Source organism: Streptococcus viridans (genome assembly GCF_900636365.1).
GTDB lineage: Bacteria > Bacillota > Bacilli > Lactobacillales > Streptococcaceae > Streptococcus > Streptococcus viridans_A.
In genome coordinates this window covers 195,172-310,514 of sequence record NZ_LR134266.1, presented here as the reverse complement: position 1 = coordinate 310,514, position 115,343 = coordinate 195,172, and the positions used below count along the sequence as shown (strand labels likewise).

At 40.6% G+C, this 115,343-nt stretch carries 114 protein-coding genes, 1 tRNA gene, 1 other RNA gene and 4 pseudogenes (1 of these 120 running past the window's edge); 33 read left to right on the top strand and 87 right to left on the bottom strand.

All coding sequences use genetic code 11. The features are described from left to right. From rseP to EL081_RS01700, 13 genes are all read right to left on the bottom strand, one after another. Positions 1-470 carry the start of an RIP metalloprotease RseP gene (rseP, locus tag EL081_RS01760; RefSeq protein ID WP_006595030.1) on the bottom strand. It extends 790 nt beyond the left edge of the window, so only the first 470 of its 1,260 coding nucleotides appear in the window; it begins with the start codon at positions 468-470; its stop codon lies beyond the left edge, outside the window. Positions 471-511: 41 nt separating this feature from the next. Then, entirely contained in the window at positions 512-1,315 is an 804-nt protein-coding gene (locus tag EL081_RS01755; RefSeq protein WP_006595031.1) for a phosphatidate cytidylyltransferase, read from the bottom strand. Positions 1,316-1,326: 11 nt separating this feature from the next. Continuing rightward, on the bottom strand, positions 1,327-2,076 hold the full coding sequence (locus tag EL081_RS01750; RefSeq protein ID WP_126403757.1) for an isoprenyl transferase: 750 nt from the start codon (positions 2,074-2,076) through the stop codon (positions 1,327-1,329). A gap of 132 nt (positions 2,077-2,208) precedes the next feature. Beyond that, complete coding sequence (gene yajC, locus EL081_RS01745; protein WP_126403756.1) at positions 2,209-2,538, bottom strand: preprotein translocase subunit YajC; 330 nt, start codon at positions 2,536-2,538, stop codon at positions 2,209-2,211. Between the two features lie 187 nt (positions 2,539-2,725). Then, positions 2,726-2,971 carry a hypothetical protein gene (locus EL081_RS01740; protein WP_006595034.1) on the bottom strand — a complete coding sequence of 82 codons (246 nt, stop codon included), beginning with the start codon at positions 2,969-2,971 and terminating at the stop codon, positions 2,726-2,728. 292 nt (positions 2,972-3,263) lie between these two features. After that, a complete protein-coding gene (locus tag EL081_RS01735; RefSeq protein ID WP_126403755.1) occupies positions 3,264-5,369 on the bottom strand; it encodes an ATP-dependent Clp protease ATP-binding subunit in 2,106 nt (701 codons plus the stop codon). A gap of 357 nt (positions 5,370-5,726) precedes the next feature. Continuing rightward, positions 5,727-6,491, bottom strand: a complete 765-nt coding sequence (locus EL081_RS01730; protein ID WP_126403754.1) for an amino acid ABC transporter ATP-binding protein — start codon at positions 6,489-6,491, stop codon at positions 5,727-5,729. A 19-nt stretch (positions 6,492-6,510) separates the two neighbouring features. Continuing rightward, positions 6,511-7,197: an amino acid ABC transporter permease gene (locus tag EL081_RS01725; protein WP_009732142.1), complete on the bottom strand. Its 687-nt coding sequence runs from the start codon at positions 7,195-7,197 to the stop codon at positions 6,511-6,513. Between the two features lie 3 nt (positions 7,198-7,200). Then, positions 7,201-7,893: an amino acid ABC transporter permease gene (locus tag EL081_RS01720; RefSeq protein ID WP_126403753.1), complete on the bottom strand. Its 693-nt coding sequence runs from the start codon at positions 7,891-7,893 to the stop codon at positions 7,201-7,203. Positions 7,894-7,958: 65 nt separating this feature from the next. Then, positions 7,959-8,837: a transporter substrate-binding domain-containing protein gene (locus EL081_RS01715; RefSeq protein WP_126403752.1), complete on the bottom strand. Its 879-nt coding sequence runs from the start codon at positions 8,835-8,837 to the stop codon at positions 7,959-7,961. A 27-nt stretch (positions 8,838-8,864) separates the two neighbouring features. Further along, positions 8,865-9,866, bottom strand: a complete 1,002-nt coding sequence (locus tag EL081_RS01710) for a uroporphyrinogen decarboxylase family protein (protein WP_126403751.1) — start codon at positions 9,864-9,866, stop codon at positions 8,865-8,867. Positions 9,867-9,965: 99 nt separating this feature from the next. Beyond that, positions 9,966-10,166, bottom strand: a complete 201-nt coding sequence (locus tag EL081_RS01705; protein WP_126403750.1) for a hypothetical protein — start codon at positions 10,164-10,166, stop codon at positions 9,966-9,968. A gap of 17 nt (positions 10,167-10,183) precedes the next feature. Next, positions 10,184-11,185: a uroporphyrinogen decarboxylase family protein gene (locus EL081_RS01700; RefSeq protein WP_126403749.1), complete on the bottom strand. Its 1,002-nt coding sequence runs from the start codon at positions 11,183-11,185 to the stop codon at positions 10,184-10,186. A 323-nt stretch (positions 11,186-11,508) separates the two neighbouring features. Here EL081_RS01700 and EL081_RS01695 point away from each other — a divergent pair, with 323 nt between their 5' ends. Beyond that, the gene (locus tag EL081_RS01695) at positions 11,509-12,330 is read left to right on the top strand and encodes a Cof-type HAD-IIB family hydrolase (RefSeq protein WP_126403748.1); all 822 of its coding nucleotides are present in this window, start codon (positions 11,509-11,511) and stop codon (positions 12,328-12,330) included. 272 nt (positions 12,331-12,602) lie between these two features. On the opposite strand, the gene glmS is transcribed toward EL081_RS01695, so the two are convergent. From glmS to EL081_RS01655, 6 genes are all read right to left on the bottom strand, one after another. Beyond that, complete coding sequence (glmS, locus tag EL081_RS01685; protein ID WP_126403747.1) at positions 12,603-14,411, bottom strand: glutamine--fructose-6-phosphate transaminase (isomerizing); 1,809 nt, start codon at positions 14,409-14,411, stop codon at positions 12,603-12,605. Positions 14,412-14,737: 326 nt separating this feature from the next. Continuing rightward, a complete protein-coding gene (locus EL081_RS01680; RefSeq protein ID WP_126403746.1) occupies positions 14,738-15,616 on the bottom strand; it encodes an ABC transporter permease in 879 nt (292 codons plus the stop codon). Further along, positions 15,609-16,538 (bottom strand): ABC transporter ATP-binding protein, encoded by a 930-nt coding sequence (locus tag EL081_RS01675; protein ID WP_126403745.1) that lies wholly within the window; start codon positions 16,536-16,538, stop codon positions 15,609-15,611. The genes EL081_RS01680 and EL081_RS01675 overlap by 8 nt, the downstream gene beginning before the upstream one ends. A gap of 338 nt (positions 16,539-16,876) precedes the next feature. After that, positions 16,877-17,803 (bottom strand): helix-turn-helix domain-containing protein, encoded by a 927-nt coding sequence (locus EL081_RS01665; RefSeq protein ID WP_126403744.1) that lies wholly within the window; start codon positions 17,801-17,803, stop codon positions 16,877-16,879. A 218-nt stretch (positions 17,804-18,021) separates the two neighbouring features. Continuing rightward, entirely contained in the window at positions 18,022-19,401 is a 1,380-nt protein-coding gene (locus EL081_RS01660; protein ID WP_164555428.1) for a glycoside hydrolase family 1 protein, read from the bottom strand. A gap of 146 nt (positions 19,402-19,547) precedes the next feature. Further along, positions 19,548-20,240 carry a gamma-glutamyl-gamma-aminobutyrate hydrolase family protein gene (locus EL081_RS01655; RefSeq protein WP_126403742.1) on the bottom strand — a complete coding sequence of 231 codons (693 nt, stop codon included), beginning with the start codon at positions 20,238-20,240 and terminating at the stop codon, positions 19,548-19,550. Between the two features lie 168 nt (positions 20,241-20,408). Between EL081_RS01655 and EL081_RS01650 the strand changes: the two genes are divergently transcribed. Beyond that, a complete protein-coding gene (locus tag EL081_RS01650) occupies positions 20,409-20,597 on the top strand; it encodes a class IIb bacteriocin, lactobin A/cerein 7B family (RefSeq protein ID WP_126403741.1) in 189 nt (62 codons plus the stop codon). A gap of 214 nt (positions 20,598-20,811) precedes the next feature. After that, entirely contained in the window at positions 20,812-20,970 is a 159-nt protein-coding gene (locus tag EL081_RS01645) for a class IIb bacteriocin, lactobin A/cerein 7B family (protein ID WP_048717604.1), read from the top strand. 210 nt (positions 20,971-21,180) lie between these two features. Here EL081_RS01645 and leuS read toward each other — a convergent pair whose 3' ends face one another. The 4 genes from leuS to EL081_RS01625 form a co-directional block, all read right to left on the bottom strand. Beyond that, a complete protein-coding gene (gene leuS, locus EL081_RS01640; RefSeq protein WP_126403740.1) occupies positions 21,181-23,682 on the bottom strand; it encodes a leucine--tRNA ligase in 2,502 nt (833 codons plus the stop codon). Positions 23,683-23,885: 203 nt separating this feature from the next. Continuing rightward, the gene (locus EL081_RS01635) at positions 23,886-25,868 is read right to left on the bottom strand and encodes a peptide ABC transporter substrate-binding protein (protein WP_126403739.1); all 1,983 of its coding nucleotides are present in this window, start codon (positions 25,866-25,868) and stop codon (positions 23,886-23,888) included. A 187-nt stretch (positions 25,869-26,055) separates the two neighbouring features. Beyond that, positions 26,056-26,730, bottom strand: a complete 675-nt coding sequence (locus EL081_RS01630) for a CPBP family intramembrane glutamic endopeptidase (protein WP_126403738.1) — start codon at positions 26,728-26,730, stop codon at positions 26,056-26,058. A 94-nt stretch (positions 26,731-26,824) separates the two neighbouring features. Next, the gene (locus EL081_RS01625) at positions 26,825-26,965 is read right to left on the bottom strand and encodes a bacteriocin (protein ID WP_006595056.1); all 141 of its coding nucleotides are present in this window, start codon (positions 26,963-26,965) and stop codon (positions 26,825-26,827) included. Between the two features lie 291 nt (positions 26,966-27,256). Between EL081_RS01625 and EL081_RS01620 the strand changes: the two genes are divergently transcribed. The 4 genes from EL081_RS01620 (at position 27,257) to EL081_RS01605 (ending at position 30,209) form a co-directional block, all read left to right on the top strand. Continuing rightward, the gene (locus EL081_RS01620) at positions 27,257-28,180 is read left to right on the top strand and encodes a helix-turn-helix domain-containing protein (RefSeq protein WP_126403737.1); all 924 of its coding nucleotides are present in this window, start codon (positions 27,257-27,259) and stop codon (positions 28,178-28,180) included. 229 nt (positions 28,181-28,409) lie between these two features. Beyond that, positions 28,410-28,640: a hypothetical protein gene (locus EL081_RS01615; RefSeq protein WP_126403736.1), complete on the top strand. Its 231-nt coding sequence runs from the start codon at positions 28,410-28,412 to the stop codon at positions 28,638-28,640. After that, a complete protein-coding gene (locus EL081_RS01610; RefSeq protein ID WP_126403735.1) occupies positions 28,637-29,470 on the top strand; it encodes an ABC transporter ATP-binding protein in 834 nt (277 codons plus the stop codon). The genes EL081_RS01615 and EL081_RS01610 overlap by 4 nt, the downstream gene beginning before the upstream one ends. Further along, complete coding sequence (locus EL081_RS01605; RefSeq protein ID WP_126403734.1) at positions 29,463-30,209, top strand: ABC transporter; 747 nt, start codon at positions 29,463-29,465, stop codon at positions 30,207-30,209. Before EL081_RS01610 ends, EL081_RS01605 begins: the two co-directional genes overlap by 8 nt. 181 nt (positions 30,210-30,390) lie before the next feature. Here EL081_RS01605 and EL081_RS01600 read toward each other — a convergent pair whose 3' ends face one another. Both EL081_RS01600 and EL081_RS01595 read right to left on the bottom strand, forming a co-directional pair. Beyond that, entirely contained in the window at positions 30,391-31,482 is a 1,092-nt protein-coding gene (locus tag EL081_RS01600) for a glycerol dehydrogenase (protein ID WP_126403733.1), read from the bottom strand. A gap of 273 nt (positions 31,483-31,755) precedes the next feature. Then, on the bottom strand, positions 31,756-33,651 hold the full coding sequence (locus EL081_RS01595; RefSeq protein WP_126403732.1) for a M13 family metallopeptidase: 1,896 nt from the start codon (positions 33,649-33,651) through the stop codon (positions 31,756-31,758). A gap of 148 nt (positions 33,652-33,799) precedes the next feature. On the opposite strand from EL081_RS01595, the gene EL081_RS01590 reads away from it, so the two are divergent. From EL081_RS01590 to tpx, 4 genes are all read left to right on the top strand, one after another. Then, the gene (locus EL081_RS01590; RefSeq protein WP_126403731.1) at positions 33,800-34,522 is read left to right on the top strand and encodes a metal ABC transporter ATP-binding protein; all 723 of its coding nucleotides are present in this window, start codon (positions 33,800-33,802) and stop codon (positions 34,520-34,522) included. After that, a complete protein-coding gene (locus tag EL081_RS01585) occupies positions 34,519-35,361 on the top strand; it encodes a metal ABC transporter permease (RefSeq protein WP_126403730.1) in 843 nt (280 codons plus the stop codon). The genes EL081_RS01590 and EL081_RS01585 overlap by 4 nt, the downstream gene beginning before the upstream one ends. An 11-nt stretch (positions 35,362-35,372) precedes the next feature. Beyond that, a complete protein-coding gene (fimA, locus tag EL081_RS01580; protein WP_126403729.1) occupies positions 35,373-36,305 on the top strand; it encodes a metal ABC transporter substrate-binding lipoprotein/fibrin-binding adhesin FimA in 933 nt (310 codons plus the stop codon). Between the two features lie 87 nt (positions 36,306-36,392). Then, the gene (tpx, locus tag EL081_RS01575) at positions 36,393-36,887 is read left to right on the top strand and encodes a thiol peroxidase (RefSeq protein ID WP_126403728.1); all 495 of its coding nucleotides are present in this window, start codon (positions 36,393-36,395) and stop codon (positions 36,885-36,887) included. Between the two features lie 107 nt (positions 36,888-36,994). Here the strand turns inward: tpx and EL081_RS01570 are convergent, their stop codons facing one another. Then, positions 36,995-38,020 (bottom strand): DUF3114 domain-containing protein, encoded by a 1,026-nt coding sequence (locus tag EL081_RS01570; protein WP_126403727.1) that lies wholly within the window; start codon positions 38,018-38,020, stop codon positions 36,995-36,997. Between the two features lie 140 nt (positions 38,021-38,160). Here EL081_RS01570 and EL081_RS01565 point away from each other — a divergent pair, with 140 nt between their 5' ends. Then, positions 38,161-38,814 (top strand): metal-dependent transcriptional regulator, encoded by a 654-nt coding sequence (locus tag EL081_RS01565; RefSeq protein ID WP_126403726.1) that lies wholly within the window; start codon positions 38,161-38,163, stop codon positions 38,812-38,814. Between the two features lie 22 nt (positions 38,815-38,836). Here EL081_RS01565 and dtd read toward each other — a convergent pair whose 3' ends face one another. Then, complete coding sequence (dtd, locus tag EL081_RS01560; protein ID WP_023027608.1) at positions 38,837-39,280, bottom strand: D-aminoacyl-tRNA deacylase; 444 nt, start codon at positions 39,278-39,280, stop codon at positions 38,837-38,839. Positions 39,281-39,657: 377 nt separating this feature from the next. Next, the gene (locus tag EL081_RS01555) at positions 39,658-41,877 is read right to left on the bottom strand and encodes a RelA/SpoT family protein (RefSeq protein WP_006595074.1); all 2,220 of its coding nucleotides are present in this window, start codon (positions 41,875-41,877) and stop codon (positions 39,658-39,660) included. 261 nt (positions 41,878-42,138) lie between these two features. On the opposite strand from EL081_RS01555, the gene EL081_RS01550 reads away from it, so the two are divergent. Continuing rightward, complete coding sequence (locus tag EL081_RS01550) at positions 42,139-44,592, top strand: bifunctional 2',3'-cyclic-nucleotide 2'-phosphodiesterase/3'-nucleotidase (protein WP_126403725.1); 2,454 nt, start codon at positions 42,139-42,141, stop codon at positions 44,590-44,592. Between the two features lie 41 nt (positions 44,593-44,633). On the opposite strand, the gene EL081_RS01545 is transcribed toward EL081_RS01550, so the two are convergent. From EL081_RS01545 to EL081_RS01515, 7 genes are all read right to left on the bottom strand, one after another. After that, positions 44,634-45,383 carry a 16S rRNA (uracil(1498)-N(3))-methyltransferase gene (locus EL081_RS01545; RefSeq protein WP_126403724.1) on the bottom strand — a complete coding sequence of 250 codons (750 nt, stop codon included), beginning with the start codon at positions 45,381-45,383 and terminating at the stop codon, positions 44,634-44,636. Between the two features lies 1 nt (position 45,384). Next, positions 45,385-46,335 (bottom strand): 50S ribosomal protein L11 methyltransferase, encoded by a 951-nt coding sequence (gene prmA, locus EL081_RS01540; protein ID WP_126405024.1) that lies wholly within the window; start codon positions 46,333-46,335, stop codon positions 45,385-45,387. Positions 46,336-46,472: 137 nt separating this feature from the next. Beyond that, complete coding sequence (locus EL081_RS01535; RefSeq protein ID WP_126403723.1) at positions 46,473-46,946, bottom strand: GNAT family N-acetyltransferase; 474 nt, start codon at positions 46,944-46,946, stop codon at positions 46,473-46,475. Continuing rightward, complete coding sequence (locus EL081_RS01530) at positions 46,943-47,377, bottom strand: NUDIX hydrolase (protein WP_126405023.1); 435 nt, start codon at positions 47,375-47,377, stop codon at positions 46,943-46,945. The genes EL081_RS01535 and EL081_RS01530 overlap by 4 nt, the downstream gene beginning before the upstream one ends. A gap of 48 nt (positions 47,378-47,425) precedes the next feature. Next, positions 47,426-47,968 carry a hypothetical protein gene (locus tag EL081_RS01525; protein ID WP_126403722.1) on the bottom strand — a complete coding sequence of 181 codons (543 nt, stop codon included), beginning with the start codon at positions 47,966-47,968 and terminating at the stop codon, positions 47,426-47,428. A 22-nt stretch (positions 47,969-47,990) separates the two neighbouring features. Then, positions 47,991-49,064, bottom strand: coding sequence for a site-2 protease family protein (locus EL081_RS01520; RefSeq protein ID WP_126403721.1), 1,074 nt, complete (start codon positions 49,062-49,064; stop codon positions 47,991-47,993). Between the two features lie 17 nt (positions 49,065-49,081). Beyond that, positions 49,082-49,552 (bottom strand): DUF3013 family protein, encoded by a 471-nt coding sequence (locus tag EL081_RS01515; protein WP_023027600.1) that lies wholly within the window; start codon positions 49,550-49,552, stop codon positions 49,082-49,084. A 114-nt stretch (positions 49,553-49,666) separates the two neighbouring features. Here EL081_RS01515 and EL081_RS01510 point away from each other — a divergent pair, with 114 nt between their 5' ends. From EL081_RS01510 to EL081_RS01505, 3 genes are all read left to right on the top strand, one after another. Next, positions 49,667-50,938, top strand: coding sequence for a replication-associated recombination protein A (locus EL081_RS01510; protein WP_126403720.1), 1,272 nt, complete (start codon positions 49,667-49,669; stop codon positions 50,936-50,938). A gap of 66 nt (positions 50,939-51,004) precedes the next feature. After that, a non-coding RNA gene (gene ssrS, locus EL081_RS10245) (6S RNA) lies at positions 51,005-51,198 on the top strand. A 2-nt stretch (positions 51,199-51,200) separates the two neighbouring features. Further along, positions 51,201-51,273, top strand: a tRNA-Lys gene (locus EL081_RS01505). An 86-nt stretch (positions 51,274-51,359) separates the two neighbouring features. On the opposite strand, the gene EL081_RS01500 is transcribed toward EL081_RS01505, so the two are convergent. From EL081_RS01500 to EL081_RS01485, 4 genes and pseudogenes are all read right to left on the bottom strand, one after another. Further along, positions 51,360-52,499, bottom strand: coding sequence for a tyrosine-type recombinase/integrase (locus tag EL081_RS01500; RefSeq protein ID WP_126403719.1), 1,140 nt, complete (start codon positions 52,497-52,499; stop codon positions 51,360-51,362). Position 52,500: 1 nt separating this feature from the next. Next, positions 52,501-52,689: a DUF3173 domain-containing protein gene (locus EL081_RS01495; RefSeq protein WP_000369785.1), complete on the bottom strand. Its 189-nt coding sequence runs from the start codon at positions 52,687-52,689 to the stop codon at positions 52,501-52,503. 11 nt (positions 52,690-52,700) lie between these two features. Then, the gene (locus EL081_RS01490) at positions 52,701-53,678 is read right to left on the bottom strand and encodes a replication initiation protein (protein ID WP_126403718.1); all 978 of its coding nucleotides are present in this window, start codon (positions 53,676-53,678) and stop codon (positions 52,701-52,703) included. Between the two features lie 45 nt (positions 53,679-53,723). After that, positions 53,724-53,905 (bottom strand): annotated as a pseudogene (locus tag EL081_RS01485) (hypothetical protein). A 210-nt stretch (positions 53,906-54,115) separates the two neighbouring features. Here EL081_RS01485 and EL081_RS01480 point away from each other — a divergent pair. From EL081_RS01480 to EL081_RS01460, 5 genes are all read left to right on the top strand, one after another. Further along, entirely contained in the window at positions 54,116-54,625 is a 510-nt protein-coding gene (locus EL081_RS01480; RefSeq protein ID WP_126403717.1) for a helix-turn-helix domain-containing protein, read from the top strand. 73 nt (positions 54,626-54,698) lie between these two features. Then, positions 54,699-55,526, top strand: a complete 828-nt coding sequence (locus EL081_RS01475; protein WP_126403716.1) for an ABC transporter ATP-binding protein — start codon at positions 54,699-54,701, stop codon at positions 55,524-55,526. Between the two features lie 154 nt (positions 55,527-55,680). After that, positions 55,681-56,220 carry an ABC transporter permease gene (locus EL081_RS01470; RefSeq protein ID WP_126403715.1) on the top strand — a complete coding sequence of 180 codons (540 nt, stop codon included), beginning with the start codon at positions 55,681-55,683 and terminating at the stop codon, positions 56,218-56,220. A 340-nt stretch (positions 56,221-56,560) separates the two neighbouring features. Beyond that, positions 56,561-57,571 (top strand): YeiH family protein, encoded by a 1,011-nt coding sequence (locus tag EL081_RS01465; RefSeq protein WP_002885799.1) that lies wholly within the window; start codon positions 56,561-56,563, stop codon positions 57,569-57,571. A 347-nt stretch (positions 57,572-57,918) separates the two neighbouring features. After that, the gene (locus EL081_RS01460; protein ID WP_126403714.1) at positions 57,919-59,064 is read left to right on the top strand and encodes a low temperature requirement protein A; all 1,146 of its coding nucleotides are present in this window, start codon (positions 57,919-57,921) and stop codon (positions 59,062-59,064) included. 493 nt (positions 59,065-59,557) lie between these two features. Here EL081_RS01460 and EL081_RS01450 read toward each other — a convergent pair whose 3' ends face one another. The 11 genes from EL081_RS01450 to EL081_RS01400 all read right to left on the bottom strand — a co-directional run bounded on the left by EL081_RS01450 (position 59,558) and on the right by EL081_RS01400 (position 74,297). Beyond that, positions 59,558-60,097 carry a T6SS immunity protein Tdi1 domain-containing protein gene (locus EL081_RS01450; RefSeq protein ID WP_126403713.1) on the bottom strand — a complete coding sequence of 180 codons (540 nt, stop codon included), beginning with the start codon at positions 60,095-60,097 and terminating at the stop codon, positions 59,558-59,560. Between the two features lie 16 nt (positions 60,098-60,113). Next, positions 60,114-62,669, bottom strand: coding sequence for a polymorphic toxin type 15 domain-containing protein (locus EL081_RS10095; RefSeq protein ID WP_197716097.1), 2,556 nt, complete (start codon positions 62,667-62,669; stop codon positions 60,114-60,116). Continuing rightward, a complete protein-coding gene (locus EL081_RS01440; RefSeq protein WP_126403712.1) occupies positions 62,669-63,424 on the bottom strand; it encodes a DUF4176 domain-containing protein in 756 nt (251 codons plus the stop codon). The genes EL081_RS10095 and EL081_RS01440 overlap by 1 nt, the downstream gene beginning before the upstream one ends. Continuing rightward, positions 63,424-63,726: a TIGR04197 family type VII secretion effector gene (locus tag EL081_RS01435; RefSeq protein WP_126403711.1), complete on the bottom strand. Its 303-nt coding sequence runs from the start codon at positions 63,724-63,726 to the stop codon at positions 63,424-63,426. Before EL081_RS01435 ends, EL081_RS01440 begins: the two co-directional genes overlap by 1 nt. 9 nt (positions 63,727-63,735) lie before the next feature. After that, complete coding sequence (locus EL081_RS01430; RefSeq protein ID WP_126403710.1) at positions 63,736-64,155, bottom strand: hypothetical protein; 420 nt, start codon at positions 64,153-64,155, stop codon at positions 63,736-63,738. Positions 64,156-64,176: 21 nt separating this feature from the next. After that, a complete protein-coding gene (gene essC / locus EL081_RS01425; RefSeq protein WP_126403709.1) occupies positions 64,177-68,637 on the bottom strand; it encodes a type VII secretion protein EssC in 4,461 nt (1,486 codons plus the stop codon). Continuing rightward, positions 68,624-69,790, bottom strand: coding sequence for a type VII secretion protein EssB (gene essB, locus EL081_RS01420; RefSeq protein ID WP_126403708.1), 1,167 nt, complete (start codon positions 69,788-69,790; stop codon positions 68,624-68,626). Before essB ends, essC begins: the two co-directional genes overlap by 14 nt. Before the next feature lie 12 nt (positions 69,791-69,802). Continuing rightward, positions 69,803-70,057 (bottom strand): type VII secretion protein, YukD family, encoded by a 255-nt coding sequence (locus EL081_RS01415; RefSeq protein ID WP_126403707.1) that lies wholly within the window; start codon positions 70,055-70,057, stop codon positions 69,803-69,805. A 5-nt stretch (positions 70,058-70,062) separates the two neighbouring features. Continuing rightward, positions 70,063-70,551: a type VII secretion EssA family protein gene (locus EL081_RS01410; RefSeq protein WP_126403706.1), complete on the bottom strand. Its 489-nt coding sequence runs from the start codon at positions 70,549-70,551 to the stop codon at positions 70,063-70,065. Positions 70,552-70,560: 9 nt separating this feature from the next. Beyond that, complete coding sequence (esaA, locus tag EL081_RS01405) at positions 70,561-73,935, bottom strand: type VII secretion protein EsaA (RefSeq protein ID WP_126403705.1); 3,375 nt, start codon at positions 73,933-73,935, stop codon at positions 70,561-70,563. Positions 73,936-74,003: 68 nt separating this feature from the next. Next, positions 74,004-74,297, bottom strand: coding sequence for a WXG100 family type VII secretion target (locus tag EL081_RS01400; protein ID WP_126403704.1), 294 nt, complete (start codon positions 74,295-74,297; stop codon positions 74,004-74,006). A gap of 388 nt (positions 74,298-74,685) precedes the next feature. On the opposite strand from EL081_RS01400, the pseudogene EL081_RS01395 reads away from it, so the two are divergent. The 3 genes and pseudogenes from EL081_RS01395 to EL081_RS01380 form a co-directional block, all read left to right on the top strand. After that, a pseudogene (locus EL081_RS01395) lies at positions 74,686-74,913 on the top strand (XRE family transcriptional regulator); the annotation flags it as partial. Between the two features lie 218 nt (positions 74,914-75,131). After that, complete coding sequence (locus tag EL081_RS01390) at positions 75,132-75,647, top strand: DUF308 domain-containing protein (protein ID WP_126403703.1); 516 nt, start codon at positions 75,132-75,134, stop codon at positions 75,645-75,647. Between the two features lie 770 nt (positions 75,648-76,417). Beyond that, positions 76,418-77,023 (top strand): DUF1269 domain-containing protein, encoded by a 606-nt coding sequence (locus EL081_RS01380; protein WP_061597013.1) that lies wholly within the window; start codon positions 76,418-76,420, stop codon positions 77,021-77,023. 644 nt (positions 77,024-77,667) lie between these two features. On the opposite strand, the pseudogene EL081_RS01370 reads toward EL081_RS01380, so the two are convergent. Then, a pseudogene (locus EL081_RS01370) lies at positions 77,668-78,009 on the bottom strand (T6SS immunity protein Tdi1 domain-containing protein); the annotation flags it as partial. 102 nt (positions 78,010-78,111) lie between these two features. Between EL081_RS01370 and EL081_RS01365 the strand changes: the two are divergent. Both EL081_RS01365 and EL081_RS01360 read left to right on the top strand, forming a co-directional pair. Then, complete coding sequence (locus EL081_RS01365; RefSeq protein ID WP_049486464.1) at positions 78,112-78,954, top strand: aldo/keto reductase; 843 nt, start codon at positions 78,112-78,114, stop codon at positions 78,952-78,954. Positions 78,955-79,118: 164 nt separating this feature from the next. Then, a complete protein-coding gene (locus EL081_RS01360; RefSeq protein WP_126403701.1) occupies positions 79,119-80,264 on the top strand; it encodes a low temperature requirement protein A in 1,146 nt (381 codons plus the stop codon). 504 nt (positions 80,265-80,768) lie between these two features. On the opposite strand, the gene EL081_RS01345 is transcribed toward EL081_RS01360, so the two are convergent. From EL081_RS01345 to EL081_RS01280, 14 genes are all read right to left on the bottom strand, one after another. Then, positions 80,769-81,311 carry a T6SS immunity protein Tdi1 domain-containing protein gene (locus EL081_RS01345; protein ID WP_126403700.1) on the bottom strand — a complete coding sequence of 181 codons (543 nt, stop codon included), beginning with the start codon at positions 81,309-81,311 and terminating at the stop codon, positions 80,769-80,771. Positions 81,312-82,034: 723 nt separating this feature from the next. Next, on the bottom strand, positions 82,035-82,433 hold the full coding sequence (locus EL081_RS01340) for a hypothetical protein (protein WP_126403699.1): 399 nt from the start codon (positions 82,431-82,433) through the stop codon (positions 82,035-82,037). A gap of 291 nt (positions 82,434-82,724) precedes the next feature. Beyond that, positions 82,725-83,087 (bottom strand): hypothetical protein, encoded by a 363-nt coding sequence (locus EL081_RS01335; RefSeq protein ID WP_126403698.1) that lies wholly within the window; start codon positions 83,085-83,087, stop codon positions 82,725-82,727. A gap of 180 nt (positions 83,088-83,267) precedes the next feature. Continuing rightward, on the bottom strand, positions 83,268-83,471 hold the full coding sequence (locus EL081_RS01330; RefSeq protein ID WP_126403697.1) for a CsbD family protein: 204 nt from the start codon (positions 83,469-83,471) through the stop codon (positions 83,268-83,270). Between the two features lie 263 nt (positions 83,472-83,734). Further along, positions 83,735-83,938 (bottom strand): CsbD family protein, encoded by a 204-nt coding sequence (locus EL081_RS01325; RefSeq protein ID WP_048789255.1) that lies wholly within the window; start codon positions 83,936-83,938, stop codon positions 83,735-83,737. Positions 83,939-83,985: 47 nt separating this feature from the next. Beyond that, positions 83,986-84,585, bottom strand: a complete 600-nt coding sequence (locus tag EL081_RS01320) for an Asp23/Gls24 family envelope stress response protein (protein WP_126403696.1) — start codon at positions 84,583-84,585, stop codon at positions 83,986-83,988. Between the two features lie 14 nt (positions 84,586-84,599). Further along, a complete protein-coding gene (locus EL081_RS01315) occupies positions 84,600-84,770 on the bottom strand; it encodes a DUF2273 domain-containing protein (protein ID WP_126403695.1) in 171 nt (56 codons plus the stop codon). Between the two features lie 11 nt (positions 84,771-84,781). After that, positions 84,782-85,348 carry an alkaline shock response membrane anchor protein AmaP gene (gene amaP / locus EL081_RS01310; RefSeq protein WP_126403694.1) on the bottom strand — a complete coding sequence of 189 codons (567 nt, stop codon included), beginning with the start codon at positions 85,346-85,348 and terminating at the stop codon, positions 84,782-84,784. Positions 85,349-85,427: 79 nt separating this feature from the next. After that, a complete protein-coding gene (locus tag EL081_RS01305; protein ID WP_126403693.1) occupies positions 85,428-85,667 on the bottom strand; it encodes a GlsB/YeaQ/YmgE family stress response membrane protein in 240 nt (79 codons plus the stop codon). A gap of 631 nt (positions 85,668-86,298) precedes the next feature. Beyond that, positions 86,299-86,502, bottom strand: coding sequence for a CsbD family protein (locus EL081_RS01300; protein WP_048789255.1), 204 nt, complete (start codon positions 86,500-86,502; stop codon positions 86,299-86,301). 44 nt (positions 86,503-86,546) lie between these two features. After that, positions 86,547-87,143 (bottom strand): Asp23/Gls24 family envelope stress response protein, encoded by a 597-nt coding sequence (locus EL081_RS01295; protein ID WP_126403692.1) that lies wholly within the window; start codon positions 87,141-87,143, stop codon positions 86,547-86,549. A 14-nt stretch (positions 87,144-87,157) separates the two neighbouring features. Further along, positions 87,158-87,328 (bottom strand): DUF2273 domain-containing protein, encoded by a 171-nt coding sequence (locus EL081_RS01290; RefSeq protein ID WP_048789865.1) that lies wholly within the window; start codon positions 87,326-87,328, stop codon positions 87,158-87,160. Positions 87,329-87,339: 11 nt separating this feature from the next. Next, a complete protein-coding gene (gene amaP, locus EL081_RS01285) occupies positions 87,340-87,906 on the bottom strand; it encodes an alkaline shock response membrane anchor protein AmaP (RefSeq protein ID WP_126403691.1) in 567 nt (188 codons plus the stop codon). An 84-nt stretch (positions 87,907-87,990) separates the two neighbouring features. Next, entirely contained in the window at positions 87,991-88,230 is a 240-nt protein-coding gene (locus tag EL081_RS01280; protein ID WP_048789863.1) for a GlsB/YeaQ/YmgE family stress response membrane protein, read from the bottom strand. A 405-nt stretch (positions 88,231-88,635) separates the two neighbouring features. On the opposite strand from EL081_RS01280, the gene EL081_RS01275 reads away from it, so the two are divergent. The 3 genes from EL081_RS01275 to EL081_RS01265 all read left to right on the top strand — a co-directional run bounded on the left by EL081_RS01275 (position 88,636) and on the right by EL081_RS01265 (position 90,769). Beyond that, positions 88,636-89,127 carry a hypothetical protein gene (locus tag EL081_RS01275; RefSeq protein ID WP_126403690.1) on the top strand — a complete coding sequence of 164 codons (492 nt, stop codon included), beginning with the start codon at positions 88,636-88,638 and terminating at the stop codon, positions 89,125-89,127. An 87-nt stretch (positions 89,128-89,214) separates the two neighbouring features. After that, positions 89,215-89,814, top strand: coding sequence for a Type 1 glutamine amidotransferase-like domain-containing protein (locus EL081_RS01270; protein ID WP_126403689.1), 600 nt, complete (start codon positions 89,215-89,217; stop codon positions 89,812-89,814). A gap of 73 nt (positions 89,815-89,887) precedes the next feature. Next, positions 89,888-90,769 (top strand): diacylglycerol/lipid kinase family protein, encoded by an 882-nt coding sequence (locus EL081_RS01265; protein ID WP_126403688.1) that lies wholly within the window; start codon positions 89,888-89,890, stop codon positions 90,767-90,769. Positions 90,770-90,835: 66 nt separating this feature from the next. Here the strand turns inward: EL081_RS01265 and EL081_RS01260 are convergent, their stop codons facing one another. Further along, on the bottom strand, positions 90,836-91,294 hold the full coding sequence (locus tag EL081_RS01260; RefSeq protein ID WP_126403687.1) for an SP_0198 family lipoprotein: 459 nt from the start codon (positions 91,292-91,294) through the stop codon (positions 90,836-90,838). 643 nt (positions 91,295-91,937) lie between these two features. Here EL081_RS01260 and EL081_RS01255 point away from each other — a divergent pair. Together EL081_RS01255 and EL081_RS01250 are read left to right on the top strand one after the other, a co-directional pair. Next, positions 91,938-93,041, top strand: a complete 1,104-nt coding sequence (locus EL081_RS01255) for an ABC transporter permease (protein WP_126403686.1) — start codon at positions 91,938-91,940, stop codon at positions 93,039-93,041. Between the two features lies 1 nt (position 93,042). After that, positions 93,043-93,732: an ABC transporter ATP-binding protein gene (locus EL081_RS01250; protein WP_048691574.1), complete on the top strand. Its 690-nt coding sequence runs from the start codon at positions 93,043-93,045 to the stop codon at positions 93,730-93,732. A 191-nt stretch (positions 93,733-93,923) separates the two neighbouring features. Here EL081_RS01250 and EL081_RS01245 read toward each other — a convergent pair whose 3' ends face one another. The 20 genes and pseudogenes from EL081_RS01245 to EL081_RS01145 all read right to left on the bottom strand — a co-directional run bounded on the left by EL081_RS01245 (position 93,924) and on the right by EL081_RS01145 (position 112,208). Further along, positions 93,924-95,249 carry a sensor histidine kinase gene (locus EL081_RS01245; RefSeq protein ID WP_126403685.1) on the bottom strand — a complete coding sequence of 442 codons (1,326 nt, stop codon included), beginning with the start codon at positions 95,247-95,249 and terminating at the stop codon, positions 93,924-93,926. Further along, positions 95,246-95,899, bottom strand: coding sequence for a response regulator transcription factor (locus EL081_RS01240; protein WP_048790036.1), 654 nt, complete (start codon positions 95,897-95,899; stop codon positions 95,246-95,248). Before EL081_RS01240 ends, EL081_RS01245 begins: the two co-directional genes overlap by 4 nt. Positions 95,900-95,969: 70 nt before the next feature. Then, a pseudogene (locus tag EL081_RS01235) lies at positions 95,970-97,346 on the bottom strand (ABC transporter permease). A 12-nt stretch (positions 97,347-97,358) separates the two neighbouring features. Further along, entirely contained in the window at positions 97,359-97,991 is a 633-nt protein-coding gene (locus tag EL081_RS01230) for an ABC transporter ATP-binding protein (protein ID WP_399553597.1), read from the bottom strand. 15 nt (positions 97,992-98,006) lie between these two features. Next, on the bottom strand, positions 98,007-99,272 hold the full coding sequence (locus EL081_RS01225) for an ABC transporter permease (RefSeq protein ID WP_126403684.1): 1,266 nt from the start codon (positions 99,270-99,272) through the stop codon (positions 98,007-98,009). Positions 99,273-100,534: 1,262 nt separating this feature from the next. After that, a complete protein-coding gene (groL, locus tag EL081_RS01220; protein ID WP_126403683.1) occupies positions 100,535-102,157 on the bottom strand; it encodes a chaperonin GroEL in 1,623 nt (540 codons plus the stop codon). Between the two features lie 23 nt (positions 102,158-102,180). Beyond that, positions 102,181-102,465 carry a co-chaperone GroES gene (gene groES, locus EL081_RS01215; RefSeq protein WP_006595108.1) on the bottom strand — a complete coding sequence of 95 codons (285 nt, stop codon included), beginning with the start codon at positions 102,463-102,465 and terminating at the stop codon, positions 102,181-102,183. 127 nt (positions 102,466-102,592) lie between these two features. Then, complete coding sequence (locus EL081_RS01210) at positions 102,593-102,886, bottom strand: DUF202 domain-containing protein (protein ID WP_126403682.1); 294 nt, start codon at positions 102,884-102,886, stop codon at positions 102,593-102,595. 102 nt (positions 102,887-102,988) lie between these two features. After that, positions 102,989-103,843 carry a PTS system mannose/fructose/sorbose family transporter subunit IID gene (locus EL081_RS01205; RefSeq protein WP_040803176.1) on the bottom strand — a complete coding sequence of 285 codons (855 nt, stop codon included), beginning with the start codon at positions 103,841-103,843 and terminating at the stop codon, positions 102,989-102,991. Next, on the bottom strand, positions 103,827-104,669 hold the full coding sequence (locus tag EL081_RS01200; protein WP_006595111.1) for a PTS mannose/fructose/sorbose/N-acetylgalactosamine transporter subunit IIC: 843 nt from the start codon (positions 104,667-104,669) through the stop codon (positions 103,827-103,829). The genes EL081_RS01205 and EL081_RS01200 overlap by 17 nt, the downstream gene beginning before the upstream one ends. Before the next feature lie 62 nt (positions 104,670-104,731). Then, positions 104,732-105,226 (bottom strand): PTS system mannose/fructose/N-acetylgalactosamine-transporter subunit IIB, encoded by a 495-nt coding sequence (locus tag EL081_RS01195; RefSeq protein ID WP_006595112.1) that lies wholly within the window; start codon positions 105,224-105,226, stop codon positions 104,732-104,734. A 17-nt stretch (positions 105,227-105,243) separates the two neighbouring features. After that, positions 105,244-105,684, bottom strand: a complete 441-nt coding sequence (locus tag EL081_RS01190; protein WP_126403681.1) for a PTS sugar transporter subunit IIA — start codon at positions 105,682-105,684, stop codon at positions 105,244-105,246. A 134-nt stretch (positions 105,685-105,818) separates the two neighbouring features. Further along, complete coding sequence (locus EL081_RS01185) at positions 105,819-107,126, bottom strand: ABC transporter substrate-binding protein (RefSeq protein ID WP_126403680.1); 1,308 nt, start codon at positions 107,124-107,126, stop codon at positions 105,819-105,821. Continuing rightward, positions 107,123-107,809, bottom strand: coding sequence for a response regulator transcription factor (locus EL081_RS01180; protein WP_006595115.1), 687 nt, complete (start codon positions 107,807-107,809; stop codon positions 107,123-107,125). The genes EL081_RS01185 and EL081_RS01180 overlap by 4 nt, the downstream gene beginning before the upstream one ends. Continuing rightward, entirely contained in the window at positions 107,806-109,125 is a 1,320-nt protein-coding gene (locus EL081_RS01175; RefSeq protein ID WP_126403679.1) for a sensor histidine kinase, read from the bottom strand. The genes EL081_RS01180 and EL081_RS01175 overlap by 4 nt, the downstream gene beginning before the upstream one ends. Then, the gene (locus EL081_RS01170) at positions 109,125-110,111 is read right to left on the bottom strand and encodes a substrate-binding domain-containing protein (RefSeq protein WP_126403678.1); all 987 of its coding nucleotides are present in this window, start codon (positions 110,109-110,111) and stop codon (positions 109,125-109,127) included. Before EL081_RS01170 ends, EL081_RS01175 begins: the two co-directional genes overlap by 1 nt. Positions 110,112-110,330: 219 nt before the next feature. Beyond that, positions 110,331-110,726 carry a single-stranded DNA-binding protein gene (locus tag EL081_RS01165; protein WP_061564657.1) on the bottom strand — a complete coding sequence of 132 codons (396 nt, stop codon included), beginning with the start codon at positions 110,724-110,726 and terminating at the stop codon, positions 110,331-110,333. Between the two features lie 236 nt (positions 110,727-110,962). After that, positions 110,963-111,589, bottom strand: coding sequence for a YtpR family tRNA-binding protein (gene ytpR, locus EL081_RS01155; protein ID WP_126403677.1), 627 nt, complete (start codon positions 111,587-111,589; stop codon positions 110,963-110,965). 14 nt (positions 111,590-111,603) lie between these two features. Next, on the bottom strand, positions 111,604-111,921 hold the full coding sequence (locus EL081_RS01150) for a thioredoxin family protein (protein ID WP_126403676.1): 318 nt from the start codon (positions 111,919-111,921) through the stop codon (positions 111,604-111,606). Continuing rightward, the gene (locus tag EL081_RS01145; protein ID WP_126403675.1) at positions 111,918-112,208 is read right to left on the bottom strand and encodes a DUF4651 domain-containing protein; all 291 of its coding nucleotides are present in this window, start codon (positions 112,206-112,208) and stop codon (positions 111,918-111,920) included. Before EL081_RS01145 ends, EL081_RS01150 begins: the two co-directional genes overlap by 4 nt. Positions 112,209-112,354: 146 nt before the next feature. Here EL081_RS01145 and pepA point away from each other — a divergent pair, with 146 nt between their 5' ends. Both pepA and EL081_RS01135 read left to right on the top strand, forming a co-directional pair. Continuing rightward, a complete protein-coding gene (gene pepA / locus EL081_RS01140) occupies positions 112,355-113,419 on the top strand; it encodes a glutamyl aminopeptidase (RefSeq protein WP_126403674.1) in 1,065 nt (354 codons plus the stop codon). A 158-nt stretch (positions 113,420-113,577) separates the two neighbouring features. Beyond that, the gene (locus tag EL081_RS01135; protein WP_126403673.1) at positions 113,578-115,062 is read left to right on the top strand and encodes a DUF1846 domain-containing protein; all 1,485 of its coding nucleotides are present in this window, start codon (positions 113,578-113,580) and stop codon (positions 115,060-115,062) included. 109 nt (positions 115,063-115,171) lie between these two features. Here the strand turns inward: EL081_RS01135 and EL081_RS10015 are convergent, their stop codons facing one another. Beyond that, the gene (locus EL081_RS10015) at positions 115,172-115,327 is read right to left on the bottom strand and encodes a hypothetical protein (RefSeq protein ID WP_164555426.1); all 156 of its coding nucleotides are present in this window, start codon (positions 115,325-115,327) and stop codon (positions 115,172-115,174) included. Positions 115,328-115,343 lie beyond the last annotated feature (16 nt).

The window sequence follows — 115,343 nt, the reverse complement described above, 5'->3', positions numbered from 1 at the left end:
ACATCCAGAGGGGCAATCCGTACTTCTGTCCCATCTTCCTCAACGATGGTTGCATCATGGTGGACAGGATAGGTTTTGGTCTCTTCGATGACGATTCCTGTAATCTGAAGTTTATTCTCAAAATCAAAATCTGTGACATTCATGGGGAGAGCTGTCTGGTCGATATTTTTTCCAGAAAGGTTGATCCGAACAACAGTTCCCTCAGGGTTCAAAGTCAGACTGACAGGCGTTCCTGTCTTAATCTCTGTCGTATCTTCGCCCCATCCTGCCATACGAACATAGCCGCCCAGCGGAAGGATTCGAATGGTATAGGCTGTTCCGTCCTTGCCCACATGCGCAAAAATCTTTGGCCCCATCCCAATCGCAAACTCACGGACCAAGATGCCTGATTTCTTTGCAAAATAGAAATGGCCAAACTCATGCACCAGAACAATGACGCCAAAAATGATAATAAAGGCAATAAATTGCATACACGCTCCTTCGTTTTATCTGATGATTATACGATTATTGTTTAAAATAGACCAAAGAATAGCATCAGTGGGAAAACAAAAATCAAGCTATCAAATCGATCCAAGACACCACCGTGACCAGGGATAAAACGGCCAGAGTCTTTCACTCCAAAATGGCGCTTGATGGCACTTTCGACGAGGTCACCAAACTGAGCTGCTATACTGAAAAGAATGGTAAAGAGAATCATGGTTACCCAACCGTAAGATCCCGCAACAGTACGATCTAGGATCATAAAGATCATCGTCACAACGACTGCACAAGCAATCCCGCCTAGACTTCCTTCAACAGTCTTATTAGGTGACACTCTTGGCAAGAGTTTTTTCTTACCGAACTGGCTCCCAATAAAGTAGGCCCCTGAATCCGTAGCCCAAACAATAAAGAGGGCCAAGAGAATTTTATCCACACCTGCTAAGCGCGCCTGAATCAAGGCGTGGAATCCAAAGCCGACATAAAAGCTAGAGGCGATTGGATAGACAACCTCATCATAGGTATAGCCTTGTGCTAAGACAGTTGTCCCCATCAATAGCAAGACCAAGAGCCCGTAGGCGATGAAATTGCCACCTGCTGGCAAGAAAGGAAGGTAACTCTCTAAAGGCAGGGCTAACACAAGAGCTGCTAGCATAGCCAAGGCTCCTTCGATGGTTTCGGTCTGCAAGCCTTTCATCTTCAACAATTCATGAACACCCAACATAGCGATGAGTCCCACTACAATCTGAAAAACAACTCCTCCAACAAGGACGACTGGAATAAAGAAAGCTAAGGCGATTCCTCCAAAAATCACTCGCTTCTGTAAATCTTTTCTCATCTATTTCTCTCCTATACACCACCAAAGCGTCGATGACGATGGCTGTATTCTTCTATTGCATCATGCAAGGCCTTTTCTCCAAAATCTGGCCACATCACATCGGTAAAGTAAAGCTCACTATAGGCCGCTTGCCAAGGCAAAAAGTTACTCAAGCGAAGCTCCCCACTAGTCCGAATAATCAGGTCAGGATCTCGCAAGTCCTTGGGTAGACTATTGGTATACAAATAATTGGCAATGGTCTCTTCTGAAATATCGCCTGGATTCAAGTGCGCATCGAGAACTTCCTGGGCAATTTGTTTGACTGCTTGGGTCAGTTCCGCCCGTCCCCCATAGTTCAAGGCAAAATTCAAAATCAAGCCCGTATTGGAGTGGGTTAATGCCTCTGCTTTTTTCAGAGCCTCTATGGTTTCCTTAGGAAGACGGGAAATCTCGCCAATCATCTGGATCTTCACATTATTTCTATGAAGTTCTGGAACAAAGCGGTCATAAAATTCAACTGGAAGATTCATGATAAAGCTCACTTCTTGTTGAGGACGTGTCCAGTTTTCAGTTGAGAAAGCATATACCGTTAGAGCTTGCACTCCCATCTCCTTGGCTGCGATGGTTACTTCTTGCAGAGCCTCCATGCCAGCTTTGTGCCCAAAGACACGAGGTTGCATCCGTTTTTTGGCCCAACGACCATTCCCATCCATGATGATTCCAATATGCTTGGGCACTTCTAGGGGAACACTTAACTTTTCTTTCTTTTTAAAACGAAACATGTTTTTCTACCTATTTCACTGTTTTTATCGCTTCATTATATCATAAATCCGCTTAAAATGGCAGTCTAGCCCCTTTTCTAGAGGGTATATATCTAAAAATGAAAAAAGCGACCTTTTGATCGCTCCTTCTTATTATTCACCGTCAATGATAGAATCTGATTCGCCAACGCCTTCAACTGCACCAGCTGTCACCCCTTCTGAAACTGGCAAAACTGTTTTAATAGCTGTCAATTCAAATGTGAGGTATACGCCATCCACATCCAAAACAACGGTTTTCCGTTCAGTGTCTACTTCATCAACTGTTCCATACAAACCACCGATGGTAATCACTTCATACCCTTTTTGAAGCTTGTTCAAGCTTTCCATCCGTTTTTGGTATTGTTTCTTTTGGCTACGGCTCATGAAGAACATCATTCCGACCATTAGCGCAAGCATAAATAGCAAGGTTGTACCACTTTGCATACCATTTCTCCTTTTTAAATCATATATGCTCTACTATAGCAAATTTTATAGGCATTTTCAATACGAACCCTTGATTTTCAAAAAATAAGTCGGTAGATGGAGGTGGTCTGCCCTCTATTCGATTCGAACATCTTTTCTAGTAATTCCTTTTTTAGAAAAAGAAAAAACCATAAAAAATAGGTTTTTGCTAATCGATTGCAATTCCATATTTTTCATGATTTTTATCATACCATTCAATCAACAACATGGCTGTTTGATAGGTAATGTTTTTAATTTTACTGGTTCCTTTTGTCAAGGTAGCTAGACTCATCTTACTAATATCTGTCTCAGTCGCTACTCTATAACTTGTCACCTTTCCATCCACCATCAATTGAACGACAGCTTCAACTTTCTTATAATCTTTTGTCGAATAAATATCAATTGGATTTTTCATAAAATCATCCTATCCCCTTAAATTTAGTCTTTTATATATTATATAATTTATTTGTTCATTTATAAGAAAATCTTGCTTATAGACGCTTTCTAAGGCATTTTCATACTGTATTTTGCACCAATTTATGAAAAATCATACCTATTTTTTATCATTTTTCACTTTCTGGGAAAAAAAACGATAAAACTATACCTTATATATTTTTCTTTTGTTGACATAAAAAAAGGCTAAGAATTTTTTCTTAGCCTCCTTTTTCAGACTGATTTTCTCTCGTTTATGGTGCTAGATGCCCTAGTTATTCTTCTGAGTTTCCACTCTCTTTAATAACCAATTCTCCATCTTCCATATCTGCTAGCAAGTGTTTAGCATCAAGATTATCCAAGTGGAAGTCTGTCACTTTATCTCGGATTTGTTGTTCAACCACACGACGGAGTGGACGAACACCCATAACTTCATCATATCCTTCTTCAGTCATGTATTCTTTGGCAGCATCGCTCACTGTCAAGTCGATGTCTTTCTTAGCAAGAGTTTTGTTCACTTCTACTAACATCAAGTCAACAATCTTAGAAAGGTCTTCCTTGCTCAAGTGTGAGAATTCGATCACTGCATTAAAGCGGTTCAAGAATTCTGGACGGAAGAATGGTTTCAAACGATCCATGAGTTCTGGCTTGTCCGCATCTTCTGTCAAGTTCGCTTCGTAACCAAAGCCAGCGTTTGAAGTGGCGATAATCACTGTATTCTTGAAGTTGACCGTGTTCCCTTGACCGTCTGTCAAACGACCATCATCCAAGACTTGAAGAAGAAGGGTGATCACTTGAGGATCCGCTTTTTCAATCTCATCAAGAAGGACGATTGAATATGGATTACGACGGACGCGTTCAGTTAATGTATTGTTGTTGTCATCGTAACCTACATAACCTGCAGTTGTACCGATCAATTTAGATACGGCTGTACGGTCGCTATATTCTGACATGTCCAAACGGATGATGGCATCTTTAGTACCGAACATATCAAGGGCTAATTGTTTAGCCAACTCTGTTTTACCAACACCAGTAGGTCCGACGAAGAGGAAGCTACCGATTGGACGGTTACCTTCATCAAACCCTGCACGGTTCCGACGGATCGCTTTTGAAACAGCTTCAACGGCTTTGTCTTGACCGATAACTTTCGTTTGCAAACGGTGACCCATATCTTTCAAACGTTCGATGTCCGTAGCCCCCATTTGTGATACTGGGATTCCAGTCATTCGTTCGACAGACTCAGCTACGTCATTGACAGTTGCAGTCACCTTGTGATCTTCTGTATGGTTAGCAATTTGCTTTTCAAGCTCTTCGATACGGACTTTTGCATTTAGAGCTGCTTCGTAATCTTCTTTAGCCGCAGCTTCTTCTTGTTTAGTTTTTTCCGCTTGAATTTCGTGCTCAACCGCATGTACATCTGTTACAGGGTGTTGAGCTGCCAAGTGAGCAGCTGTCACATCGACCAAGTCAATCGCCTTATCAGGCAAGCTACGTTGTGGAATGTATTGAACAGAATAATCAACTGCTGCTTTCAAGACTTCATCTGGCAAAACAACATTGTGGTGTTTTTCGTAAAGATCACGGATCCCTTGGAGAATCTTGAAAGTATCTTCAGCTGATGGAGCATTAACCTTGACTTCGTTGAAACGACGAGCAAGGGCCGCATTCTTCAAGATGGTGTTACGGTATTCATCTTGAGTAGTTGCACCAATGACTGTCAATTCCCCACGAGAAAGAGCTGGTTTCAAGATATCCGCAAGACCTTTTGATCCTTGACCATCCCCTGTGCTGCCCGCACCAAGAATTTGGTGGATTTCGTCAAAGAAGAGGATGACATTGCCCATGGCTTTGACTTCTTGGATCATATTTTGGATATTTTCTTCAAAGCTACCACGGTATTGCGTACCAGCTTCTAGACCAGAAATATCAATCGAGATGATTTCTTTGTTCTTGATGGCTGCTGGAACATCACCGTTCACGATAGCTTGAGCCAATCCTTCTACAACAGCTGTCTTACCAACACCTGCATCCCCTACAAGGACAGGGTTGTTCTTGGTACGACGAGACAGGATTTCAGCCGTTTCTTGAATTTCTTTGTTGCGTCCGATGACCGGATCCAATTTTCCTTCACGGGCTTCTTCGGTCAAGTTACGGCCCAGTTTTGCAAGGATTCCATCTTGTTTCATCCCTTTGCCTTGTTGCTGTTGCACTTGCTCACTTCCTTCATTTGGAAGTTGACCCGTTTGGCGGTAAATGGCGAATTCTTCCGGTGTCACTTCACGACCATTAATCATGTAGCGACGGCTTTCAGAACGAAAACCACCCATGTTTCCCATTAGTTGATTGAAAAGATCATCCATATTGTTAAAGTTGTTGTTCATAGTTGTTACCTCGTTTTACATAATTTTAAATCATTCTTGAAATGAGCAGCCGAATTGGCTACTTAATATTTGTTTACATAATTTTATTTTTTCTTTTAAATGAATAGCCTCAAGGGCTAAGATCTTATATTCCTTCTTTTATCAATTAGTTTTCTATATTTTGGAAATAGCATATTACCATCTCCTTTCCACTATTGATCTTGTAAACTCTTGAGATTTTCCAACCTCTTTTTGTTTACATAAATTATTATAACTCAGACTGATTTTTTTGTCAACACTTTTTACATAATTTTTTTGCATTTTTTAAAAAAATTTTCCGAATCAAAAAAACACACCCTTACCAGGGTGTGCCTCTTATCAAATCATGTATTCGACGCTGTAGGTGGCATCGGATAGAATCCGTGAAAGGAATTGTTTGGTTCGTTCTTCTTTTGGACTGTTGAAGAATTCATGGGGTTCGTTTTCTTCGATGATGTGTCCACCATCCATAAAGATGACATGATTGGCCACATCACGCGCAAAGCTCATCTCATGGGTTACGACAACCATGGTCACTCCTTCTTGGGCTAGTTGCTTCATAACAGCTAGTACATCCCCGACCAACTCTGGGTCCAGCGCTGAGGTCGGCTCATCCAGCAAGATCACGTCTGGTTTTACTGCGATGGCACGTGCGATTCCGATCCGCTGCTGCTGGCCACCTGATAGTTGAGCAGGATAGTAATCCTTATAAGCGAGGAGACCGACTTTTTCAAGGGCTGATTCTGCCCGTTGGATGGCTTCTTCTTTTGGAATCTTGCGGGCTACAATCAGGCCTTCCAAGATATTTTCAAGGGCTGTTTTGTTGGCAAAGAGATTGTAGTGCTGGAAGACAAAGGCTGTCTTTTGGCGGATTTCTAAAATTTCCTTTTTGCTGAGTTTTGCAAGGTCATACTCTTTTCCACCTAGAGTTAGGCGGCCTGTGTCTGCCTTTTCCAAGTGGTTGAGGCAGCGTAGGAAGGTAGTTTTTCCTGATCCAGATGGACCTAAAATAACCACGACATCCCCTTGGTTGACCTTGAGATTGACATCTACCAGGACTTGGTGGTCCTTAAATTTTTTCGATACGTGTTCTACTTCTAACATCTTTTCATTTCTCCTTCTTCTATGCGAGTGTCAGGCGTTTTTCCAAGCGATTGAAGCCCCACTGAATCACCCCACAAATGACAATATAAAGAATAAAAATCACGAGATAGGATTCAAAATATTGATAGCCATAAGAGGCCTCTACCTTGGCAATGGCAGTGATATCCTTGATGGTCATGACAAAGACAAGGGAGGTGCCTTTGACCAAGTTGATGACCAGGTTACACAGATTGGGCAGGGCTGCACGCAGGGCTTGTGGAAAAACAATTCGGATATAGGCTTGGCGATTGGTCAAACCGATGGCTTGCGCTGCTTCTAACTGGCCCTTATCCACCGTCAGAATGGCTGACCGTAGAATTTCAGCTAGACTTCCTGTTGTCATCAAGCTAAAGATGATAAAGGCATAGTAAATGGGATTGATCTCAAAGACATTAAAGTGACTGCCCATGCTCTTAAAAAAGCTATTTAAGAGGCTGGGAAAGAGACTATAAAAGAAGAGAATCAAGAGAATCGGAGGCGTCGCGCGAATAAAAGCCAAGTAAACCACTGAGAAACTGCGAACCCCTTTGACCTTATAGATCTGACCGAGCGCCAAAAAGAGGGCTGGAAAAAAACTCAAGAGAATCGACACGACCATGATCAGAAGGGTCACTGGAACACCACCCAAGGTGGCTAGAAACGTTTTACTAATAAAATTGAAATCCATAAGCTACCTTTCTGTTACACTGAGTCGTTTCTCAAGGAGTTGAGCGGAGAAGGAGATCACAAGTGCAATTGCCCAGTAAATCACTGCTACGGCTGTATACGTCTCGAGGGAATAATTCCCAAGATTGCGACTGATCAAGTTGTTTCCTGCTCCCATGATATCGATAAAGCCAATGGTATAAGCCAAAGCGGCATCGCGCATGAGGTTCAAGATGGCAGTCGTCATATTGGGAAGAGCCACGCGAAAGGCTTGGGGAAGGACAATGCGCCAAATGGTTTGAGCTGGCGTCAAGCCAATACTCAAACCCGCTTCCATCTGACCTTTTGGAATAGCCAAATAGGCTGCCTTAAAGACCTCAGAAATCATCGCCGCAAAGAGAAGAAACATGGCCACAAGGACAAAAACAAACTTGGACCAGTGATCAATGTCAATGCCCAACCACCAGTTCAAAAATTGTGGCAGTCCATAAAAGACCAAAAATAGCAAGACAATCGGAGGGGTACAACGCAAAGTAAAGACGTAGCCTTTTGCCAGACCTGCTCCTACCTTATCTTCTGATACTTGTGCCCAGGTCAAAACCAAGCCAAATGCCGAACCGAGAAGCGTCGTTAACACCATCAAAGCTAGGGTCGCTGGCAGGGCTTGGACCAAGGTTGGAAGAAATAACCAGACCTTGGAAATGTCGTATGAGACCATGTTTTTTTCCTTTCTGTATCCGTATAGAAATAAGGAAGCTGGGGCTATACGCACCCAGTTTCATCTTATTTTTCTTTATCTACATAACTGAAGACATCTTCACCGAAATATTTTTCGGATAGTTTGGCAAGCGTTCCATCTTCTTCCAATTCTTTGATGGCCTTGCTGTAAGCTTCCGCAAATTTTTCGTTTTTCTTATCCTTATGAATCAATGGGTAAGTTGGAATTCCTTTGTAGGCAAACCAGCTAAGTTTGTCTGCATATTGGTGGTAAGAACCATCTTTATCTGTGACAGCTTTTTCAAAGGAAAGTTTGATGTCAAAGAAGGCATCGTAACGACTTTCAAGTACCCAAGCATAAGCATCTGCGACTTTGAACGATTCGGCAGCTGTTAATTCGATTTGTTGGTCCTTATGCTTGTCATTGTATTCTTTAATAACATTCCATTGCGCATTTTGTGGTGAAATTGGAACCAATTTTCCTTTTTCTTTAGCAAAGTCATCAATGTTCTTGTATTTATCCGCATCTTCTTTTCGTACGGTAAATCCGATGATACTTGCTCCGATTGGTTCTTTTGGTATGATAAATTTCTTGGCGCGTTCTTCGGTATACCAAGCTCCTTTGGTTCCGATATCATACTTACCAGATTCTAGACCGATCAAGAGGTCGTCGTCACTCGTTCCAGTATACTCAAACTTGTAGTCTGGAAGTTTTTCGTCAATGGCTTTGAGCACGGCTACTTCATAACCATCTGATTCTCCTTTTTCATCGACAAAATCGTAAGGTACATAGTTTTGAGTGTGGGCCACTTTCAAAGTTGTTACTTTATTAGATCCTGTTGATTCTTTGCTGTCATTTGCGTGATTCAGGCTTCGACCAATAATCGTTGCGCCTGCAAGGGCAAGAACAGCTACCCCACCGATAATCCATGTTTTTTTACTCATACTCTCTTTTCTCTCTTTCTATTTTCCTTATTCTGCTGCAGCTTCACGAACCCATTCGATTCGTTCTTCATCAATGTCACTTGGAATGGTACAATCCGCACCGATGACCAAGCCTGTAGTTCCTGTCTCTGCGATGATGCGTTTGGTTTCTGCTTGGATAGCAGCCTTGTCTCCTGTGTAGAGAAGACCATTTTTGCCATTTTCAAACCCACCAAGAACCGTACGTCCACCGAAGATTTCGCGTCCTTCTGCCAGACTGATTCCTTCTGGTCCGACTGCCCAGTTAATGACTGGGGCTGGGTAATCTGTGAAGAGATGGATATCATTGCGAGCTCCTTCGTAGCCACAGATATGAAGGATATTTACCCCACCGGCTTCCTTAGCTGTCTCTAAGACATGGAGTTCACTCGGCGCGATGACTTGTTTGTAAACTTCCTGACTGACACGCGCATCTTGGATGCTTTGAACACTGAGGTAGATCCCGTCTGCTCCAGCTTCTTTGATGATTCGTTGGCTCAAACTTGCGATATCTTGGCCAATAGTATCCAATACTTTTTTAAGAGTTGCTGCATCTTGATCGATAAAGTTTGCAATCAAGTCATCTCCACCTGACACTTCTCCGACCAACCATTTGAAGTAGGTCACTGGAGCAAATATGTTGTAGATGGCTACAATGTCTTCTTCAAAACCGGCACGGATTTTTTTGACCAATTCTACCTGCTCTGTGATCCATGGATGATCGGCTCCAAGGGGTTCAATCCCTGCTAAGTCTGAGATGTTTTCAAGGCCTTTGTGAATGGATGGGTTTGGATAAGCAAAGTAGCCATCACTCATGAGTTTGACAAAGTCTGGTTTGACCTTGTGAAGAAAGTTTTTATGGCCATTGAGGTTTTTTTCGATAATCTCTGGATTGGAAAATCCTTTCAACCATTCATCTTCCCTTGTAAAATGATGCCAAAAGCCAACTGGCACACGATCAACCGCTTCCCCTCTAAAAGCTTTTAAGACTAATTCTCTTTTTGTAGACATGTTCTTACCTCGTTCTGTTCTTTTCTTGCTAGTTATCTTAACACTTGGACTTTTATTTGACTAATATATATTTTTTATCAAGCCCTTCATCTTTTTTTATCACTGATCTTCTAGGAGCAAGACACCCGCTAGATCAGACGGGCGAATGAGGGAGAGACTGTGGGCTGGAATTTTCTCCAGCCTTGCCATATCCGGATCCTTTTTGCTTTCCTCTTGACTGCTAGTGGCTACAACTTTTGCGAGTCCTAGGACTAAGAATAAAGCTACCAGCACTATACACCAGACATTGATTTTTTTCATCTCCCTCTCCTTTCTTCTTACAAGACGGCCGCCTGACGCACCCAATCAAGACGTTCCAATTGGAAATCGTCTGGTACGGTACAATCCGCCCCAAGGATCAAACCACGACTTCCTGCTTCTGCCACCAAACGACGCGTTTCTTGCTCGATAGCGTCTCGTTCCCCTTGGTAGAGCAAGCCTTTCTTGCCATTGACAAAGCCACCTAGGACAGCACGATCGCCAAAGAGCTTGCGACCTGCTGCTAGGCTCAGACCTTCATGATAGGTCGCCCAGTTAATGACTTGAGCTGGATAATCCTTGAAGAGGTCCACTTCATTGCTGGCCCCTTCAAAACCACAGATATGAAGGATATTGATGCCTCCAGCTTCATTGGCTGCTTCTAGAACGGCGATGTTGCTTGGCTCAATGAACTTGCGGTATTCTTGCTCTGTCACGCGCTCATCTTGGATCTGCTGAGTTGAGAAGTAAATCCCTTCCACTCCTGCTTCTTGAATCAAGCGGCGACTAAGAATGGCGATGTCTCCTGCAATCACGTCAAGGACATGGGCCAAGGTTTCTGGATCTTCCTTGAGAAAGGTCGCAATCACTTGGTCTCCACGGGATTGATCCGTACGGAACCAGCGTTTCAAATAGGAAATGGGCGAGAAGATATTGTAGAAAGAAGCAATCTCTTCATGGAAATGGGAACGAATTTCCTTGACTACTTTAATCTGCTGTTCAATCCAAGGATGATGCTCTCCAATTGCTTGAATGTCCTTTAATTCTTGGATCGATTGGATCTCTCTCGAATAAAGGGCACTCGGATAGCGGAAGAAGCCATCGCTCATGATCTTGACAAAATCAGGGGATATTTTTTCAACATAGTGTTGGTGTCCTTTGATACTCTTTTCAAGCACGGCTGGATTGTCTAGCCCCAATTCTTTTTCTTCTTGGGTCACATAATGGAGCCAAAATCCTACAGGGATTCGCTCTACTGCTTCGCCTCGAATGGCACGAAGCACCAACTCTTTTTTACTCATACAGTGAAACCTCCTCAATATCTTCTCCAAAAGGAAGACTGACTGACCGCTTCCTTTCTGAAATTTGTAACCATGATATCACCTCAAATAGTAGCTGACTAATATATTTTCCCTATCAAGGCCTTAAAATTTCTTTATTGAGGCAGGTATCAAAAAAAGCGCAAGTCCTTGAAAATAAAGCCTTGCGCGCATTCTTATCTATTATTTTATTTTTGAAGAAAGGGACCTACTTTGAAAATTACTTGACCCCGTTATAAGAATCAACTATACCTCTCCTTTCCATTCTCCTAAAATATGGTATACTAAAGAAAAAGGAGGTGCCTATGTCTTCCATTCGTTTAATTGTCAGTGATATCGACGGAACCATTCTGGACCAGCAACATCAGGTCGATTCCGCCCTTATCAAACTCATTCCCCAGCTCCAAGAAAAAAAGATTCCTTTTATCTTGGCATCGGCTCGCTCTCCTATCGGGATTGCTCCTATCGCAAGAAGTTTGGGCGTCCATCAGGAACCGATCACTTGCTACAATGGGGCTCTCATCGTCAAGGGAGAAGAGATTCTATTTGAACACAGTCTGGACAAATATGAGATCCGCACCTTCCTCCATCGTGTGGACGAACTAGACCCCAGCATTTCAATTAATTGTTATAGCGGGGCAGTCTGGTTCAACTCCAGAGAGGACCAGTGGACCCAAGTTGAGGCTGCTATTACGGGTGAAACTCCCCAGATACAACCACTTTCTCAGACCCTCTCTGATGATACTCTCCATCTACATAAATTGCTCTTGATAGGAGAGACTCAGAATATTCAAGAACTCTATAAAAAGCTAGATCCGCAAGAATTTCCACAGACTGCTTTTTACCTTTCAAAGGAAAACTACCTAGAAGTCACTGCCAAAGCCGTCTCAAAAAGAGATGCTGTCCTTGAACTGGCTTCTTACTACCAAGTCCCCTTAGAACAGGTCATGACCATCGGAGACCACTTCAACGACCTCCCCATGATTCGTCTGGCTGGACTTGGAGTTGCCATGGGAAATGCTCCTGAAGCTGTCCGGAAGGAAGCTCAAGTTGTCACTACCAGCAACCAAGAACACGGTGTAGCACAAGCTATCCAAGAGTATGTCTTATCGCCATCAAACAAATGAGAGTGGGACAGAAATCGGTAATTCGTTAGAGTTCGATTTCGTCGTCCCACCTCCGCACAGTTGAGTAAGGCTGTAAAAGCTGATGAAATCAGCGCAGTAGAGCCCACTCAACCACTGCGTCTTGCTCAACAAACCAAAGACAATTGAGAGGCTAGGACTTTTGTCCCAGCCTCTTTATAACTCTTCCTTTTCTTTTCTAACTCACTGTTTTTTAACCCAGCCTCTGATAAAAGAAAAAGAAGCTAGGACTGGATCCTATCTTCTTTTCATTTTTATTCTACTGTTACGGACTTAGCAAGGTTCCGTGGTTTATCCACGTCGAGGCCACGGTGAAGGGTTGCAAAGTAAGCAATCAATTGAGTTGGTACCACCATTGAGATTGGTGAGAGGTAAGGGTGGACCGTTGTAAGGACGATGTCGTCTGTATCTTTGGCAACATTTTCTTCTGCGATGGTGAGAACCTTAGCGCCACGCGCTGCCACTTCTTGGATATTTCCACGAGTGTGGTTGGCAAGAACCGGATCCGACAAGAGGGCTAAAACAGGTGTTCCATCCTCAATCAAAGCAATCGTTCCGTGCTTGAGTTCTCCAGCCGCAAAGCCTTCGCATTGGATGTAAGAAATCTCTTTAAGCTTGAGACTGGCTTCCATGGCTACATAGTAGTCTTGACCACGTCCGATGTAAAAGGCATTACGTGTTGTTTCAAGAAGGTCACGAACCTTAGCATCAATCATTTCTTTCTCTGAAAGGGTTGATTCGATAGACTGAGCTACGATAGACAACTCGTGAACCAGGTCAAAAGCTTTAGCTTTTTCATTCCCATTTGCTTCACCGACTGCTTTTGCAAGGAAGGCAAGTGCTGCGATTTGCGCTGTATATGCCTTGGTTGAAGCTACGGCAATTTCAGGACCTGCATGAAGCAACATGGTATGGTTGGCTTCACGTGACAGAGTTGAACCAGGCACGTTTGTCACTGTCAAGCTTGGGATACCCATTTCATTGGCCTTAACCAAAACCTGACGGCTATCAGCTGTTTCACCAGATTGACTGATAAAGATGAAGAGTGGTTTCTGGCTGAGAAGTGGCATACCGTAACCCCACTCAGAAGAGATACCGAGTTCAACTGGCGTATCTGTCAATTCTTCCAACATCTTCTTAGAAGCAAAGCCTGCGTGGTAAGAAGTTCCAGCTGCAAGGATGTAGATACGGTCTGCATCTTGAACAGCCTTGATGATAGCTGGGTCTACGACTACTTGACCAGCCTCATCAGTATAGGCTTGGATCAACTTACGCATAACTGTCGGTTGCTCATCGATTTCCTTGAGCATGTAGTAAGGGTAAGTTCCCTTACCGATATCAGACAAATCAAGTTCAGCAGTGTAGCTAGCACGCTCACGACTATTTCCATCATAGTCTTGAACTTCAACGCTATCAGCTTTTACGATTACCAACTCTTGGTCATGGATTTCCATGTATTGGTTAGTTTCACGAATCATAGCCATGGCATCTGAGCAGACCATGTTATAGCCTTCCCCAAGACCAATCAAGAGTGGTGATTTGTTCTTCGCTACATAGATGACATCTGGATTTTCAGAGTCAATCAAGGCAAAGGCATAAGAACCACGGATGATATGAAGGGCTTTTTTGAAGGCTTCAAGCACTGATAAGCCGTCTTCTTCCGCAAATTTTCCAATCAAATGTACGGCGATTTCTGTATCCGTTTGTCCCTTAAAGTGGTGACCCGCAAGGTATTCTTCCTTGATTTCAAGATAGTTTTCGATCACCCCATTGTGGACCAAGACAAAACGTTCAGTCTCAGAGCGATGTGGGTGAGCATTATCTTCTGTTGGTTTTCCGTGAGTAGCCCAACGAGTATGTCCGATACCAGTTGTTCCCTCAACCCCAGCTGTCTTGGCAGACAATTCTGCGATACGACCAACTGCTTTCACCAAATGGCTTTCAGCGCCACCTAGGACAAAAATCCCCGCAGAATCATAACCACGGTATTCGAGCTTTTCAAGTCCTTGAATCAAAATATCCGTTGCATTTGTATTTCCAACAACACCAACAATTCCACACATAGTTTTTACGACACAGACAAGCTGTGCTTTCTCCTTCTATAAAAATGAAAGAAAATAGGTATCCATACTTGAGTTCCCTTATTTTCTTAGCCAATTTATAAAATTGGTCTAGTCTGATTCGATAGAAAAATCATCAGCGGAGTCAGTATACAATGCTTTTTTCTGTTTGTCAACCTTTAAAATCCCAGAAATTGGTCTAGTTAAGGAAGGCTTAAGAAAAACCTATCAACATCTTGGTTGATAGGGTAGGATGATTGGCTTATTTTAAGATCCTCATTGATTCCAACTTATCTAAATGTGTATCCAATAATTTCATAAGCATCACTTCATTTTTTTACCTTCTTAATCATAAAATGAACTCCTAGCAAAACAACTATCATAATAGAAATATAGGTAAACATGAACTGAGTCGATAGTTGTTCCCCACTCGCATTCCGCAAGATAATCCCATAAGATTCTTTGTAGTTCGTAATTACTGTAGACGGTGCATGATCGAAGACTTTACTAATTGCATCTTTCATCAAAATCTGTTTTAGTAGTGCATTTACCTGTGTTAGAGGGAAACAGGTCATGATCTGTTGCAAAGTTTCTCCAACAGACCCAATAGAAAGATAGACACCTGAGATAAATCCAATAAAGGTTCCAACAATTGTACTCAAAGTTGTAAAGGCTGAACTGGTTCGAATAAAAGCTAAAATTGGAAGAATAATAGTTGCAGCTAGTACAGTTCCCATTGAAACAACTCCTAAAATAGATAAGTAATCCATCGTTGAAAAGTCAAGAAGAGAACTGAATCCATTAAACATACCAATTGCAAAGATACAAGAGAACATGGTCATAACAATTCCAAATAAAATCGCAAAGATCGCATACGATAGTTCAATTTTAAAGTTAGAAATTGGACTGACTTTAAAATCTTCACTCAACTTCTTTTCTCTATCCGAAACCATTACTCCAAATGCACCAAGAGTACTGGTCATTGAGATAATGGTCGTTAAACCTGAGATTAGCCAATAATTGACCATCTGGATGGTATCCGTAGAGGCGGTATCACTATTCAAAGCCTCCTTGATGGCATCAATCTGAATTTGTCCTAAAAAGACTTGATAAACCAAGATCAAGATGATGACTGATAAGAAGGACATAAAGAAAGCTAATCGATCTCGTGTATAGACTTTCCGATTTCTAGAAATTAATTCAAGCATCTCCTTCTCCTCCTTTAGATTTTAGTAAATTCAAATAAGCTGCTTCTAAATTTGAATATTCAACATTAAATGTTTCAATAATTGATTTTCCTTGATTTTCTGCAATAATTTCCATCATCTCTTCAACGGAAACATCCTTACATACGACTTCTGCCTCCGAAAGGATCTGACACTTCTTTACAAATTTAGATACAGATAACGATTTTACTGATTGACCAGGTTTTAAAGTGAGATTCAGGTTAGTGGTTGAATGCTGTTTAATAAAATTGGCAATATCTCCTGAATAATACAAGTTCCCTTCAATTAAAACATTTAAAATATCACAAGCAGCCATCTCTTCTAAATAATGTGTAATAAGAACGACTGTCATATTATCTTTCTTATTCAACTGATGAATCGCTTCCCATAAATCATAACGAGACTGTGGATCTAAACCAGTTGTTGGCTCATCTAACAACAGCAAAGACGGTTGTGGTAGTAAAGCTCGGGCAATATCTACTTTCCGTTTTTGTCCTCCTGACAAACTTCCATATTTCTGCTTTTTAAGAGTTGCCACGTCTAAATAAGATTGCAAATCTGTAATACGTTTTTGTACTTGTGATTTTGATAACCCGTACAAAGCTCCACGAGATACTAAGTTTTCCTCTACCGTTAAGTTATCATCTAAACGATTACTTTGAAATACAATACCGATATGTCTATAAAAATCTTTAGTTGATATCTTTTTTCCATTTACGTCCCAAGAAATTTCTCCTGAACTTGGCTTGAAATTTTTAATCAACAAATTAAAGAGTGTTGTTTTCCCTGCACCATTTGGTCCAAGGAGTCCATAAAATTTACCTTCCTCAAGAACTAAATCAATTCCTTTCAAAGCCTCAAAGGAACCATAGCTTTTCTTTACATTGTGTAATCTAATTTCCATTTTCTGACACCAAGATCCTTTTTTCTTTCCTTGTACTCTCAGTATACCCAATTTCTATCCTCTAACGTGAGGACATTCATGTCCTGTCTAATCATCAATTTCACAAAAAAAGGCTGGGACAAAAGTCCTAGCCTCTCAATTGTCTTTGGATTGTCGAGCAAGACGCAGTGGTTGAGTGGGCTCTACTACGCTGATTTCATCAGCTTTTACAGCCCTACTCAACTGTGCGGAGGTGGGACGACGAAATCGAATTCTAACGAATGACCGATTTCTGTCCCACTCTCTAAATGTTCATTTTATATTTTTCAAGAACAACAGACGAAAGGATAAATACTTCCCTATACCTCAGTGTAGTTTAGACCTTTTTTTGCAAGGTCCTCTTTCCATTCTTCTTGCATGTTTCTCTTCACTAGATCCTCAGATAATAAGTCCGCCATCAAGCATACTTTTTGATAATCATTTTTTGCTTTTTCTAGATCATCTTCTATAAATAAAGCAACTTTCCAATTTAAAGCATAAACAAAAATATTATCCTGAAAATCATGTCTCTTTGTCATAATATCATTTAAGGCTTTAACAATGTCTGGCAACCTGTCATATATCCCATAATGGGCTAACACGCCTGCAGCTGAGATGAGCGTATTTTGTAGCATTTCCAACTCTGATAAGGGGAAATAATCTATCGCAAGTATAATCTTCTCCACTAAGTGTATAAATTCATCTTGATCAAAGACTCCCAAAGCCAAAGAGAGCAAGCGCAATTTGATAATTTCCACATCGTTGAGATTTAACTCTTTTTTCTTCATGGCTTGCTCTAGATACTCATCTAATAAACCTTGATCAAAAGAAGGATTTTTGGATCCAATCATATCAACCGTAGCTTGAGCGACCTGGACAGACAGTTTTTCTTCCTCTGGCAGGTGATCAAAATAATTTTCGTAAATATCTTCAATAATTTCTTCATGCCGATGAAGACGATCTTGATCTCCATAATGGTATAACGTCCGTAATTGATACTTCAGGTTCAGATATTCTGCCGGCAATTCTAAACTAGTTTGATTCGTTAGCGTATCTAGGGAAACACCTAGTTGCTCAGCAATATACTTTGCTGTTGCAATCGTTGGTAAAGACTGACCCTTTTCAATTCGCTGGAGTTGGCGTGTCGTTAATAGGTCCTCAATACCACAGATTGCTTGTCTACTTAATCCCTTACTTTCACGTAGAGTTTGTACTTTTTGTCCTAGTTCTGTTTTAAAATCTATCATACAAGCTCCTTTTCTTCTGATTTTATTATAGCACATATTGAAATTGAAGGCTTTTTAACCTTTTCCAGCACTAAATGAAAAATCGGAAATGAAGAATGCCGTCAGAAACATCTGCATCTGATGGAGTTCCACACTTCCGAAAATAAAACTAGTCAGTCATTTACTGAAATAATCGGGTTCTATCCTACTTAGATAATAGAATCCTCAATAACTTACTCTTAAAATCCATTCTGCTGGCTCAACTCACGGAACCAATGGCCTGATTTTTTCAGGCGTCTTTCCTGAGTGGCTAAGTCTAATTCGACAAGACCGTAGCGGTTTTTATAGCCGTTGAGCCAAGACCAGCAGTCAATAAAGGTCCACATGAGGTAACCCTTACAGTTGGCCCCTTCTTGAATAGCCCGGTGCAACTCACGCAGGTGGTCTTTGACGAAGTCAATCCGGTAGTCATCTTGGATTTCCCCGTTTTGGCGGAATTTTTCTTCCCCTTCAACTCCCATTCCATTCTCTGTTAGGAGCCACTCGATGTTGCCGTAATTTTCCTTGATATTTTGAGCAATATCATACAAGCCCTGCTCATAGATTTCCCAGCCTCTATGTGGGTTGATCTTTCTTCCTGGCATGACATAGGGTTCGTAGAACTGTTCGACCAACATCGGAGACTCTGGATTTGGCGCATAACGGGGCGCAGATACCCGCATGGGTTGGTAATAGTTGACTCCTAAGAAGTCAACTGTATGTTTTTTTATCAGCTCTAAGTCACTTGGGTCTACCTCTGGCAAGAGAGCACGTTCCCGCAAAATCTCTACCAACTCTGGTGGGTAAGTCCCAAGCACAGACGGATCGAGAAAAGACTTGGCTTGGAAGAGTTCAGCGATTCGTGCCGCCTTGACATCTGCTGGATGTTGACTCCGAGGATAGGCTGGCGTCAAGTTCAAGACTACTCCGATTCGGTAACTTGGATCCACCTCATGGCAGACCTGAACCGCAAGGCTACTTGCCAACTGGGTGTGGTAGGCGACTTTGACGGCTGCAGCGGCATCCACCTTATGTGGGTAATGGGCATCATAAAAATAGCCAAACTCTACAGGAACAATGGGTTCATTAAAGGTGATCCACTGATCGACTAAGTCCCCATAGGTTTCAAAGCAGAAACGAGCGTAGTCGCGATAGGCGTAGACCGTCTCCTTGTTCTCCCACCCGTCTCCTTGCTCTTGCAAGGCAAAAGGAAGGTCAAAGTGATAGAGATTGACCATCAAGTGAATGCCTTTTTCCTTAATGCGTTCAAATACTTGGCGGTAAAAAGCTACTCCTGCTGGATTGGCTTCTCCACGACCCTCAGGGAAAATCCGAGACCATTGGATAGAAGTTCGAAAGGCAGTATGCCCGGTCTCGACTAGAAGCTCAATATCTTCTTCCCAATTTTCATAAAAGGTCGACGTTAAGCCGGGTCCTTCTTGGAAGCGAAAGCGATGAGGCTCTACCTGGTACCAGTAGTCCCAGAGGTTGTCTCCTTTGCCATCTCCGGCAAAGCGCCCTTCTGTCTGTGGACCAGATGTCGAAGTCCCCCATAAAAAATCTTGTGGAAAGTTGATCATGTGTTTATCCTCTCTCATTGTCTTCCTCTCTATTATACTCCCTTTCAGCCCTCTTCCTAGAGACTATTTTCAGTCATTTTTACGCAGATTATAGAAAAAACACGCTAGCGATCAGAAGACCCGATTTCAAACGTGTTTTGTTTCTATCATAGTTGATTGACGACATAATCAAAGAGAGCCTTGTCTCCTTCACTTATCTGATAACGCAGTTCCGGATGCCACTGAACCCCTAGAAAGGCTGTCCCGTGGGATGATTGCACCGCTTCGATGATCTGATCTTCAGGGCTAAGAGCAATCACTTCTAGATGAGGGGCTAAATCCTTGATACTCTGATGGTGGTAGGAATTGATCTGACCAACTTCCCCGAATAAGTCCCGCAAAACGGTCCCTTTAACAGTTTCGATCGTATGACTAGCTTCGCTGGCAGGATTTTCTTGCCAGTGGTGGTCGATATCTTGGTAAAGTGTCCCGCCCATGGCTACATTGTAGAGCTGCATGCCTCGGCAAACCGTAAAGATGGGCTTCTTAGCAGCCACTGCTTCCTTGATCAAGGCCAACTCGAAAAGGTCACGCTCAAGCAAGTAATCGTCACTGACAATCTCTTTCTCTGCCCCATAAAACTGAGGAGAAACATGCTGACCACCTGTGATGATTAGCTTGTCAATCAAGGAAATATAGTGCTCAGCCGTTGCTGGGTCTCCAATCGGAAGGATGAGGGGGATGCCCCCCGCTTCTTGAACACCCTGGACAAAGCCTGTCGGTGTATAACTGAGGTACATTCCATCCTCTTCACGGAAAGGGCGTTGATTGCCCGTTATCCCAATCACTGGTTTCTTCATCGCTCATTCTCCAATCTCTTCATAGCTAATATAGTTCCTTATTTTATCACACTCCAAAGGTGACTTTCAACTTTTTTGCATGATTTTGAAAATAAGGAGAGATTTTCTAGAATTTTTACGAATAATACAGGTGAAGAAACAATTTTCTTCAAAGAAAGGAGAAGATAGATGAACACAATTTCTATTCATTCTGATGACATACTATCAGATCATGAACTAGCCTCTATTCAAGGTGGATTTATCCCAGCTGTCATTGCAGGGGTAGCTACATGGAAAATTGCTACAACTGCTGTCAGTAGTATCGGACTCGTTTTTGCTGCAGGAGCAGGACTAGGATATCTAGCTAACCGTCCATAGGTAAGAACGATGAAAAAAAGACGCATATTCCATATCATCACGATATCTACTTTACTTTTTTCTAGAATCTTTTTAGCAGTTCTACAAATCTTACACGACCTTCACTATCTCACACTCCCATTTGAAACTTATGGAGTGAGTGATTTACTTTCTGGGATTCTTGTTATTTGGATCCTCATCATTGCATATCGGGGAATCAGAAAGGAGAAAAGCAATGAACAATTTACAACTTTTAACAACTGAAGAATTAGAAAACACCAAGGGCGGTGTTGGCCTAGCTGAAATCGTTGCGATTTCAGGAGTTGCGAACTTTTTCGTATCCGTTTTTAATGCAGGATATAAATTCGGAGCTGACTTAGCCCGACGCCATTAATATAAAAAACAGTTGAAAAAATTTCAACTGTTTTTTATTAGTTATTTCACAACAATATTTACAAGTTTGGTTGGCTTCAATAGTCCAGTGGACTATTGAAGGTGGCAGATAGGGCTAATAAACTCGTTATTTAACAACGATATTAACGAGTTTAGTTGGCTCAAACAGTTTGGGGAACTGTTTGAGGTTGCAAATAAGCAAATAAATTGGTTATTTTACAACAATATTAACCAATTTATTTGGTACCGCAATCACCTTCACAATTTCCTTGCCATCGATTTCTGACTTGACTTTTTCGTCAGCTAGAGCGACTTCTTGCAATTCTTCGCGTGAAAGGTCCTTTGCAACCATGAGTTTGGCACGAACTTTACCTTTGATTTGGACAACGATTTCGATTTCGTCTTCAACCAATTTGCTTTCGTCCCATGTTGGCCAAGCCACATAAGAGATAGACTCACCTGTTGCTGCGACTGTTTGCCAGAGTTCTTCTGCCAAGTGAGGCGCAAATGGGGCAATCAATTGGATAAAGCCTTTGGCGTAGTCTACATAGAGTTTGTCTTCCTTGTTGGCCGCATTGACAAAGACCATGAGTTGAGCAATGGCTGTGTTGAATTTCATCGACTCGATTTGCTCAGTGACAGCCTTAACAGTTTCGTTGTAAACCTTGTCTAGAGCGCCATTGTTTTCCGCAACGGTTTCTTTACTTGTGATCAAACGGTACACACGGTCAAGGAATTTACGGCTTCCTTCCAGACCTTCTTCAGACCAAGCGATGGAAGCATCAAGTGGTCCCATGAACATTTCATAGACACGAAGGGTATCCGCACCGTATTGCTCCACCACATCGTCTGGATTCACCACGTTCTTGAGGGATTTAGACATCTTAGCTGGTGCTTGCTCCAACTCTTCTCCTGTTTCCACATGGAAGAAGGAACCGTCACGTTTTTCAACCTTGTCAGTTGCCACTAGAGCACCACGGTGGTCACGGTAGCTTGTCCCCAAGATCATTCCTTGGTTAAAGAGTTTTTGGAATGGCTCTTTGGTTGGAACAACACCGATATCATAGAGGAATTTATGCCAGAAACGAGCGTAAAGCAAGTGGAGCACGGCGTGCTCTGCACCACCCACGTAGATATCTACTGGTAGCCATTGTTTGAGAAGGTCCTCATCAGCCAATTTTTCTGTATTGTGTGGACCGATATAGCGGAGATAGTACCAGCTTGAACCTGCCCATTGTGGCATCGTATTGGTCTCACGACGACCTTTGACACCATCCTCACGAGTCACTTCCAGCCATTCTGTCAAGTTAGCCAATGGGCTTTCACCAGTACCTGAAGGGCGGATGTCCTTGGTGACTGGCAAGACAAGTGGCAATTCACTTTCTGGAACAGCTGTTGAAGTTCCGTCTTCCCAATGAATGATTGGGATTGGTTCACCCCAGTAACGTTGACGGCTAAAGAGCCAGTCGCGGAGACGGTAGGTAACCTTTTCTTGACCAAAGCCTTTTTCTTCTAGCCAAGATACGATTTTAGCAATCGCTTCTTCTTTGTTGAGACCGTTCAAGAAGTCAGAGTTGACGTGAAGGCCATCTTCTGTGTAAGCAGCCTCTTCAACGTTCCCACCTTCAAGTACTTCTACAATTGGAAGGTCAAATTGTTTAGCAAATTCCCAGTCACGTTGGTCGTGGGCAGGTACGGCCATAACAGCACCTGTACCATAGCTAGACAGAACATAGTCTGCAATCCAGATTGGAATTTCTTTGCCATTGACAGGGTTGATAGCATAAGCACCAGTCCAAACCCCTGTTTTTTCCTTGGCAAGGTCTGTACGAGCTAAGTCTGACTTGAGGCTGGCTTGGTGTTTGTAGTCCGCTACAGCCTCAGCTTGTTCAGGTGTTGTGATGGCATCTACCAGTTCATGCTCAGGAGCCAAAACAGTGAAGGTCGCACCAAAAAGCGTATCTGGACGTGTTGTAAAGACGGTGAATTCCTTGTCTGTTCCTTTCACCTTGAAAGTTACGTTAGCACCAGTTGATTTCCCAATCCAGTTGCGTTGCATGTCCTTGATAGACTCTGGCCAATCCAGGTCATCCAAGTCATTGAGCAAGCGTTCCGCATAGGCAGTGATTTTGAGCATCCATTGGCGCATTGGTTTGCGGACAACTGGATAGCCACCACGCTCAGATGTTCCATCTGGAAGGACTTCTTCGTTAGCGATGGCTGTTCCCAATTCTTCCACCCAGTTTACTGGCACTTCCGCTTCATAGGCCAAGCCTTTTTCATAAAGCTTGGTGAAGATCCATTGCGTCCACTTGTAGTAGTTTGGATCTGTAGTATTGACTTCACGGTCCCAGTCGTAAGAGAATCCAAGCGCATTGATTTGGCGTTTGAAGTTGGCAATGTTTTCTGCTGTGAATTCCGCTGGGTCATTCCCTGTATCCATGGCATATTGCTCCGCAGGCAAACCAAAAGCATCCCAGCCCATTGGATGAAGGACATTGTAGCCTTGGGCACGTTTAAAACGACTGAGAATATCGGTCGCTGTATAGCCTTCTGGGTGCCCTACGTGCAGACCTGCTCCCGAAGGGTAAGGGAACATATCCAATGCATAAAACTTCGGTTTTGAAGCGTCTGTTCCTGTCTTAAAGGTGTGATGGTCAGCCCAGTGTTTCTGCCACTTAGGCTCGATTTCTTTGTGATTGTAAAAACTCATGCTGTCTCTCCAATTTTCGTGATGCTCCTATTATACCATTTTTAGGGGATTTTTAAAGGTTCTATTCACCAAAAAGAGGCTGGGACAAAAGTTCTAGCCTCTCAATTGTCTGCGGAGGTGGGACGACGAAATCGAATTCTAACGAATGACCGATTTCTGTCCCACTCTCTTCCCTGTTCAATATACAATCGCTCTTAAAGCTCCTAGTCTTCTACGTGACTTTCTAGTTCTTTTTGAGCTTTCTTATTGGATTCTTCTTTTTCTTTCTTCCATTGTTCACGCGCTTCATCGTACTCCTTGGTTGTCAAAACTTTGTCTTGCAATTCCAAGTACTTGTAGTTGAAGGTTTGACCCTTGTGTCCTGTCCAAGCAAAGGCAGCTGTGTATGGAACTGTCTTACGAACACCTGGAGAGGCACCATCTGAATGAATCGGGATTAAGAGGGCACTATCAGTCAACCAAGCCTGAGCCTTAGCATATTTTTCATAGCGGTCATTGACATCTTTTGTTTCATTATGTGCATCTTCAATCAATTGATCGTATTCATCAAAACCAGCTTCTTTAGCAGCTGCGTTATTAGTACCAGCATCAAATCCGAAGTAAGAATTTGCATTTTCACCATTCTTAGAGTTTGTGATATCTAGGTAAGAAGATGGATCGGTATAGTCTGGACCCCAACCCAAGTTGTTGTTCAAATCCCAGTCTTGTTGAGAAGCATTTTCAGCAAAGTAGGTCACTCGTTGAAGATCATCCTCAGAAATCATATTCAAGTCGATGACTACATTTTCTGCTCCCAGAGTGGATTCGATTGACTGTTTAAAGGATTGTGCTTGCTTGACTCCTTCTGTAAAGGTTGATGAAACAGGGAGGTCCAAATGAATCGGGAATTCTACCCCTTGGGCTTGAAGGGCTTCTTTAGCCTTGGCAAATTCTTCCTTAGCCTTGGTTGGATTGTAAAGGGTATCTTTTCCATCTTCGATAGAGACACCTTTCCATTCATCACCGTATGCTTCTAGGTTTTTCTCTACAGCTTCCCCAAATTCCTTGCCATCGATTTGGACAAAGTTAGGAGGAGTAAAGGTATTCCGAATGACCTTATCCGCAGATGCTTCCCCGTTAGCTTGAGCTACATAGGATTGACGATTAAAGGCAAACATAATGGCTTGACGGAAGTCTTTATTCAAGATTGCTTTCTTGGTTGAACTCTTTTGAGCATCTGTCGTTTTAGTTGTAATCTCATAAGCTTGACGGTCAATATTGAAGGACAAGTTATAAGTAGAGGATCCTTGGTCACTAAAGACGATGTCATCTTTGTGTTTCTTCTCTACACTCTTATAGTTAGAACCATTCGGGAAGACACGGGCAACGGTAAAGTCTCCGTTATCAAAACCACGGATCAAAGATTCTGAATCTTGCCCGTCATAATAGGTTAGCTTCACCTTAGAAATCTTGACATTATCTGCATCCCAATAGGTTGGATTCTTTTCAAGCGTCACAACAGATTTAGATGTGATGGATTTGATCAAATAAGGACCACAATAAAGAATACTAGAAGGGTTCGTGCCTTGACCGTAGTCATCACCCTTAGAATCTAAGAATTCTTTATTGACTGGCATCAAAATGCCCATAGTCGTTTTTGAATTCCAGAAACTTTCTGGTTGGTTCAAGGTGAATTGAACCGTATAGTCATCAATGGCTTTGATACCAACCGTTGAGAAGTCTTTGGTTTTTCCTGAGACATAATCATCCAACCCTTTAACGGATTGTTGGACGAGATAGAGGGCCGAAGATTTCTTATCCGCCGCGTGCTGAAGCCCCGTCACAAAGTCTTGGGCCTTGACTTCCCCATACTCTTCTCCTTCAGCAGTCAGCCATTTGACCCCTTTACGAAGTTTATAGGTGTAGGTCAGACCATCTTTTGAAACAGTCCAATCCTTAGCAAGAGATGGGATTAAGTTGCCGTATTTGTCAACTTCTAACAAACCATCCACAGCATTACCTGTAAATTCTGAAGTTGACCGTTTATTAGAAAGTGAATAATCCAAAGTATCCGGATCTTGCGTATAGACATAGCTATAGACCTGGTTGTCCGAACTTGAAGATTTCCCTCCTTGTGAGCAGGCTACCAGTGCGCTTACAGACAAAAGCAGAGCGCCGGTGGCTAAGAGTAGCTTCCCTTTTTTCATATGGATCACCTCTGTATAAAATGTTATTCTTCATATTAAATTATAGCACTTTACAGAAAAATGTAAACGCTTAACTGTATAATATTTCAAAAGTTAGAAAAAATAGTTGTTTTGACTGCATGCAAAAAAGCAGTTTTGACTGCTTCTTTGATGATGGATAAAGGCCCCTGTCACTACCTCCCCATGCTTAAATCCCACTGACCAGGAGGGATAAGAGGGTAAGGAAGCTATTCCAAGAGGCATGCTGAAGGATAGCCCAGTAAATCGATTTGGTATAACGCAAGACCGCACAAAATAGCAGGCCCGGTACCAAGTAGACGATAAAGCTCGGCAAATCCCAGCCATGCTGCCAAACATGCGAGAGGCTAAACAAGGAGGCCGAAACAAGCATATCCAGCTTATACTTCTGATAAGGTGCCAAAGCCGTCATGACTAAATCACGAAAAACTAGCTCTTCCACAATGGGAGCCAGCAAGCAGGCATAGACATAGCGTATCAACATTAAGGCCCAGCCTGACAAGTCCTCAGATATTTCTGCAAGGGCTATGGAATTCTTAGTGGGCGGAAATACCGCAGCAGAAAACATATCCCATAAAAAGTGAGCAAGAAAAACAAGCACAAACACCGCAAAATAAGAAGCTTTAAAGGTGAATTTCCCGTACAAGTCCCAACGACGACTCTTTACCAAGAGTGTAACGGCTAACCCCCCAATCAAACCGATCAACAAGAGGATCAAGCCATAATAAGAGTCATCCGATAGGTGGCCCACTAAATCCGTTGGGAGTCCCACGTTAAAAAGCGCAAAATTGATGCAGAGAATTCCAATTGTCGCTAGTTGAAACAATCTGTCTGTCTTACTCATTGCATTTACTCTTTCATTTAATCCTTTCTACCGAGTTCCAATCTGCCTTAAGATCTAACTCTCAGAACACTTCATCCTAGAACTCTATCATGTCTTAAATACGAGCGAGCGGTGGTCGCTTCACAAATCCAGGACGTCCAATCTCAATCTTATCTGACTGACCTTGAACCACATTTGGGCGAGAACCTCCTCCTCCTACAATCTGTGCCAATTCTTTTTGACTACATTCTGTCATTTCATTTCCTCCAATTTGTATTTGTAACGCTACCTCCTGAGTCTATCAAAGATTGGAGCCTTTGCCTTTTCTTTTTTCTATATGGTTGCATTTTTCAGCTATGTGGGAGGGAAAAGCTATTCATTCAGAAAAGAGATTCCTTAATAAGCACTTCAAAGTTTCTAACTCATAAATATGAGATTCTAAACAGTTAATTCATTTGGATCCTAGCAAAAATGACACAGAAATCCTTGAAAAAGAGAGCTTATTTCATGATATAATACTGATAAATATTAATTCTAGGAGTAAGGTATGACTATTGAAGATAAAGATGCTGAATTAAAATTGAGAATCGGTAACAATATTCGGGGAGCTCGTCTGAACCAACATATGACTCAAGCAGATGTTTGTGGAGATGAATCAGAATTAACTATTCGTCAACTTGCTCGTATTGAAAACGGCCAAGTATTAGTGTCTCTTTCTAAATTAATGTTTTTATCTCAGAGATTAAATTATCCAATAGAGGACATCATAGATGTAGACAAAATAGAAATACCCAAGCGGTATCTGGAATTAAAAAATAAAATAATCCGATACCATACCTACGGTGATGAAGAACGTATTGGTTTGTTGGAAGACATGTTTGATGAAATTTATGAGCATTTTTATGACCATCTACCAGAAGAAGAGCAACTACTGGTTGAAGTTTTACAAGTTCAACTAGATGTTTTTACTAGCCGAAATATTACCTATGGATTGAGTTTGCTCGAAGAATATTTCCAGCAAATTTTGAAAAAGAAACAATACAGTTACAATGATCTCCTAATTATCAATTTGTATTTTCTTTGTTGTGCTACTGGTCTAGAAGATAAAACTTATTTTGAAGAATTATCTAAAAAAGTTTTATTATATATTGATTATAGTGATAATGATCGTATCTATATACTTGAAAGAATATTGATAGGAATTTTAATACAAGTAAAAACAGAGGATTACTTAATTTATACCAAAGTTTTACGCGAGATAACTGAAAGTACAAATAACTTCCAACACAAACCTGCTATTTATGCTTTTGAGACTAAATATTATTTGAAAGTGGAAGAAAGTTATGAAAAAGCAGAGCAATCTTATAATAAAGCCATTGAGTTTGCTAAGATGCTGAACGATCAGGTTCTAGTGAATAACTTGACCAAAGAAAAAGAACGAGATTTAGGTGGGAAGGAATCAACTGTATAAGCAAAGAGAAGTTTACGAACTTCTTTTTTTATTGCTCTTGCTAACCTTGTTAGTAAACCGACTTGACTCTTGCAAATCCCCAGCCGATGGCTAACCTGACTTAGATGTCATGTTCTTTTTGTTTTCTTTGAACTACAATAGAAGCATCAAAAGGAACACACAAAGAAAGGAAGAATCTGATGGTATTTACTAACACATTAAATCTATTTTGTGATGGGATGATATACCTATGAATAAGGAGTTAACATACGAGATATCTTCTCATTTTATCGAACAAAAAAGGATTACTATCAAAAACCAATCAAAAACAAGACGTCTCTGTAAGGTGATGGTCAATCATAAACTTTTCAAAATTCTATTATTAGCTCCCAATGAAAAAGAGACATTGGTCTATGAAAAACCGGAAGGCATTGAAATAATTGAAATGACTGATTTAACAGAAAGCGAGGAAAATAAATGACTTCAATGGTTGTTGCAAAAAATATCGTGAAAACATTTGGCAGTAAGATTGCCCTAAATTCTATTAATTTTGAGATTAAAGAGGGAGAGATTTTCGGATTTCTGGGACCATCCGGATCTGGGAAAACAACGATGATCAATATTCTTACTGGGCAACTACTACCAGACAGTGGAATTACTCAATTGTTAGGAAAAGATTCTCAGGATCTACATCCGACAGATTTAGAAAAAATTGGGATCGTTAGTGACCAAAGTGGGTTCTATGAAAAACTATCCTTAGAAAAAAATCTCCTTCTATATGCAAAGCTCTATGGCGTTAATTTGAATAGAGTAGATGAGTTACTTGATCAGGTAGGGCTGTTAGCTAGCAAAAAGATATTAGCAGAGCAATTATCTACTGGAATGAAGCAACGGATGTTACTGGCTCGCGCTTTAATCAATCAACCTAAAATTCTATTTTTGGATGAGCCAACAAGTGGTTTGGACCCAACAACTTCAAAATCGATTCATGAGTTGTTAGTTCACTTAAAAGAAAGTGGGACCACAATCTTTCTAACCACTCATGATATGAACGAAGCTACTTTATTATGTGATCATTTGGCCTTGTTAAATAAAGGAAAACTCATTGAAGAAGGTAGTCCAGCAAATATCATTCAAAAATATAACACAAATAAACGGATAAAAGTTATTTATAAAAATCGTGAAGAAAGAATCTTTGATTTTTCAGAATTATCGACATTAGCTACAAATGATATTATTTCTATCCACTCATGTGAGCCAACGTTGGAAGAAATTTTTATAAGATTAACGGGGGAAAAATTAAATGTTTAATCGAATGAAAGCACTGCTATGGTTAAGAAACCAAACTATTATCGCAAATAAAAACTTACTGGTACAAGTAGTGATGCCCTATGGCTTGCTCATTATTTATAAGAATTTTATGAATTTAGGGAAGGACAAAGGCCTTGACTTAATGTTCCTCTGCTTATCCACAGCAATTGCCATGTCTGTTGGCAGTACTGTTTCCACTATTATTGCTGAAGAGAAAGAAAAGAAGAATCTTAAAACGCTTTTACTAAGTGGTGTACGGCCATACGAATACCTTATCTCGGTTTTAGTACATCCAGTCGTAATTACTATTTTAAATATGATTTTGTTCCCTATTATTGCAGGCGCAGATATTTCTAAAATTTATTTAGAGTATGGTTTAGTAGTCATGTTGACAGCTATGGCTGTTATTCTCATCAATCTATGTATTGCTGCAATTTCTTCGACACAATCAAAAGCTCAAATGAATGGTTTACCTATTATGTTGATTGTTGCAATGGGACCTAACTTGTCTCAAATGAATCCTGATATTGCCAATTTTATTAAATATACTTTTCTTGGAGCTTATACTGAATTATTCACAAAAACAGAGTTTAGTTTAACGAGTTGTTCTTTTCAAATATTAATCGCTTGGATAATCGGTTTGTTCATTCTTACATCCTTGTCACTCAAGCTTCATAAGAGTTCAAAACCGCGAAATAAGTTACCCAAAGAGCGGGCTGTGAATACTGAATGTGTGTAAACAAAAAGATAATTCCTATTTCACATACACCTTCTAAAATGATGGTCGGATTCAACTAGTATATAATTTGAAACAGCTAAACTTGATTTATCTCCCGAACTCTTAAAGAGTCGGACCCCAGAAAACGACCAACCATCAAAAAAACCATCGCCAACAGACGATGGTTTCTGTATTTCTTTGATTAGCCTAAGGAGTTGACATAAGCATCCACTGCTACAATGGCTTGAGCAATATCAGATGCTTGTACCTTGAATGGCATTTGATGGATGGTTTCTCCTTCAATGGTGGCTTGTTGGCCAACCTTGAGAAGATCTTCGTAGCTTGCATTTTCAAGATGCATTTCTTTCAGAGTCGTTGGCATACCGATTTGTTGATAGAAACGAATGTATTTATTCAATTCTTCTTTAGGACGGTTTTCCAAGAACAATTGAACCAAGGTTCCATAAGCAACTTTTTCACCGTGAGTCAAATGGTGAATGTCTCCAGTGAGGGCAGTAAAGCCATTATGGATGGCGTGAGCTGCTGCCAAGCCACCACTTTCAAATCCAATCCCACTGAGAAGGGTATTGGCTTCAATGATGTTTTCAAGAGCAGGCGTTACCACTTTGGCTTCACAAGCAGCCATGGCTTGGAGACCATCAGCAAATAAGATTTCTTCGCAACGTTGCGCAATCGCGACACCAGCTAGAGTTTGGTGTTTGCCTAGCATGGTTTTTCCGTTGGCTTGCATTACCGCACGCGCTTCAACCCAAGTCGCTAAGCCATCTGCGATACCAGAAGCAAGCAAACGTTTTGGTGCTTGAGAGATGACTTTACTATCTACCAAGACCAATTCTGGGTTTTTAGAATAGAAGATATAGCGAGCAAAGGCACCTTCATCCGTATAAATAACAGACAAGGCTGAAACCGGAGCATCTGTAGAGGCAATAGTCGGAGCAATGACAACTGGTGATTTTAAAAGATCAGCAATGGCTTTTGCACTGTCGATGGTCTTTCCTCCACCAAGTCCGATGACTAAGTCACAGCCATTTTCTTTGGCCAGGCTGACCACACGATTGATTTCATTGTCTGACGCTTCTCCATTGAAGAAAACTGGCAAAACGGTCAGTCCATTTTGGCTAAGGTATTCTTCAAACCGTTTCCCTACGATATCATAGACCACTGAATCACAGAGTAAAACGGGATGTTTCCCAAGATCCAAAATAGGTTGCGCATTTTCAAATAAGGCATTCTCACCTTGAATGTAACGGGATGGACTTGCAAAATTTCTCATAGCCTTCTCCTTTAAAATTTATTTAGTTCACACCCATAATAGCATTTATTTCTATGAATTTCAAATAATTATACAAGACTCCATTCAATTTAATTTAAGGCTTTACGCAAACATTGGAAGCGCTTTGTTTTTTTGTTTGATTTCTCTTATGATTTCTAATCCACTCAAAAATCCCCAAAGCTAGTTTCAGTCAACTGAAACTTGGCTTCGGGGATTTTTAGTTTTTTCACGAGCGATCAAGAAAATCAATCAATTGCTTAACTGAAGTCGAGACTACCAAATAATTACACGATCCTCTGGTGCGCGCCACATGCCATCTCCTTCTTTGACATCAAAGGTTTCAAAGAATTCGTCAAAGTTTGGCAATTGAATATTGGTACGGAGTTTTCCTGGTGCGTGGACATCAACACTTGCGAGGAGTTGCATGTACTCTGTCCGAGCTTTCATGCGCCAGATGCGGGCAAAGTTGGTGAAGAATTCTTCTGCGGAGAAGTCTGCTTCTTTCTTAGCGGCTTCAAGGGCTGCAGCGATTCCTCCGAGGTCTGCTACGTTTTCAGAAACGGTCAATTTCCCGTTAATCTTAGCACCGTAAGAGTCTTGACCTTCAAACTGATCGATGACCTTTTGCGTGCGAGCAGTAAAGGCTTCATAATCTTCTGGCTTCCACCAGTCTTTCAAGCTACCGTGCTCGTCAAAGGAAGCACCATTAGTGTCAAAGGCGTGGGAGATTTCATGGGCAATGACTGCACCGATTCCGCCATAGTTGGCTGATGACGATTGGTGAAGGTCGTAGAAAGGTGCTTGCAGAATTGCTGCCGGGAAGACGATTTGGTTTTGTTGCGGATCATAGTAGGCATTGACCATATTAGCTGGCATGTGCCACTCGCTTCGATCAACCGGTTGGTTCCACTTACTCCAGACATGCTCGATGGAAATTTGAGCCAATTTTTGAGCATTTTCCACCAAGGTCTTGCTTTCGTCGATGATCTTCTTAGCATATGTTTCTGGTAACTTTTCAGGGTAACCGATATGTGGTGTGATGACATTGAGTTTGACAATGGCTTTTTCGCGAGTCTCAGGAGCGAGCCAATCCGCTTTTTCTAAGCGATCCTTATAGACCTCAATCATGGTCGCTACTTTATGCTCTACGTCTGCTTTCGCTTCTGGTGAGAATTTTTCTCCTGCATACCAAAGGCCAAGCGCTTGGCTATAAGGGCCTTCTGCCAAAGCCAAAGCGGCTTTTTCTTTCGGACGTGCTTCTGGTGTTCCTGTAATCGTACGGCTATACTCACCAGATAAGACACGGATTTCTTCAGTCAAGAAAGACGTCCAAGAAAGAGCTGCACTGAGTTTCAACTTGGCATGAAGGGTTTCCCAGCTGGCTGCTGAGTAGAATTTTGGCGCAAATTCCTTCCAGAAGCGCTCTTCTGGAACAATGATAGTATCTGGCGTTTGCCCGATCACTTCTGTAAAGAAGGTATCGAGTGGCAATTCTGGAACCAAGGCCTTGAAATCTGCCCACTCATAAGGATGGTAGAGTTTGTTGTACTCTGATTTTTCTTCGTTTGACAAGACATATTTGGCCAATTCTGCATCCGCCGCAATCACTTTATCCAGAATGTCTTTGATTTCCTCCTCTGAGAAATCAAATTTTGCCAAGAGCTTTTCAACCATTTGACGCCAAACAGCCAATAACTCTGGACCTTTTTCATTGCCTTCTTCATAGTAGGTCGTATCAGGCAAGATCAAACCGAGTGCTTCTCCCCATAAGACATTCATTTGGGCATTCATAAAGTCTGGTGATACGCTAAATGGCAAGAGATTTGGTTTGCCAGCTAGTTCATAGGTCCCCAACTTGCTGGTATAGTCTTCAAAAGAAGACAGAGCCTTAATTTCATTGATCAAGGGCATGACTGGTGCCACACCAGCTGTTTCTCGCTCATCAAAATCTGCCACCATTTTATGGTATTTTACAAAGTTTTGCAGAATGCTGTCTTCAGGCAGTTCTTCTCCCCGTTGCCATTTTCCAGTGATATCCAACATCAAGTTTTCGATATCTTGGATCAAGTCCATAAAACCACCAGTTGACGGTTTGTCATCAGGAATCACAGCTGTCTCAGCCCATTTCCCATTGACGTAATCATAAAAATCATCTTGTAAACGTACCATGATCTTCTCGCTTTCATTCTTTTCTAATAACCTTATCAAAAATAGGTCTATTTTTCAATGATTACAGGAGATTTAACCTAAATTATTTTAAAAATTAACTTGACTTAATTTTTTTATTTATGTATATTAATGGTAAAGGAGCAAAATCATGATTCAAATTGAACATCTAAGTGTTGCCTACCAGCAAACACTGGCCTTGGAAGATCTTTCCCTCACCATCCAGGGGCCAACCATCCTAGGCATTCTTGGGCCCAACGGAGCTGGGAAATCAACCCTGATCAAGGCCATGCTAGGACTTCTCCCCCATTCGGGAAAGGTCCAGCTCGATCAAAAAGACCTCGGCCAAGTTCTTCAACGAGTGGCCTACGTCGAACAGAAATCCGCTATTGATTTCCACTTCCCCATCACGGTGCGGGAGTGTGTCTCGCTTGGACTCTACCCCCATCTTTCGATCTTCAAGCGAAAAAGCAAGGAGGATCTGAAAAAAGTGGAAAATGCCTTGAAACTTGTCAATCTTCTTGATCTAGCGGATCGCCAGATTGGCCAACTTTCAGGAGGGCAATTCCAACGGGTCCTGATCGCCCGCTGCTTGGTTCAAGAAGCAGAGGTCATCTTTTTGGATGAGCCCTTTGCCGGGATTGACTCCGTTAGCGAAGACATCATCATGCAGACACTCCAAACACTGAAAAAGGAAGGCAAGACCATCCTGATTGTCCATCACGATCTGAGCAAGGTCCCAGCTTATTTTGACCAGATCCTGCTCCTTCATCGCAAACTGATTGCTTTTGGGAAAACAGAAGAAACCTTTACCAAAGAGAATCTTCACGCAGCCTACGGTCATGAACTTTTTATAGGAGGTGAAATCAGATGATTGCAGAATTTATCGATGGATTACAACAATTTCATTTCCTCCAAAACGCTCTCATTACAGCTATTGCCATCGGGATCGTCGCTGGTGCAGTCGGATGCTTCATCATTTTGCGAGGCATGTCTCTCATGGGAGATGCCATCTCGCACGCGGTCCTTCCGGGGGTAGCTCTGTCCTTTATCCTGGGCATCAATTTCTTTATTGGCGCCATAGCCTTTGGGCTTTTAGCTTCCATCCTGATCACCTATATCAAGAGCAACTCCATCATCAAGAGCGACACTGCGATTGGGATTACATTTTCTTCTTTCCTCGCCTTAGGAGTCATTCTGATCGGGGTCGCTAAAAGTTCTACCGACCTCTTCCACATCCTCTTTGGAAATATCCTGGCCGTGCAAGACCAGGATATGTGGGTGACCATCGGTGTTGGAGTGGCAGTCTTACTGGTGATTGTCCTGCTCTTTCGTCCCCTACTGCTCACTTCTTTTGATCCTGTTCTGGCTCAATCCATGGGCGTCCGGGTCAAACTCTATCACTACCTGCTCATGGTTCTCTTGACCTTGGTTTCTGTCACTGCTATGCAGAGTGTCGGGACCATTCTCATCGTCGCCATGCTCATCACACCCGCTGCGACAGCCTATCTCTATGCCAATAGCCTCTGGTCCATGATGCTCCTTTCATCCGGATTAGGTGCCCTAGCCTCTATCCTAGGACTCTTTATCGGCTACAGTTTCAACATCGCCGTCGGGTCTTGTATCGTCCTCACTTCTGCCATCTTCTTTCTCATCAGCTTCTTTATCGCTCCTAAGCAGAGAAAGAATAAGCACGCTCTTTCACCTCATTAAAGGAGAAACACATGAAAAAAATCGCTTCTGTCCTCGCCCTCTTTGTGGCGCTCTTATTCGGCCTGTTGGCCTGTAGCAAAGGCTCTTCTTCCAAGTCCTCATCTGATAAATTGAAAGTGGTCACCACCAACTCCATCCTCGCAGATATCACCAAAAATATCGCTGGGGACAAAATCGAGCTCCACAGTATTGTCCCTGTCGGTCAAGATCCTCACGAATACGAACCGCTCCCAGAAGATGTCAAAAAAACTTCACAAGCAGACCTCATCTTCTACAACGGCATCAACCTCGAAACCGGTGGCAATGCTTGGTTTACCAAGTTGGTCAAAAATGCCAATAAAGTAGAAAACAAGGATTATTTCGCAGTAAGCGAGGGAGTCGACATCATCTACCTAGAAGGCCAAAACCAAGCTGGAAAAGAAGACCCTCACGCTTGGCTCAATCTCGAAAACGGGATTATCTACGCTAAAAACATTGCCAAACAATTGATCGCCAAAGATCCAAAAAATAAGGACTTCTACGAAAAAAATCTAGCAGCCTACACTGAAAAACTCAGCAAGCTAGACCAAGAAGCCAAGCAAGCGTTCAATAACATCCCAGCAGACAAGAAAATGATCGTAACCAGCGAAGGTTGCTTCAAGTACTTCTCCAAAGCCTATGGCGTCCCATCTGCCTATATCTGGGAAATCAATACCGAAGAAGAAGGGACTCCCGAACAAATCAAAACACTGGTAGAGAAATTGCGTCAAACTAAGGTACCGTCCCTCTTTGTCGAATCCAGTGTCGATGAACGTCCTATGAAAACTGTCTCTAAAGATACCAATATCCCGATCTTTTCAAAAATCTTTACTGACTCGATCGCCAAAGAAGGCGAAGAAGGCGACAGCTACTACAGCATGATGAAATGGAATTTGGAGAAAATCGCAGAAGGTCTGAACAAATAAGGTTCCAATCTGATTAGATTCTCAAACAAATCAGTGGCTCTTCCCCCTTCATTGATGTACAATGAAAAGAAAAAAGGAGTCTTTGCTATGACAACATTTTTAGGAAACCCTGTTACCTTTACTGGATCTCAACTTCAAGTTGGCGATACCGCCCACGACTTTTCGCTGACCACTCCTAACTTGGAGAAAAAATCTTTGGCTGATTTTGCTGGGAAGAAAAAAGTCCTTAGTGTGATCCCATCTATTGACACAGGTATCTGTTCCACTCAAACACGTCACTTCAACCAGGCCCTCTCTGACATGGAGGACACTGTGGTCTTGACGGTTTCCGTCGACCTTCCTTTCGCCCAAGGCAAATGGTGTGCTGCTGAAGGGATCGACAATGCCATCATGCTCTCAGACTACTTCGACCATTCCTTCGGAAAAGCCTATGGCCTCTTGATCAATGAATGGCACTTGCTCGCACGCGCTGTCTTGGTCCTAGATGCGGACAACAAGGTCACTTACGTCGAATACCTCGACAACATCAACAGCGAACCCAATTACGACGCGGCAATCGAAGCCGTCAAAGCACTTGATTAAAGTAAAAAGAGGTCTACGACCTCTTTTTCATATCTACAAAATTCGTTCAGAGACTTTCCTTAAGTGAGTTTCTAAGAGTCCTTTTTCTTCAATTCGAAAGAGGACTACTATAAAATCCGATGGAGTCCATTCTTGAGTAAAAGTCGCCAGCGTAAGCGTGGGATGCCTCTGAGGAACTTCCGCACGCGCTTTGCTACTTGTTGCTTGTAGCTCTTACCTCCTTGTGCAAAGGTTCCCTTCCGGCTCCAATAGCCCTGCTCTCCACGATCATTCTTCGGAGCTAGATAGCGAACACCTTGCTGATAGAGGATCTTCTTACGAAAAGGTGGATCCCAAGGTTTGACGGGATCAATATCCAAGTCCTTATGGGTCCGGCCCTTGGCTAAGCCATAGTTGAAACTGGCTCCATTGACAATGCCATTTTCAGAAATCTGATACGGATCCACTTCGTTGAGAAACTGGCCACCCTGATCCAGGATATACTCTGTATGGAAGTAGAGCAAGACCTTGAAATTCAACTGGGCCTGAGCACGAGATGGGAAGGCGAGCTGTCCGTCTTGATCCACATAGACCTTATTATGGAGACGAGCCGCTGCATAAGCATCGATTTTAATTCTTTTTGTCTCCTGCAAGTAAGCTTGTAGCGCCTCTTCATCCGTCTGTCCAGTTTTGGCATAATGCTCCCGAATCCACTGGGTCTGATAGGCAGAGAGCAGATAGCGGAACTGGTGGACCTGGCGTTTTAAGAGCTGGTCTCCCTCTTTGCTAGCCAATGGATCCTGAGCAAATGCTACTTGGACCACTCTTGAAAAAGAAGACCAAAAAGGTGAATGAGGGGGGCAATCTGGCCAGAACCGCTTCAGTAAGAAGGCGGTCTCCTCACAGGTCCCCGATAAATCCCGTGGCATGAGACAGAGGTGCATGACCCCTCTTAAGAGGGCCTGGGCACGGCCTTCCGTCAACCCTTGCAGTTCTCTCTGCCACATCTCTTGGAAAAGAGGACTGGCAAAGATAAAGACAGAGAGGTAGCAAGCTTGCCTTCTTGCTTCATCTTCGCAAGACTGCAGTCGTTTTTCTAAGTAGCTAAGACCTCTGGTCGTCCAGCCCAGTTTTTCCAATTCCAATCGCTGCATTTGCACCCTCCTTTCCACATTGCTTTTGGTTTATGCTTCTATACTATCATCTTTCACCCTCCCAGACAATTCCTATCCACTGGCCAAGCCATTTCGCGCTTTTTTTGATATACTAAAAGGAGCGAAGAAAAGAGGACCCTATGACACCAAATAAAGAAGATTACCTCAAGTGCATCTATGAAATCGGCACGCAACATGAAAAAATTAGTAACAAAGAGATTGCGGCCCGGATGCAGGTTTCGCCTCCAGCCGTGACTGAGATGGTCAAACGCATGATCTCGGAGAATCTCCTCATCAAGGACAAGACCCACGGCTATCTACTCACCGAACTCGGCCTCCAAACGGTTTCCGATCTCTTTCGCAAGCACCGCTTGATTGAAGTGTTCTTGCTCAAAAAACTGGGCTATACGACTGAAGAAGTCCATGAAGAGGCTGAAGTGCTCGAACATACTGTCTCCGACCGCTTTATTGATAAACTAGACCAGATGTTAGACACTCCCAAGACCTGCCCCCACGGAGGAACCATTCCACCAAAAGGAAAACTTCTCATCGAGGCTTACCAGGACCGTTTGAGTGATGTCAGCGAACCGGGAACCTATCGTTTGCGAAGAGTCCAGGATAGCTTTGAATTGCTGAATTTTTTAGACCAGATCCAGCTGACCATTGGAGATGACATTCTCTTCAAAGGCTATGATGATTACACCGGCCTCTATCAGCTCCAGATCAAAGACCAAGACATCCAAATCAATCACCTGATTGCCCAACAACTTTACATAGAAAAACATGCCCTTTGATGAAGGGCATGTTTTTTTCTTTCTATGGATTTTTCGTATCGAGGATGATGGTCACTGGGCCATCATTGATGAGTTCAATTGCCATATCTGCAGCGAAGACCCCTCGTTTGACAGGGACTTCCTTTTCCAACAAATCATTAAAATCATCATAGAGCTGGCTGGCCATCTCTGGATTGGCTGCCCCAATAAAGGCTGGACGATTGCCTTTTTTTGTCTGGGCAAAGAGGGTAAATTGAGAAATCGAGAGGATTTCTCCTTGAATATCCTTAACAGATAAGTTCATCTTCCCTTCTTCATCCGAGAAAATTCGCATTTGCGTGACCTTTCGTACTGCGTATTCCAGGTCCTTTTGGTCATCATCCGGACCCACTCCCACCAAGAGAAGAAGTCCTTCTTGAATCTGACTATAAACTTGACCGTCAATAGAAACCGAGGCCCTTTTGACCCGTTGAATTACTAATTTCATCTTATTATCCTATTTATACAATCTATTGGGCTCACCACTAAGCTTCAAAGAACATCGACTTCAAACAAGGCGATGAAAAGCAGGCAACTATTTTGAAAAACAGGGGCTATTCAGTTACTTTTAGAGCAAGGCAGCGAGACGAAGACAGTACTGAAGTACGGCAAGGCGAGGCGAGCTAACGAAGCAATAAAAGAGTTCTGACCACGCTCCTCAATCTTCAAAGAAAATCGACATCAGACAAGGCAGTGAGACGCAGGCAGACTATCCGAAAACCAAAGGCTGTTCAGTTGCTTTTAGGGCAAGGCGGCGAGACGAAGACAGTACTGAAGTACAGCGAGGCGAGCTAACGAAGCAATAAAAGATAACTGAGCAACCGACTAGCCGTTGGTACGCTTAACAGAGTACACCTCCGGCACACTCTTAATCTTATCCACAACCGTTGTCAACATAGACAGGTTTGGAATCCCGAAGGAAATGTGGATATTGGCAAATTTCATATCTTTGGTTGGTTGGGCATTGACAGTTGAGATCATCTTAGCCGTATTAGAGAGGACTTGAAGGACATCATTGAGAAGGCCTGCACGGTTGAGGCCGTAGATATCGATATGGGCGATGTAATCCTTGGTCGTGTTATTGTCTTCCCACTCGACGTCGATCAAGCGTTGCTCGTAGTTGTCTTGGGCCCGCAGATTCATACAGTCTTGACGGTGAATGGCAACCCCACGTCCTTTGGTAATGTAACCGACAATTGTATCTCCTGGGACGGGATTGCAACACTTAGCAATCCGGATCAAGAGACCAGAAGCCCCTTGGATGACCACGCCACCTTCATGGCGGACCTTGAGGGTGTCTTTTTTGTTTTCAACCTTGACTTCGCCGCCTTTGACCAGCTCCTCAGCTTCTGCACGCGCCTTGGCCTTTTCCTCTTCTCGACGCTCTTCCTCCGTCAAACGATTAAAGACAGAGATGGCTCCGATTTCTCCAAAACCGATGGCCGCAAACAAGGCCTCTTCGGTCTTGTAGCTGGTCTTTTGCAAGACCTTGTCCATGTGTTTCTTATCCATGAACTTGTTGGCAATCATATCATGCTCATGAAATTGGGCCATGAGCAACTCTCGTCCACGGTTGATCGAGAGTTCCTTGTCTTGGTTCTTAAAGAATTGGCGGATCTTATTGCGGGCCTTGCTGGTCTTGACGATATTGAGCCAGTCACGACTTGGTCCAAATGAATTTGGATTGGTGATGATTTCAACCTGGTCACCCGTTTTCAGCTTGGTAGTCAAAGGAACCATACGGCCATTAACCTTGGCACCAGTCGCTTTTTCCCCGATCTTGGTATGAATCTCATAGGCAAAGTCAATCGGTCCAGAATCCTTTGGAAGAGAACGAACCGCTCCATCTGGGGTAAAGACATAAATCTCTTCTGCCAGATAGTTTTCTTTGACAGTATCAACAAATTCCTTGGCATCATCCGCCTGGTCTTGGAGTTCCATCATCTCCTTGATCCAGTTCATCCCAATAGCCGATTCTTTGCTGTTGACTTGGCCCTTGATTCCTTTCTTATAAGCCCAGTGTGCCGCAACCCCGTACTCAGCAACCTCGTGCATTTCCTTTGTACGGATCTGGAACTCGATGGGACCTTTTGGACCGTAAACAGTGGTATGGATGGACTGGTAACCATTGGCCTTCCGATTGGCGATGTAGTCCTTGAAACGGCCTGGCATAGGCTTCCACAACTCGTGGATATAGCCCAGCATGGCATAGACGTCACTTGGTGATTCCAGGATACAGCGAATGGCAATCAAATCATAGATTTCATCAAAGCGCTTCTTCTTATCCTGCATCTTGCGGTAGATGGAGTAGATATGCTTAGGACGACCATAGATTTTCCCATAGAGGTGGCGTTCTGCCGCATAGGACTCGATCTTTTGGACAACTTCTTCTACCAAGGCTTCCCGCTCGCGACGCTTCTCCTTCATCATATGGGAAATTTTATAGAACTCGACTTCATTCAGATAACGGAAGGATAGATCTTCCAATTCCCACTTGACGCTGGAAATCCCGAGACGGTGGGCTAGCGGTGCATAGATTTCCATGGTTTCTTGGGAAATCCGTTCTTGCTTGTCCTTGCGTAAATGCTTCAAAGTCCGCATGTTGTGCAAGCGGTCTGCTAGCTTGACCAAAATGACACGAATATCTTGAGACATGGCCATGAGCATCTTGCGGTGGTTCTCTGCCAACTGCTCTTCATGGGACTTGTATTTGACCTTCCCGAGCTTGGTCACTCCATCAACAATCACTCGGACATCGTGTCCAAATTCGCGTTCTAAATCATCTAGGGTCGCGTCTGTATCCTCGACAACGTCGTGCAAAAAACCACAGGCAACCGTCACAGCATCCAACTTCAATTTTGCCAAAATGCCGGCAACTTGAATAGGGTGGATGATATAGGGTTCTCCTGATTTACGGAATTGCCCACTATGGCAGTCGACTGCATAAAGGAGAGCTTTTTCTACAAATGCAACATCCTCTCCCGACAAGTATTTTTTGGTAAGGGCAATAACCTGGCCCCCTGTTAAAGGTTCTTCTTTCGGCATCTAGTTTTCTCCACTTTCTTGCCTTCTATTCTATCACTTTTAGCTCTATATGAAAACTAGTCCGATTGACTTTCATGCTATTTGAAGAGCTTTCCAGCACTATCAGCCAGAAATCCCGAACGTAGGTTCCCTTTTTATACAAATACTCCATTTTTTATAAAAAATTCATTAATTTGTAATATATAAAAAATAATAAAACGAATAAATTCTGAACAAAATAAGATATAATAGAAAGACATCATTTTATTTAGGAGGACAACCATGTCATCATTCCGTAAACAGGCTGCCCTATTAAGCCTTGCTGCTGCTTTCTTGGCAACGACGACTGCTCAGGCAGATGAAGCGACAAGCTCAACTGATTCGTCAGCAACTGCTGTCACAGAGGCCGCAACTCCTGCTACTAGCTCTGAAGCAAGCACTAGCAATAACACTCCGACTGCTAGCGGAGAAGCCACTACTACAGCAAGCGAAGCGACTCCAGCAGCTCCTCAAAATAGCGCCAGTGATGCAAAAGCTACCACTCCAGTTGAGGGGCAAGAAGTCGACGTCCGCATCCTTGCGACAACGGACCTTCATACCAACTTGGTCAACTATGACTACTACCAAGACAAACCAGCGCAAAACGTTGGTCTAGCAAAAACAGCTGTCTTGATCGAAGATGCGAAGAAAGAAAATAGCAACGTCCTCCTCGTTGATAATGGAGATACTATCCAAGGAACTCCTCTTGGTACCTACAAGGCCATCGTCAATCCCATCAAAGATGGTGAGCAACACCCTATGTATGCGGCTCTTCAAAAATTAGGCTTTGATGCAGGAACCCTTGGAAACCACGAATTCAACTACGGACTAGATTACCTTAAAAAGGTCATCTCTACTGCCGGCATGCCGATCGTCAATGCCAACGTCGTGGATCCAAAGACTGGTGCCTTTGTCTACGATCCATATAAGATTATCAAAAAGACCTATACTGACAAAAACGGTCGTCCAGTCGATGTCAATATCGGGGTAACAGGAATCGTCCCTCCACAAATCCTCAGCTGGGACAAGGCCAACCTCGAAGGAAAGGTAAAGGTCAATGACTCTGTCGAAGCCATCCAAGCCATCATCCCAGAAATGCGCAAAGCTGGAGCGGATGTTGTCCTCGTTCTTTCTCACTCTGGTATCGGAGATGACAAGTACGAAAAAGGCGAAGAAAACGAAGGTTACCAAATTGCCAGCCTCCCAGGTGTTGATGCAGTTGTAACTGGTCACTCACACGCTGAATTCCCAAGCGGAAATGGAACTGGCTTCTACGAAAAATATGCTGGCGTTGACGGGGTAAACGGTAAAATCAACGGAACACCGGTTACCATGGCTGGAAAATACGGCGACCACCTTGGGGTTATCGACCTCAACCTGCGCTACACAGACGGCAAATGGTCTGTTGTTGGAAGCAAGGCTGCTATCCGCAAGATCGACACCAAATCACAAGCAGCCGATGAGCGCATCACCGCTATCGCGAAGGAATCCCACGAAGGTACAGTTAAATATGTCCGCCAACAAGTCGGAACGACGTCTGCTCCGATTACTAGCTACTTTGCCCTTGTGAAAGACGATCCATCTGTCCAAATCGTGAACAATGCACAAACTTGGTACGCTAAGAAAGAGTTGGCAGGAACTCCGGAAGCCAACCTTCCAATCCTTTCTGCTGCGGCGCCATTTAAGGCGGGTACACGTGGAGATGCTACTGCCTATACGGATATCCCAGCTGGCCCAATCGCCATCAAGAACGTCGCTGACCTTTATCTCTATGATAATGTCACTGCCATCCTCAAGGTGACCGGTGCGCAACTCAAGGAATGGTTGGAAATGTCTGCTGGACAATTCAACACGATCGACCCAACTATCAAAGAGCCTCAACAGCTTATCAACCCTAACTACCGGACCTACAACTTTGACGTCATCGACGGGGTGACCTACGAGTTTGACGTGACCCAGCCAAATAAATACGACCGCGAAGGAAAAACAGTTAACCCCGATGCTAGCCGTGTCCGCAACTTGAAATACCAAGGCAAAGAAGTAGCCGCGGATCAAGAATTTATCGTTGTTACCAACAACTACCGGGCAAACGGAAAATTCCCAGGCGTTCGCGATGCTAGCCTGAACCAACTCCTTGGATTGGAAAACCGCCAAGCTATCATTAACTACATCTTGGAAGAAAAGAATATCAACCCAAGTGCAGACGGTAACTGGCGCTTTACAGACAGCATCAAGGGGGTAGATATCCGCTTCTTAACAGCTGACAAAGCTAAGGATCTGGTTGGTAAAGACGGAGATGTCGTCTACCTTGAACCGTCTAAACAAGAAGGTTTCGGGGAATACCGCTTTGTTTATGTGGAACCAAAAGTAGAACCTGAAACAAAACCAGAAGAACCAACAAGTCCTGAAACAGGAAAAAATCCATTTGTCTTTGTACCGAACCATCAGAAACCGGCACAAGATGAAACTATCACCTTATCTCATAGCCAACAAATCATTACCCTTCCTGCTCCAAGTCAAGAAGGAGCTCGCCCTGCAGAAGCTCGCCAAGAAACTGCTAAGCCAGTAGTTGCTTCTTCTATCAGCGAAAAAACCTTGCCTGAAACAGGAGAACGTGCTTCCATCTTAGCCCTTATCGGATTGGTGATGACCGGACTTGGCTTCCTTATTCCATCTCGTAAGAAAGAAGATAACTAATTCTTTCCTACTCTAAAAAATTAACGCGTGAAGATCTACCTTCACGCGTTTTTCATTAATTCTGTGACAACACTCACTGCGCTAAGGGCATAGAGTGGTGCGGTTTCTGCTCGTAGAATGCGAGGACCAAGTCCTGCCAAAACAGCTCCCTTGGCTTCAAAAGATTCGATTTCCACAGGTGAGAGACCTCCTTCTGGACCAAAGATAAAGAGAACCTTGCTCCCTTTTTCAAGACCACTTACAGCTTGTACAAGAGCAGCGCTTTCGCCTTCTTTGGCCGACTCTTCATAGGCCACCACGATGCGATCAAACTGGTCAAGTTGGGCTAGAAAATCTGCTTTTTTCTCAAAAAGAGTGATACTTGGGACATGATTCCGCTTGCTTTGCTCGGCTGCTCCAAGGGCAATTTTTTCTAGTTTTTCAACCTTTTTACCCAATTTCTTGCCATCCCACTTGGCAACTGACCAATCGGCAGGAAAGGCCCAGATTTGACTAGCACCTAGTTCCGTCACCTTTTGAGTGATGAACTCCAGCTTGTCTCCCTTGGGAAAGCCTGATGCGATGGTCACTTGGACTGGCAGTTCCACATTGTCATCAAGTTCTTCAACCAATTCAAACTGACGAGCCTCTACATTTACCACGCGCGCCAAGCGCTTAATCCCATCATCAAAAACTAAGGTAACCTCGTCCTCTTCTTTCAAACGCATGACCTGAAACATGTGCTTGCTAGTTTCCTTATCCTCAATCGTGACAGGTGAGCTAGCTAAACCTTTTACAAAATACTGTTGCATGCTAGCCTCCAATCACACCAGAGATATCCTTAGTTTTTTTGAAGATACAGGCATTCCACTCCCCTTGAATCATATGAGTTTCAAGGAAAAATCCAGCTGACTCAGCCGACTCGCGCACCATGTCCCACTTGTCCTTGATTATACCACTCATGATGAGGTAGCCTTCGTCCTTAACCAAACGATAGGCATCGTCTGTCAGATGAATGAGGATATCCGCCAAGATATTAGCCACGATGACATCTGCCTCAATCTCAACTCCCTTAAGCAAATCTCCTGCTGCTACATGGATGTTTTCCATACCAGGGTTGAGTTCAATATTTTCCTGAGCAACACGAACTGCCACATCATCTAGGTCATAGGCGAAAATTTCCTTGGCACCTAGGAGAGAGCTAGCAATAGAGAGGACGCCTGATCCAGTCCCCACATCTAGCACTGTTTCCCCACCACGAAGGACCTGCTCCAAGGCGAAAAGGCTCATCTTGGTAGTTGGGTGGGTTCCTGTCCCGAAGGCCATACCAGGATCTAGCTTAATAATCTTTTCCCCAGCAGTCGCCTCATAGTCTGTCCAAGACGGCACGATAGTCAAATCATGAGTGATACGAGCTGGCTCATAGTATTTCTTCCAGTTGTCTGCCCAGTCTTCCTCAGCCAAGGCAGTCGTCCCCATCTTGACCTCACCCAAATCCATAAAATCTGTCAATTCTGCTAGGCGAGCCTGCAAGTCTGCCTCAACCACTGCCATATCAACCGTATCAGGATAGTAGGCTGTCACTACGATTTCTTCTTGCTGCTCTACCTCTGGGAAAATCTCACCAAAACGATCCACATTGCCCACATAGTCCATGCTATCTTCAATTGCTACCCCTTGGGCACCTAACTCAATCAAGAGATTGGAAACTAATTCCTCTCCCTCACGCTTAACTGTAACTTTTAACTCTTGCCATGTTTCCATCATTAAGATACCAAGCCCGTAAAACACAAAGCCAAAATATGAAACTCTCTGAAGACGTTTGTGTCTAAGAGAAGTTTATCTTTTTGGCACAGTGTTTAGGGCGGGTTCAGTTTAGAAATTTAACTGAACCATCCTTTCTATTTGTCAATCAATTTTTTCATGTAGACCATATCCATACCTTCTTTTTCAGGCTCGATATGGGTTTGATGGTAGCCATTCTTCTCGTAGAACGCGACCATGCCTGCATCCTGTAACACCGTACACAAATCCCATTGTCTAACGGTTGAAAATTCCTCTTCTAGCAAGCGTAATCCTTCAGATCCATACCCTTTTCCCTGATACGGAGGCAGAATCGCTGCGGTCCCCAACCAAGCTTCCGTTAACTCTTCATTGGTCTGAATTCGTAAAAAACCAATCTTCTCTTCGTTTTCTTTCACAAAGTAGTAATAGCTATTGGGACGCTCCACTAATTTCCATTTGATTCGCTCGCGATCTTCTAGATAGGGATCATATTCATCTTTGTATTTGTCATAGACTGCCTTAAAACTGGCTCTTTGAATGGCAATAATGGTTTCTAAATCCTCTGCTCCTGCTTTCTCAAGTGTTATCATAAACTTTCCTCCACATAATCGCGCACTCGTTCTTGTAATTGGGGAACGACCTGATCTGACGTCAAAAACTCTTCAAGGCTTACTAACTTATAGCCCTGTCCCTCGTCTCCAAAGACAATACTGTCAAACTGTTCCTGTGTCAATTTCCCAACTAAAAAGACGGATTTCTTATTCTCATCTAACATGCTGGGGTAGATCCAAGACCAAACTATGTCATCTTTCGACAGTTGGATATTTAATTCTTCATAGACTTCACGCGCTACACACTCAAAAGGACTCTCGTCCCCTTCGCGGCCACCACCTGGCAACTCCCACAGATTAGGCCAAGGAATGGTTGGTTTGTCATCGCGTAAGATGGTCAAAATTCGCCCATCACAAATCAAAGCAATCTTACAACCCGTAAAATCCAATTGTTTATCCAATAATTCCATGATGATGACCTTTTCTACCATAACAACTACTCTATAGGAAAACCCTAGCTAGCTTTCTTCAATCACCTTTTGGCACTCTGCATCCCAGTATGCCTGCCATCTGCCATGTTTTTTAGCAAAATAAACGGTAAACTCATCATTTACATAATCGGCAACATAGCGAAGATTAGGCGGATTTTCCTCAAAACTTAATACCCAGGGATGGAAGTAAAAAGTTTTCTCCCATCTCTTCTGAGTATAGCCGAGATCCTTGGCATATTGAGGAATAGGTTGCTGCATCTCACTTTCCAAACAAGACTGAATGGCATTGTCAATACTATTTAAACGAGCTAATAGTTTCTGAAACTGGTCTTCCTCTTCCGTCTTAAAACCAACTAGAAATTCAAATTCCGCAAAGTCTTCAGGAAATTCAAGTTCTGTGACTGTACCATCTTCTGCATAGCGTCCCTCCTCATTAACGAGGCGACGAGTTCCTGACTTCAATACTCGCTCGAAATCTAGATCCGCAAAGCGATTTCGAGGAAGGATCGACTCACGCTCTTGAGATTTTTGGGATTTTTTACTAAATAACCGCTTAAATATCTGAAGCATCGTACAGCTCTCTTTCCTTTTCTCAACTCACCTGAGTCTCTTCTTCCTGTATGGCTTGTTCCAACTCATCTAACCACTGCTGGTAATAGACTTTCTCATCCCGCAACATGCGACTTACATCCATTTTCTGTCTGGCAAGCTTGATCGCCTTGTGTGTCTGGGCCAAATCCTTCTTGACCTTAAATTGATACCAGGCTTGGACCGCCTGTATATTGGTCATTTTCATCGACAAAAAAGACTTGACTCGTCGAATGCTCGCGTATTCCTCTGCTTTCTCATCATCTCCTTCTAATAAGGCGATATGTAAGAGGGATAACTGGGCAGCCGTTTGAATCATCGGACTATCTGCCCTCTCCAATAAAGCCTGAAACTGCTCCTTAGCCGCCTCGCGATTGCCCTCTAGGATGTAGATTTCTCCCTGAAGGGCTAAGACCCCCTCTACAAAGCCTCCTTGCGCCTCCTCAGAAACAGGTCTAACAAAGTCTTTTAGATCGTAGTCTTCTGGCGCTAGCAAGGTCTGAGCAGAATGGCGCAGTCCGAGATAAGCATAGGGTACATTTTCAGGATGGCGCATCAATTCTAAAATTTTAGCTCCATCTGTAATCCCAAGGGGGAGAGCATTGGCCAAAATGAAGGAGAGATTGAGACAAATCCAAGTGCCTGCAAAATACCAACTCTGTGTCAGAACTCCAAAAAGGATGGATACGATAAGTAAAGTCAAATGAACCAATATCCCACCGGAAAGCATCAGAATCATTCGTTGGTCACTTTCATCCTCTTTTAGTCCAATATACTGGGCACCGACATTTTTCAGAGTGGCCGTGCGGCTAAGACGAAACTTCCCTGCTTTTTTAGTCAGGAGAAAATTTCCCAAGCCTAAAGCGACGAGCCGATAGCCCGTCAGATAGCCACAAAAAGCATGCCCCAGTTCATGGAGAATGAAAATGAGATAAATGCTAGAAAAAGTGAAGAGATAGCCCGGTACAAAAACCAGTTGAAAACCTAACTCCGTAAAGGCGATCGTCCCCAAGGCAAAAGCAGCCATCAAGAGAAGAAACGATAGACCGTAAACCAGGTAGATCCCAATTTTTTTCATAAAGTCTCCCACTATTCCTAATATCTCGGATAAGGGTAAAAGGTGCTTTCTTCTAGGCCGACTTTTCCTTCTTCAAAGACTTCTTGGTTCCAGACGATCTCAAAGCTCTCTGCCTCTTCGTCTGCTAAGAAATCCATGAGGTCATCCAAGGCCAGCTCGGCTGTATCTTTGAGGAAGGTCGCAAAATAAGCTAGAAACTCTCGAGACAAGCCTTTTTTCGGCTCATACGGAAGGGCTGTTAAATAGGCATCTTCTTCCACATGCGACTTGGCTGGATTGTAGAAGATGACGGCTTCTTCAAAGAAGATATCCTCGTCAGATTCTTCGCCCGACTCATCGACCAAGGCAACCCCTCCTGTGTTTTGTACTTCTAAGAGAAAAGCCACTTCTACCGCATGATTCTTCTTATCCCAATTGATCTCAAAGTCAAAGGGAAAGACCTTTTCCATTTCCTCTTCTAAAACATCCAAAAATCCATATTTAGACATCGTGTCCTCTTTCTAATTTCCCACTCTTAGAGCGGAATATGATACAATAGTTACTACAATCTTACCATAAAAACTGCCTCTTTTAAAGGAGACAAAGCTAGAAAGGAGACCCTCATGCCGGACAATCTCGCCCTGCGCATGCGTCCCAAAACCATCGATCAGGTCATCGGACAAGAACACCTGGTCGGCCCAGGAAAAATCATCCGCCGCATGGTGGAGGCCAATCGTCTCTCGTCCATGATTCTCTTTGGCCCACCAGGGATTGGCAAGACCAGTATTGCTTCTGCCATCGCCGGTACGACCAAGTATGCCTTTCGGACCTTCAATGCAACCGTCGACAGCAAAAAGCGCCTCCAAGAGATCGCAGAGGAAGCCAAGTTTTCTGGTGGTTTAGTCCTGCTTTTGGATGAGATCCATCGCTTGGATAAAACCAAGCAAGATTTTCTCCTGCCTTTGCTCGAAAGCGGTCTGGTCATCATGATCGGCGCAACGACTGAAAATCCTTTCTTCTCCGTTACGCCTGCCATTCGCAGTCGGGTACAGATTTTTGAACTGGAACCCTTGACCAATGAGCAAGTCAAAGAGGCTATCCAATTGGCGCTTAGCGACCCCGAACGGGGCTTTGACTTTCCTGTTACGCTCGACGAGGAGGCTTTAGATTTCATCGCCACTTCGACCAATGGAGACCTACGTTCTGCCTATAATTCTCTCGATTTAGCCGTCCTCTCTACCAAGGAAGGGGAGGATGGCGTTCGCCACATCAGTCTCGACATCATGGAAAATAGCCTCCAGCGGAGCTATATCACCATGGACAAGGATGGAGATGGCCACTACGATGTTCTCTCTGCTCTTCAAAAATCCATCCGCGGATCCGATGTTGATGCCAGTCTCCACTATGCCGCCCGCTTAATCGAAGCTGGTGATTTACCCAGCTTAGCTCGTCGCTTGACGGTCATTGCCTACGAAGATATCGGCCTAGCCAATCCAGATGCCCAGATCCATACGGTGACAGCCCTTCAGGCAGCCGAGCGGATCGGCTTCCCCGAAGCTCGCATCCTCATCGCCAACATCATTATCGACCTGGCCCTTTCACCCAAGTCTAATTCAGCCTACGTCGCCATGGACAAGGCCTTGGCTGACCTCCGGAAGTCGGGTAACCTTCCCATTCCTCGTCATTTACGGGATGGCCACTATGCCGGAAGCAAGACCTTGGGGAATGCCCAAGATTACAAATACCCTCACAATTATCCTGGCAATTGGGTCCAACAGGACTACCTGCCAGACAAGCTGAAGGGGGTCTCCTATTTCACTCCTAATGAAAATGGCAAATACGAGCGAGCCCTAGGGGCGACAAAAGAGAAGATTGATCAACTCAAGAAAAGGTGATATCGATTCCAAAAATTTGAGATTTTCCCTTGAAATTTTTTTGAAATGTGGTATCATATACATATAGAAACGCTGTGGTGTACGACTTCACACTTAAGTGTTGACCGACTATTTTTTGTATTATTAGGGAAACAAAGGACTTCTAACAGCATGCAGGCCGTATCACGCGGAAGCAGCTTCAGTTAGAGCAAGTTGCCCACCTGCTTAATTGCGCGGGTTCAATACAAACCGTGAAGTTTCGGCACCAATACAGCTTTTTTTTGCCTCCTTAGCTCAGTTGGTAGAGCAGTAGACTCTTAATCTATGGGTCGCAGGTTCGAGCCCTGCAGGGGGCATCTAAATCAACAGGAAAAAGCCTTGATTTAAAAGGCTTTTTTGCTTGTCTATAACTGATTTGCCCCATCATTTGCCCCACATTTTTTTATGAGCAATCTTTCCATACATCTCTGATTTGATTAAATTCTTCAAAAATTTTCTCCTCTAAAGTGTGTCCATATACTTCTACTAACATTGAAATATCTCTATGCCCTAAAATCTTTGCAATAACTCCAAGGTCAAAACCTTTGTGCCAGAGGTAGCTTCCATAGGTATGACGTGCTCCTTTTGTAGTGATAATTGGATAAATATCTAATTCATTTAAAAGAACACTCAAAGCTTTATTGACACTTGCAATGTCTGGTACCAAGTGAATATATCCATAATGCTGAAAAATCATTTTATACCTATTCTTGATTCCTAGATCTTTATTAGCCTTCTCCTGTTCAATTTTTAGGACTTGTAATATCTTAATACATTCTTCGTCTATCGGTACCATCCGAATAGACGTTTTATTTTTTGGAGGGACAAATTTATGAGAAAGGGTATTAAACCTCCTATATGTTTTTAGTAGTCCTCTGTCAAAATCAACTTCATTCCAAGTTAACGCTATTAACTCTCCAAACCTCATGCCTGTTTTTAATAGAAAATAGACGATATAAGGAACAATTGAACGTTGGTAATCAAATTTTCTCTTTACTGCTAAAAGTAAATCCAGATAGTCCTTTTCGGTATGTAAATATTTCTCTTCTGTCATCTGTTGTTCTTTGGATGAAAATAACTCGACATGTTGTGTAAAATCATCTATTAGAACTTTGTCAGCAATTGCCATTTGGATGCTCTGATGAATTCCAGTATTCAATCTACCAAGAAAATTTCTACCAACTGTTTGCCCATACTTATTCATTATTCTTTGGTATTCACTCGCACGAATTTGAGTGACTTTTTTATTTCCAAATAATCTTTCAATTGTGTTTTTACGGAGAAGATATTTTTTCTTTGTCTCTTCCGACCTACTACTCGGTAGAATTTTTAGTTCAAGCCATTCTTGATATAGATCGACAAGAGAAATATCTCTAGAAATTCTTTTCCCTAAACGAAGTTCTTGCAGAATCGGCTCAGCTTCTGACTCTGCAAGTTTTTTTGTTTTAAAACCGCTATTATGAGCAACAGTTTTTCCTTCGTTACGAATTTCATAGGTCCATAAGTTACTATCTCCTCGCTTTCGATAACGAACACTTGCCATATTACGCCACCTCTGTTCCTAGAATCTCATTTACAACACTTTTTGGAACAACCATCAAACGTTTACGATTATAAAATGTATAGCCTCGTGATACAAGTAATTCTCTTGCCTGATGGATGATATCATTTGCAGTGTGAGGGCGATAGCCCATTTCAATTAATTCTTTGTTGCTAATTAAATTATTATCCATAGTTATCCTCCTTATTTATTTTCTAAAGTCAGAAACTCACCTACGAGTAGTTGTAATTCTTTATTTAATTTAGGGAGATTCTGTATTAATACTTCTTTTAATTCTTCCGCAAATTGATTCGTTTCTTCTCTCAATAGTTTGCGGACTCTTGTTTTTTTCTTTTTGATGCTGTCTGATTTTAAATTTGGAAAAGCCAATGACAACAGTTCAGGATTGTTGAGAAAGATAATTGTAAATGCTCTTTGATCCACTCGAATATGATCTAGCTTATAAAACCCGAAATTATCAAGTCTACTCATAATATCTTGGACCATCTCCTCACCAATCGCTTTGGTTCTGAGTTGGAACTCTAGTCTCCACCAAAACGGATTTACATCCAAATCTAGCTTCTCTTCTCGCTTGTGAGCAATGATTTCTTTATTCTTATCATATAACCTAACTTGTACATTACTACCGCTAGAACCCCAATATTTCGTCTCTAATTCGCCACCTCGACCATAGAAGACCTTATGGGTAACACCACCTTTAATATGTTGCAAATTAACGATCTCAGGCCTGTTGAAAATGTCAAATGCCAAATCAAAACGAGACAAACGTACCGTCAATGAATTCAATCTGGCAAAGTACATTAATTGCCTCCATACTTTCATTCCATCAAATTCTTTTAAAGTGTTAGGATTGAAATCAATCCGAATCAATTGTTCACCTCCATAAGTGGATAATTGAAAAAATATAATATTGATTGAATCATACTCATTAAAATCTTTAGCTAAAGTAAAGACATCATCTCGAACATTATCGTATATTTCAAATGAATCAACTCTTGTACTTATTGCCTGTTTCAGATTTTTGAAAATCCGTCTTAGGGAACCAGTATCTGTATCCCAGATAACCGTTAGTCTATCAATACTGACATCTAACCTCTGTACTAATTCTCCTATTTCACATCGTTCTTGAATGCTTCTTAAATCTTGTATAGAAACCAACAAAATTGCCCCCCCTTCTTTTAGATTTTTTAGGTCTCGTAAACACCGTCAAATCAACGTTTGCCCGTTCCGTCGTTCTTTGGACGTTGTCCTAAGTGTACCTTTTTGCTGGCTGTTAGAATAGCCAGCTTTTGCTTGGCTAGAAATTGTCTGGACGGCAGTCTTCGGGACTTCGCCTGACTTCCCGTCAGGCTCGCCCTTGTCCTTGTCCACACAATTTCTAGCTCCAAGGCTTCGAATAGTCATAAGTCATAGTCTCGTCCTCAACTTCTTCCTCACTCACCAATCCTAAACTTACGAGCTATTTTTTGTATCATTTATAACTTATTTATAAGTTATAAATATATTTTATAAAAAATATTTTAAACAGTCAACTAAAAACTTGATTTGTAAGTTTATAGGTGATAAAATAAGTTTAAAACACAACGTAGGAGTTTATCATGACCTTTATTATTCAAAATTTTGGACCCAATTTGGCACGACTACGCATAGAAAAAGGAGTAAGTCAAACTCAACTTGCGGAAGATTTAGGAATCGGTAAACAGTCCATCTCTGATTACGAAAAACAAAAAAGCTATCCTACCTTTGCAAATTTGGATAAGATAGCAGAATATTTTAATGCAACTCCAACCCAACTATTTGGAACTAGTAAAGAGATTGAGTTAGAAAAGAGTGTTCTTGAAACTAATGAATACTCTGATAAAGTAAGTGAAATCTTAAAAGCTGTCAAATACATCGAACATTTTTTAGAAACTGATGGACAGTACTTAGAGGATTTACTTTACCTAACAAGAGGCAACCAACTATACACAGAAGATGGAGATGAATTGTATATGGATCCAACTTCTCCGAAAAGAACATTTCATAACCAATATGAACCTGGTTTTATTGTAGCAAGAGATAAATCTCCACTAGAACTCTTAATTGAAAATAAGGACCTATTAGATTAAATAAAATTCCTGTATTCCAATTTATCGCAATGGTAACAAGTCACGTAATAATTTTCTAAAAGAAAGATATAAAATGAACGATAGTATCTTAATTTCAAATCTTACCAAAAAATTTAAAGACAAAACAGCACTCAAGGAAATCAGTTTCTCAATAAGTAGTGGAGAAATATTTGGTTTTTTAGGACCATCTGGTGCTGGCAAAACTACGACAATCAATATTTTAACCGGTCAGTTGCCACCTGATGGAGGAGAGGTTAAAATCTTAGGAAAAGATTGCACCCAATTAACCTCTGACGACTTTTTAAAATTGGGAATTATGAGTGATAATGTGGGTTTCTATGATAGACTGTCTCTGTACGATAATCTTTTATTTTTTGCTAAATTCCACAATGTAGAAATATCATATCTAGATTATTTATTAAAGCGATTGAAGTTATATGATGATCGATTTAATAAAGCAGAGAAGTTATCAACTGGAATGAAACAACGAATGTTGTTAATTCGGGCGATTCTACATTCACCAAAAGTAATTTTTTTAGATGAACCAACTTCTGGAATGGATCCAACCCTATCTCAAATCGTTCATGAACTACTACTAGAAATTAAAAACTCTGGGGCAACTATTTTTTTAACAACTCATAACATGGATGAGGCGACCAAATTATGTGATTCAATCGCTTTGCTTCATGAAGGAAAAATCGTTGAACAAGGTTCGCCTCGGGAGATTATTGATAAGTACAGTCAGACTGATAAGGTTAAAATAAGCTATTTTGATGGAAGAGAGATAATTGTTCCTAAAGAGGAAGCTTATAAGTATCTAGGAGAGAATACTAAAACAATCAATACTCTAGAAACAAGCCTTGAGAGTATCTTTATTCAATTAACAGGAGACAAATTATAATATGCTTAAACGATTTTTTAGTTTGTTATGGTTACGGTATAGATACCTTCTTCATAACAAAATAATTCTATTTGTATGTGTATTCACACCAATAGTCGACTTCTCACTTTTAAATTTTATACCAGACGTTCGTGGTTCAGTCTTTTTAATGAGTATGGCGATTATTACCATCTATAGCCTGACTGCTGGAACTTTTACTACACTAATCATCAGCGAAGAAAAAGATAAAAAGAATTTAAGAACGTTGATTTTAACAGGAGTCAAAATTCCAGAGTATATTTTTTCTACAATCTTATTTCCATTTCTATTTTCAATTATAGGTGTTTGGGTGATGCCTATTACTTTTGGTATCTCAATACCTAATCTTGCTCTATATTCATTGGTAACCTTCCTTACGATACTTTGTTTTATTTTGGTCAACTTTACAATAGCTTTGTTCTGTAAGAATCAAACACAAGCATCTGCTGTAAGTCTAATATTCTATCTTGTCATTATGACTTTCCCTATGTTTTCTAGCATAAATAAATTTGCTAAATTATTAACAGATTTTTCTCTATTAGGAGCGCATAATCAATATTTTAACGATATCTCTGCCTTCAGTCTCTATAATATACAAATTTTAACATTGTTACTTTGGATTGTGTTAATGTCCGCACTTGTATATACGGGATTCGTCTGGAATAAGAAACATTGAGATGATGTAAGAAATTAATCGGGGCTAGGTTACTGATAAAATAATTTTTGCCCCACTTTTGCCCCATTTTTAAATCATGACATTGAAAACACCTAAAAGTACTTCCCTAAAATCATCTATATTTCAATATTTTTGATTATTTTCAATGCTCATCAAATTCATTTTTTTCAATAACATATGCCACATTTGCATCCTTATTGATCAAAGAACATATATCTATTAAACTACAAAAGCTCTCTGACCGCAAAATTCCGTTAATTTACAACCTTATTCCTACTTTCTATTTTACTTTTCTGACAGATAAGATTATAATAAGAAGTATTTATTTTCGGAGGTTTTTATGTCATTTCTATCAAAAAATTGGGCAGGACTGTTAGTCTGTCTGATCATTTCTATCATCTCTTGGGTTTTAGGAGGCTTTCTGCCTGTTGTGGGAGCACCTGTTTTCGCCATTTTTATCGGAATGATTCTCTACCCCTTTCTCACTCCCTATAAACAACTGGATGCTGGTTTGACTTATAGCTCCAAAAAATTGCTTCAGTATGCTGTTATCTTGCTTGGGTTTGGACTCAATATCTCACAAGTTTTCGCAGTTGGAAAATCTTCCCTTCCTGTCATCCTCTCGACTATTTCTATCGCTTTAATTATTGCTTTCTTTTTCCAACGATTTTTTAACATGGATACAAAGCTAGCTACCTTGATTGGGGTAGGCTCTTCTATCTGTGGCGGTTCTGCCATTGCAGCGACTGCTCCTGTTATTCACGCCAAGGAAAAAGAAGTAGCCCAAGCCATTTCTGTTATCTTTTTCTTCAATGTCTTGGCAGCTCTTATCTTTCCAACTCTAGGTTCTTGGCTCCATCTCTCCAACGAAGGTTTTGCTCTCTTTGCGGGTACTGCGGTCAACGATACTTCCTCTGTAACAGCCACAGCTAGCTCCTGGGATAGTCTGTATCATACCAATACTCTAGAATCTGCAACCATTGTCAAACTGACTCGTACCTTAGCTATTATCCCTATTACTCTCTTCCTCTCCTATTGGCAAAGCCGTCAACAAGACAACAACCAAGGAGTAAAGCTTAAAAAAATCTTCCCCGTTTTCATTCTCTACTTCATCCTAGCTTCTCTGCTAACTACCGTCCTTACTTCTTTTGGTGTTAGCAATAGCTTCTTTTCACCTCTCAAACAGCTCTCCAAATTCCTCATCATCATGGCTATGAGTGCTATTGGTCTCAAAACTAACCTCGTTGCTATGATCAAATCCAGTGGAAAATCTATTCTTCTTGGAGCCCTTTGCTGGATCGCTATCATCCTGACTAGTCTTGGCATGCAATTACTCATCGGTATTTTCTAAGAAAAAAGGGAGCCTAAAGGCTACCTCAGAACGTAGACAAACGTCATTTTTGGCGTTTGTCTTTTTGTATCTTCAAAGATATTTTGTCTTATCATCTACTATTCCATCCAAAAATCTGATTTAAAGCAAAATAAAAAGGGATATTCCCTATCCATTTCGATAATTTTTTCATTACCCATTCTTTATTACCAATCATCAAACACTCTGCCTGTGAGTTGGTACATGAGGTAAATGTGCTCCAAGGTTTTGACAATTCGCGTCACATGAAGTTATTTAAGCATCTCCTTTTCTCTCATTACCATTTTCTGTTATAATAAATTGTACTTCTAGAATAGAAAGGACTTAAGATGACAACTCTTATTAAACATAAACGTGTAGAATTTTCAGAACTTTTTTATGACCTAGTTTTTGTTTTTTCAATTTCAAAAGCAACTACTTTAATTGAGCATCTTCATAACGGTATTTTGACTTGGAATTCTTTCCTTGATTTTTTCATGGCTGTCTTGATTCTCACTGATTCATGGATGATTCAAACCGTTTATACCAATCGCTATGGAAAGAACTCTTTATTTAACATGGTAATCATGTTTATCAAAATGGGACTTTTACTCTTTATAGCCAATATGATTGGACCTGATTGGCAACAATATTTTCATTATCTTTGTTGGGCTGTTGGTACATTAACCTTTACCTTATTTTTACAATATTTGGTTGAATTTTTTAGAAAATCAACCGATAATGTTGAACGGGAAAGTATCAAAGGTTTTCTATGGATAACAGGTCTAGGAAGTTTAGGAGTCTATCTAGCAGCTCTTCTTCCTATTTACGTTGGAGTCTCTGTCTTATTTGCTAGTATTCTGCTAACATTTATTATGCCAATTATCTTGCTTAGTAAAGATAAGCATTACCAGGTAAATCTCCCCCATTTAATCGAGCGCATCTCCCTTCTTGTCATTATTACGTTTGGAGAGATGATTATGGGGCTAGCTAACTTCTTTACAATCGAGAATTTCTCGATTTATTCGGTTCTTTATTTCATTATTATGCTTTCTCTGTTCATGTTTTATTTTGGTCAATTCGACCATGCTATTGATGAAAAATCTAATCAAAAGGGACTATTTCTAATTTACAGTCACTATCCTATTTTCATTGGACTTATTATGATGACTGTATCGATGAGTTTTCTTCAGAATCCTGAAGCTAATCGTCTCTTTGCAACCATCTTCTCTTATATCGGATTTGGCCTCTTCCAAGTTGCTGTCCTAGTAAATGGGCCCTGTAACAAACACTATCTTCGCTATTCGAAAAGTTACTACTGTGTCCAAGCGACACTCTATCTGGCTGCCTTGATTCTCTCTTTAATCTTTGCTTCTAATCCTATAATAGTAGTGAGTATAACAACCATTTTAGCTCTAGCTATAGCCATTCATTTTATTTATTTTTATATGACACAGAATAAAAAATATTCCAAATCTAACTGGGGGATATTTTAATGAGTTTATAACATTAAAAAGCTTTGGGAACCAAGGCTTTTTTTTTCATTAATTTGTTTTTCCGTTTTATCCTCCGATTAGTCTCGCACTGATATTTATTGATAACAACACTATATTTCTAGTATAGCATAATCATTAGATATTATAGGTTTTCAAACCAAATGAGAGTCATTCGTTTTTGCCCCACTTTTGCCCCATTTTTAAATCATGACATTGGAAATACCTAAAAGTACTTCCCTAAAATCACTTATATTTCAATATTTTTAATTACTCTCAATATGAAAATCCTTTCCAAATCCATGCAGGGGGCATCCAATAAATCAACAGGAAGCCTGATATATCAGGCTTTTTTGTTTGTCATTTTGTTTTTTGTACCAAAATTTGTACCAAAAAATTTTACATTAACAAAATAAGCGAGTCTCATCCAAAGACTCACTATTTATCTAACACTCGTTTTCATCGAAAAAACCACCGCGAGGGTGGTTCTTTTTTATCAATCGTCAAACACTCCGCCTGTGAGTTGGTACATGAGGTAAATGTGCTCCAGGACTTTAACTTTATCCATATGATCCACATCTTTAAAGCCTCCTAATGCTAGGAGCGGGACAAAACCGAAACATTGGTTATAAGACAGAGCACCATGTTTTGACACAGCTTGTCTGTATAAATCAAGTTCAAATTTTTTTGTAATATATTCGTTATCTAAATATTGAACGAATAAATCCATCCCCTTACAAATAATATCCAAATCCTGAATATTATATTGGACAATTCCCACATAGGCGTTCTTTTCCCAAGTAACAATATCTCCAAACGCTGTTACGAACATAGGAAAAGCGACATCTCCTCTGAAATAACTATCTTGGAGAAGCTCAAGATAATCATCTGGATTGATGACTTTTAGATAACCATCTAAAAAGGTTCCAAGACCATCCTCTTGCCAAATCTGAACTAACTCAGCAGGGACTTGGTCCTTGTATTTTTCAATCACTTCTTGGGGCATATCTGCCACTTTGATAAAGTTGTCTAACATATTTTCCTCTTTCTAGTTAATAACTTAGGTTAATATTAAGATAAGTAGTCTTAAGTTCTTCCGGAGAGAGACCTGCAGCCAGTTTCCGGATTTGTTCATCCATATCATCAATCCGTGTTTTCCACTGAGAGCCCAGTGAAGAATTGACACGACGGTCACCCACACCTCTAATTTTTGTTGGATCTCCACCGGCAATTTGGTCAGGATCATGAAGAGCTGCCTGCTCCTTCATCCATTCCTTAGCTTTCTTTTCTGCAACATCTGGAGTATCACCAGACAACATAAGTTCTCGAATCTTATCTTCTAGCGCTTCTTTTCTCGCTGCTTTCTGAGCCTTACTGCCCTCTTTAGAACGGCCTTCCTTCAAGTAGCGCTCACGATTATCAAAGTATTCTTGAACTGTCAAATCATTCAACCCATCTTGTTGACCTTTTAATTGACGAGAAAATTCAGTTTCATCAAATTTATCTTTATACTTAAATTCGACAGAAACCTCATCCAAGCGAGGAATTTCTTCCCCAATATCATCAGCAAAATTATTGGCTGCTCGTTTTCCTGTCTCTGCAGTCTCTTCTAAGCCTTTAGCGACATCATCACTATGCTTAACCAATTGCTCACTTGTTTCTTGACTAAACTCTTGGCCAACTTTCTTACCAGCTTGTTCTGCAGTCTCTTTCAAACCTTTGGACACTTCATCGCCATGTTTAGCCAATTGCTCTGTAGCTTCTTGTCCAACCTCTCGGCTTGCTTTCTTACCAACTTGTTCAGTACTTTCCTGCAAAGTTTTAGAAACATTATCACCATACTTAGCAACTTCATCGCCATGCTTAGCCAGTTGTTCTGTAGCTTCATGGCTAAACCCCGTCGTCGCTTTGCGGGTATTTCTCATTGCATCATCGGCCATGTTATAGACTCGAGCACCACTGCGGTTGATATTATCACTATAGTTTGCCCCGGCATAGGCCATATTATCTCCAAAATTAGATAAGGCATTTCGGAAGTTTTCACGGAAGGTATTAAACTCTGGAGATCTTGCAGCTAAGTTATCTCCCCACTTGCCTGCAACAGATTTTAACTTGCTAATTCCTTCTCCAAGCTCATCACTCCAACGAGTAAAGGTTGTTTTAGAATCTGCGATGACGTTAATCATATTCTTCGCAAATGCCTTCGTCTTAGCAGGTCCACGTGTTGCAAGGTGTAGCAAGCCTTGAGCCATATCATCTGCATTTTTAACAGCATGTCTTCCGACTGTACTAGTAAAGAGACGGGCGCCCTCTGCGAACGTTTTTGCAGTCTTGGCTGCTGTAAGACCTGCTTTGACTTCACCGGCACCTACAAACCACGAACCAACTTCAAAAACAACTCCACCTGTATTATACCATCCATCTTTAGTAAAGTCATTCCACAGCTTTTCAGTTGTTCTCTTTGTATCTCTCCAAGCTTCTGCTCGTGTCCGTTCATCAGTCATTAACTTCCACGAGTAATCGAGTACCTTTTGCCCATTTTCAAGAGTAAAGGTATTCGTAAATGCATCCTTAAGAGCAACTACATTATTCCATGCTCCGTTAACATCTTTCTCCACCCAGTCTGGAGCAACATTAAGACCTGTCAGTTTTTCAGTTCCAACAAACAAAAGTTCCATAGTAAATTGTTGAACATCGAAATATAGGTAAGCAAGATCACCAACCAAACTAGAGGCACCACCAATGAAGCCTTCAGCAAACAATAGAGTCTCTCTAACAACTGGAATATCTAGATTTTTGGTGGCATTTATAACACCATCCCACCAATCACCTAATCCCTTTCTTGCGTCTTTAATCATTGCTTGAGCGGGGTGATTTTTTCTCCACTCTTCTTCTTCTTCCTTTGCTTTTCTCGCAGCTTCTTCCTGTTCCTTCTTCGCTTGAGTAATCTGATCATCAACCTGTTTGATTCCTTCAGCTAATTGTGAATAGGAAACAATTTCTACAAATCGAGGATCAGTGTAGGACAGCTCCTGAATTGCATTCCCAGCATCTATCTGTTGCTGCAAAGCTGTTAGGAGAGATTCTGTATTTAGTTCAGTTTGATCACTATCAAAAGCGTTCACCTTTGTAATGGCATCAGATAAAACTGTATTAGCCTTCGTGATTGAGCTAGAAACATTACTAGATGGCGAACTGAGACTGATCAGATCATTAATACTTGAGTAGATCTGACTAATATTCGTTTCGTAATCCGAATGCTTAGTATTGGCATCCGTCATCTTCGTCTTGGTCTGAGTCATGACTTCTTCATCCAAGATAGCCGTCTCTGAAGTCTCACCAACTCCGTCACGGAAAGCAGTTAGAGCCTGGGTATAATCTGCATCCATTAATGTATAGGCTGTTTTTAAGCCTACAATAACAGCGTTATGACTATTATTAATCTCGTTATTGATTGCCTTCCCTACTTCTCCATACATGGAATTACTTGTAATAATGGCATTCATTTTATCTTTCGCTGCATTTAGCTGTTCTTCAGCTTTTTCAGCAGATTCCAGATAGGTTTTTTTCAGATTGAGTAATTCCTCCATTTCGACATGGAATCCCATTAACTCTCCTCCTCTCCACCAAACAGATCTAGTATTTGACTGTCTGTCGCTCTTGTTTTGAAATATTCTAATCCTTCGTCCATTGGCATAAAGGCAGTAGAATTTTGTTCCTTAGCTAGCTGAGTTGCTCTCAAGACTTCCATACTGAAAGTTTCATCCAAAGGATGTTGCCATCCCATATGGACTACTTTACTAATCATCATATTAGATACTGTTATTGGTACACTGACTGGCAACTGACCAATTGGCCACAGATAAGCGTAATAATCAACTAGATAACGATCGAATGGTTTTTGCAATGGCGCTTTACGTCCTGTTATGACGACAAGCTCGGCAATACCAGAGTTTTTAATTTGCTCTTTAATCACCGGTGGCATCATTTCTTCATCAAGTTCAACTACAGTACCAATCGGCAAAATTTCCGAGTATACTGCATCAACTTTTGCTAAAAAGATCAGAAAATCATCTTCAGAAAATTTTACTGTTACTCGTTGACGCTTAAATGTTACTGTTCGATCTCCACCATCTTCTCCATAGTCAAAATAGACATCAATAGGTGCTCCAATTTTTGGTTTATGATGATACTCTAACTCTAGCTTCCGATATTTTTTGTAGATTTCTCGGAGAATCTGAGGATGACTCCCAATAAAATTCCCTAGAAACAATATGTCGTCTGTCACTTCAAACTTTATTTGAGAATCATTGTGAAGAATACTATAAAAAATTTTATTTTTATCTACAACTTCTTGTCCCATTATTTAAACCTCAAATTTGCTGCCTTCTTTTCGAAGTCTGCTCCATATTGAGCATCCTCATCAACAATTTTCTGTGCGACTTCCAACATTTTTTGGGTGCTTTTTGCATTATAGCCTTTATAATTTGTCAAAGTCTCTTCAACTTTCTTTTGCATTTCAATCAAGGCCTTAAAACGTGCTAGTGTCGTCTTCTCCAACTCTTGGACTGTGACGCCTGATACACCTGCCACACTACTTGCAGCACTGTTTACTGCGCTATTCCATTCTTCAGGAGATACTCCAATTCTTCCTGTGCTTCCCATACTTGCCTCCTATACCAAAGATTGAAAGAAGTTCGCAGCCATATCCCAAGCATTTTTCGCCCACTCAATCAAATTACCATTTTCTGCTTCTAGACTAGCAATTTTCCCAGATAGAGTAGATAAATTCTTCTGGTGGTGATTGATGTCTGAGTTGATATCTAAAACAACTTCATCTACTTCTTTTTTGAAATTATCCCGAATCACACCTTTAAAGTTTGAATCTGAAATCTCAGATTCAATCTTTTCGACATTATCCATGAAGGTATTATAATCTTGTAATGCAGCAACAAGTTTCGTTTTGGCTTCATTCAAGCGCCTGATTTTTTCATCATTTGCTGCTCTCTTGGCATCATATTCCCGAGCTTGCGCTTGACATTTCTCGCCTTGAGCACGATTGTATGCATTACGTTCGGCTTTATCACTTGCCATGTCATTTCCTCCCTACTTTCTTTATTGATTCAACTTAATATGCTTAATATCACGGACTTCGAAATAGTAAGCTTCATCTAATGGAACAATTGGTTCCCCTATACGGATTTTGACATTTACTAAGTTTTGATCTGTAACACGGGTTCCGAATATACCTGCAGGAATATTCGTCCTTAAGCGTTTATTGAACTCATCAAATCCGGATTCAATAGAACGTTGTATTCCTTGGAAAATAATATAAATTCCATTTCGAGGCCCTTGGGAAATCATCTTCTTAAATAACTCAATCGAAGTCAAGATATGGTTATTTAAAAGATGAGCGTCTGGAATATAGATAAAGGTTGGTTGTTGCCAGCCATTTGCCTGCCGTTCATCAATTTCTGTAGAAAGCTCTGTCAGGAAGGTTGCATATTCAGACTCCTCAACTAACACGTCTATATTCTCTTGGGAATTTGTAAATTTCCCACCCGCATTTAATACAACACGGGTCACTTTATCTTCCAGATATTTAAATCCTTCTAAGATTGTATGAGTAAGACATTCAGATTGTTGAGAAGTATCCTCTGCAATCAAGAAATATCCGTGTTTCTTCGGTTCAAACGCGACCACTTTTGTCGACTCTTTATCCAAGGCTAACGGAAGATGTAGCTGCTCCAAACTCTCTTGGACTTCCTTCTTCTTGTAGAAATCTGATAAGTAGATAACATTTGGTAGCATTGGAATAGCGGATGGCACTTCTCCATCCCACTCCTCAGACATAGCCTTAATTTCTTCTTCCATAGCTGTCAGACGCTCAATATCATTGGCTCCTGCACTTGGAAGATAAATTTGGAACTCATGCACTCCTTCTTCAGTCTTAATCTGACCACGACCAATAATCTCTTGAGCAATTAATGCTTCTCGTCCTACAACTTCACGAACCCCATTGTCTTCTACTAAGAATAATGCCATTCTGGTAGGCAAGTTACTATTAATCGCTAGTCTAAAGCTATTTGCTCGAAGAGCTGTCATCGATATATAAATACCTAAGCTAGCTCCTTCACGTAGTACTTGGGCCACGAGAGATTCTATCGGATCTTTTAAACTACTTTCTTGAATCGAATCAAAGGAATCTAGAATAATAGAAATGACCGGTAAGAACTTACCTGATTTCGCTTCGTACTGTGCTAAGCTTGCTACACCATGTTCTGATAGTAAGTCTTTTCGAGTTTGAAGCTCTTGTCTGATTCTCTTAATAAACTTAACAAGTTTCTCCTCTTCTTGAAGAGTTACAATGTCCGCCACATGAGGCAAGTTTTTTAAAGGTAATAACCCATTGGTTCCAAAGTCGAATAAATAGAAATGAAGTTGCTCTGGTGAATTCATTCTTGCCATGTTTAAAACGAAAGTTTGCAAGGCGGTCGATTTACCAAATCCTGCTGATCCTAAGATTGCAAAATGACTGTATTCTTCCAAATCGAAGTCAAAGACTCGTTGCTCTTGTTTTTCTGGTAAATCTAACAAGGCAAAAGGAATCGATAGGTGACGCGCTTCTTTCCAGTTAGTCTTATAGTCGATACTTGGTGTCACTATTTCGGATTTCAGTGGCGGTAACCAAGGTTTATCTGGAAGAATCGCATCATTCGACTCAGCTAACTCCGCAATCTCATCAATGACTGCTGTCAACTCTGTCTGCTCATCCTCAGAAATATCTTGGTAATCTTCCCCAGCCGACAAGTCCGAACTTAATAACTCTGCTTGACCAAGATCATTGATCAACCAGATCCGTTCATCTACTTTCTTCTCATTGCTACTATTTGGCTGGTAATTAGCACCACTCCAAGCTGATTGGAAGAGTTCGTAGATTTCATTGTTCCCCACTTGCAAGTAAGCTCGTCCTGGTTGGATGATACTTGCTGCATCTGGGGTCTTTATAATTTCTTTCGAATCTGACTCATCCGCCACCTTCAAAGCCAACTTAAAGCGTGAGTTAGACCAGATTTGATCATCCACGACACCACTTGGTTTTTGAGTAGCTAGGATCAAATGAACTCCAAGAGATCGACCAATACGTGCTGTCGATACTAGCTCTGTCATAAACTCTGGTTCATTTTGTTTGAGTTCAGCAAATTCGTCAGAAATTAGAAATAGGTGAGGGATTGGTTTGGTAGGATATTCCTTACCATCCTGAGAACCAGCCAATCGCTTTCCTTCTTTATACAGTTTTGTATATGCATTTATGTGGTTAACTCCAAAACGGCCGAACTCTCTTTGACGTTTTTGAAGTTCTGCACGAATACTCTTAAGAGCACGCGCCGAAGCGGCTCCGTCTAAATTTGTGATTGCTCCCATTAGGTGAGGTAATTTTGCAAATAAGTTTGCCATCCCTCCCCCTTTAAAGTCGATTGGAAGGAACCCTACATCTTCCGGCGCAAAGTTGACTGCCAAGCTCAAGATATAACTCTGTAAAATTTCAGACTTACCTGAACCTGTGGTACCGGCTACTAAGCCGTGAGGACCATGAGCACGCTCATGGAGGTTCAAATACACAACGTCGTTCTTTCCTCTTAGTCCCAATGGAACTGCGAGCGTTTTTGAAGTATCGGCTAAAGACCAACGACTAGAGATTCCGAGATCATTAACTGTCTTCGCCTGATACAATTCTAAAAAGCTGATCGCTTCAGGAATAGAATTTTTCTCTACTTCAACATGGTTCAGATTGGCGAGTTTATGAATAGCATCATTAATTCCTTTATCCCATTTGTTTGGAACAAATAATTGATTTACATACTCTCGATTATCATTGACCAAGGTTCCAGTTTCGTTATTTTGGTATTCGATAACAGCTGTCGCTGTTTCTGGGAGCATTGATAAATTCTCTTTTCCCCAGATTACAGTAACACCATATTGAGTCATGTCTTCTGCAAGAAACTCATTTAGACCATGACCTAACAAATAAGAATCATCTAAGATCGTTAACACATAATGAGGACTAAAATTAAGTTTCGCCGACTTAGAGGCGTTTTCTCGAACCATTTGTCTTCTCTTTACAATAATCTGATAAAAAGAGTTCAAGACAACGTCCCTTGTTTGCTCATTATGAATTAATCCTCGTAAATTTAAATTATCCAACTGGAAGTGAGGCAACCATCTCCAATAGTCCCAAGACTTCTTATAATCCTCATCTGACAATAAAGAAACAAACTGAACATCGTGATAGGAATGCATCGCTGCAATCTGAAAGAGGATGGTTTGGATAGCTGTATTTAAATAAACTAGTGATCCCGCCAACCCCAGTGTTTGATCACGTAAGGAAATAATAATCGGTCCTTGTGAAATATGTTTGTATTTCTCTACAATTTCTTTTTTTACAAATTGTTCCCACTCATCGGTCTGTTCACGCTCAGAAAAGTCCACATGAAAGCTGCTTTTGACATCTCCAATGCCCAGACGAACATTCAGAAAGTCCTCGTGGCTAGGCATTTTTTCGTAGATTCTTGAACGATACGAGCGTATTAGGGACACTAAATCGGATACTGAAGGATAATTGTATTCTAAAGCTTCCTTCTGTTTTTCAGCTAGCTTTGCTAGCTCGGATTCTTTTTCAACAAGATAATTTTGATAGTTTTCTTCTTGTTGCTTGTTCTCTTTTTCTGTTTCCTTTTTAGACGTCCAATAACTAGATACCGAAAAAGCTGCTGTTAGGAGACTCGCTCCTCCCATACTGAGCAGCATAACTGGATTACGACGGCTAATGATTGTAACAGCACCCGTCATGACTAACATTCCTAGTGGCGGTACAATCGTCCTCAGGATTTCTCCTCTCTTTTTTTCTTTCCTGTTTTTAGGAGAGTTCAGTCTAATTCTATCTTCGGCTGGTCTTAGAAAAATTCTTGGACTTCGTCTATAGTCAGGAAAATCAAGAGGGTACTCTTCAATTAGAGTTTCTTCAATAAAGAGCTTTGAATCTAATTGAAATTTCTGCAAAAGACCAATCATTTTAAACTGCTCTGGTCGTTTTTCAATCAAAACACCATCTATAACTAGCCTATCCCCAATTCTGAAAAGCCCGTCGAATGTATCAACTTTTTCTCCATTGAAATAAATATGAGATCCATTCGAAAAAACGGTTAATAGATGAAACTCTTTTGAAACTGGTTTAAAGCGAATAAAGGCTTTCGTAGCAAACTTGATTGCTGAAGAAGAGAGATTTGAAATGATAAACTCATTTCTCGGTATGTTTGTATAAGTCGGATTTAATTCTCCTAGGGAATAGGCTACACAATTGTGTAAAAAATCCCCAGACCATGCTTGTCCGTTAAACAATAACTGATTGTTTTCATCAATACTAATACACCCGTACTCCGTCTCAATTTGATTGAAACTTTTAGAAAGTCCAATATGTTTGAATTTACAGCCGAATACAAATACATCGTAAAACACATTAGAAGGTACTTCTCTATTACTATCAAAAATTTGGTTGGAATGCTTATTTTCTTTCATACTCGTCTTTTCCTTCCAAAAGTTCTTCGTAATTTTTAATTTGTTCCTTATATTCTTTTAGTTTCTCTTGTTTTTCAGAACCTTTCATTTTTGTATCCCCACTAACATGGCTATACAGTTTTCTATAAGCATATAAAATCAGTTGATTGTCCCCTATATTTTGGGCTACATCCAAGGTTTTTTCATAATCGCCATTCCCAATATAGATCCAATATAAGAGAATATTTTCATTAGTTTTCATGGAAATGTTTTTTAAGATATTCTCTTTTTGCTCGTTACTGAGATTGTCCTCTTTAATCGAACTAATCGCTAACATATATTGAGTACCCTTTGGAAAGTTTTTCGGATTATCTTTCTCCAAAACTTCAATGGCCTTAGAATACTCATTGTTTGTATAATAGATCTCACTTGAGATAATTCGATCTTTGTACGGAAGCGTATTAAATAGATAGAAACCTGCTACGAGTGAAAGAATTACAAATAAAGATCCAAACGCTATCATCCCCCACTTGTAAATCATAAACTGATTTTTAGGTGTATATATATTCTCTTCTAATCTTTTTTGAACCTGTATGGCAACTTGTTGATTCAATGCCTCATTCAATTCTTCAAAATTTTGTGCTTGCTGAACCTCTTGTGAGAATGGGTTTTTAATAGCACTTGAACCATTGATGAGGTCATAGAAGTCTAATCGAGGATTCAGAATATAAAGAATCAATGCACGATAGGATTTAAAGTAGTCCTCATTTTCTACGAAGGGCATTACAGAAGTAGAAAAGCCTCTATGCCCACTTTTTACGTATTCACCCAAAACAAAGAAATTGTCTGGATGAATATAAGGAACTACCAAGGTGTGAGAATAGCGAGAAAGAAACTGCATCTTTTGAGCCAATACTAGTCGATCAACCAAAGATAACTTTTCTAGCGCTTCAACTAGAGGAATTGAAGACTCTTCAACTGTATACGTCACTCGAAGTTCTTCTTCGCTAACTTCTACAACTTCACCTGCTAAAAAATGAGTATCCTTTTCTAAAAATGTTTGATACTGTGGTAAGTCATTTATTTTAAATTGATTAGCTTTCAAGCTCACCATCAAGTTCTTATCTTCCACATAGATATCTAACTCAGGATAATATTCTTTTATCTGTGACACAGGACTACCTCGCTATTCTACACTCGTAACTATTTCAAACTGATCACCATTTCCAATAGGATATTCAGATATTAGAGCTGAAGGTGCTAATGAAAAAGGTTTGTTTTTTAATACCAAATCAAATTGTTCTGGTAAATGAATTTCTTTTAAGACCAATGCTTCTCTTAACAATATTTTTAAGCGATTAATTGTTACAGCAGTTGGAATCATGACATCAAAATTTTGATTTCGAAATGCAAGTTCTATTGTAATTGTTTGGGGGTTCATCAAGACTACTCCTTGTTTTTTAATTGGAAATCTGAAAATACCTTTCCTAATCTCCAACCTATAAATGCTATAAGGGTTCCCCCTAGCAAAAATAAACTACCGAAGAAAATCTTTATCCAAGAATGAGATGAATCTTCTAAAGCATTTGGTATGAATTCTGGAACAGAATAATCTGACTGGAAAAGAATATCTTTTGATGATGACTCTTTTTTATGTCCCCAATCATCCTGAAAGACTTTGTCAGTTAATTCGTTCAAATAGCTACTTTCCTTTTGTTTAAGGTCCTTATTTTGTTCTTCTTTCTTTTCAAAAAATAAATCAGTCTTATTTTCATAGTGTTCATACTGCTTTTGTTCCTGATCTCCACCATAAATGACATCATTATGAATCTCAAGTGATGATTTGTCATCCGCAAAGACAAGATTGTGTGTCAATACTAATCCTGTCAAAACTATGAAAAGATGGAATACTGAAAGTATTTTTTTACTAGACATTAAAATCTCCTAAACAGACTCTTCCTTTAATGGTTTTATAAACAAATTTAGCAATGTTACTGCAAATGCAACTAATACCAAGATAAAAATTGTCATTCCTCCAACACCGATACCATTAATTAAGGCAACATAACCATTTTCAATATTTTGGAAAGGTGAGAAACGATAAAGGAGTGAAACTATTGTTCCCGGTTTTGTTGACGAACCAATAATTGGCATTAACAGCAAGTAAATACCTAGCAAGAATGTAAAGATATATAAGGTAAGTGTTCTTTCAAATTTTCGCAATAGGTAAACAAAAAGATTAATTAAAGCGAATACTAGTAAGAATGTATATAGAATCCATACTACTTTTGAGACGGATTGAAGGATTGTCGAAGTGACAATTGCGAATACCATCGCTGATATACCTGCAATTGAGTTGATCTTTACTGTATTAGGAAGATTGTACCAGATACGATTCGGTGTTTTAATTTTATCTCGTTTATCAAGACTCCGAGGATTAATCAAGTACATAGTAAAGAAACTAATCAAAATGGTAAGAAGAGCACTAACAACTGTCATATAATACGGAATAATAGAGACCTTTGCAGTGGATCCTTTAATGGCACTAACTTCAATAGGTGATGATAAGAAATTAAATACTTTTTGATTATCTGCTCCACCATTCTTAGTATTTGATAGCACTTTATTAAAGGATTCTACATATTTTTGATTGTCTGCTAAGTTAGAATCTGTACTAGATACGTATTTATTAACACTATTTAACACAGCATTCACTGATTCCTCTAATTGCTGCACATCTGTTGAAAAGCTTTTTACAACCTCATCCATCTTAGGCAGTCCACTAGCTGTCGTTTCAGTTTGCTTTGAAATATCTTTCGCTGATTTTTGGATATTTCTCAATTGAGAAGCAACATTCGTTAACTTGGCTGTATTTGCAGCATCTTGCTCTGTTCGAGAACTTGTATCAGACTTATAAAAATCATCTAGCGTTACTTTGGCATTATTGTACCAATCACCTAACTCTGCGATTAGTTGATAATAATCATTTTGACTAGGAATAGAATTTAAAAGACCATAGAGAGTAACTTCTTTCTCAGATGTTGCTGTATCATCCGGGGTTCCCAGCAATACTGTTAAATCTGTGATTCTCTTATTTAGTTCATTAAAGATATAATCGCCATCTTTTTTATAAGCTTCAGCAAATTCATCAGACACTGACTTAGCTAATGTCTTTTTATCAATATTATTGTAGCGATAATAAATAGAGTTTGGTCCTGCTAAATCTCCCAACGAAGTATTATTATTCTGTGCACGAAGTGCAAAAGAAGTGATTGACTCTGAAGGATCCGAAAAGATCGTTGTTATTTGTTGAGCCGCTTTATCCAAAGATGAAAAATTATTAAGAATAAGTGGCAAATCTTGGACAATTGTATCGTTTTTCGTGTCAAACACAGCCAGTTTGCCAGAAGAAATCCCACCTTGACTATTAGTCCATTGGTAGTCCACTTCATTATAAGAACGATTTTCTGTAGGTTGAGAGCTCCAGGATAAATTTACAGATACCGTCACCGGTAGAGAACTTGGCGCTACTGGTACCTTCACAACCTGAGTCCGGACTTGATTACTTGAAGTCACATCTTTTTCTGGGACATTCGTTTGTTTGTCTGTACCTTGATCAGCTTGTGGGTTTTCCACAGAAGTATTTTCTGCAGGAGTAGTCTCTGCAGTGGTACTTTCTACAGTAGTACTTTCTGAAGGAACACTTGCACCCGCTGTATCATGGATAGAAATAACAAAACCATTCGATGAAGCGGATACTGTAGCTGCTTTGTTGTATGGGGCAAGTTGCTGATTTAAGCTCGATTGAATCTGAGCCGCAACATCTCCACCATTTGAAATAGAAACACCTTCTCCATTTAATGAAATAGTATCTCCACCAGTACCGATGTTAAAGGTAGCTGTTGTTTGGAAGGAATTTGCCTTGTCAGACTCTTGACGATTCACAAAATTATATGATGTAGTAGTTCCAGTTCCTACTCCAAAATCACTTGCATAACGATTAACAAGAGCTAACTCACTTCTATATAAATTAGCTTGGTCACCAGTAATAACATTCTTCGTAACAAGCGCATCAATTAATGAAGATAACGAAGCAGTTGGAGTAGCTCCCACCTGAACGTTAAGCTGTGAGAGGTAATCTTTATCAAGCTTCGATCTCTTGTCAGGATTCATTAAAACGGCAATCGCTTCTTTTGCATTTTCAACAGTTGCTGTCTCTGGAGTTAATTTACTATCTCCGTAATATTTTGAAGAAATAACTTGTTGTAGGTTTTGAAGGTCACTAATTTGACCTTCTACCTTTTTAATATTTGTTTCTAATGCTGTTTTTGTCAGTTTTTGAGCACTTTCATACTGCTTAGCATTTTCTAAGAAACGAGTATAAATACTTTTAACTGGAGTCCCTTCAGAATCAACTGGTTGAGAAGGAGTTGCTGATTCTTCCGCACCTAAAATCATAAGACTCGCAAGCATTTTGTTGTAATAAATATCTAAACCACTATATTGATTGGTACTAGCGCTTGAATCAGAGGCATTTGTCCCATTGCCTTCTGGCTGAAGGGTATCTGCAATCCCCCCTGCTTCTTCAGCATTCCCGTCCATGAGTGACGTAACTGAAGAAACAAAACTTTTCTGTTCATTCTCAATAGCCGTACTGTTTGATTGTAAAGAATTGGTTATAGCTGATACGCTACTAAACGATTGTGGAAATGACTGAAAAGGTGTTTGAATATAGTTCTTCAAAAAGGTTGAGTTTTGGTATTCTGTATCTACTATTCCTGTGACATTTTGCTGTGCATCCGTTACACTTGCAACAACACTTGAAAAATACATTTGTACAATCTTCTTATTGAAATCATATAGAACTGTATTAATATTTTTCTCGATAACTTGTTGTGTTACCTGATTTTGACCATTTCTAATATGATATTCAATATTGGCTTTTTGTGGGTCTATACTTTGTAATGATAAAACTGATTGAGAAAAATTCTTAGGAATTACAATCATAGCATCATATTCACCACCCTCAATCCCCGCTTTTGCTTGGCTTCGATTAGAGGTCGACCACTTATGTTGTTCATCTTGAGAAACTAATGTGACAAAATCATGTCCCAGTTCATATTTCTTTCCTTCAAATTCCCACCCATCATCTTCGTTAACCAAAACATATCTAGTCTCAGAAGATTCTTTACCTAATACTTGAGTTACTGACGAGTCTTTAAATGCTATATAGACAAAAGTACTCGACACTGCTATTAGCGTAATTAATGTTAATATTATTGTGAGAACCTTTTTATTTATTGTTTTCAAACGAAACATTTTTTCTCCTAAAATTGTAATTAAAATAGCCAGCACTCAAAATAGAGCACTGGCAATAATAGTTTATCTTAGAAACCGAATGATGCCTTATCAGCTACATCACGCTCTTCCACAGTATTAGCATAAGCAATAAGCTGTTGGTTTACACTCACAAGGAGTTCTTCCATTTGTTTTACATTTGCTCTCAATTGTTCAAACTGCTCAAGGTATGCATTGAAAGCTTGACCTTGCCATGTTGATGCAATTGCGTCATTAGTACTTGAAACTTTTTGAATTTCAGCTTCAATACTGCTTGCAGCTGTTGTGTACACGCTCGCTTGAGAACGTAGTTCTTCTGGGGTAAGTGAAATAGCTCCTGCCATATCTTTTTCTCCTTCTCTTTTAAAGACATAAATATACTTTGATAAGCATACTTTTGACTAATGATACCCTAAAATAACAGCAATGTCAATTACAAAAATGTATACTATGTTTCGCAAATATTACTTTGACGTTACACTAATATAACTTTTTTATTTTTATTATAATATAAATGTTATATCTTCAACTCAGACGTTATAAATATTCAAATTGTGTATTAGATTGAATTGTAAACACTGACATTAACCAATATAATTTAAAAATCTTTTGCCCCACTTTTGCCCCATTTTTAAATCATGACATTGAAAATACCTAAAAGTACTTCCCTAAAATCAGCTATATTTCAACATTTTTAATTATTTTCAATATGAAAAGTTCATACAAATTCATGTCAAATACATCGAACATTTTCTACAAACTGATGGACAGTACTTAGAGGATTTACTTTACTTAACAAGAGGCAACCAACTATACACAGAAGATGGAGATGAGTTGTATATTGATCCAACTTCTCAGAAAAGAACACTTCATAACCAATATGAACCTGGTTTTATTGTAGCAAGGGATAAATCTCCACTAGAACTCTTAATTGAAAATAAGGAATTGTTTGATAAATAGAAAAAGCGAGGATAACCTCGCTTCAGATTGAAGTTAAAATCTTTAGAAGACACTTTTATAAGGACTTTGTCTTCAATCTGTGAAAAGGAGTGAAAACTCCTTTTCTTTTTGTAAGTCAGACTGAAACTTCCAAATTGTTTATTTATTTTATTGACATTTTCTATAAAAATAAGTACAATAGTTTTATTATCAAACTATACTATATAGGGGGTATTGAAATGAAATTTTCTAATCGTTTACTGCTATTCCTTGCAGGAGTTGTTTTTGTCCTTTTAGGACTTTTCCTATTTACAAACCCAGTAGCTAATCTTGTTGCTTACAGCTGGTGGATTGCATTTGGTTTACTGGTTTCTTCTATAGCAGCTATTTTAGGCTATTTCTCTGCACCAAAAGAGCTTCGCTCACCTGTTTATCTTTTCCAAGGATTTGTTAGTCTTCTCTTAGCTCTTTACCTCGTTGCTTATGGCTTTGTGACCCTGCCGGTCGTCATTCCGACCATTGTAGGAATTTGGTTAATTGTAGAAGCCATTATTGCTTTCTTTAAAGGCAATCGTCTAGGATTGATTTTCCCTATTATTGGTAGCAATATCACGTGGGTAGCCTTGCTTGAATTTTTACTAGGTCTAGTGATTCTGTTCAATCCAGTGGCTACAGGTGTCTTTGTCGTTTATGTCATTGCCTTTGCATTTTTAGTTACTGGCTTCACCTACATTATTGAGGTCTTTCGTAAATAGTCTAGTTGCTATTTCTATCGCATTCAAAAAAGCTGGGAAATCATATTCTCAGCTTTTTCGTCTCTTTAATTATCACTTTTTCGCATTCCATTCTGCGTAGAATTGCTCCAAGTATTCTTCCAAAAAGTGATGGCATAGTGCTCTAGCATTCGATAAGTTGCAATAATAACCGGTCGAGAACGGGGCATCGACTCAATCATACCGAAAATAAAAGAGCGAATGTTATCTGCAAAAAGAAAGCTTAGATTCTTTGCGATTTCAACAAAAAAAGCACTGTTTGTACTGACCCCAAAAAGTTAGACAAGTAATTTAAGTGAAGGATTTAGTTCTGTATTTCACAGGACTAATGTAAGTGGCTCATTTGGACTATCCTCCTGTTTTGTTTTGTCACTTACAGTATAGTCCTTTTAGGCTTTTCTTGTATTTTGAGTTTAACTAGCACCACGGGTATTATTTTTCCTTTTACTTACCAGATAGAAGTTAAAACTTAATTGAAAAGAACCATTTAATTTAACTAATGCATGTTCTTAAAATTTCCTAAGTCTACCAACAGCTCTATCTAAATCTTTCTTTTTAATCAAAATTTTAAAATTGCCTAATTTATAGAATATAAGTTTTTAAATAAAAATTTAATCTTTTTGTAATATATTGTATATTGTATAAAAGATTATTGTATGCTATAGTTCGCCTTGTATAGCAGTATTTTGTACTATTATACAATATAGGAGATTTTATTCTATCTCTATAAAGTAATAAAGTAGTGTAAGCCCATGGAAAATGTTGTTGTCTCAATTTTTCATATTGAAAGTGAAGCCTTTCAGGCCTTTTCAGAATTAAAACAGTTTGTTCAAACTGAAAATACCAAATTAGCTCAGGCTTCAATTGTAAAAGCTGAAAATGGTGTTGTTAACGTCAAAGATAGCTTTGATTTGATGAATTCCCTAGGAGATGATTATTTCGAAGGCGGATTAATTGGTAGTTTAATCGGAATTTTAGGTGGACCACTAGGTGTTCTCTTTGGTTTTGCTACTGGTGGAGCAATTGGCGCCTCCGTTGGTTCAGACAAAGAATTGATCAATTCGGCATTAATTACAACCGTTAGTAAAAAGTTGACTAATGGCGAAGTAGCTATTATTGCACTTGTACAAGAAAATGATGAATCTGTTTTAAATGCTATTTTTGAAAAGTATCAGGTTGACATTGCTAGATGGGATGTCGCTACTGTTGCGGCAGAGATAGAGTCAGCTCTCAAAATTCAAGAAGATTTAGAGCATCAAGCTAAAGCTCGCTTAATTGCGGATAAAAAAGAAGCTCGTCGTGAAAAATTTGATAAATTGAAAGCTAATATTAAAGAGAAATTTTCGAAAAAAAATTAACAGACTGAAGAGACTGAGGTAAAAAGATTTCGATTTTTGAAAATCTTTACTATTAAGCTATTTAAATAAATGGTTTAAATTAATAAAAAAGCGACCAAACGGAGATTTCTGGCACTTAAACTTCTGTTTGTTCGCTTTTTATGTTAGTCATGTAAATTTGTAGCTAATTTACATGACTTTTCTATATTCTCTAATAATAGGCACTGATGATTTATCATAGGTACACTGGTCTCCTGAATCAAAGCTTATAGAGTTATGGTTCGTCTGGATACGAGGGTCAACATATATAGGTATTATAGGTTTTCTAACCAAATGTGAGTCATTCGTTTTTGCCCCACTTTTGCCCCATTTTTAAATCATGACATTGAAAATACCTAAAAGTACCTTCCGAAAATCATCTATATTTCAATATTTTTGATTACTTTCAATATGAAAATTTCATACAAATTCATGCAGGGGGCATCTAAATCAACAGGAAAAAGCCTTGAGTTCCAAGGCTTTTTTGCTTGTCATTTTGTTTTTTATACCAAATTTTGTACCAAAAAGTTTATATTCACAAAATAAACGAGTCTCATCCAAAGACTCGTTATTTATCTCACACTCGTTTTCGTCGAAAAAACCACCTCGAAGGTAGTTCCTTTCTATCAATCGTCCATCACTCCGCCTGTGAGTTGGTACATGAGATAAATGTGCTCCAGGACTTTGACTTTATCCATATGTTCCACATCTTTAAAGCCTCCTAATGCTAGTAAAGGAACAAAACCGAAACATTGGTTATATGACAAGGGACCATGTTTTAACACAGCCTGTCTATATAAATCCAGTTCAAAGTTATCAGTCACATATGAGTTATCTAAATACTGAAGAAAATATTTCAGGCTCTTGATAATAATGTCGCAGTCTTGAAGATTTTATTTTACAATACCAACAAATTCATTCTCTTCCCAAGTAATAATATCTCCAAAGGCTGTTACGAACATCGGAAAAAGAAGTAAGGAACTATTCATAATAATAGCCGTAGCAAATCTTTGCATTTTTGCCTTATCTTATTTAAGATAGTACTATTAAAAAAAGAAAAGGTGAAAATCATGGAAACATATACACTTGCAAATGGGGTTGCTATTCCTAAAATTGGTTTTGGAACTTGGCAAATTGCTGAAGGCGAAGAAGCCTATAACAGCGTTAGCTTCGCACTTAAGGCGGGTTACACACATATTGATACCGCACAAATTTACGGTAACGAGGTTTCTGTAGGTAAGGCGATTGCTGATAGTGATTTGGCACGTGAGGATATTTTCCTAACTACCAAACTTTGGAATGATAAGCACGATTACGAGTTGGCTAAGACTTCTATCGATGAGTCTCTCGAAAGACTTGGTGTGGATTATTTGGATCTTTTGCTTATCCATTGGCCTAATCCAAAGGCGCTTCGTGAGAATGATGCTTGGAAGGCTGGCAATGCGGGTGCATGGAAGGCTATGGAAGAAGCTTACAAAGAAGGTAAGGTGCGCGCTATCGGTGTGTCTAACTTTATGCAACATCACCTAGAAGCTCTTATTGAAACAGCTGAAATTGTTCCACATGTCAATCAAATCCTCTTGGCTCCAGGTTGTGACCAAGAAGACTTAGTTGCCTATTGCCAAGAGCGCGATATCCTTATTGAAGCCTATAGTCCACTAGGTACAGGTGGTATTTTTGGAAATGAAGATGTTGAAGCAGTGGCTGAACGTAACGGTAAATCTGTGGCACAAGTTGCTCTGCGTTGGAGCCTTCAAAAAGGTTTCTTGCCACTACCTAAGTCTGTGACACCTAAAAATATAAAAGCTAACTTGGATATCTTCGGCTTCGACTTATCAGAGGAAGATATGGCGGTCTTGGATAAGATTCAAGGCATCAAAACTCAGGATGATCCTGACAAAGTTAATTTTTAATAGGATTTTAATCAACTCGTCAGGGTTGCTTTTTCAAGTAAATGACAAAAGAAGTCAAGGTTTTGACAATTCGCGCCACATGAAATTATTTAAGCATATCCTTTTTCTCTCATTACCATTTTCTGTTATAATGAATTGTATTTCTAAAGTAGAAAGGTATTAATATGACAACTCTTATTAAGCATAAACGTGTAGAATTTTCAGAACTATTTTATGACCTAGTGTTTGTTTTTGCAATTTCAAAAGCAACTACTTTAATTGAGCATCTTCATAACGGTATTTTGACTTGGAATTCTTTCCTTGATTTTTTCATGGCTGTCTTGGTTCTCACTGATTCATGGATGATTCAAACCATTTATACCAATCGCTATGGAAAGAACTCTTTATTTAACATGGTAATCATGTTTATCAAAATGGGACTTTTACTCTTTATAGCCAATATGATTGGACCTGATTGGCAACAATATTTTCATTATCTTTGTTGGGCTGTTGGTACATTAACCTTTACCTTATTTTTACAATATTTGGTTGAATTTTTTAGAAAATCAACCGATAATGTTGAACGGGAAAGTATCAAAGGTTTTCTATGGATAACAGGTCTAGGAAGTTTAGGAGTCTATCTAGCAGCTCTTCTTCCTATTTACGTTGGAGTCTCTGTCTTATTTGCTAGTATTCTGCTAACATTTATTATGCCAATTATCTTGCTTAGTAAAGATAAGCATTACCAGGTAAATCTCCCCCATTTAATCGAGCGCATCTCCCTTCTTGTCATTATTACGTTTGGAGAGATGATTATGGAGCTAGCTAACTTCTTTACAATCGAGAATTTCTCGATTTATTCGGTTCTTTATTTCATTATTATGCTTTCTCTGTTCTTGTTTTATTTTGGTCAATTCGACCATGCTATTGATGAAAAATCTAATCAAAAGGGACTATTTCTAATTTACAGTCACTATCCTATTTTCATTGGACTTATTATGATGACCGTTTCGATGAGTTTTCTTCTGAATCCTGAAGCTAATCTTCTCTTTGCAACCAGCTTCTCTTATATCGGATTTGGCCTCTTTCAAGCTGCTGTCCTAGTAAATGGGCCCTATAACAAACACTATCTTCGCTATTCGAAAAGTTACTACTGTGTCCAAGCGACACTCTATCTGGCTGCCTTGATTCTCTCTTTAATCTTTGCTTCTAATCCTATAATAGTAGTGAGTATAACAACCATTTTAGCTCTAGCTATAGCCATTCATTTTATTTATTTTTATGTGACACAGAATAAAAAATATTCCAAATCTAACTGGGGGTTCTTTTAATGAGTTTATAACATAAAAAAGCTTTGGGAACCAAGGCTTTATATGATATCAATCACCGACCACGAAAATGTTTAGCTTACAGAACTGCTAGTGAAGCTCTAGAGGATGAGTTCGAGTAAATGTTGCACTTATTCTTGCAATTTATCATTTACTTGATGCACGAACTCGATATTTTTTTCGTTAATTTGTTTTTGCCCCACTTTTGCCCCATTTTTAAATCCTGACATTGAAAATACCTAAAAGTATTTCCCTAAAATCAGCTATATTTCAACATTTTTGTTTATTTTCAATATGAAAAGTTCTTACAAATTCATGCAGGGGGCATCTAAATCAACAGGAAGCCTGATATATCAGGCTTTTTTGTTTGTCATTTTGTTTTTTGTACCAAAATTTGTACCAAAAATTTTTATATTCACAAAATAAGCGAGTCTCATCCAAAGACTCTCTGGTTATCTAACCCCCCGTTTTCATCGAAAGAACCACCGCGAGGGTGGTTCTTTTTTATCAATCGTCAAATACTCCGCCTGTGAGTTGGTACATGAGGTAAATGTGCTCCCGGACTTTGACTTTATCCATATGATCCACATCTTTAAAGCCTCCTAATACCAGGAGCGGGACAAAACCGAAACACTCATCGTAGGCCAATTCACCATGTTTGGCAACAGCTTTTTTGTAGAGTGGAATATCGAAATAATCGTCTTTGAAATCTTCATCATCAACATACTCTATGAAACGATCCATACGCTTAATCATAATATCCAAATCTTGAATATTATATTGGACAATTCCCACATAGGTATTCTTTTCCCAGGTAATAATATCACCAAATGCTGTTACGAACATAGGAAAAGCGATATCTCCTCTGAAATAGCTATCTCGGAGAAGTTCAAGATAATCATCTGGATTGATGACTTTTAGATAACCATCTAAGAAGGTTCCTAGACCATCCTCCTGCCAAATTTGAACTAACTCAGCAGGGACTTGATCCTTATACTTTTCAATGACTTCTTGGGGCATATCTGCCACTTTTATAAAGTTTTCTAGCATGTTTTCCTCCGATTTAATTTCCTATTCACGTTTAACTCTGCCTCTAGTATACCACAACTTATATATATCAGAGACTACTTAACAAGAAGAATAACAGTCTCATGCGCATTTAAGTATCTAAAGGAAAGATAATAAGGATAATGTTTTTGAAGCAATCTAATAAAGAAGCATGCCCGTATTTTACATTCATTTTTTGCCCCACTTTTGCCCCATTTTGAAATAATTGCATTTAAATTCTCTTTAATTATCTTCCGAAAATCACTTATATTTCAATATTTTTAATTTCTTTCAAGGTGAAAAAGCCTCCCAAATTCATGCAGGGGGCATCTAAATCAACAGGAAGCCTGATATATCAGGCTTTTTTGTTTGTCATTTTGTTTTTTGTACCAAATAATTATAAAAGTTTTCTAACGTTATCAAATTCTTCATTTATTTTCTCTTGTAGTGTATGACCATATACTGCTCTTCTTCTATAGCCTGAGACTCTTTTGATGAAAATAAATCCGCAGAAAAAGTAAATGCTTCTAGGAAAACATTATCTGCTCATACTGCTTTATTACATTCTTGGGTATGTAATAAAACCAGCACAATCAAGAAGAGATTCATAAATAGTAATACAAGTATTTTATTGTGTTTGATTTCCATAACTATATTATGGTCGGTCGCTTTCTTCTTATCAAAAGGTTTTGAAAAATAAATAAGAGAGTTTTCCAACTCTCTTATTTATTTTCTTATCTCACACAAATACTTCACATGTCCAGGCTCATCAAATTCATTTTTCTCGATAGCATAGGCCACATTTGTATCCTTATTGAGAAATAGTACCATAGAATATGGTGCCATAAAGCTTGCTTTCTCTTCTAAGAACCAAGAATCAAAACACTGATCACCTTCGTATAACACGATTCTTTCATATTCATCTACATCATCACTTTCTGAAACTCGTGCTCTTACTTCAAAATTAGCGCTGGGTTCTTTTCTCAAGATATCCCCGATCCAATAGGTTGCTTGTTGAAGCGAATAGAAATCAGCAATTCCCCAACGGAAATACTCACTCATTTTTTCATCTACAAATTCAAAATCTTCAGTGGTGTCCATATCTCTAAAACTTGTTATTCTCATATAGTATTCTCACTTTCTATTTATTCAACTTGTTCTACTTTATAAGCAACTGCAAGCAACAAGGTTCGCTTGTGATTTATAGGATATTATTAGTTTTAATAATTCACTTCCAACACCTATATAAAGTTATTATATCAAATTTATGTAATTTTGTCAATTTTGTCAGATTTAGTACACACTAGGATAACTGAGAGTCAATTCTCGACCAAGGAGATACACAATAAAAAACGCTTAATCCTTGTACAGAATAAGCGTTAAACTATGACTAGAAAAGGAAATTAAACATTGTCCTCAATCATCATCTAATTCCTTCAATGCCTTCTTATAAGCCTCACTGTCTTTCTTATAATAATCACGTTCCACACCGGATATATCTACAGTAAAGACACCATCTTTATATGTATAACTTGTTGTGTGATTTAACATTTGAGAACCCATCAGCTCAATTGTTTCATTCTTTTGATCGATTACAAAGTTATCAGCAACACTACTATCAAGTGTTCCCTTATTTCCTGAAATAGTAAATGCTCGTTCATTTCGAGATTCATTAACCCAATAATATTCGCCATCCAAAGTCTGGTTACTTTGATTAGAGCATGCAACTAAAGGCAAACTCAAAATCATCAAAAATAGTAGAGTCATTATTTTATTCATTGTAACACCTCCTTAATCGCTTATATTCTAACAAATTAGCATTAAATATCTATTACAATAGAAAATTAAGAAAACGGAATCAAAAACGCACTCTAGCCTCTATAGTAGAGCTAAGACTATAGAATTTAGAATGCGTTATTAGGGATTAACTAGTTGTCATTAAAAGATAACCATTAACTATTATTTGTCGTCACCTTTAATCATATTTTTAACGCCTTCGATTGCGCCTTCAACGGCATCTTTTGCGTCTTCTGCGACTTCTTTTACTTTAGAAATTACTTTTTCAGCAGTTCCTTCTTTTTCAGTTTTTTCATCGCCAGTCAATTTACCGACACCTTCTTTGATCGCACCTTTTGCTTGGTTTACTTTTTCTTCTGTAGACATAGTCTTACCTCCATGTGTAATATCTTTAAATTTTAATTATGAAATAATCTTGTGGATATTTGATTCTATATCAAAAGAAAATCGACTTTTCGCTTAAATCTAATGAGAAAATGTGTTACTACTCAATTAAATTGAAATAGTGCATTACTTAGGATTATTTGATTATATTGGCTTATAACCTTTTAATCTGATTGTTAAATTTATATGAAAAGAATTATAGAGAATATGTTGATCTAACACGAAAAATCGATTGTACTTATGACTTATTTGTCATCACCTTTGATCATATTCTTAACGCCTTCGATTGCGCCTTCAACGGCATCTTTTGCGTCTTCTGCGACTTCTTTTACTTTAGAAACTACCTTTTCAGCAGCTCCTTCTTTTTCTGTTTTCTTGTCGCCAGTCAATTTACCGACACCTTCTTTGATCGCACCTTTTGCTTGGTTTACTTTTTCTTCTGTAGACATAGTCTTACCTCCATATGATTTTTTATTTGTAAGTGTTTAATTATAAATTAATGAACACGTGGTTTTTCATTTGATGAAGAGTCAGTTACGGCTTCTACGCCTTCACCAACTTTTTCTTTAACTGCTGAGAATCCATTCCCTAAACCTGTTTTAACATTTTCAAACTGTTCAGATGCGAATTCACCTGTTGATTCAACTACTCCAGTTACACGATCTTGCAAGCTTACTGAATCTGCTTCATGTTGTTCTTTCGTTTTAATATCAACAACATTCACATTCACTTCAATAACTTCCAAGTCAGTGATCTTAGAAACTTGTGATACAACTACTTCTTTAATGTGTTTGTACAACTCAGGAACATTCTTTTGATATTCCACTACTACATTCAAGTCAACAGCGACTTGTTCTTTACCAACTTCAACGTTTACTCCATTACCAACATGGTCAGTATTGATGATCTTATCAGTTAGATTAGAGAAAAATCCTCCATCTACAGCCAACAAGCCATCTACTTTTTCTAAAGAAAGTCCGATAATTTTTTGAATGACTTTATCTTCGTAAGTCAATTCTCCTTTTACTGCATCTACTTTTTTAGTAGCTTCTTGTTTATCTACATTTGTTGTGTTTACATTTTTTTCGTTTGACATATGAAACTCCTTTTTTATTTAAATAGTCCTTTTTGTTGTATATAATATCCAACTCCAGCTCCTAAGACGGCGAAGATTAAAACAAACAATGTTTTAAAGAACCCATAGGACAGGATGCAGCAAGCTAAAAGAACACCTGCTAATCCAGACAGTAGTGGATACTGGTATTTTTTAAACCATTCCATTTTTTACTTCCTTACTTTACACGACTCACAAGTTTTTTTGTTGGTGTTTTAGGCTTATAATCTTTTACAGAAACATCAAGCTTAACACCATGATTCATTCCAAAAAACTGTGTTAATCCATTACCGATTTCATCTTTTATAGACTGAGTTCGTTTAATAATATTATCTGAAGGAAGAACTTCTCCTTCCACGTAAACTAAACATTTATTTTTCCGACTATTTACATGAACTTTAGGATTCTTAATGAAGTTGTTTTCATTAACTACACTACGAACAAATCCTTCAATAGCAGAATTTTTTAGTTTTAGCTCACCACCAGCATCTTCTAACTTTATCTCTAAATGTTGTTTAGGATAAAAGATGATTACTAGCATGAATAATAAAATTAAAATTGAGAGAACCAAGGTACCCCAGAAAAGATATCTTGAAAGATAATATCCTAAAAAGGAAATTCTCTTCCAGTTAACTAAGTGAAGTCCTAAACCGCTAACTTTATGGTAATCTAGCAAAATAGGAATCAAAATTGTCAAGATTAAAATACAAAATATAAGAGAAAGTATTTTCTTAGATTTTGACATATTGAATCCTTTCATGAATATAATCAAATCATAATCTTGCCCTGTCTTAAAGATTATGATTTATTCTTGAAAAAGAACATTATTCTTTTTTCCCTAAGAAAAACGACACTACGGAAACAACAATAACTGCACCCGCAATAGAAGGAAGCAAAGCCATACCTGCTAAAGACGGACCCCAGGATCCCAGAAGGGACTGTCCAACTGACGAACCAATTAAACCTGCTAAAACATTAGCAATCACTCCCATAGATCCACCTTTTTTAGTGACTCCACCCGCTACGAGACCGATAAGGCCTCCTATAATAATAGACCAAAGCATAATGGGCCTCCTTTCTATCTCAAAGAAAAGTTATTTAAACAATATTCAATAAGTAAGAATGAAGAATATAACATTTTAATTGTTTTTATTATTTTGATTTTTAGCTAAAAATTTCTTATTGAATAAAAATTCAAACGCTTTCTTTTCTAAGATTAATATAATCATACTGCATTATTTATGGCAAGTCAACTAAAATGTTTGCCTTTTTTAAATTTGTTAAATTATATTAAGTTATAAAACAAAAGCCCTAAATAGTAGCATTGTTTCCGCTTTCAAAGACAGCAAATATATGCTGAGTTATGTCGTTATATGTTGATTTATATATCTGTTTTATTTGAATATGTTTTTTATAATTCTTTGCTTTCTTCTATATTATGTATGTTTATTTGATGCATAAAATAAATTAAAAATTGTGTATTTTCTCACCAATTTATAAGTGCAACGCAGAGATATCGCCAATTGCGTATATCATAAAAAATCTTTTTTAGATTCCCTAAAACATACAGAATAGTAACATTTTCTTAAAACATTTGATTAAAAAGCACCCTAACTTCTATGATTGAGCTAAAACTATAGAATTTAGAGTGCTTATAAGATTAACTATTTACGATTGAAAGATAACTATTAACTATTATTTATCATCACCTTTGATCATATTCTTAACGCCTTCGATTGCGCCTTCAACGGCATCTTTTGCGTCTTCTGCGACTTCTTTAACTTTAGAAACTACTTTTTCTGCAGCTCCTTCTTTTTCTGTTTTCTTGTCGCCAGTCAATTTACCGACACCTTCTTTAATCGCACCTTTTGCTTGGTTTACTTTTTCTTCTGTAGACATAGTCTTACCTCCATATATTTTGTGTACGTTTTTTAATATCCAAATTAATGAACACGTGGTTTTTCATTTGATGAAGAGTCAGTTACGGCTTCTACGCCTTCGCCAACTTTTTCTTTAACTGCTGAGAATCCATTTCCCAAACCTGTTTTAACATTTTCAAACTGTTCAGATGCAAACTCACCTGTTGATTCAACTACTCCAGTTACACGATCTTGCAAGCTTACTGAATCTGCTTCATATTGTTCTTTCGTTTTAATATCAACAACATTAACGTTCACTTCAATAACTTCCAAGTCAGTAATCTTAGAAACTTGTGATGCAACTACTTCTTTAATGTGTTTGTACAAGTCAGGAACATTCTTTTGATATTCTACTACTACATTCAAGTCAACAGCGACTTGTTCTTTACCAACTTCAACGTTTACTCCATTACCAACATGGTCAGTATTGACGATCTTATCAGCTAGATTAGAGAAAAATCCTCCATCTACAGCCAACAAGCCATCTACTTTTTCTAATGAAAGTCCGATGATTTTTTGAATAACTTTATCTTCGTAAGTCAATTCTCCTTTTACTGCATCTGTTTGTTTAACTTCTTCTACTTTTGCGTTTGTTTCTTTAATATTTTTTTCGTTTGACATATGAAACTCCTTTATTATTTAAATAGTCCTTTTTGTTGTAAATAAAATCCAATTCCTATTCCCAAAATGGCGCAAATTAAGATAAATAACATCTTAAATAAACCAACGGATACAATTAGAGTTGCTAAGATAATAGCTCCTAATCCAAATAGGACTGGAAGTTTGTGTTTTTTAAACTGTTCCATTTTTTACTTCCTTACTTTACACGACTTACAGTTTTTTTAGTTGGTGTTTTAGGCTTATAATCTTTTACAGAAACATCAAGCTTAACACCATGATTCATTCCAAAAAACTGTGTTAATCCATCAGCGATTTCTTGTTGAATCAATTGACTTCTTTCGATAATGTTTTCAGACGGAAGAATTTCTCCTTCCACGTAAACTAAACATTTATTTTTCCGACTATTTACATGAACTTTAGGATCTTTAATGAAGTTATTTTCGTTAACTAAACCACGAACAAATCCTTCAATAGCAGAATTTTTTAGTTTCAGCTTACCGCCTTTTTCTTCTAGTTGAATTTCTAAATCCCTCTTAGGGTAAAAAAGTATAACTAGCATCAAAAGTAGTATCAAAACCGATAGAACCAAGGAGCCCCAGAAAAGATATCTTGAAAAATAAAATTCCAAAAAGGAAATTCGCTTCCAATTTACTAAGTGGAGACCGAGACCGCTAACTTTGTGATAATCTAGCAAAATAGGAATCAAAATTGTCAAGATTAAAATACAAAAAATAAGGGAAAGTATTTTTTTTGACTTTGACATATTGAATCCTTTCGTCAATAGAGCGTAAACTATAACCTCCTTGTTTAGAAAAGATCATAATTTATTCCTGGGAACAAAAGAATATTATTCTTTTTTACCAAAGAAAAACGACACTAGGGAGATAACAATGACTGCACCCGCAATAGATGGAAACAGTGCCATACCAACTAGGCTAGGTCCCCAAGAACCCAATAGTAATTGTCCAACAGACGAACCTACTAAACCTGCTAAGACTTTAGTAATTACACCCATCGAACCTCCCTTATTAGTGATCCCTCCGGCAACTAAACCGATAAGACCACCGACAACAGCGGATATAAGCATATCATCCTCCTTCCTAAAACAAAGAAAGGAAAAATTAATTAAAACAATACTCAACAATAATAAAAAGATAAAAATTTAAAGTTCGAATTTGTATTTTCAAAAAAGTAATTATTATTGAATATCTGTTCAAACACTTTTTCTTTTCTAAGGTTAATATAAGTATATATGCTTCGAAATAAGAAGTCAAACATCTTGCTCATAGATTTTTGCATTTTTAAAAAGATACATTTTGCCATATAATAATGTGGAAAATTGACGGATTCCTGAAATAATCATATAATATAAATATGTAAACCCTTACATAGTATTCCGCTTATACTTGATGAAATGCAAGTTCTTGAGTGTCTATGAACATATAGACACTCTGCTATTCATTAAGTAAAATAAAGAATCACGGAGAAAGTTATGGATATTAAAGAGACATTCAACCAGTTAGACAATACAAAATTTAATGATTTTAATAATCGCCTTGAAGGTTTTGAGAAACTTTTTAAAGACAATGATTTATTGGACATGCGTGATGATCTTACCAAAATCAATAAAGATGAAGTAATTGCTCTATGTGCTGAAATGAGAGGCTACAGAGCTGGATTTTTAGATACCTTACGTTTGATTGCTCCAGAAATTAATTTGGGAGATTCTAAAAAAGTCTTTTTAGAACTCTGGGAAGAACATAATTTCAATCATCGTATTGACGATTTACTCGCTCATTATCCATATACAAATATTGAGGAGCGGATTGATTTTAGATTATTTGAAGAATATGGAACAAGTTCACGTGAAGAAGTCGCAAAAATGATGATTGATGATCTAGATACATCATCTGATGGCGAAGCTAAAAAACTATTTCTTCAAGAGTTTTTATCTTTGCATAAGAGAGAAAACAATATTGAATAAGTCTTAAATATAGATTTGTAAATACACTTAATTAACTCTTTCTAGTGGTTGGGTTAGTCAGAGTAATTAATAGAAAAAGTGAGTAATATGAGATTATTTTTGTGTTCAAATTTTTCAAAAACAGGAAAACTAATACAAGATGAAGTTGAAGGAAAAAACGTACTCTTCATCCCCACTGCTTCAATTGAAGAAGAGTATAAAGGATACGTAAACTCTGCCCGTCAATTATGGCAAGAGATGAATGTTAATGTTATTGATCTTGAGTTATCAGCAGCCTCCTCTGATCAAATAGAAAAAGCCTTCAAAAAGGCAGATATCGTTTATTTTGCCAGTGGAAATACTTTTGTTCTAGTTGATCAGATAAAAAGATTGGGAGTTGATGAATTAATTAAGAAACATCTGAAAGATGGCAAATTATATGTTGGAGAATCTGCTGGAGCAATTATTTGCGCAAAAGAACTCTACTATATCGAACCACTTTACCATATCCCTGAAAACTACTCTCAGATTGGATACTCTGGACTCGGGCTAATAGATTTTTACATTCTTCCACATGACTCCCATCCATTATTTAAGAAAATTACCAACGATATCCTTGAGAAATTCCCAACATTGGATATCTGTTCTCTCACTAACTCTCAAGCTGTCTTAGTTGAAAACGGAACTAGAAAATTAATGAGTATTTAGATTATTCAATTATAGGGTGTAAAAAGAGGATAAAAACAGTTCTATATTTTAGAAAATTTTTGGAGACATCTCAATGAAAAAAGCAATGTTAATTATTAATCCAACCTCTGGTGGAGAAAAGGCATTAGATTACAAAGAAATTTTGGAAAACAAAGCTAAAAAGTATTTTGACGATATCGAAACAATGATTACTCAAAAAGCTGAGGATGCAACTCACTTTTCTGAAAAGGCATCTAAAGAACATTATGATGCAGTAATTGTTTTTGGTGGAGATGGAACTGTCAATGAGGTTATTTCAGGAATTGCTGAGAAAGATTACATTCCAAAATTGGGGATCATTCCTGGTGGGACAGGCAACTTAATCACAAAATTATTAGGAATAAGCCAAGATATTGATCAGGCAATTGAAGAACTGGATTTCAATTTTACTAATACTATTGATATTGGAAAAGTTAATAACAATTATTTTGGTTATATCTTTAGCATTGGTTCTTTGCCAGAAGCTATTCATAATGTTGAAATAGAAGATAAAACAAAATTTGGGATCTTCGCATATGCTTTAAATACCATGAAGTCAATCATAAAAGATGACGTGTTTAATATTCGTATTGAAACTGAAAATGGAAGTTATAACGGAGAAGCTAGTCAAGTATTAGTCTTATTATCCAACTATTACGCTGATAAAAAACTATTTGATGAAAATAAAGATGGATACGGAAATATCTTAATTTTAAAAGATGCCTCCATCCTTTCTAAACTATCTGCAATTCCAGATTTATTAAAAGGAGATGTTGTGGCTAATGATCACATCGAATACATTAAAGCAAGAAATATTAAAATTTCTTCTGATACTGAGTTAGAAACAGATGTTGACGGTGATAAATCAGATAATCTTCCTGTAAATATTAAAATACTTGGTAACCATATCAAAGTTTACTCATCACCGAAAGAATAATATGTTTTTACCAAAAATAATTTAAATGATGAAAAAGAGACTAACTTAATGTAGTCTCTTTTTTTACTATTTAGTTAAAACAATTCGATCTGACGGATCACGATCGAGATCATCAACTATAATTTGATTATCATTGACAGTATAAATTTTGACATCATCACTAATCGTCATGCGTTGATTTACTGAATCAAAAGTAACTTGCTTCACCTCTTTATCTCCATCAGGTTCCACTTCTGTCCATGTTCCGGTTGCACCATTCACAACCAGAATAATTTGGTCTTCTTCATCCACACCGTTATAAGTTCCATCAATATTTGTAGGCTGTGTTACTGGAGATTCAGAACTTTGATCTGTTTGAGACTGATTGTTGTTTGATGTCGATACAGAAGCATTTTGCTTAGCAGATTGATTGGATTGTTGTTGACTAACAGTCTGTTGAACAGGTTGAGCTGTCTGAGAACATGCAGTTAATAGGGCAATACTTGCTAAAGAAACAATAGAAATTGTAAGTTTTTTTATTTTCATAGTGAATTCCTTCCTTTTTGCGAACTAATTAAAGAAAAGTTCACTTTAGTTATCTACCTATACAGTATACCAACATAAAAATAGAAGTCAATTTATACGCTTATGTTTATCTTGTATGTATATCATTGAATTTAAGACAATCTCAACCAACAGATACATATGAGAGCTATTAACAATATTTGAAATAACAGAGAAGTTTTCGGAAAACGCCTCTTTTTCGGAAACATATAATTCTATACTTTATAAACTTATATGTTTATAAAATTGAAGTTTATTTGTACCAAATTGTATTTCAAATCACTTTTATTCGAAGAAAGATATTAATAAAAAAACCTCAATTTCAAGCGTCTATTGCTATTTTCTTCTACACTAAAATGAAGATTTTCTTGCAGGGGCATCTAATAATTCAATAGAAAACCTGATATGTCAGGCTTTTTTGCTTGTCTATAGCATATCTCTTTTTGTATACATTAACAATTAATAATTAATAATTGAGAAACAAATGGAATACAGTAAACAAATCCGATTCCTTCATACTCTACCAAACACCATCCCCATATTATCCCTCCACTTGTGGTATGATGGTAGAGTATATTTAGGTGCCAAGCTACTTGAGTACCTCCGTGCTAAAAGGAGAACGAATATGAAAATCGCATGGAATGAAATTAAATACCAGCCCAAGAAGTTTATCCTGATTGAACTCCTCATTACCATCCTCATGTTTATGGTGGTATTCTTGTCCGGTCTAACAAATGGACTGGGGCGTTCGGTATCGGCCCAAATCGATAACTATGGGGCCCTGCACTACATCCTTTCGACGGATTCAGAAGGGATTATCCCCTTTTCAACCATTACGGCGAAAGATTTAGAAGAGATCCAAAAGATAGAGGGAATGGACTATTCTGGCTTGTCGATCCAGCGGGCAACTATCTCAAAAACAGAGGTTTCCAATACTCTGGACATCACCTACTTCGCGACCGATCACAATGACAAAGAAATCCTCAATCCAATCATAGAAGATACAGAGCTCAAGATCTCCGACCTAAAGAAAAACGAGGTCATTCTGGACCATTCTTTCAAAGAGGATGAGGGAATCCAAGTCGGCGATCAAGTGATCGACAAAACTTCTAAGCAAAAACTCAAGGTCGTGGCCTTTGCGAAAAATGCCAAATACGGCTATAGCGAGATTGGCTTTATCAGCTCGGAGACCTATACAGGCATGCGACAAAAAACAGATCCAAGCTATCAATGGCAAGCCCAAACCCTTGTGACCAAGAAAAGCATCCCTTCTAGTGATCTAGCCAGCAACTTAATGGTGGCGGATAAGAAGCAAGTGATCGATAAAATCCCTGGCTACAAGGCTCAAAATCTGACGCTACGGATGATCACGTGGGTGCTACTACTCGCTTCTTCTGCCATTCTTGGGGTCTTCTTCTATATCCTGACCTTGCAAAAGTTGAAACAGTTCGGCGTCCTAAAGGCCATTGGCATGTCCATGAGCCAGATTACCTATGTCCAACTATCCCAGCTCACCATCATCTCCCTCATCGGAGTACTGCTGGGTCTTGGCCTGGCAACTATAATGGCGCCATTTTTACCCAATAGCATCCCTTCCTTTATGACCCTGAAAGACAACCTCACCATCTCGGTTAGCTTTATCCTGACCTCTATTTTGTGTGGTGCCTTGTCCCTTGTCAAAATCAAAAAAGTAGATCCAATCGAAGTCATTGGTGGAAATGGAGAATAAGATGGCCATTATTGCATTAGAAAATATCAGAAAATCCTACGCCGATGGCAGCCAGATGCACCATGTCCTCAACCAACTGAATTTAAGCGTCGAACCCAACGAATTTGTCGCGATCTTGGGCCCTTCAGGATCTGGTAAATCCACTCTCTTAGCTATCGCTGGTTTACTCTTATCAGCAGACGAGGGGCGGATTTCTATCGCTGGCCAAGACTTGACTGGCCTCAACCAAGGCCAGTGGACGCAAAAACGCCTGGAATTGCTTGGCTTCATCTTTCAAGATCACCAGCTCCTCTCCTATATGAAAATCGGTGACCAGTTAGAACTGGTGGCCAAATTGAAGGGGGAAAAGGACAAGAAAAAACGCCAAGAGGAAGTCAAAGCCTTGTTGGCAGATCTTGGCATCGAAGCTTGTTACCACCAATACCCGAATCAGATGTCTGGTGGGCAAAAACAACGGGCAGCCATCGCTCGCGCCTTCATCGGAAATCCGCAGGTCATTTTGGCCGATGAACCAACGGCTAGCCTAGACCCAGATCGAGGACAAGAAATCGCCCAGTTGATCCGGAAAGAAGTCAAATCCAAAAACAAGAGCGCTATCATGGTGACCCATGACCGCTCCATCCTGACCTATGTGGATACCATTTATGAATTAAAACATGGTCAATTGCTAAAGGTCGAAAAGCTTGATTAAATACAAAAAGAGGCTGGGACAAAAGTCCTAGCCTCTCAATTGTCTTTGCATTGTCGAGCAAGACGCAGTGGTTGAGTGGGCTCTACTACGCTGATTTCATCAGCTTTTATAGCCCTACTCAACTGTGCGGAGGTGGGACGACGAAATCGAATTCTAACGAATGACCGATTTCTGTCCCACTCTCTATTTTTTTATTCTTGAGGATCTTTAGGCAGTTCCATACGGAAGCGTAAGCCCATAGCCGTTTTATCAAATTGGTAGGCCAATTCTTCATGGTCCAGCAAGTGTTGGACCACGAAGAGTCCCAAGCCACCTTCCTTCTTCTGGCGGCTAGCGGTCATTGGCATCTCAGCTGTCCCTACCATTTCTTGGCTGGTATTTTCAACAGCCAAGTACGTCCCTTCTTCTTCGAGACGGAGCTGGATCTCTCCACCGGCATCCGAATGCTTGACGGCATTACTAACGACATTTGAGAGGACCAATTTCAGAATGGCTGGGTCCATATAAACTGCTTTGTCAGCGATTTGATTGTCAATCGTGAGCGCGCGGGATTGAGCCAAGACCTTGTACTGGTCGAGAATCTGCTCTAAGACTTGATCCAGCTGGATCCACTCCTTGTCTCCGGCCAATTCTTGGACAGAGGACAGAGATAGAATTTCCAGGACGATCTGGTTCATCTCATCGACGATATCGAGGGAGACCGACAGGTAGCGATCCCGATCCTTGTAGCGGCCAATCTTATCCCGCATATTTTCTAGGATAATCTTCAAGCTGGCTAGGGGAGTCTTGAGCTCATGCGAAGCCCCTCGTAGAAATTCGACCTTCATCTGCTCCAACTTCAGATTTTCCTGTTTCTGCTGCTCTAGATTGTCGATTACCTCTAGGAGATGGTGATAGAGGTCGTTGATTTGTTGCTTGAGAACGCCAATCTCATCCTGCGAATGAATGGGAAGACTAGCTGTCCGATCCAGTCGTTTCATCCGCTTGGTCATCTGCTTGATCTCAAGGATCGGAGCGGAAATCATGCGGGCATAGAGATAGGAGGCAATCAACGACAGAACAAAGGAAGCAAGGAGACTATAGGGAAGAAAGCCCAGACTGATGTCCCGCGCTTCCTTTTGCGAATCGATAGTCGCTAAGAATTGCAAGGTTAAGTCTTTCCCTTCCTTGGTCTGAATCTTTCTCTCTTCAATGACCAGGGAATTGTTCTGGCTATCAGGGTTCAGGAGCAGGTCATCCTTGACCTCTAGGGCATTTTGTTTTTGCTTTCCTTTGATAGACACCTTGATATCATTGGTCTTGGAATAAAGGTCGATGACCGACCCAATGGTCCCTTCTTCCTGGCCCTGGAAACTCTTAGCCAGAGCTTGCGATTTCTTCAAAATCGTCTGGCGCTGGGACTCGATATAGGTCGATGGAAAAATAAAGTAAACCGAAGCATGTAGAAGGATGACTAAGCTACTAAAAAGGGCAAAGGTAATCAGAAAGATTTTTGCAAAGATACTCCGTTTGGTCATGGTCTCTCCAATTTATAGCCGACATTACGTACCGTTACGATACAGTCCAGCTCTAGTTTTTTTCGTAGTTCCTTGATATAGACATCGATCACCCGGTCAAAAGGAATCTCCTCTGTCTCCTTCCAAACGGCATCGAGGATTTGAGAGCGGGTCCGGGCCTTGCCCTCATGCTGGAGCAAGTATTCCAAGATTTCCAACTCCTTGGCATTCATGGAAATGGCTTGGCCTGCTAGGCTGGCTGTGTAGCTCTCAAAATCCACCCGTGCCTCTCCATAGGTGAAGACCCGGGAAGGTTGAAGCTTTTTAAAAATAGCTTCGATACGGACCTTCAAGAGGGACAAGGAGAAGGGTTTTTCCAGATAGCCATCTGCCAACTCTCCAAAGGCTGTCAACTTATAGTCCTCGTCATGGAAGGCCGTCAGCATGAGGACAGGGACTGAGCTGGTCTTGCGAATGGTCTTGAGGACTTCCAAGCCATTGAGGATAGGAAGCTGGATGTCCAGCAAGACTAGATCCGGCGTCTCTCTGTGAAAGAGGTCCAGGGCCTCCTGCCCATCGCCTGCTTCAAAGACCTCATAGCCACATTCCATGAGATAGTCGCTCATCCCTTCTCGAATCAGGACTTCATCTTCTACGATTAGTATCTTCATACACTTTCCTTTTTATCTAAGAAACTTCTACCTCCTATTATACCCTATTTCTATTTTAGGAAACAATCTCTTATTCGACATCCACCAAGAGTTCCTTTGGTTTCTTATGCAAGAGCCATTGAGAAGAAAGGATGGAAACGAGAATCAAGAGAAGTCCACCGACTAAAACAATCACCAACAATTGGCTCGGTTGGATGTCCATATGGATATCTGTCAAGGTCTTACTGAAGCTTTCCGCCTCAGCTCCTCCACCAAGGTTGGCTGCAGAGGATTCTTGAGCCATTTGTTTGGCAATGCCACTGGTTACGTTTTTGAGCACCGTATCTCCTACTGCTTTGGCAAGAAGACCTGCGACTCCATAGGAGAGGAGGAAGGCTGGAATGGAAATCATGACCAATTCTGCCACGAATTGTCCCGCAATCTGTACCTTAGAAAGCCCAAGAGCCAGCAAGATACCCACTTCTCTGCGACGGGCATTGAGCCACAAGACAAGGAGAAGGGTGAGAAGCAAACTAGCAAAGATGAGGCTACCGATAAACAAGTAGTTCGCCACTTGGAACATACTGCTGATAGATTTTTGCAAGGCTGGGTAGTTGGAAGAGCTCTTAACCAAATCATAGTAATTCCATGGGATATCCAAGGCTTTGATTTTTTCGATCAATTTATCCAGATCCTGATCCCCTTTTGCAAAGAAGGTCGCATCCTCATAGGTAGCTGTTTGGACTGTATTGCCATAGAGTTTGGCAGCTGTATCCAAGTCAGAAATGAGTGTATCTTCATACAATTATTGGGCGTAAGTTAGAGGAGCTTGGTTTTTTCCTGAGAACAAGCCTTTAATGGTCACTTCTACGGTTTCATTAGCCCCTTTTTCATTGTCAGCATCATAGAGATTGGACTTGAGGCGCACCTTATCGCCTACCTTGAGGCCATTCTTTTTCGCCAAATCTTCGTGCATGAGGATTTGGTTTTTGTCCTTATCAGTCAGGTGCTCCCCTTGGACCAGCTTGTAGGCTCCGGAGACAAACTTATCTTCTTTTGAAGAGTCATTGACCCCTGTCACCATCAAGGTATTCTTGAAGTGCTTAGCCCGCTCTGGAGATTGATTTTGCAGGGTTTCTTCGGTCTCAATGATCTCGTGGTCTAGGATATCCGCGATGGCATTGATCCGCTTGATGGAGGAGGTGATCCCCTCTACCTGGCTGATTTTTTCGATATCTTCTCCTCTGAGATTCCCAGCTCCCCGAGGGGTTCCCGGATTGGTCCGGCGGTTGATCTGCATGGAGAAGCTATTGGTGATGGATCCCAGGCTTTCCGATGAAGCTTTTTGGGTCGCTCCCTTCATAGAGAGTCCGATCAAGCTCAAGGTCCCCATGAGGAGAATGATGGCAAAGAGCAAGAGAGACTTGGGCCATTTACGTGTGATATAAGCAAAAGCATTTCGCAACATAGCATTCCCTCCTTACTTGCTCTTCTCAATGAGGCTACGGCGACTCAATTCCAAGACCACATCGGAGGCCTCTGCCACTTCCTTGCTGTGGGTGACGACGATGACACATTTTTGGCGCTCCTTGGCCAATTTCTTCAAAATGGCAATGATATCACCTGCTGTCTGCTCGTCTAGGTTGCCCGTCGGCTCATCAGCCAAGATGACAGGTGCTTCTGAAACGAGCGCACGCGCAATGGCCACCCGTTGCTGCTGCCCTCCGGATAGTTGGAGGACATTGCGTTTGATTTGCGTTTCATCCAATCCCAATTCCAAGAGAATCTCTTTCCCAGCTTGTTTGTTGACCAGGCGGACATTTTCAAGTGGTGTCAAATAATCAATCAAATTGTAATTCTGAAAGACTAGGGAGACATGGTGCTTGCGGTGGTAGCTAGACCCTTTGGTCTGAATGTCCTCCCCATCAAAGAGAACCTGCCCCTTCTTGGGATTGTCTAGACCAGCCAAGAGAGAGAGGAGGGTAGATTTCCCAGTTCCTGACTGACCGATAATACTGTAAAATGTCCCATTTTCGAACTGATAGTTCACATTTGAGAGGATATCTTCACTATAGCTTTGGTAACTATAGGCTACATTCTTGAGTTCTAACATATGTGTCATTTCTCCTTAACTCATTTTTGTTAATATTTCTTTTGGGGTCTTGCGCCAGATCATGCTGGTAGTTACACCGAGCGACAGAAGGATCAAGCACAAGAGGCTAGCATAGGCGATTCCTAAGGAAAGGCCTTGAGGGATTTGGTTGAGCAAGTCTAGGGTCTGCTGTTGACCAGTCTCTCCGACAAACTGCTCTAAGAAACGATGGCTGACCATCCGTCCGATGAGAAAGGCTGGGATCACCGCTAGTAAGGATACCAGCACCACCTCCAAGAGGAACTGTCTAAAGATCCGGCCCTTGCTCTTCCCAATGGATAAGAGCACCCCGATTTCATGGATCCGCTCCCGTGTCCAGAGACTGAGTAAGAGCGATAGGGCACCGGCTCCTGTCACTAGGAGGACGATCATCATGATCCGTACCAGGCCTTCTAAGGTCTGAGAGGATTCCTTCATCTGGTCAAAGGCCTTGCGATCTTCGACCACGCGCAGAGATTGCCAATCCAGATCCAAGCTTTTGACTTGCTTCAAGAGGGCATCGATTTTCTCAGGATCTTTGACTCCAAAGGTGACCTGGGTCACTTCTTGCTGACTGAGACCTAGAAGCTTAGTCGCATCCTCATAAGGGAGGTAGACTTGGTTTTCACTCAGATCAGAGGTCATTCCTGTAAATTTTTCCTGTTTCTTACCTGAAAAAATCCCTACGATTTCAAAGGTTTGCTCTTTGGCAGGAGTCTCTCCCATCTGAAAGCTGGTTAAGGTCAAGGAATCTCCGACCTTTAGCTTGTTCTTCTTAGCCAACTCTTGGTGGATCAAGATCTGGCCGCGAGCCTTGTCGGATAAGTGCTTGCCTTGCACCAGTTGGAAACTACCACTGCGGAAATCCAGGTGCTGGTCTGTCTTCTGGGTAAAGACAGCGCCTAGCGCTTGCTTGGCTTCCTGACCCAGATCCTCCCGCTCTACCGACTGCTGTCCCGTCACCGCTTCTTTATCAAGAATACGAACGGGGCTTTCATATTGTGGGACCATGGATCCTACCCCAGCTAATTGCTGCACTTTTTTAGCCTCCTTCAGAGCAAAGGGAGTATCCCCTTGTTTACTGGTCAGGGCAAAACTAGTTCCAGCCGACTGCTTGATATGATCCTCCAGCCTTCCTCCCACTTGCATCAGTGAAAAACAGAAATACAAGCAAGAGAGGATCAAGAGGAGAATCAGAAAGAGGACCAGATTCCTCGTTCTTTTTCGAGAAATATAGGCGATTGCCTGTTGCAAGAGAAACATCTCCTACCTCCATCTAAAAGAAAGACTCCCCAGTTTATTGATAGCAACTGGGCTCGCTTTCATCATTTGTTGCTTTCATTATAAAGGAGAAATGTGAAATGTTTATGAAATACAAAAAACTCCCCCAGAAAAATCTGGAAGAGCCTTAGCAAGGGGTGGATGAAAAAGTTTAATATGAAAAAGGTCGATAAAAATTAAGAATCAAAAAGTTTTAATTAATTCGATCAAGTTTTTGTCTTTAGACATGTATGTGGGAAGTATTCCCCCCTTGCTCTAGTGTAGAACATTTATCTACTTCCTATATTTTAACGCATCTTTGTTACAAAATAAAGGAATTTGTATTGCAATTTCATTCCAAATATCGAACAGGCAGGTTACTCCAAAATATCTACTATCTATCTACCTGCTTCAAAGGGTATCATCCCCGTGATTTCACTATATGTAAACAAAAACCCGCACCTCAAATGACTGCTCTGATCCTCATCGAATTAATCTCAGTTCCGTCAAGCAAGGAAACCGATCTGTAGAAAAAACAGGCTTCAGCCATATTTATTTCACAAACTTTTGTAATATATATAAATATGCACTCTCGCCCCCGCAAAGAAGAGATTAAAGCAACCCGTTCGTCCTATGATTATTCGAAAATTGAAAAGGTTCTACTAACCCCTTTTAGCTAGTAAGACGTTTAGCCAAGCCACCTGATAGTGGTTGGCATCAAATGATTAGAAGCGAAGCCTCAATCAAGCACACAGATTACGACAGAAAATAAAGAAGGCCGATAATGCCTTCCTTGTTTTCTTAGCAAGACACTTCGGCAAGGTACCATAGTGCTTGCCGTAAACTACAAATCCACCTAATAAATTGACACGGGGTTACGACGTGAAAAGGGAGCGAGACAGAACGAATATTTTAATCATTCGTTCGTTGTCTCGCCCCCGCAAGGCTGATTAGGACTCTTCCGAGCTTGGAAAAGCGAAGGGAGAAACCAATCAGCTACTGCGTCAGACAGTTCATCCAATGATTGATTGAGGATTGGAGACTTGCTAACCTCTTTAAGCTAGTAAGACGTTTAGCCAAACCGCCTGATAGCGGTTGGCGTCAAATGATTAGAGGCAAAGCCTCAATCAAACACACAGGTTACGACAGAAAATAAAGAAGGCCGATAATGCCTTCTTTATTTTCTTAGTAAGATACTTCGGCAAGGCACCATAGTGCTTGCCGTAGTCTAATGAGGTGCTTCAGCATCCATTAGACTACGTGTGTTACATCATCCCACCCATCATGCTTGGATCCATAGCTGGTGCTGCTGGAGCTGGTTCTGGTTTGTTGGCTACCACTGCTTCGGTCGTCAAGATAAGGCTCGCTACGGACGCTGCATTTTGAAGGGCTGAACGGCTCACCTTCACTGGGTCGATAATTCCTGCTTCAATCATGTTGACCCATTCACCTGTTGCAGCATTAAATCCTGTTCCAAGCTCAGCATTTTTTAGGCGATCAATAACAATCGAACCTTCGTAACCCGCATTGTGAGCGATTTGGCGTACAGGTTCTTCCAAGGCACGAAGCACGATATTGCGTCCTGTTGCTTCATCCCCTTCCAATTCAAGGGATGCAACTGCAGAAATAACGTTAGCAAGGGCCGTACCACCACCTGCAACAATTCCTTCTTCAACCGCTGCGCGTGTCGCATTGAGGGCGTCCTCAATACGGAGTTTCATTTCTTTCAATTCTGTTTCGGTTGCAGCTCCGACCTTGATGACCGCTACACCACCAGACAATTTAGCCAAGCGTTCTTGCAATTTTTCACGGTCAAATTCTGAAGTGGTGGTTTCAATTTGTGATTTAATCACCGCTACACGGTTGGCAATAGCTTCAGGATTACCCGCACCTTCTACGATGACTGTGCTATCTTTGTCCACTGTCACTTTACTTGCTTGACCGAGCGCCTCGATGGTCGCATCTTTCAACTCAAGACCGAGATCTTCTGTAATAACAGTTCCACCTGTCAAGATAGCGATGTCTTCTAACATGGCTTTACGGCGATCCCCAAATCCTGGAGCCTTAACAGCTACGACATTGAAAGTTCCACGAATCTTGTTCAAGACAAGAGTTGGGAGGGCTTCTCCATCCACATCATCCGCAATAATCAAGAGCGGACGATTGCTTTGCAGGATATTTTCAAGCAATGGAAGGATTTCCTGGATATTTGACACCTTCTTATCGGTGATCAAGATATAAGGATTTTCAAGGTCTGCCACCATTTTTTCATTATCAGTGACCATGTATTGAGAGAGGTAACCACGGTCAAACTGCATTCCTTCCACGACTTCCAACTCTGTTTCCATTCCACGAGACTCTTCAATCGTGATCACCCCGTCATTGCCCACTTTTTCCATGGCTTCTGAGATGTACTCACCGACTTTTTCAGAGCGAGAAGAAACAGCCGCAACCTGGGCGATGGCTTCTTTATTGGCAACTGGAATGGCGTTATTTTTCAAGGCTTCAACAGCAGTCGCAACCGCTGCTTCAATCCCACGACGGATACCGATTGGATTCGCTCCTGCTGTAACGTTCTTGATCCCCTCACGGACGATAGCTTGGGTCAAGACAGTCGCAGTCGTTGTCCCATCACCAGCGATATCATTAGTTTTAGACGCCACTTCTGATACCAATTTGGCACCCATATTTTCGAAATGGTCTTCCAATTCGATTTCTTTTGCGATGGTCACCCCATCATTGGTGATCAATGGTGACCCAAATGATTTTTCAAGCACCACATTGCGGCCTTTAGGTCCCAAGGTCACCTTAACGGTATCTGCTAGGATATCCACCCCACGGACCATGGCTGCACGAGCATCTGATGAAAATTTAATTTCTTTTGACATAGATCTTTCTCCTTTCTGATTCTTTAGGCTTCAACAATGGCGAGAATACTTGCAGTCCCAACAATCGTGTACTTCTCATCGCCGTCTTTCACTTCAACGCCTGCATGATTTTCCACCAAGACAGTATCACCGACTTTGACGCTTGGTGCTACCAACTCACCACTGAGGGTCCGAACCCCCTCACCTACAGCGATGACTTCTGCAGTTTTGGTTTCAGCTTGACTTGCTTTTGCGATAACAAAGCCGCCGACTGTTTGTTCTTTTTCTTCTACTTTCAAGACCACGCGGTCTCCTAATGGTTTTAACATATCGTTCCTCCATTCCTGTATTTTAGCACTCTTTTATATCGAGTGCTAACTCATGTTTCTATTGTATCACTTGGTCAAAAATAGTCAAGAAAAAAACACCTCAATCTCTTCGAAGTGCTTTCGATTTTTAGCCAACCAAATTCAACTTTTGTTGGTAAGCTTGGATGACTTTTTGCAAGTTGGCTCGACCACGATACATCCCATAGCCCACTAGCAACATCCCTACTAGCCCAAATAGGGCTATCAAGCTACCTAAGATCAAAAATAGTAGAGAAGTTTTGTGAAAGAAATAAATCAGCAGTCCACCAATACTGGCCATGAGAAAGAGCACACTAAACCAGCGACCCAAGTTTTCCAACATATAGCGTTGGTAGCGAATTTCCGTCTCATACCCCTTTATTAATTCTTGTCTGGTGTGCATAAATGCCTCCTTCAATAAAAATTGAGAATGAAGTATTCGTAAAGGAGGTCACATACTTCATTCTCAATGCTCCGGTTGCAATAAACTGTTTCTAGTTTTCTCTTAGTATTTGAGACCTGGATCAAAGATTCCAAGAGCTACCCCAGCCAAGGCGATGATGACCAAAAGAAGCATGACCTTGTTTGGTGAAACTTTCTTCTTCGCCATTAACCACCAGCAAAGAGTGATAAAGGCAGCAGTTAAGAGACCTGGATAAACACCATCAATCTTTTCTTGGATTTTAAGGAAGGCTTCTCCGTCAGCATTTTTGAATTCGAGGGCTGTTGTAACAGAGACCCAAGTCGCTGCTACAGCACCGATGACCATACCACCGACTACACTAATCGCTTTGCGAAGGGCTTGTCCTTTTGGTCCTACAAGGAATTCTACAGCCTTGTCCCCTAAGTGATAACCTTTGAAGAAGGCGAAACGCATTCCCAAGTATACCAAGAGGTTCCAAACGACGATGTAGAAGAGAGCTCCTGTAATGTTTCCGTCTTTAGAAAGACCAAGGGCTATCCCGAGAAGTACAGGGATTAAGGTCCCAACAACCAAGGAGTCACCAATCCCGGCGATTGGTCCCATCAGACCAGCACGCATCCCGTTGATGGTTTCGCCATCTACTGCATCTCCATTGGCACGCGCTTCTTCCAAACCAGCTGTAATCCCTACAACCAGTGATCCCAGTTGTGGTTCGGTATTAAAGAAGGCAGTATAGGTTTGCATAGCTTCTTTTTGTTCTTCTTTGGAATCATACATTTCTTCTACGATTGGAAGCATAGAAGTCAAATACCCAAAGGTTTGCATGTGTTCTTGAGAGAAACAGGTCAAGTGACCATAATACCAATGATGGAATGCTTTGGTTAGCGTTTTCTTTGAAATTTTCTTTTTATCAGCCATCTTAGATATCCTCCTCATCATCGTCAAAGTCATTTGCTCCAGCAGGGACGACTTTCATTGTTTTAATCACTTCAAGTTCATAGTAGATTACCGCAAAGATCAATGAAACCACCGCACTCGCTACCAAGTTCAAGCCAAGAGATTTTGCCAAGGTAAATCCAACAAAGAATGGAATGAAGTCTCTCACTTCTGTAACGATTTGCTTCAAGAGGATGGCAATACCGACACATGGAAGAAGAGCACCGACTGTAAAGAGGGCTTTCATCCAGTAACCATCCATTGGAAGGTATTGTTTCATCAAATCCACCATGTTTTCACCGTATTTGGTGATAATCATCGTTGGAAGGAAAGAAAAGAGGAAGTGAGAAATCCATGGGTAAACCCAGTCAACTGCGTAGAGTTTTTTGAAGTTTCCTTCTTCAACGGCTTTCCAACCGATGTGTTGCCAAAGCAAGTTCATGGTTGCAGTACCGTAGAAAAGAACGGTACCGATGGTCCCAACGGCTGCACCGATAGGGGCTGCTGCCGCTGCAATTGCTGCCTCACCCGTGATATTGTTGGCATGAACAAATAAGATAGAAAGAGGAATTCCGATATAAGAGATAGCCCGCACATCGGCAGATACGGTACCACCAGGTGTTACCAAGGCGATATAAACGACTTGAAGGGCAACCCCGACCATGATACCGGTTGTCACATCTCCAAGGATCAACCCTGAAATCAACCCTCCGACTAGAGGACGTCCAAGAGTATAGTTCCCGATACTGGTACCACCCATACCAGGCATTGAAGACAAACTGGCGAAAATACCAAGCAAGATTGCTTGAATCCATGAAACTGTCATAACAAATGCTCCTTTTGTTTGTAAGTATAGTTTAGTGACGAAGAGCTAGGATGCTCTCCCCCCTAGAATCCGAATTTTGATTTAAAATCATCCCAATAACCGATGGAAACATCTGGCAGCAACTGGAATTTCACCTTGTAGCCGGCAGCCTGAATAGCTTCAATGGCTTCTGCTTCTTCCTGGGTGATGGATTGGTTGTTCCCCAATTTCACAGCACCTGGACGGTCATTTGCAGGACCAACAATGATTTCTTTAACATCCCCTGGGACAAACCCTTGGTCGACCAAAATTTCTTTCATATCGATGGGGTTCTTGGTAATCAAGAAATAGCGAGTTTCTGATTCCGTTACTTTGGCAGATTTTTCTTTGAAAGCTTCCTTGGTCCAAACAAAGGTTTTCTTATCTGAAGCCCCTTTATAGGCTTGAATCAAGACCTTGTTGGAAGCTGCTGCGTCGTTGACGGCGATCAAGCCATCACAAGGCTTTTCTTTAGCCCATCGAGTTACTGTTTGACCGTGGATCATACGGTCGTCAATCCGTACAAATGATACTACCATTTTCTAACCTCCCTTAGTTAAATATCATCTTCTTCATCATCGTCACCCTCTACCGGGGCAAGGGTAAATTCTTGCAAGGCTGTGGAAGCTTCGGATAAAATCAACTGGGCTAAATCAGCCCCCTCCATCATGTCCTTCATCACAACTGCTGTCAGCGCCATGGTCAAGTTCATTCCACCTAAGATTAAGGCTGTACTCAGCTTTCCTTGCTCCTCTAGCACTGTCGCTGCCGTTGTCAAAGGACTGCCACCTACAATGTCTGCTAGAACTAAGACAGAGTCCTCATCTGTTAAATGGGAAATCGCCTGACGAAAATCATGAGCAAAATCATCTACCGATTTGCCTTCTTTCAGTCCGACCGCAATCACCTGATCTATCTTATCCCCAGCAAACATTGCCAGCGAACTTTTTAGACCTTCTGCCAGTCCACCATGACTGACCAATACCAGATACTTCATCCTTTCTCCTCCTTTATGATGACCTTATTGTATTGTTTTTGAAAGCGTTTTACTATTGTCATTTGTCACAAAGAAAAGTTGACATCTGTCAATAAAAAAATGACATCTGTCACTTGACAGATGCCTAGTTGCTCTTAACGAAACTTCTCCCGAAGCATTTCCTCAATAATCTTTTGAATTTGAGGCAATTGGTTATCAATATCCTTTGCTTTTAGAGCATTATGAATCAAATAATCCAATCGATCCCAGATATCATCGGGTAGGTTGCCAGGAGTACTTAGGACAGCCTTTTTCATAATCTGGTCCAGGGTCCGATTCGTCAAGGAATCAACCCCGAAATCATCCGCTTTAAGAAGGTCCCGACTTTCCGAACTATTGACCACCGAAGGGAGGACAGAGGTCCCCTGCGACTGCCGGAAGAGTTCCTGCTGGACCTGCTGGTCCTGGGTCAAAAATTCCATGAATTCCTTGGCCTCCTTGCTAGCACTGGCCCGAGAAGACAGAGCAAACAAGGACGTATCCACTAAGGTTGACGGAGTTGATCCAGAAGCCCCGGGCATAGGGATACAGGTCCAAGTGAAATTTGAATATTTGGCAACATGATAGGGATAAGGTTTATAAGTTCGGTACTGGGCCAAGGTCATCGGATAAAAAGCGACCTTGCCTTCATCAAAATCCTTAGAAGTAACATTGAAATTCCCATGAAGAGCTTCGAGTTTTTCGACAAAATAGAGCGAGCGCTTCATTTCTTTACTCGTCAGATTAATGTTATCCTGACGGAAAAGCTGGCCACCATGGGCTGCCAAGGCCTCCCTCCAGGTATAATCTGTACTTCCAAACTGATCTAGCTCACCATCTCCATCTGTATCCCGCGTCACTTTTTGACAAATCGTATAAAATTCCTCCAAAGTCCACCCCTCTTTCGGAATAGCAATCCCTTCCTTTTCCAATAAATCTTTATTGACACACATCAAAACAGGATTGCTCTCAAATGGGAGGGCATACTGACGGTTCTTGTATTTACCTGCTTCTAGGGCAACTGGATAAAAATGAGAAGGATCGACCTGTTTGTCCATCAAGGGGGTCAAATCTTCTACCGCCCCACGCGCAGCTAACACCGGGAGCTCAGTACTGGATACCATATATAGATCTGGCTCCTGTCCATGGAGGATCTGATTGGCTAACCAGCTCGCATACTGATTCTTCGGAATCCCGCTTTCGTAGACAATCTTTACCCCTGGATGCGTTTTTTCGAAACGAGCAATCGCTTGGTCCAAGACTTTTTCTTCCGTTTGGGTGGGCACATCCCAGCTAGATCCAGCGTAGACCCCCAAGCGGACAAGCTTAGGCTGACGCTGCCACCAAATCCCTCCAGCAAGTAGAAAAAGAAAAAGCAAGCCTAGAAACAATCTGGAGCCTCGAATCTTACGTATTTTCTTCATCGGCTATCACTTTCTGTTCCAAAATCCTTAGTGGTCACACCTTTTTGAACAGACCAAATAGCCAACTGGGTCCGATCCCGCAGGTTCAACTTAGACAAAATGGTTGACAGGTAATTCCGAATCGTTCCCTCAGATAGGAACAATTTGGCTGCGATTTCCTTATTAGACTCCCCAAAACCAACCTGCTGGATGATCCGCCATTCGGTCAGGGATAAGTCGCTCACATATTCTTCAGAAACGGAGATTGTATAATTGCTCTGAGCCATCTGAGAAAAAATCTGAAAAACCTTACTGGCAATATTGGGGTTAATCATAGCTCCCCCATGATAGACAATTTGAATGGCTTGGTAGAGTTCCTCTGTGGAAGCCCCTTTGAGCAAATACCCTGAAGCTCCATATTTCAGAGCCCGAAAGATGAAATCATCATCGTCGAAGGTGGTTAGAATGATGATTTTTACCTCAGGGAAGCGTTCCTTGACTTCTTTTGTCGCCATCACACCATCCATCTTGGGCATACGAATATCCATCAATACAACATCTGGTCGATCTTGGGGGATTCGCTCTAGCACCTCATGACCATCTGCCACTGCAGAAGTCACCTGAATATCTTGATGAGCAGACAAAATAATTTGGAGCGATTCGCGAATCAGCGCTTGATCATCCGCAATCATTACTTTGATCATAAAAGATTTCCTCCTTTTTCTTTGGGCAATTCAATTCGTGTATAAAATCCATTTCGATTGGCAAATTCGATCCTTCCTCCCAAGATAGAGACCCGCTCTCGCATTTGCTTCAAGCCGTAGCCGACCTGCAGGTGGTCAAAGCCAACCCCATTATCTTGGAGAATCATGACATAAGCATCTTCCACCAAAAAGGAAATCTGCATATGGCTGGCATGACCGTGGCGGACAGAATTGGTCATGGATTCCTGAATCACGCGAAAGACGGTATCCTCCACCATGACATCTAGATCAACCTCATCCCAGTCATAGGTGAGATCGACTTGCAGGTGGGAGATGGCTTGGTATTCGTGAACCAATTTCAAAACCGCATCCCTCAAGGTATGATCCTCTAGGGCACCTGGCCGAAGCTTGTTCAAAGAGCCCCGGACATCCTTGATTCCATCCCGTACCACCGTAGAGACCGATTGCAGCTGGGTCTTGGCACGGCCAGGGTCAATATCAATCAGAACCCCAACCGCATCAATCCCAGCAGAGATGCCGGTTAAGGCATGGCCTAGAGTATCATGAATTTCCCGTGCTATCCGCTTACGCTCCCGGTCCTCCGCAATCTTTTCCGAAAGGGCCATGTAGCTATTTAATTCCGTATTGACCTGCGATACCATTGCTAACTCTTTTTCGATCCGATGGTGCTCTGCTACTACCGATAAAATGTAAAAGAGAAGAGAAATAATAAAGACAACCATATTTAAGGAAGCTAGCGCATTTTTAGCAAATAGAATAAGCATCCGAATCGATGAAGGATAAAAGGCAATATAGGTATCCAGCGAAGGCAACTGCACAACGAGAGAGAGAATGTCATAATTGGTCACAAGGAGGACTATGAAACTCAGAAGGATAAAGGCAAACCAGTAGCGCCTGTCCTTGGAACTACTAAACTCTTTAGAACCATAAAAGATATCAGCAAATACCAAGAGGATGATCCCATTGTAGGAAAAGCTGAGGGACATCATGACACCTAACATCAGCAATATTTCTAGGATGTTCCACTTGTCAAAAACTGACCACTCCTGTGTCCCTGGGCGCATCCGATAGAAGGTAATGAAAAGGATCCCTCCAAAGAGGAGGATGGAGATCCAAAAGTTCTGAGCTGGAGAACTCGGTATTTCTCTTAATTGCTCCAACAATTGATAGCCTTGCCCCTTAGCGATGATGTAATTGGTCGCATGTAAGTAGAGCGAGCTACTAAATAAGATGGCGATAAAATTAATGATTTTTAACAAAATCAAACTATAACGAATGCCACGAAGCTTGGTCATTACTGCCACCCGTTGACATCGTATCGGTCAACATTATCCTTATCAATCATCTCAACTGGAATCTTATATTGCTCCTTGTAGGATTTACCTGTCCTCATGCACTCAATCACTTGCATCACCTGTCTCCCCATTTTAAGAGGAGATTGGGCAACCGTCCCTTCGATATCATCCGTCGTTGAGAGCAATACCTTCATGTCTGGAGAACCATCGATTCCATAGATAGAAATCGGCATGGCTAGTTGGTTTTCCTTGATTGCCGCAAGGGCTCCGATAGCCGCTCGATCATTTAAGGCTACGACGGTATCAAATACTAGACCATCCTGAATGACCTGGGAAACAGCTGGCAAGGCCAATTCTGTTTGACCACGAGTCTCTTCTCTCCCAACAACGTGATAGGCAGGCTCCGACTGAATCGTATCTAAGAACCCTTGAATACGTTGCTCAGCCGACACTGTCCCCTTATGCTCTAAGAGTAGGATTTTCGCCCCATTTTTCTGCTTCATCAGGCGCTGGGCGACCAAGACCCCTGCCTGGTAATTATCCGACACCACACTGGCATCCACCGTGAAATGGCTGAGCTGACTATCCACTGCAATGATTTTAATCCCTGCTTGTTGGGCTCTCTTCAGGGAAGCAATGATTTTAGGACTATCTCCTTTTACAGGATTAATCACAATCACATTGACCTTTTGTTGACGAAAATAATCAATCTGTTGACTTTGTTTTTCTTCGTCTAACTCTGGATTACGAACTAGAAGCAAGTCCCCTTTTTCGTCAGCCACTCGTTCAATCTCTGCATTAAGCGTTTGATAAAATTCATTGTTCATGGTCATGTAAGTCACGCCAATCCGCATTTGACCACGAACAGGCTTTAGTTGACTAGCATTCAAGTAGATGACCACTACCACAAAAATCAGGCTCCAAAATATCGCATAAATCATCGCTCGATTCCGTTTCTTTTGAACGATTTCCTCTTCTAATTCCATCTCTTCTCCTCTTAAAAACGGATTATTTTGCTACATCAAACATTTTCGTTCGCATTTAATACCTTTTATTATAGCATTTTTTACCAAGAGCTTGAAGGTCTCTCGGAAATGAATGCGTTTTACGTCTCTATCTAGATAATAACTTCTCCCTACAACTTCAGTAAGAAGTTTCGAAAAAGAAAAAACGACACAGCTGACCAGCTGCACCGTTTTCTTCTGTTAAAATGGAAGCTCTTCCTCTTCGAGGATCAGATCCGCTAAATCTCCTCCTGCTCCATTAGCCCGCATCGCTCGTTGAGCGCGACTTTCTAAGAGCTGGAAGCCTTGACAGAGCACTTCTGTCACATATTGGGTCGCCCCATTCTTCTCATAACGTCTGGTTCGAAGCTCGCCATCTACTGAGAGCAAGCTCCCCTTGTTGGCATAGGATACAAGGGTCTCTGCTAATTTCCCCCAGACCACTAGGGTGATAAAGTCCGCCTCACGCTCGCCATTTTGATCCTTGTAACGTCGATTGACAGCCAGGGTCGCACGCGCAACAGACTTGTCCGTACTGGTCTTATGAAGCTCCGGATCAGCCACTAGACGCCCGATTAAAATTACTTTATTGTACATATTTCTTCCTCCTACTTATATAATTCGTAGTTTTCTAGCCATTTGAGGAAAAAATAAAAAAAGAGAGTGGGACAGAAATCGGTAATTCGTTAGAATTCGATTTCGTCGTCCCACCTCCGCACAGTTGAGTAGGGCTGTAAAAGCTGATGAAATCAGCGTAGTAGAGCCCACTCAACCACTGCGTCTTGCTCGACAATCCAAAGACAATTGAGGGGCCGGATTTCTGTCCCACTCTCTTATCCTTGCCAGTGACGGGCGGGATCAAATGGAGTTCCCACCTCTTCTGTATCTTGCAATTCAATAATACCACGTTTTTGTGGCGCATTTGGCAAGTGCAATTCGCGTGGGCTACACATCATGCCAAAGCTCTTTTCTCCACGAAGGGCTCCTGGGAAAATCAAGCTGCCATCTGGCATCATCGCACCTGGTAGAGCCACGATTGTCTTGAGGCCTTCACGCGCATTTGGTGCACCTGCTACGATCTGAACCGTCTTGTCTGGTCCAACAGCCACTTGGCAGATGTTGAGGTGGTCACTATCTGGATGAGCAACCATTTCAACGATTTGCCCCACGACAAACTTAGGCTCCTTGTCATTGACCAAGACCTCTGCAAATCCTTCGGCTTGTAATTCTTGATTGAGGCGTGCAACTTGCTCATCACTCAAGAAAAGTTGCCCCTTGCCATCAAGGGCAAAGAAAGCCGAAGCCTCAAAAATATTCCAGGCCACTGTTTCTTGCTTGTCTTCACGGTAGACACGGGCTACTTTGCCTTTGCGCTCTACTGCTAACTTGGCATCCCCACTATTTTTCAAGGTGATCATTAAGACATCACCGACTTGTTCTTTATTATAGGTTACAATCATTCTTTCTCTTTCTCCTACTTCAATCCTGCTAAAAATTCTGAAATCTGAGCCTTGGTTTTGCGATCACGATTGACGAAACGCCCCAGTTCCCGATCCTTGTCTAGGACCACTAAACTCGGAATGCCATAGATATTCCAAAGCTTAGCCAAGTCTAGATACTGGTCTCGGTCGACCAAAACGAAGGTAAATTCAGGGTTTTCTGCTTCAATCTCTGGCAAAAAGGGCTGGATATACCGGCAATCGCCACACCAATCCGCTGAAAAGAAGAAAACCTTCTTTCCTTCTTGCTCGACGTAGCGGGCTAATTCCTCTATAGAGTGTGGAATGATCATAGTTTTTCCTCTTCATACTGAAGGAGGCCCTCTTCATAGACAAAGCGATAGTGGCGCTCATCCTCAAATACGATCCCTCCTACCAGACGCTCTTCGCTTGATTCATAGAGTTCCACATAAAGGGTCGCAATCTTTCCCATATTCTCCATCTGCTCACGGACTTCTGCGACTAACTCTTCTTGCGTCCGCAAACGTTTTTGATCTTTGGCAATTTTATAGGCCCAAAGGGCAAGAGCACTTGCACTAGCTGCTGCAAGGCTGGATAAAATGATTTTTTTAGCTTTCATACCTCATATTGTAACACAAAATACAAGCTGGGACAACGAAGGAGAATAGTTCTCCCCATCATGACGATCTGCTTTCATTCCCGTCAACTGCCACTACCATCTCGACTAAAAAAGTGATAAAATAACAATCAGAAAGAAGGTAACTTATGACTGATTTATTTTCTAAAATCAAAGAAGTAACAGAACTTCCTGCCATCTCCGGCCATGAAGCGCCTGTTCGCGATTATCTACGCAAACAGATCACTCCACATGTGGATGAAGTGGTCACAGACGGCTTGGGAAGTATTTTTGGGGTACGCCACTCAGAAGCGGCTGATGCTCCTCGCATCATGGTCGCCGGCCATATGGATGAAGTTGGCTTTATGGTCAGTGAGATCAAGGCAGACGGCACCTTCCGCGTGGTTGAAATCGGTGGTTGGAACCCTATGGTGGTCAGCAGCCAACGTTTCACCCTTTTGACACGCGATGGCCATTCCTACCCTGTCATTTCTGGATCTGTTCCTCCGCATTTGACGCGTGGCGCAAACGGTCCTGCCCTTCCAGCAATCGGGGATATTGTCTTTGATGGTGGCTTTGCCAACAAAGAAGAAGCCGAGAGCTTTGGAATCCGTCCAGGCGACACTTTGGTCCCTGAAAGCACTGCAATCTTAACAGCCAATCAGAAAAACATCATCTCCAAAGCTTGGGATAACCGTTATGGGGTCTTGATGGTCAGCGAATTGGCACAAGCCCTCTCTGGACAACCCCTAGCAAACGAACTCTATGTTGGAGCGACCGTGCAAGAAGAAGTCGGACTGCGTGGTGCAGGGACTTCTGTGACCAAGTTTGATCCAGAAGTCTTCCTGGCTGTTGACTGTTCTCCAGCTGCAGATGTCTACGGAGGCCAAGGAGCCATCGGTGAGGGAACCCTCCTTCGCTACTTTGACCCAGGTCACCTCATGTTGCCAAATATGAAGGACTTTCTCCTCACCACTGCTGAAGAAGCCGGCATCAAGTACCAATACTACTGTGGAAAAGGCGGAACGGATGCTGGAGTAGCCCACTTACGAAGTGGTGGTGTGCCATCTACTACCATCGGAGTCTGTGCGCGCTACATCCACTCCCACCAAACCCTCTATGCCATGGATGACTTCCTTCAAGCCCAAGCCTTCCTTCAAGCCTTGGTTAAAAAATTGGATCGTTCAACCGTTGATTTAATTAAGAATTATTAATATTTTCCCAAAATAATTGTTTTAAACCCCCATTTTGGGGTTTTTTTGATATAATACTGAATGAATATTGCAACGGGTGTTCTTTTGCACTCCCCTTTCCTTACGTGGAAGGCGGAGCGCCACTAAAGACCACCCTCGCTTCTTTATTGGAGGTTTAAATGAAGAAACAAGCTTTTAGTTCCGAAAAGTATTTGAATTTGCAACGCGATCACATCCTCGAACGGATCAACCAATTTGATGGTAAGCTCTACCTAGAGTTTGGAGGAAAAATGCTGGAAGATTTCCATGCTGCCCGCGTCCTCCCTGGTTATGAACCGGACAATAAAATTAAACTTCTCCAAGAACTCCGTGATCAAGTGGAGATCGTCATTGCTATTAATGCCAGCAACATCGAGCATTCAAAAGCGCGTGGTGACCTAGGAATCTCTTACGACCAAGAGGTCTTCCGCTTGATCGATAAATTCAACGAATTGGGCATCTATGTAGGCTCTGTCGTCATCACTCAGTACTCTGGTCAACCTGCTGCAGACCTCTTCCGCAAACAGTTGGAAAAGAATGGCATTGCCTCTTACCTCCACTACCCAATCAAGGGCTACCCAACGGATATGGACCATATCATCTCTCCTGAGGGAATGGGGAAAAACGACTATATTCAGACCAGTCGCAATCTCGTTGTCGTGACAGCTCCTGGTCCTGGTTCTGGTAAATTGGCTACTTGTATGTCCAACATGTACCATGACCAATTGAATGGCATCAAGTCTGGTTATGCTAAATTTGAAACCTTCCCAGTTTGGAACTTGCCTTTACATCACCCAGTGAATTTGGCCTATGAAGCTGCTACTGCAGACCTTGACGACGTCAATATGATTGACCCCTTCCACCTCCAAACCTATGGCGAAACAACGGTCAACTACAACCGGGATATCGAAATCTTCCCTGTCTTGAAACGGATGTTGGAACGCATCCTCGGAGAATCTCCTTACGCTTCCCCAACAGATATGGGGGTGAACATGGTCGGCTTTGCCATCGTGGACAACGACGCAGCGATTGAAGCCTCTAAGCAAGAAATTATCCGCCGTTACTACCAAACCATTCTAGATGTGAAAGCAGAGCGTGTCGGAAACGGAGCTATTAAGAAAATTGAACTCTTGATGAATGACTTAGGCATTTCACCAAAAGACCGCCAAGTCACCGTCCTTGCCCGTCAAAAAGAGGAAGAAACCGGTGAACCTGCCTTGGCCCTGGAATTGCCGAACGGAGAAACCGTGACAGGGAAGACTTCTGACTTATTTGGTCCAACGGCAGCTGTTCTCATCAACGCCATCAAGAAATTGGCCCATATTGATAAAGAAACCAAGTTGATTGAGCCAGAATATGTGAAACCAATCCAAGGCTTGAAGATCAACCACTTGGGCAGTCGCAATCCTCGCCTCCACTCAAATGAAATCCTCATCGCCCTCGCCATTACCGCCATGAACCATCCAGAGGCAAATCTTGCCATGCAAGAATTGGGTCGATTGAAAGGGAGCGAAGCCCATTCAACAGTCATGTTGACAGACGAAGATAAGAACGTTCTTCGCAAACTGGGCATTCATGTGACCATGGATCCAGTTTACCAATACGATCGCTTGTACCGCAAATAAAGAAAAGCAAGGCTAGACCGTTGGTCCTGGCTCCATATACAAAAAATCCCCTGAGTGCCTGAACCAGTTGGCACCCAGGGGATTTTTCATAGTTTAATTGGATGGAGAGTTACCTCTCCTTAAAGAGATAGAGGCCCACAATCAGTATCGGGACAAGGAGAAGGGGATACACTTCTTTTGGCAGTAAGTCCGTTTCCAAACTCAACCAAAGGAAAAAAACAGCCAAGACAATCGCGATCAACCATTTTACAAGATAAGATTTCATGACGCCCTCCTACTCC

What these genes read in the sequence shown, in the direction of transcription:
- EL081_RS01755 (WP_006595031.1), bottom strand. Translation starts at nt 1,315, where the DNA reads ATGAGAAAAGATTTACAGAAGCGAGTGATTTTTGGAGGAATCGCCTTA.
- EL081_RS01750 (WP_126403757.1), bottom strand. Translation starts at nt 2,076, where the DNA reads ATGTTTCGTTTTAAAAAGAAAGAAAAGTTAAGTGTTCCCCTAGAAGTG.
- yajC (WP_126403756.1), bottom strand. Translation starts at nt 2,538, where the DNA reads ATGCAAAGTGGTACAACCTTGCTATTTATGCTTGCGCTAATGGTCGGA.
- EL081_RS01740 (WP_006595034.1), bottom strand. Translation starts at nt 2,971, where the DNA reads ATGAAAAATCCAATTGATATTTATTCGACAAAAGATTATAAGAAAGTT.
- EL081_RS01735 (WP_126403755.1), bottom strand. Translation starts at nt 5,369, where the DNA reads ATGAACAACAACTTTAACAATATGGATGATCTTTTCAATCAACTAATG.
- EL081_RS01730 (WP_126403754.1), bottom strand. Translation starts at nt 6,491, where the DNA reads ATGTTAGAAGTAGAACACGTATCGAAAAAATTTAAGGACCACCAAGTC.
- EL081_RS01725 (WP_009732142.1), bottom strand. Translation starts at nt 7,197, where the DNA reads ATGGATTTCAATTTTATTAGTAAAACGTTTCTAGCCACCTTGGGTGGT.
- EL081_RS01720 (WP_126403753.1), bottom strand. Translation starts at nt 7,893, where the DNA reads ATGGTCTCATACGACATTTCCAAGGTCTGGTTATTTCTTCCAACCTTG.
- EL081_RS01715 (WP_126403752.1), bottom strand. Translation starts at nt 8,837, where the DNA reads ATGAGTAAAAAAACATGGATTATCGGTGGGGTAGCTGTTCTTGCCCTT.
- EL081_RS01710 (WP_126403751.1), bottom strand. Translation starts at nt 9,866, where the DNA reads ATGTCTACAAAAAGAGAATTAGTCTTAAAAGCTTTTAGAGGGGAAGCG.
- EL081_RS01705 (WP_126403750.1), bottom strand. Translation starts at nt 10,166, where the DNA reads ATGAAAAAAATCAATGTCTGGTGTATAGTGCTGGTAGCTTTATTCTTA.
- EL081_RS01700 (WP_126403749.1), bottom strand. Translation starts at nt 11,185, where the DNA reads ATGAGTAAAAAAGAGTTGGTGCTTCGTGCCATTCGAGGCGAAGCAGTA.
- EL081_RS01695 (WP_126403748.1), top strand. Translation starts at nt 11,509, where the DNA reads ATGTCTTCCATTCGTTTAATTGTCAGTGATATCGACGGAACCATTCTG.
- glmS (WP_126403747.1), bottom strand. Translation starts at nt 14,411, where the DNA reads ATGTGTGGAATTGTTGGTGTTGTTGGAAATACAAATGCAACGGATATT.
- EL081_RS01680 (WP_126403746.1), bottom strand. Translation starts at nt 15,616, where the DNA reads ATGCTTGAATTAATTTCTAGAAATCGGAAAGTCTATACACGAGATCGA.
- EL081_RS01675 (WP_126403745.1), bottom strand. Translation starts at nt 16,538, where the DNA reads ATGGAAATTAGATTACACAATGTAAAGAAAAGCTATGGTTCCTTTGAG.
- EL081_RS01665 (WP_126403744.1), bottom strand. Translation starts at nt 17,803, where the DNA reads ATGATAGATTTTAAAACAGAACTAGGACAAAAAGTACAAACTCTACGT.
- EL081_RS01660 (WP_164555428.1), bottom strand. Translation starts at nt 19,401, where the DNA reads ATGATCAACTTTCCACAAGATTTTTTATGGGGGACTTCGACATCTGGT.
- EL081_RS01655 (WP_126403742.1), bottom strand. Translation starts at nt 20,240, where the DNA reads ATGAAGAAACCAGTGATTGGGATAACGGGCAATCAACGCCCTTTCCGT.
- EL081_RS01650 (WP_126403741.1), top strand. Translation starts at nt 20,409, where the DNA reads ATGAACACAATTTCTATTCATTCTGATGACATACTATCAGATCATGAA.
- EL081_RS01645 (WP_048717604.1), top strand. Translation starts at nt 20,812, where the DNA reads ATGAACAATTTACAACTTTTAACAACTGAAGAATTAGAAAACACCAAG.
- leuS (WP_126403740.1), bottom strand. Translation starts at nt 23,682, where the DNA reads ATGAGTTTTTACAATCACAAAGAAATCGAGCCTAAGTGGCAGAAACAC.
- EL081_RS01635 (WP_126403739.1), bottom strand. Translation starts at nt 25,868, where the DNA reads ATGAAAAAAGGGAAGCTACTCTTAGCCACCGGCGCTCTGCTTTTGTCT.
- EL081_RS01630 (WP_126403738.1), bottom strand. Translation starts at nt 26,730, where the DNA reads ATGAGTAAGACAGACAGATTGTTTCAACTAGCGACAATTGGAATTCTC.
- EL081_RS01625 (WP_006595056.1), bottom strand. Translation starts at nt 26,965, where the DNA reads ATGACAGAATGTAGTCAAAAAGAATTGGCACAGATTGTAGGAGGAGGA.
- EL081_RS01620 (WP_126403737.1), top strand. Translation starts at nt 27,257, where the DNA reads ATGACTATTGAAGATAAAGATGCTGAATTAAAATTGAGAATCGGTAAC.
- EL081_RS01615 (WP_126403736.1), top strand. Translation starts at nt 28,410, where the DNA reads ATGAATAAGGAGTTAACATACGAGATATCTTCTCATTTTATCGAACAA.
- EL081_RS01610 (WP_126403735.1), top strand. Translation starts at nt 28,637, where the DNA reads ATGACTTCAATGGTTGTTGCAAAAAATATCGTGAAAACATTTGGCAGT.
- EL081_RS01605 (WP_126403734.1), top strand. Translation starts at nt 29,463, where the DNA reads ATGTTTAATCGAATGAAAGCACTGCTATGGTTAAGAAACCAAACTATT.
- EL081_RS01600 (WP_126403733.1), bottom strand. Translation starts at nt 31,482, where the DNA reads ATGAGAAATTTTGCAAGTCCATCCCGTTACATTCAAGGTGAGAATGCC.
- EL081_RS01595 (WP_126403732.1), bottom strand. Translation starts at nt 33,651, where the DNA reads ATGGTACGTTTACAAGATGATTTTTATGATTACGTCAATGGGAAATGG.
- EL081_RS01590 (WP_126403731.1), top strand. Translation starts at nt 33,800, where the DNA reads ATGATTCAAATTGAACATCTAAGTGTTGCCTACCAGCAAACACTGGCC.
- EL081_RS01585 (WP_126403730.1), top strand. Translation starts at nt 34,519, where the DNA reads ATGATTGCAGAATTTATCGATGGATTACAACAATTTCATTTCCTCCAA.
- fimA (WP_126403729.1), top strand. Translation starts at nt 35,373, where the DNA reads ATGAAAAAAATCGCTTCTGTCCTCGCCCTCTTTGTGGCGCTCTTATTC.
- tpx (WP_126403728.1), top strand. Translation starts at nt 36,393, where the DNA reads ATGACAACATTTTTAGGAAACCCTGTTACCTTTACTGGATCTCAACTT.
- EL081_RS01570 (WP_126403727.1), bottom strand. Translation starts at nt 38,020, where the DNA reads ATGCAGCGATTGGAATTGGAAAAACTGGGCTGGACGACCAGAGGTCTT.
- EL081_RS01565 (WP_126403726.1), top strand. Translation starts at nt 38,161, where the DNA reads ATGACACCAAATAAAGAAGATTACCTCAAGTGCATCTATGAAATCGGC.
- dtd (WP_023027608.1), bottom strand. Translation starts at nt 39,280, where the DNA reads ATGAAATTAGTAATTCAACGGGTCAAAAGGGCCTCGGTTTCTATTGAC.
- EL081_RS01555 (WP_006595074.1), bottom strand. Translation starts at nt 41,877, where the DNA reads ATGCCGAAAGAAGAACCTTTAACAGGGGGCCAGGTTATTGCCCTTACC.
- EL081_RS01550 (WP_126403725.1), top strand. Translation starts at nt 42,139, where the DNA reads ATGTCATCATTCCGTAAACAGGCTGCCCTATTAAGCCTTGCTGCTGCT.
- EL081_RS01545 (WP_126403724.1), bottom strand. Translation starts at nt 45,383, where the DNA reads ATGCAACAGTATTTTGTAAAAGGTTTAGCTAGCTCACCTGTCACGATT.
- prmA (WP_126405024.1), bottom strand. Translation starts at nt 46,335, where the DNA reads ATGGAAACATGGCAAGAGTTAAAAGTTACAGTTAAGCGTGAGGGAGAG.
- EL081_RS01535 (WP_126403723.1), bottom strand. Translation starts at nt 46,946, where the DNA reads ATGATAACACTTGAGAAAGCAGGAGCAGAGGATTTAGAAACCATTATT.
- EL081_RS01530 (WP_126405023.1), bottom strand. Translation starts at nt 47,377, where the DNA reads ATGGAATTATTGGATAAACAATTGGATTTTACGGGTTGTAAGATTGCT.
- EL081_RS01525 (WP_126403722.1), bottom strand. Translation starts at nt 47,968, where the DNA reads ATGCTTCAGATATTTAAGCGGTTATTTAGTAAAAAATCCCAAAAATCT.
- EL081_RS01520 (WP_126403721.1), bottom strand. Translation starts at nt 49,064, where the DNA reads ATGAAAAAAATTGGGATCTACCTGGTTTACGGTCTATCGTTTCTTCTC.
- EL081_RS01515 (WP_023027600.1), bottom strand. Translation starts at nt 49,552, where the DNA reads ATGTCTAAATATGGATTTTTGGATGTTTTAGAAGAGGAAATGGAAAAG.
- EL081_RS01510 (WP_126403720.1), top strand. Translation starts at nt 49,667, where the DNA reads ATGCCGGACAATCTCGCCCTGCGCATGCGTCCCAAAACCATCGATCAG.
- EL081_RS01500 (WP_126403719.1), bottom strand. Translation starts at nt 52,499, where the DNA reads ATGGCAAGTGTTCGTTATCGAAAGCGAGGAGATAGTAACTTATGGACC.
- EL081_RS01495 (WP_000369785.1), bottom strand. Translation starts at nt 52,689, where the DNA reads ATGGATAATAATTTAATTAGCAACAAAGAATTAATTGAAATGGGCTAT.
- EL081_RS01480 (WP_126403717.1), top strand. Translation starts at nt 54,116, where the DNA reads ATGACCTTTATTATTCAAAATTTTGGACCCAATTTGGCACGACTACGC.
- EL081_RS01475 (WP_126403716.1), top strand. Translation starts at nt 54,699, where the DNA reads ATGAACGATAGTATCTTAATTTCAAATCTTACCAAAAAATTTAAAGAC.
- EL081_RS01470 (WP_126403715.1), top strand. Translation starts at nt 55,681, where the DNA reads ATGGCGATTATTACCATCTATAGCCTGACTGCTGGAACTTTTACTACA.
- EL081_RS01465 (WP_002885799.1), top strand. Translation starts at nt 56,561, where the DNA reads ATGTCATTTCTATCAAAAAATTGGGCAGGACTGTTAGTCTGTCTGATC.
- EL081_RS01460 (WP_126403714.1), top strand. Translation starts at nt 57,919, where the DNA reads ATGACAACTCTTATTAAACATAAACGTGTAGAATTTTCAGAACTTTTT.
- EL081_RS01450 (WP_126403713.1), bottom strand. Translation starts at nt 60,097, where the DNA reads ATGTTAGACAACTTTATCAAAGTGGCAGATATGCCCCAAGAAGTGATT.
- EL081_RS10095 (WP_197716097.1), bottom strand. Translation starts at nt 62,669, where the DNA reads ATGGGATTCCATGTCGAAATGGAGGAATTACTCAATCTGAAAAAAACC.
- EL081_RS01440 (WP_126403712.1), bottom strand. Translation starts at nt 63,424, where the DNA reads ATGGGACAAGAAGTTGTAGATAAAAATAAAATTTTTTATAGTATTCTT.
- EL081_RS01435 (WP_126403711.1), bottom strand. Translation starts at nt 63,726, where the DNA reads ATGGGAAGCACAGGAAGAATTGGAGTATCTCCTGAAGAATGGAATAGC.
- EL081_RS01430 (WP_126403710.1), bottom strand. Translation starts at nt 64,155, where the DNA reads ATGGCAAGTGATAAAGCCGAACGTAATGCATACAATCGTGCTCAAGGC.
- essC (WP_126403709.1), bottom strand. Translation starts at nt 68,637, where the DNA reads ATGAAAGAAAATAAGCATTCCAACCAAATTTTTGATAGTAATAGAGAA.
- EL081_RS01415 (WP_126403707.1), bottom strand. Translation starts at nt 70,057, where the DNA reads ATGAACCCCCAAACAATTACAATAGAACTTGCATTTCGAAATCAAAAT.
- EL081_RS01410 (WP_126403706.1), bottom strand. Translation starts at nt 70,551, where the DNA reads ATGTCTAGTAAAAAAATACTTTCAGTATTCCATCTTTTCATAGTTTTG.
- esaA (WP_126403705.1), bottom strand. Translation starts at nt 73,935, where the DNA reads ATGTTTCGTTTGAAAACAATAAATAAAAAGGTTCTCACAATAATATTA.
- EL081_RS01400 (WP_126403704.1), bottom strand. Translation starts at nt 74,297, where the DNA reads ATGGCAGGAGCTATTTCACTTACCCCAGAAGAACTACGTTCTCAAGCG.
- EL081_RS01390 (WP_126403703.1), top strand. Translation starts at nt 75,132, where the DNA reads ATGAAATTTTCTAATCGTTTACTGCTATTCCTTGCAGGAGTTGTTTTT.
- EL081_RS01380 (WP_061597013.1), top strand. Translation starts at nt 76,418, where the DNA reads ATGGAAAATGTTGTTGTCTCAATTTTTCATATTGAAAGTGAAGCCTTT.
- EL081_RS01365 (WP_049486464.1), top strand. Translation starts at nt 78,112, where the DNA reads ATGGAAACATATACACTTGCAAATGGGGTTGCTATTCCTAAAATTGGT.
- EL081_RS01360 (WP_126403701.1), top strand. Translation starts at nt 79,119, where the DNA reads ATGACAACTCTTATTAAGCATAAACGTGTAGAATTTTCAGAACTATTT.
- EL081_RS01345 (WP_126403700.1), bottom strand. Translation starts at nt 81,311, where the DNA reads ATGCTAGAAAACTTTATAAAAGTGGCAGATATGCCCCAAGAAGTCATT.
- EL081_RS01340 (WP_126403699.1), bottom strand. Translation starts at nt 82,433, where the DNA reads ATGAGAATAACAAGTTTTAGAGATATGGACACCACTGAAGATTTTGAA.
- EL081_RS01335 (WP_126403698.1), bottom strand. Translation starts at nt 83,087, where the DNA reads ATGAATAAAATAATGACTCTACTATTTTTGATGATTTTGAGTTTGCCT.
- EL081_RS01330 (WP_126403697.1), bottom strand. Translation starts at nt 83,471, where the DNA reads ATGTCTACAGAAGAAAAAGTAAACCAAGCAAAAGGTGCGATCAAAGAA.
- EL081_RS01325 (WP_048789255.1), bottom strand. Translation starts at nt 83,938, where the DNA reads ATGTCTACAGAAGAAAAAGTAAACCAAGCAAAAGGTGCGATCAAAGAA.
- EL081_RS01320 (WP_126403696.1), bottom strand. Translation starts at nt 84,585, where the DNA reads ATGTCAAACGAAAAAAATGTAAACACAACAAATGTAGATAAACAAGAA.
- EL081_RS01315 (WP_126403695.1), bottom strand. Translation starts at nt 84,770, where the DNA reads ATGGAATGGTTTAAAAAATACCAGTATCCACTACTGTCTGGATTAGCA.
- amaP (WP_126403694.1), bottom strand. Translation starts at nt 85,348, where the DNA reads ATGTCAAAATCTAAGAAAATACTTTCTCTTATATTTTGTATTTTAATC.
- EL081_RS01305 (WP_126403693.1), bottom strand. Translation starts at nt 85,667, where the DNA reads ATGCTTTGGTCTATTATTATAGGAGGCCTTATCGGTCTCGTAGCGGGT.
- EL081_RS01300 (WP_048789255.1), bottom strand. Translation starts at nt 86,502, where the DNA reads ATGTCTACAGAAGAAAAAGTAAACCAAGCAAAAGGTGCGATTAAAGAA.
- EL081_RS01295 (WP_126403692.1), bottom strand. Translation starts at nt 87,143, where the DNA reads ATGTCAAACGAAAAAAATATTAAAGAAACAAACGCAAAAGTAGAAGAA.
- EL081_RS01290 (WP_048789865.1), bottom strand. Translation starts at nt 87,328, where the DNA reads ATGGAACAGTTTAAAAAACACAAACTTCCAGTCCTATTTGGATTAGGA.
- amaP (WP_126403691.1), bottom strand. Translation starts at nt 87,906, where the DNA reads ATGTCAAAGTCAAAAAAAATACTTTCCCTTATTTTTTGTATTTTAATC.
- EL081_RS01280 (WP_048789863.1), bottom strand. Translation starts at nt 88,230, where the DNA reads ATGCTTATATCCGCTGTTGTCGGTGGTCTTATCGGTTTAGTTGCCGGA.
- EL081_RS01275 (WP_126403690.1), top strand. Translation starts at nt 88,636, where the DNA reads ATGGATATTAAAGAGACATTCAACCAGTTAGACAATACAAAATTTAAT.
- EL081_RS01270 (WP_126403689.1), top strand. Translation starts at nt 89,215, where the DNA reads ATGAGATTATTTTTGTGTTCAAATTTTTCAAAAACAGGAAAACTAATA.
- EL081_RS01265 (WP_126403688.1), top strand. Translation starts at nt 89,888, where the DNA reads ATGAAAAAAGCAATGTTAATTATTAATCCAACCTCTGGTGGAGAAAAG.
- EL081_RS01260 (WP_126403687.1), bottom strand. Translation starts at nt 91,294, where the DNA reads ATGAAAATAAAAAAACTTACAATTTCTATTGTTTCTTTAGCAAGTATT.
- EL081_RS01255 (WP_126403686.1), top strand. Translation starts at nt 91,938, where the DNA reads ATGAAAATCGCATGGAATGAAATTAAATACCAGCCCAAGAAGTTTATC.
- EL081_RS01250 (WP_048691574.1), top strand. Translation starts at nt 93,043, where the DNA reads ATGGCCATTATTGCATTAGAAAATATCAGAAAATCCTACGCCGATGGC.
- EL081_RS01245 (WP_126403685.1), bottom strand. Translation starts at nt 95,249, where the DNA reads ATGACCAAACGGAGTATCTTTGCAAAAATCTTTCTGATTACCTTTGCC.
- EL081_RS01240 (WP_048790036.1), bottom strand. Translation starts at nt 95,899, where the DNA reads ATGAAGATACTAATCGTAGAAGATGAAGTCCTGATTCGAGAAGGGATG.
- EL081_RS01230 (WP_399553597.1), bottom strand. Translation starts at nt 97,991, where the DNA reads ATGTTAGAACTCAAGAATGTAGCCTATAGTTACCAAAGCTATAGTGAA.
- EL081_RS01225 (WP_126403684.1), bottom strand. Translation starts at nt 99,272, where the DNA reads ATGTTTCTCTTGCAACAGGCAATCGCCTATATTTCTCGAAAAAGAACG.
- groL (WP_126403683.1), bottom strand. Translation starts at nt 102,157, where the DNA reads ATGTCAAAAGAAATTAAATTTTCATCAGATGCTCGTGCAGCCATGGTC.
- groES (WP_006595108.1), bottom strand. Translation starts at nt 102,465, where the DNA reads ATGTTAAAACCATTAGGAGACCGCGTGGTCTTGAAAGTAGAAGAAAAA.
- EL081_RS01210 (WP_126403682.1), bottom strand. Translation starts at nt 102,886, where the DNA reads ATGCACACCAGACAAGAATTAATAAAGGGGTATGAGACGGAAATTCGC.
- EL081_RS01205 (WP_040803176.1), bottom strand. Translation starts at nt 103,843, where the DNA reads ATGAGGAGGATATCTAAGATGGCTGATAAAAAGAAAATTTCAAAGAAA.
- EL081_RS01200 (WP_006595111.1), bottom strand. Translation starts at nt 104,669, where the DNA reads ATGACAGTTTCATGGATTCAAGCAATCTTGCTTGGTATTTTCGCCAGT.
- EL081_RS01195 (WP_006595112.1), bottom strand. Translation starts at nt 105,226, where the DNA reads ATGGTAGTATCATTTGTACGGATTGACGACCGTATGATCCACGGTCAA.
- EL081_RS01190 (WP_126403681.1), bottom strand. Translation starts at nt 105,684, where the DNA reads ATGAAGTATCTGGTATTGGTCAGTCATGGTGGACTGGCAGAAGGTCTA.
- EL081_RS01185 (WP_126403680.1), bottom strand. Translation starts at nt 107,126, where the DNA reads ATGAAGAAAATACGTAAGATTCGAGGCTCCAGATTGTTTCTAGGCTTG.
- EL081_RS01180 (WP_006595115.1), bottom strand. Translation starts at nt 107,809, where the DNA reads ATGATCAAAGTAATGATTGCGGATGATCAAGCGCTGATTCGCGAATCG.
- EL081_RS01175 (WP_126403679.1), bottom strand. Translation starts at nt 109,125, where the DNA reads ATGACCAAGCTTCGTGGCATTCGTTATAGTTTGATTTTGTTAAAAATC.
- EL081_RS01170 (WP_126403678.1), bottom strand. Translation starts at nt 110,111, where the DNA reads ATGGAATTAGAAGAGGAAATCGTTCAAAAGAAACGGAATCGAGCGATG.
- EL081_RS01165 (WP_061564657.1), bottom strand. Translation starts at nt 110,726, where the DNA reads ATGTACAATAAAGTAATTTTAATCGGGCGTCTAGTGGCTGATCCGGAG.
- ytpR (WP_126403677.1), bottom strand. Translation starts at nt 111,589, where the DNA reads ATGATTGTAACCTATAATAAAGAACAAGTCGGTGATGTCTTAATGATC.
- EL081_RS01150 (WP_126403676.1), bottom strand. Translation starts at nt 111,921, where the DNA reads ATGATCATTCCACACTCTATAGAGGAATTAGCCCGCTACGTCGAGCAA.
- EL081_RS01145 (WP_126403675.1), bottom strand. Translation starts at nt 112,208, where the DNA reads ATGAAAGCTAAAAAAATCATTTTATCCAGCCTTGCAGCAGCTAGTGCA.
- pepA (WP_126403674.1), top strand. Translation starts at nt 112,355, where the DNA reads ATGACTGATTTATTTTCTAAAATCAAAGAAGTAACAGAACTTCCTGCC.
- EL081_RS01135 (WP_126403673.1), top strand. Translation starts at nt 113,578, where the DNA reads ATGAAGAAACAAGCTTTTAGTTCCGAAAAGTATTTGAATTTGCAACGC.
- EL081_RS10015 (WP_164555426.1), bottom strand. Translation starts at nt 115,327, where the DNA reads ATGAAATCTTATCTTGTAAAATGGTTGATCGCGATTGTCTTGGCTGTT.